Annotated in this window: 99 protein-coding genes and 2 tRNA genes (2 of these 101 cut by a window edge); 49 read left to right on the top strand and 52 right to left on the bottom strand. The window is 49.5% G+C overall.

Annotated elements, in window-relative coordinates:
* The 4 genes from ACM9J1_RS04885 to ACM9J1_RS04870 form a co-directional block, all read right to left on the bottom strand.
* On the bottom strand, positions 1–345 hold the beginning of the coding sequence (locus ACM9J1_RS04885; RefSeq protein ID WP_415580827.1) for a T9SS type A sorting domain-containing protein. Its footprint begins 2,988 nt before the window's first position; only the first 345 of its 3,333 coding nucleotides appear in the window; it begins with the start codon at positions 343–345; the stop codon falls past the left edge of the window.
* A 309-nt stretch (positions 346–654) separates the two neighbouring features.
* Positions 655–728, bottom strand: a tRNA-Asp gene (locus tag ACM9J1_RS04880).
* An 84-nt stretch (positions 729–812) separates the two neighbouring features.
* Positions 813–1,739 (bottom strand): DUF58 domain-containing protein, encoded by a 927-nt coding sequence (locus tag ACM9J1_RS04875; RefSeq protein WP_415580826.1) that lies wholly within the window; start codon positions 1,737–1,739, stop codon positions 813–815.
* Between the two features lie 298 nt (positions 1,740–2,037).
* A complete protein-coding gene (locus ACM9J1_RS04870; protein ID WP_415580825.1) occupies positions 2,038–5,157 on the bottom strand; it encodes a tail fiber domain-containing protein in 3,120 nt (1,039 codons plus the stop codon).
* Between the two features lie 134 nt (positions 5,158–5,291).
* Here ACM9J1_RS04870 and ACM9J1_RS04865 point away from each other — a divergent pair, with 134 nt between their 5' ends.
* Both ACM9J1_RS04865 and ACM9J1_RS04860 read left to right on the top strand, forming a co-directional pair.
* Complete coding sequence (locus ACM9J1_RS04865) at positions 5,292–5,996, top strand: LytR/AlgR family response regulator transcription factor (RefSeq protein WP_415580824.1); 705 nt, start codon at positions 5,292–5,294, stop codon at positions 5,994–5,996.
* A complete protein-coding gene (locus tag ACM9J1_RS04860) occupies positions 5,993–7,969 on the top strand; it encodes a tetratricopeptide repeat-containing sensor histidine kinase (protein ID WP_415580823.1) in 1,977 nt (658 codons plus the stop codon). The genes ACM9J1_RS04865 and ACM9J1_RS04860 overlap by 4 nt, the downstream gene beginning before the upstream one ends.
* 52 nt (positions 7,970–8,021) lie before the next feature.
* On the opposite strand, the gene ACM9J1_RS04855 is transcribed toward ACM9J1_RS04860, so the two are convergent.
* Positions 8,022–11,378, bottom strand: coding sequence for a tail fiber domain-containing protein (locus ACM9J1_RS04855; protein ID WP_415580822.1), 3,357 nt, complete (start codon positions 11,376–11,378; stop codon positions 8,022–8,024).
* A 179-nt stretch (positions 11,379–11,557) separates the two neighbouring features.
* Between ACM9J1_RS04855 and ACM9J1_RS04850 the strand changes: the two genes are divergently transcribed.
* Together ACM9J1_RS04850 and ACM9J1_RS04845 are read left to right on the top strand one after the other, a co-directional pair.
* The gene (locus ACM9J1_RS04850) at positions 11,558–12,262 is read left to right on the top strand and encodes a LytR/AlgR family response regulator transcription factor (RefSeq protein ID WP_415580821.1); all 705 of its coding nucleotides are present in this window, start codon (positions 11,558–11,560) and stop codon (positions 12,260–12,262) included.
* A complete protein-coding gene (locus tag ACM9J1_RS04845; RefSeq protein ID WP_415580820.1) occupies positions 12,259–14,220 on the top strand; it encodes an ATP-binding protein in 1,962 nt (653 codons plus the stop codon). The genes ACM9J1_RS04850 and ACM9J1_RS04845 overlap by 4 nt, the downstream gene beginning before the upstream one ends.
* A gap of 276 nt (positions 14,221–14,496) precedes the next feature.
* On the opposite strand, the gene trxA is transcribed toward ACM9J1_RS04845, so the two are convergent.
* The 3 genes from trxA to ACM9J1_RS04830 all read right to left on the bottom strand — a co-directional run bounded on the left by trxA (position 14,497) and on the right by ACM9J1_RS04830 (position 16,899).
* Entirely contained in the window at positions 14,497–14,814 is a 318-nt protein-coding gene (gene trxA, locus ACM9J1_RS04840; protein ID WP_415580819.1) for a thioredoxin, read from the bottom strand.
* Positions 14,815–15,024: 210 nt separating this feature from the next.
* Positions 15,025–16,197, bottom strand: coding sequence for a hypothetical protein (locus ACM9J1_RS04835; RefSeq protein WP_415580818.1), 1,173 nt, complete (start codon positions 16,195–16,197; stop codon positions 15,025–15,027).
* Between the two features lie 15 nt (positions 16,198–16,212).
* Positions 16,213–16,899: an SIMPL domain-containing protein gene (locus ACM9J1_RS04830; protein WP_415580816.1), complete on the bottom strand. Its 687-nt coding sequence runs from the start codon at positions 16,897–16,899 to the stop codon at positions 16,213–16,215.
* A 110-nt stretch (positions 16,900–17,009) separates the two neighbouring features.
* Here ACM9J1_RS04830 and ACM9J1_RS04825 point away from each other — a divergent pair, with 110 nt between their 5' ends.
* The 3 genes from ACM9J1_RS04825 to ACM9J1_RS04815 all read left to right on the top strand — a co-directional run bounded on the left by ACM9J1_RS04825 (position 17,010) and on the right by ACM9J1_RS04815 (position 20,157).
* Positions 17,010–18,860 (top strand): tetratricopeptide repeat-containing sensor histidine kinase, encoded by a 1,851-nt coding sequence (locus ACM9J1_RS04825; protein WP_415580815.1) that lies wholly within the window; start codon positions 17,010–17,012, stop codon positions 18,858–18,860.
* Between the two features lie 62 nt (positions 18,861–18,922).
* On the top strand, positions 18,923–19,414 hold the full coding sequence (locus tag ACM9J1_RS04820; RefSeq protein WP_415580814.1) for a hypothetical protein: 492 nt from the start codon (positions 18,923–18,925) through the stop codon (positions 19,412–19,414).
* On the top strand, positions 19,411–20,157 hold the full coding sequence (locus ACM9J1_RS04815; RefSeq protein ID WP_415580813.1) for a LytR/AlgR family response regulator transcription factor: 747 nt from the start codon (positions 19,411–19,413) through the stop codon (positions 20,155–20,157). Before ACM9J1_RS04820 ends, ACM9J1_RS04815 begins: the two co-directional genes overlap by 4 nt.
* On the opposite strand, the gene ACM9J1_RS04810 is transcribed toward ACM9J1_RS04815, so the two are convergent.
* The 4 genes from ACM9J1_RS04810 to ACM9J1_RS04795 form a co-directional block, all read right to left on the bottom strand.
* Entirely contained in the window at positions 20,158–20,517 is a 360-nt protein-coding gene (locus ACM9J1_RS04810; RefSeq protein WP_415580812.1) for a TfoX/Sxy family protein, read from the bottom strand.
* Positions 20,517–25,019: a DNA polymerase III subunit alpha gene (dnaE, locus tag ACM9J1_RS04805; protein ID WP_415580811.1), complete on the bottom strand. Its 4,503-nt coding sequence runs from the start codon at positions 25,017–25,019 to the stop codon at positions 20,517–20,519. Before dnaE ends, ACM9J1_RS04810 begins: the two co-directional genes overlap by 1 nt.
* Before the next feature lie 152 nt (positions 25,020–25,171).
* Entirely contained in the window at positions 25,172–25,546 is a 375-nt protein-coding gene (locus ACM9J1_RS04800; RefSeq protein ID WP_415580810.1) for an RNA recognition motif domain-containing protein, read from the bottom strand.
* Positions 25,547–25,688: 142 nt separating this feature from the next.
* Complete coding sequence (locus tag ACM9J1_RS04795) at positions 25,689–26,165, bottom strand: DUF6252 domain-containing protein (protein WP_415580809.1); 477 nt, start codon at positions 26,163–26,165, stop codon at positions 25,689–25,691.
* Between the two features lie 190 nt (positions 26,166–26,355).
* On the opposite strand from ACM9J1_RS04795, the gene ACM9J1_RS04790 reads away from it, so the two are divergent.
* From ACM9J1_RS04790 to ACM9J1_RS04780, 3 genes are all read left to right on the top strand, one after another.
* Positions 26,356–27,006 (top strand): 30S ribosomal protein S16, encoded by a 651-nt coding sequence (locus ACM9J1_RS04790; protein WP_415580808.1) that lies wholly within the window; start codon positions 26,356–26,358, stop codon positions 27,004–27,006.
* Between the two features lie 13 nt (positions 27,007–27,019).
* The gene (rimM, locus tag ACM9J1_RS04785; RefSeq protein WP_415580807.1) at positions 27,020–27,544 is read left to right on the top strand and encodes a ribosome maturation factor RimM; all 525 of its coding nucleotides are present in this window, start codon (positions 27,020–27,022) and stop codon (positions 27,542–27,544) included.
* A gap of 105 nt (positions 27,545–27,649) precedes the next feature.
* Positions 27,650–28,360, top strand: coding sequence for a tRNA1(Val) (adenine(37)-N6)-methyltransferase (locus ACM9J1_RS04780; protein ID WP_415580806.1), 711 nt, complete (start codon positions 27,650–27,652; stop codon positions 28,358–28,360).
* On the opposite strand, the gene ACM9J1_RS04775 is transcribed toward ACM9J1_RS04780, so the two are convergent.
* Complete coding sequence (locus ACM9J1_RS04775; protein ID WP_415580805.1) at positions 28,361–29,845, bottom strand: carboxypeptidase-like regulatory domain-containing protein; 1,485 nt, start codon at positions 29,843–29,845, stop codon at positions 28,361–28,363.
* Positions 29,846–30,132: 287 nt separating this feature from the next.
* Here ACM9J1_RS04775 and ACM9J1_RS04770 point away from each other — a divergent pair, with 287 nt between their 5' ends.
* The 6 genes from ACM9J1_RS04770 (at position 30,133) to ACM9J1_RS04745 (ending at position 36,478) form a co-directional block, all read left to right on the top strand.
* Positions 30,133–31,311 carry an acyl-CoA dehydrogenase family protein gene (locus ACM9J1_RS04770; RefSeq protein ID WP_415580804.1) on the top strand — a complete coding sequence of 393 codons (1,179 nt, stop codon included), beginning with the start codon at positions 30,133–30,135 and terminating at the stop codon, positions 31,309–31,311.
* Between the two features lie 47 nt (positions 31,312–31,358).
* Positions 31,359–32,135, top strand: coding sequence for a DUF3050 domain-containing protein (locus ACM9J1_RS04765; protein ID WP_415580803.1), 777 nt, complete (start codon positions 31,359–31,361; stop codon positions 32,133–32,135).
* 39 nt (positions 32,136–32,174) lie between these two features.
* The gene (locus ACM9J1_RS04760) at positions 32,175–32,864 is read left to right on the top strand and encodes an SGNH/GDSL hydrolase family protein (RefSeq protein ID WP_415580802.1); all 690 of its coding nucleotides are present in this window, start codon (positions 32,175–32,177) and stop codon (positions 32,862–32,864) included.
* Between the two features lie 87 nt (positions 32,865–32,951).
* A complete protein-coding gene (locus ACM9J1_RS04755) occupies positions 32,952–33,980 on the top strand; it encodes a sensor histidine kinase (RefSeq protein ID WP_415580801.1) in 1,029 nt (342 codons plus the stop codon).
* The gene (locus ACM9J1_RS04750; protein WP_415580800.1) at positions 33,977–34,669 is read left to right on the top strand and encodes a LytR/AlgR family response regulator transcription factor; all 693 of its coding nucleotides are present in this window, start codon (positions 33,977–33,979) and stop codon (positions 34,667–34,669) included. Before ACM9J1_RS04755 ends, ACM9J1_RS04750 begins: the two co-directional genes overlap by 4 nt.
* A 417-nt stretch (positions 34,670–35,086) precedes the next feature.
* Entirely contained in the window at positions 35,087–36,478 is a 1,392-nt protein-coding gene (locus tag ACM9J1_RS04745) for a T9SS type A sorting domain-containing protein (protein WP_415580799.1), read from the top strand.
* Positions 36,479–36,530: 52 nt separating this feature from the next.
* Here the strand turns inward: ACM9J1_RS04745 and ACM9J1_RS04740 are convergent, their stop codons facing one another.
* From ACM9J1_RS04740 to ACM9J1_RS04730, 3 genes are all read right to left on the bottom strand, one after another.
* Positions 36,531–36,857 (bottom strand): 2Fe-2S iron-sulfur cluster-binding family protein, encoded by a 327-nt coding sequence (locus ACM9J1_RS04740; protein WP_415580798.1) that lies wholly within the window; start codon positions 36,855–36,857, stop codon positions 36,531–36,533.
* Positions 36,858–36,952: 95 nt separating this feature from the next.
* The gene (asnS, locus tag ACM9J1_RS04735) at positions 36,953–38,386 is read right to left on the bottom strand and encodes an asparagine--tRNA ligase (RefSeq protein ID WP_415580797.1); all 1,434 of its coding nucleotides are present in this window, start codon (positions 38,384–38,386) and stop codon (positions 36,953–36,955) included.
* Between the two features lie 128 nt (positions 38,387–38,514).
* Entirely contained in the window at positions 38,515–40,908 is a 2,394-nt protein-coding gene (locus ACM9J1_RS04730; RefSeq protein WP_415580795.1) for an efflux RND transporter permease subunit, read from the bottom strand.
* Positions 40,909–41,075: 167 nt separating this feature from the next.
* Here ACM9J1_RS04730 and ACM9J1_RS04725 point away from each other — a divergent pair, with 167 nt between their 5' ends.
* The 3 genes from ACM9J1_RS04725 to ACM9J1_RS04715 are packed head-to-tail and all read left to right on the top strand — an operon-like array spanning position 41,076 to position 43,921.
* On the top strand, positions 41,076–43,328 hold the full coding sequence (locus tag ACM9J1_RS04725) for a cation:proton antiporter (protein WP_415580794.1): 2,253 nt from the start codon (positions 41,076–41,078) through the stop codon (positions 43,326–43,328).
* A 12-nt stretch (positions 43,329–43,340) separates the two neighbouring features.
* Positions 43,341–43,592 (top strand): DUF7683 domain-containing protein, encoded by a 252-nt coding sequence (locus tag ACM9J1_RS04720; RefSeq protein ID WP_415580793.1) that lies wholly within the window; start codon positions 43,341–43,343, stop codon positions 43,590–43,592.
* Complete coding sequence (locus ACM9J1_RS04715; RefSeq protein WP_415580792.1) at positions 43,592–43,921, top strand: DMT family transporter; 330 nt, start codon at positions 43,592–43,594, stop codon at positions 43,919–43,921. Before ACM9J1_RS04720 ends, ACM9J1_RS04715 begins: the two co-directional genes overlap by 1 nt.
* A gap of 68 nt (positions 43,922–43,989) precedes the next feature.
* Here ACM9J1_RS04715 and ACM9J1_RS04710 read toward each other — a convergent pair whose 3' ends face one another.
* The 4 genes from ACM9J1_RS04710 to pyrH all read right to left on the bottom strand — a co-directional run bounded on the left by ACM9J1_RS04710 (position 43,990) and on the right by pyrH (position 48,655).
* Positions 43,990–44,721 (bottom strand): hypothetical protein, encoded by a 732-nt coding sequence (locus ACM9J1_RS04710; RefSeq protein WP_415580791.1) that lies wholly within the window; start codon positions 44,719–44,721, stop codon positions 43,990–43,992.
* 113 nt (positions 44,722–44,834) lie between these two features.
* Complete coding sequence (locus tag ACM9J1_RS04705; RefSeq protein ID WP_415580790.1) at positions 44,835–47,087, bottom strand: DUF5686 family protein; 2,253 nt, start codon at positions 47,085–47,087, stop codon at positions 44,835–44,837.
* 54 nt (positions 47,088–47,141) lie between these two features.
* Positions 47,142–47,705, bottom strand: a complete 564-nt coding sequence (frr, locus tag ACM9J1_RS04700; RefSeq protein ID WP_415580789.1) for a ribosome recycling factor — start codon at positions 47,703–47,705, stop codon at positions 47,142–47,144.
* A 242-nt stretch (positions 47,706–47,947) separates the two neighbouring features.
* Positions 47,948–48,655, bottom strand: coding sequence for a UMP kinase (gene pyrH / locus ACM9J1_RS04695; protein ID WP_415580788.1), 708 nt, complete (start codon positions 48,653–48,655; stop codon positions 47,948–47,950).
* Between the two features lie 143 nt (positions 48,656–48,798).
* Between pyrH and ACM9J1_RS04690 the strand changes: the two genes are divergently transcribed.
* The gene (locus ACM9J1_RS04690; protein WP_415580787.1) at positions 48,799–49,410 is read left to right on the top strand and encodes a thioredoxin family protein; all 612 of its coding nucleotides are present in this window, start codon (positions 48,799–48,801) and stop codon (positions 49,408–49,410) included.
* Here the strand turns inward: ACM9J1_RS04690 and truB are convergent.
* The 5 genes from truB to ACM9J1_RS04665 form a co-directional block, all read right to left on the bottom strand.
* Positions 49,407–50,114: a tRNA pseudouridine(55) synthase TruB gene (gene truB / locus ACM9J1_RS04685; protein WP_415580786.1), complete on the bottom strand. Its 708-nt coding sequence runs from the start codon at positions 50,112–50,114 to the stop codon at positions 49,407–49,409. The two genes, ACM9J1_RS04690 and truB, sit on opposite strands and share 4 nt — an antisense overlap.
* Positions 50,111–50,848 (bottom strand): ceramidase domain-containing protein, encoded by a 738-nt coding sequence (locus ACM9J1_RS04680; protein ID WP_415580784.1) that lies wholly within the window; start codon positions 50,846–50,848, stop codon positions 50,111–50,113. The genes truB and ACM9J1_RS04680 overlap by 4 nt, the downstream gene beginning before the upstream one ends.
* 26 nt (positions 50,849–50,874) lie before the next feature.
* The gene (locus ACM9J1_RS04675; RefSeq protein ID WP_415580783.1) at positions 50,875–51,681 is read right to left on the bottom strand and encodes an undecaprenyl-diphosphate phosphatase; all 807 of its coding nucleotides are present in this window, start codon (positions 51,679–51,681) and stop codon (positions 50,875–50,877) included.
* A 1-nt stretch (position 51,682) separates the two neighbouring features.
* The gene (locus ACM9J1_RS04670) at positions 51,683–51,949 is read right to left on the bottom strand and encodes a DUF3098 domain-containing protein (RefSeq protein WP_415580782.1); all 267 of its coding nucleotides are present in this window, start codon (positions 51,947–51,949) and stop codon (positions 51,683–51,685) included.
* A gap of 80 nt (positions 51,950–52,029) precedes the next feature.
* Positions 52,030–52,905 (bottom strand): cell division protein FtsX, encoded by an 876-nt coding sequence (locus ACM9J1_RS04665; protein WP_415580781.1) that lies wholly within the window; start codon positions 52,903–52,905, stop codon positions 52,030–52,032.
* 445 nt (positions 52,906–53,350) lie between these two features.
* Between ACM9J1_RS04665 and leuS the strand changes: the two genes are divergently transcribed.
* From leuS to ACM9J1_RS04650, 3 genes are all read left to right on the top strand, one after another.
* On the top strand, positions 53,351–56,191 hold the full coding sequence (gene leuS, locus ACM9J1_RS04660; protein ID WP_415580780.1) for a leucine--tRNA ligase: 2,841 nt from the start codon (positions 53,351–53,353) through the stop codon (positions 56,189–56,191).
* Positions 56,191–56,667, top strand: a complete 477-nt coding sequence (locus ACM9J1_RS04655) for a PH domain-containing protein (protein WP_415580999.1) — start codon at positions 56,191–56,193, stop codon at positions 56,665–56,667. Before leuS ends, ACM9J1_RS04655 begins: the two co-directional genes overlap by 1 nt.
* 70 nt (positions 56,668–56,737) lie before the next feature.
* Entirely contained in the window at positions 56,738–57,439 is a 702-nt protein-coding gene (locus ACM9J1_RS04650; protein ID WP_415580778.1) for a zinc metallopeptidase, read from the top strand.
* 126 nt (positions 57,440–57,565) lie between these two features.
* Here the strand turns inward: ACM9J1_RS04650 and ACM9J1_RS04645 are convergent, their stop codons facing one another.
* The 4 genes from ACM9J1_RS04645 to ACM9J1_RS04630 all read right to left on the bottom strand — a co-directional run bounded on the left by ACM9J1_RS04645 (position 57,566) and on the right by ACM9J1_RS04630 (position 60,594).
* Positions 57,566–58,036, bottom strand: a complete 471-nt coding sequence (locus ACM9J1_RS04645; RefSeq protein ID WP_415580777.1) for an Lrp/AsnC ligand binding domain-containing protein — start codon at positions 58,034–58,036, stop codon at positions 57,566–57,568.
* Positions 58,037–58,141: 105 nt separating this feature from the next.
* Positions 58,142–59,509 carry a saccharopine dehydrogenase family protein gene (locus tag ACM9J1_RS04640; RefSeq protein WP_415580776.1) on the bottom strand — a complete coding sequence of 456 codons (1,368 nt, stop codon included), beginning with the start codon at positions 59,507–59,509 and terminating at the stop codon, positions 58,142–58,144.
* Positions 59,509–59,835, bottom strand: coding sequence for a hypothetical protein (locus ACM9J1_RS04635; protein ID WP_415580775.1), 327 nt, complete (start codon positions 59,833–59,835; stop codon positions 59,509–59,511). Before ACM9J1_RS04635 ends, ACM9J1_RS04640 begins: the two co-directional genes overlap by 1 nt.
* Positions 59,836–59,838: 3 nt before the next feature.
* Positions 59,839–60,594, bottom strand: coding sequence for a DUF3108 domain-containing protein (locus ACM9J1_RS04630; protein ID WP_415580774.1), 756 nt, complete (start codon positions 60,592–60,594; stop codon positions 59,839–59,841).
* Between the two features lie 107 nt (positions 60,595–60,701).
* Here ACM9J1_RS04630 and ACM9J1_RS04625 point away from each other — a divergent pair, with 107 nt between their 5' ends.
* Together ACM9J1_RS04625 and pckA are read left to right on the top strand one after the other, a co-directional pair.
* The gene (locus tag ACM9J1_RS04625) at positions 60,702–61,088 is read left to right on the top strand and encodes a DUF423 domain-containing protein (RefSeq protein WP_415580773.1); all 387 of its coding nucleotides are present in this window, start codon (positions 60,702–60,704) and stop codon (positions 61,086–61,088) included.
* Between the two features lie 80 nt (positions 61,089–61,168).
* The gene (pckA, locus tag ACM9J1_RS04620; protein ID WP_415580772.1) at positions 61,169–62,770 is read left to right on the top strand and encodes a phosphoenolpyruvate carboxykinase (ATP); all 1,602 of its coding nucleotides are present in this window, start codon (positions 61,169–61,171) and stop codon (positions 62,768–62,770) included.
* A gap of 117 nt (positions 62,771–62,887) precedes the next feature.
* Here the strand turns inward: pckA and ACM9J1_RS04615 are convergent, their stop codons facing one another.
* A complete protein-coding gene (locus tag ACM9J1_RS04615; protein WP_415580771.1) occupies positions 62,888–63,637 on the bottom strand; it encodes a uroporphyrinogen-III synthase in 750 nt (249 codons plus the stop codon).
* 18 nt (positions 63,638–63,655) lie between these two features.
* Complete coding sequence (locus tag ACM9J1_RS04610) at positions 63,656–64,321, bottom strand: DUF4271 domain-containing protein (protein ID WP_415580770.1); 666 nt, start codon at positions 64,319–64,321, stop codon at positions 63,656–63,658.
* A gap of 188 nt (positions 64,322–64,509) precedes the next feature.
* On the opposite strand from ACM9J1_RS04610, the gene ACM9J1_RS04605 reads away from it, so the two are divergent.
* The 3 genes from ACM9J1_RS04605 to ACM9J1_RS04595 are packed head-to-tail and all read left to right on the top strand — an operon-like array spanning position 64,510 to position 66,934.
* Positions 64,510–65,232, top strand: a complete 723-nt coding sequence (locus ACM9J1_RS04605) for a polyprenol monophosphomannose synthase (RefSeq protein WP_415580769.1) — start codon at positions 64,510–64,512, stop codon at positions 65,230–65,232.
* Positions 65,233–65,234: 2 nt separating this feature from the next.
* Positions 65,235–66,575: a dihydroorotase gene (locus ACM9J1_RS04600; RefSeq protein WP_415580768.1), complete on the top strand. Its 1,341-nt coding sequence runs from the start codon at positions 65,235–65,237 to the stop codon at positions 66,573–66,575.
* Complete coding sequence (locus ACM9J1_RS04595) at positions 66,572–66,934, top strand: DUF4296 domain-containing protein (protein ID WP_415580767.1); 363 nt, start codon at positions 66,572–66,574, stop codon at positions 66,932–66,934. The genes ACM9J1_RS04600 and ACM9J1_RS04595 overlap by 4 nt, the downstream gene beginning before the upstream one ends.
* Here the strand turns inward: ACM9J1_RS04595 and ACM9J1_RS04590 are convergent, their stop codons facing one another.
* A complete protein-coding gene (locus ACM9J1_RS04590; RefSeq protein ID WP_415580766.1) occupies positions 66,935–67,924 on the bottom strand; it encodes an NAD-dependent epimerase/dehydratase family protein in 990 nt (329 codons plus the stop codon).
* A gap of 274 nt (positions 67,925–68,198) precedes the next feature.
* On the opposite strand from ACM9J1_RS04590, the gene tyrS reads away from it, so the two are divergent.
* The gene (tyrS, locus tag ACM9J1_RS04585; protein ID WP_415580765.1) at positions 68,199–69,500 is read left to right on the top strand and encodes a tyrosine--tRNA ligase; all 1,302 of its coding nucleotides are present in this window, start codon (positions 68,199–68,201) and stop codon (positions 69,498–69,500) included.
* A 69-nt stretch (positions 69,501–69,569) separates the two neighbouring features.
* On the opposite strand, the gene ACM9J1_RS04580 is transcribed toward tyrS, so the two are convergent.
* The 5 genes from ACM9J1_RS04580 to ACM9J1_RS04560 all read right to left on the bottom strand — a co-directional run bounded on the left by ACM9J1_RS04580 (position 69,570) and on the right by ACM9J1_RS04560 (position 77,081).
* Complete coding sequence (locus ACM9J1_RS04580; protein ID WP_415580764.1) at positions 69,570–70,550, bottom strand: LuxE/PaaK family acyltransferase; 981 nt, start codon at positions 70,548–70,550, stop codon at positions 69,570–69,572.
* 65 nt (positions 70,551–70,615) lie between these two features.
* Complete coding sequence (locus ACM9J1_RS04575) at positions 70,616–72,331, bottom strand: T9SS type A sorting domain-containing protein (RefSeq protein ID WP_415580763.1); 1,716 nt, start codon at positions 72,329–72,331, stop codon at positions 70,616–70,618.
* Positions 72,332–72,440: 109 nt separating this feature from the next.
* The gene (locus ACM9J1_RS04570) at positions 72,441–72,767 is read right to left on the bottom strand and encodes a T9SS type A sorting domain-containing protein (RefSeq protein ID WP_415580762.1); all 327 of its coding nucleotides are present in this window, start codon (positions 72,765–72,767) and stop codon (positions 72,441–72,443) included.
* Positions 72,768–72,879: 112 nt separating this feature from the next.
* Positions 72,880–74,064, bottom strand: coding sequence for a hypothetical protein (locus ACM9J1_RS04565; RefSeq protein ID WP_415580761.1), 1,185 nt, complete (start codon positions 74,062–74,064; stop codon positions 72,880–72,882).
* A gap of 224 nt (positions 74,065–74,288) precedes the next feature.
* A complete protein-coding gene (locus ACM9J1_RS04560; RefSeq protein WP_415580759.1) occupies positions 74,289–77,081 on the bottom strand; it encodes a TonB-dependent receptor in 2,793 nt (930 codons plus the stop codon).
* 189 nt (positions 77,082–77,270) lie between these two features.
* On the opposite strand from ACM9J1_RS04560, the gene ACM9J1_RS04555 reads away from it, so the two are divergent.
* Both ACM9J1_RS04555 and ACM9J1_RS04550 read left to right on the top strand, forming a co-directional pair.
* Positions 77,271–77,957: a response regulator transcription factor gene (locus tag ACM9J1_RS04555; RefSeq protein ID WP_415580758.1), complete on the top strand. Its 687-nt coding sequence runs from the start codon at positions 77,271–77,273 to the stop codon at positions 77,955–77,957.
* Positions 77,958–79,004, top strand: a complete 1,047-nt coding sequence (locus ACM9J1_RS04550; protein ID WP_415580757.1) for a sensor histidine kinase — start codon at positions 77,958–77,960, stop codon at positions 79,002–79,004.
* A gap of 125 nt (positions 79,005–79,129) precedes the next feature.
* On the opposite strand, the gene ACM9J1_RS04545 is transcribed toward ACM9J1_RS04550, so the two are convergent.
* Entirely contained in the window at positions 79,130–79,852 is a 723-nt protein-coding gene (locus tag ACM9J1_RS04545; protein WP_415580756.1) for a YoaK family protein, read from the bottom strand.
* A 45-nt stretch (positions 79,853–79,897) separates the two neighbouring features.
* The gene (locus ACM9J1_RS04540) at positions 79,898–80,971 is read right to left on the bottom strand and encodes a glycosyltransferase (RefSeq protein ID WP_415580755.1); all 1,074 of its coding nucleotides are present in this window, start codon (positions 80,969–80,971) and stop codon (positions 79,898–79,900) included.
* Between the two features lie 66 nt (positions 80,972–81,037).
* On the opposite strand from ACM9J1_RS04540, the gene trmB reads away from it, so the two are divergent.
* From trmB to ACM9J1_RS04500, 8 genes are all read left to right on the top strand, one after another.
* A complete protein-coding gene (trmB, locus tag ACM9J1_RS04535; protein WP_415580754.1) occupies positions 81,038–81,712 on the top strand; it encodes a tRNA (guanosine(46)-N7)-methyltransferase TrmB in 675 nt (224 codons plus the stop codon).
* Between the two features lies 1 nt (position 81,713).
* Complete coding sequence (locus ACM9J1_RS04530) at positions 81,714–82,346, top strand: LysE family transporter (RefSeq protein WP_415580753.1); 633 nt, start codon at positions 81,714–81,716, stop codon at positions 82,344–82,346.
* A complete protein-coding gene (locus ACM9J1_RS04525) occupies positions 82,346–82,663 on the top strand; it encodes an MGMT family protein (protein WP_415580752.1) in 318 nt (105 codons plus the stop codon). The genes ACM9J1_RS04530 and ACM9J1_RS04525 overlap by 1 nt, the downstream gene beginning before the upstream one ends.
* Before the next feature lie 133 nt (positions 82,664–82,796).
* Positions 82,797–83,927, top strand: a complete 1,131-nt coding sequence (locus ACM9J1_RS04520) for an Mrp/NBP35 family ATP-binding protein (protein WP_415580751.1) — start codon at positions 82,797–82,799, stop codon at positions 83,925–83,927.
* Between the two features lie 13 nt (positions 83,928–83,940).
* Positions 83,941–84,180, top strand: coding sequence for a NifU family protein (locus ACM9J1_RS04515; protein WP_415580750.1), 240 nt, complete (start codon positions 83,941–83,943; stop codon positions 84,178–84,180).
* Positions 84,181–84,401: 221 nt separating this feature from the next.
* Positions 84,402–85,454: an NAD(P)/FAD-dependent oxidoreductase gene (locus ACM9J1_RS04510; protein ID WP_415580749.1), complete on the top strand. Its 1,053-nt coding sequence runs from the start codon at positions 84,402–84,404 to the stop codon at positions 85,452–85,454.
* Positions 85,455–85,587: 133 nt separating this feature from the next.
* Positions 85,588–87,045: an RNA polymerase factor sigma-54 gene (gene rpoN / locus ACM9J1_RS04505; protein WP_415580748.1), complete on the top strand. Its 1,458-nt coding sequence runs from the start codon at positions 85,588–85,590 to the stop codon at positions 87,043–87,045.
* 49 nt (positions 87,046–87,094) lie between these two features.
* On the top strand, positions 87,095–87,700 hold the full coding sequence (locus tag ACM9J1_RS04500) for a hypothetical protein (RefSeq protein ID WP_415580747.1): 606 nt from the start codon (positions 87,095–87,097) through the stop codon (positions 87,698–87,700).
* Here the strand turns inward: ACM9J1_RS04500 and ACM9J1_RS04495 are convergent.
* The 3 genes from ACM9J1_RS04495 to nadA all read right to left on the bottom strand — a co-directional run bounded on the left by ACM9J1_RS04495 (position 87,695) and on the right by nadA (position 90,927).
* Positions 87,695–88,411: a porin family protein gene (locus tag ACM9J1_RS04495; protein ID WP_415580746.1), complete on the bottom strand. Its 717-nt coding sequence runs from the start codon at positions 88,409–88,411 to the stop codon at positions 87,695–87,697. The two genes, ACM9J1_RS04500 and ACM9J1_RS04495, sit on opposite strands and share 6 nt — an antisense overlap.
* A 75-nt stretch (positions 88,412–88,486) precedes the next feature.
* Positions 88,487–90,001, bottom strand: a complete 1,515-nt coding sequence (nadB, locus tag ACM9J1_RS04490) for an L-aspartate oxidase (RefSeq protein WP_415580745.1) — start codon at positions 89,999–90,001, stop codon at positions 88,487–88,489.
* Positions 90,001–90,927: a quinolinate synthase NadA gene (gene nadA / locus ACM9J1_RS04485; RefSeq protein WP_415580744.1), complete on the bottom strand. Its 927-nt coding sequence runs from the start codon at positions 90,925–90,927 to the stop codon at positions 90,001–90,003. The genes nadB and nadA overlap by 1 nt, the downstream gene beginning before the upstream one ends.
* 114 nt (positions 90,928–91,041) lie before the next feature.
* Between nadA and ACM9J1_RS04480 the strand changes: the two genes are divergently transcribed.
* A complete protein-coding gene (locus tag ACM9J1_RS04480; protein ID WP_415580743.1) occupies positions 91,042–92,277 on the top strand; it encodes a pyridoxal phosphate-dependent decarboxylase family protein in 1,236 nt (411 codons plus the stop codon).
* Between the two features lie 343 nt (positions 92,278–92,620).
* Here ACM9J1_RS04480 and ACM9J1_RS04475 read toward each other — a convergent pair.
* From ACM9J1_RS04475 to ACM9J1_RS04455, 5 genes are all read right to left on the bottom strand, one after another.
* Positions 92,621–92,707 (bottom strand) — tRNA-Ser (locus ACM9J1_RS04475).
* A 69-nt stretch (positions 92,708–92,776) separates the two neighbouring features.
* Entirely contained in the window at positions 92,777–93,649 is an 873-nt protein-coding gene (locus ACM9J1_RS04470) for a glutamate--tRNA ligase family protein (RefSeq protein WP_415580742.1), read from the bottom strand.
* A gap of 1 nt (position 93,650) precedes the next feature.
* Positions 93,651–94,679: an asparaginase gene (locus ACM9J1_RS04465; protein ID WP_415580741.1), complete on the bottom strand. Its 1,029-nt coding sequence runs from the start codon at positions 94,677–94,679 to the stop codon at positions 93,651–93,653.
* The gene (locus tag ACM9J1_RS04460; RefSeq protein ID WP_415580740.1) at positions 94,669–95,805 is read right to left on the bottom strand and encodes a 1-acyl-sn-glycerol-3-phosphate acyltransferase; all 1,137 of its coding nucleotides are present in this window, start codon (positions 95,803–95,805) and stop codon (positions 94,669–94,671) included. Before ACM9J1_RS04460 ends, ACM9J1_RS04465 begins: the two co-directional genes overlap by 11 nt.
* Before the next feature lie 65 nt (positions 95,806–95,870).
* Complete coding sequence (locus ACM9J1_RS04455) at positions 95,871–96,641, bottom strand: TatD family hydrolase (protein ID WP_415580739.1); 771 nt, start codon at positions 96,639–96,641, stop codon at positions 95,871–95,873.
* 65 nt (positions 96,642–96,706) lie between these two features.
* Between ACM9J1_RS04455 and ACM9J1_RS04450 the strand changes: the two genes are divergently transcribed.
* The 3 genes from ACM9J1_RS04450 to ACM9J1_RS04440 all read left to right on the top strand — a co-directional run bounded on the left by ACM9J1_RS04450 (position 96,707) and on the right by ACM9J1_RS04440 (position 100,081).
* Positions 96,707–97,144, top strand: a complete 438-nt coding sequence (locus tag ACM9J1_RS04450) for a retropepsin-like aspartic protease (protein ID WP_415580738.1) — start codon at positions 96,707–96,709, stop codon at positions 97,142–97,144.
* 192 nt (positions 97,145–97,336) lie between these two features.
* Positions 97,337–98,284 (top strand): DUF4476 domain-containing protein, encoded by a 948-nt coding sequence (locus ACM9J1_RS04445; protein WP_415580737.1) that lies wholly within the window; start codon positions 97,337–97,339, stop codon positions 98,282–98,284.
* Positions 98,285–98,359: 75 nt separating this feature from the next.
* Complete coding sequence (locus tag ACM9J1_RS04440; RefSeq protein WP_415580736.1) at positions 98,360–100,081, top strand: T9SS type A sorting domain-containing protein; 1,722 nt, start codon at positions 98,360–98,362, stop codon at positions 100,079–100,081.
* A gap of 72 nt (positions 100,082–100,153) precedes the next feature.
* On the opposite strand, the gene odhB is transcribed toward ACM9J1_RS04440, so the two are convergent.
* Positions 100,154–101,395: a 2-oxoglutarate dehydrogenase complex dihydrolipoyllysine-residue succinyltransferase gene (gene odhB / locus ACM9J1_RS04435; protein ID WP_415580735.1), complete on the bottom strand. Its 1,242-nt coding sequence runs from the start codon at positions 101,393–101,395 to the stop codon at positions 100,154–100,156.
* A 136-nt stretch (positions 101,396–101,531) separates the two neighbouring features.
* Entirely contained in the window at positions 101,532–104,300 is a 2,769-nt protein-coding gene (locus ACM9J1_RS04430) for a 2-oxoglutarate dehydrogenase E1 component (RefSeq protein WP_415580734.1), read from the bottom strand.
* A 118-nt stretch (positions 104,301–104,418) separates the two neighbouring features.
* Between ACM9J1_RS04430 and ACM9J1_RS04425 the strand changes: the two genes are divergently transcribed.
* Complete coding sequence (locus ACM9J1_RS04425; protein ID WP_415580733.1) at positions 104,419–104,985, top strand: hypothetical protein; 567 nt, start codon at positions 104,419–104,421, stop codon at positions 104,983–104,985.
* A gap of 75 nt (positions 104,986–105,060) precedes the next feature.
* Positions 105,061–106,521 carry a serine hydrolase gene (locus ACM9J1_RS04420; RefSeq protein ID WP_415580732.1) on the top strand — a complete coding sequence of 487 codons (1,461 nt, stop codon included), beginning with the start codon at positions 105,061–105,063 and terminating at the stop codon, positions 106,519–106,521.
* 25 nt (positions 106,522–106,546) lie between these two features.
* Here ACM9J1_RS04420 and ACM9J1_RS04415 read toward each other — a convergent pair whose 3' ends face one another.
* Together ACM9J1_RS04415 and ACM9J1_RS04410 are read right to left on the bottom strand one after the other, a co-directional pair.
* A complete protein-coding gene (locus tag ACM9J1_RS04415) occupies positions 106,547–106,897 on the bottom strand; it encodes a hypothetical protein (protein WP_415580731.1) in 351 nt (116 codons plus the stop codon).
* 168 nt (positions 106,898–107,065) lie between these two features.
* The gene (locus ACM9J1_RS04410) at positions 107,066–108,040 is read right to left on the bottom strand and encodes a polyprenyl synthetase family protein (protein ID WP_415580730.1); all 975 of its coding nucleotides are present in this window, start codon (positions 108,038–108,040) and stop codon (positions 107,066–107,068) included.
* A 162-nt stretch (positions 108,041–108,202) separates the two neighbouring features.
* On the opposite strand from ACM9J1_RS04410, the gene ACM9J1_RS04405 reads away from it, so the two are divergent.
* The 4 genes from ACM9J1_RS04405 (at position 108,203) to ACM9J1_RS04390 (ending at position 114,939) form a co-directional block, all read left to right on the top strand.
* On the top strand, positions 108,203–108,811 hold the full coding sequence (locus ACM9J1_RS04405) for a TetR/AcrR family transcriptional regulator (protein ID WP_415580729.1): 609 nt from the start codon (positions 108,203–108,205) through the stop codon (positions 108,809–108,811).
* Positions 108,812–108,814: 3 nt separating this feature from the next.
* Entirely contained in the window at positions 108,815–110,161 is a 1,347-nt protein-coding gene (locus ACM9J1_RS04400; RefSeq protein ID WP_415580728.1) for a TolC family protein, read from the top strand.
* A gap of 24 nt (positions 110,162–110,185) precedes the next feature.
* A complete protein-coding gene (locus tag ACM9J1_RS04395; protein ID WP_415580727.1) occupies positions 110,186–111,319 on the top strand; it encodes an efflux RND transporter periplasmic adaptor subunit in 1,134 nt (377 codons plus the stop codon).
* 146 nt (positions 111,320–111,465) lie between these two features.
* Positions 111,466–114,939 (top strand): efflux RND transporter permease subunit, encoded by a 3,474-nt coding sequence (locus ACM9J1_RS04390; protein ID WP_415580726.1) that lies wholly within the window; start codon positions 111,466–111,468, stop codon positions 114,937–114,939.
* 81 nt (positions 114,940–115,020) lie between these two features.
* On the opposite strand, the gene ACM9J1_RS04385 is transcribed toward ACM9J1_RS04390, so the two are convergent.
* Positions 115,021–115,343, bottom strand: partial view of a toxin-antitoxin system YwqK family antitoxin gene (locus ACM9J1_RS04385; RefSeq protein WP_415580725.1) — the 3' portion only. It continues 19 nt past the right edge of the window; 323 of the gene's 342 nt are visible here — the last part of the coding sequence; the start codon falls outside the window, past its right edge; it ends in the stop codon at positions 115,021–115,023.

Below are 115,343 nucleotides of genomic sequence, written 5' to 3'. Positions count from 1 at the left end.
TGAAGTATCCGGCGCGCTTGGCGGTGGCAACACATTCACAAAGAAAAATCCGGTTTCAAAATTGGCCGGATTCGCATTTTCGGTGACGCGCACAAAAATGATTTGGGTGGAAGCAAACGCCATCGGGTCTGGCAACTGGCCAATACCTGCGTCGGCATCGCTCTGCGAAATGTGATACGTAACCGTGTATTCGTTTGGAGATTGACCGTTGAGCGCGATAAGCGTCTGGTCACCGAAGAAAATGTCTTGGCCGCCACAGACCGTAATGTCGGGAAGCGAGCCCACTTGTGCCGAAGCAATAGACAGGAAAAACACTGCAAAAAGCAGGAGTAATCGTTTTTTCATAGCTGATTGGTTTTAGTTAATGCCGCTGGTAAAACGGCACAGCAATATACAACTTTTTCCAATCCGCTAACACACAGGGAAATAAAAAGCAAAAAAGGCAATCAATTTTGAAGAGGAAAGCTATTCATTTCGGCGGTTATGGCTTCTTACAAAAAAAGCCTAAAAGCAAAAAAGCCCTCCAATTTAATGGAAAGCTTTTCATTGGTCTAACTACTAAACCTGAGGCTTGCGCCTCGAAACAACACAACTATCTTAATGCTTTTCCGAAAAAAAGCACTTCATATCTCAGAAGTGCTTCTCTCGATTTCGCGGTCTGGACGGGACTCGAACCCGCGACCTCCGCCGTGACAGGGCGGCATTCTAACCAACTGAACTACCAAACCTCGCGTAATGCGGATGCAAATATACTACTGAAATTCATTTCTGCAAGCAATTCGCAAAATTATTTTTGAATTAACATTCGGGCATTATCCGAACATCTGTTTTTCAACCAAATAAGTGGTCAAGATTTTTTCGAAACTGTCGCCAACGGCTACCGGCACGTACTTGATGCGGTTCTGTGCACACGTCAGAGACAGTCTTTTGAAGTACGCTTCTACACGTTTTTCATACTCGTCGCGTACATTGTCGGCGAAAATATCAATTGTCTCACCAGATTCCACGTCTATGAATTTGCGCGGCGCGTTGTCGAAATCAAACTTCAATTCCGTCTTGTCATCAATCACATGGAACAACACCACTTTATGTTTGTCGTGTTTCAAATGCTGCAACGCATTGAATAGCGCGGCTTCATCGGCAAACTGAAACATATCGGTAAAAACCATGATCATCGACCGGCGGTGCATCTTTTCGGCAATCTGGTGCAGGAACGTCACCGTATCCGTGGCCTTGCTTTCCCGTGGCGTCTCCAGCAATTGTTCCAACCGGTTGAGCAACATCCGGTGGTGACGATCGCTCCCTTTTTCGGGCGCGTAATATTCATAGCTGTCCGAGTAAATGCTCATGCCCACCGCGTCGCGCTGTTTCTTGAGCAAGTTCATCAACACCGCCGAAGCCAGCACCGAAAACCCGATCTTGCTCCTGAAAAACGGTTCGCCCGCAGGCAGTTTCGGGTAATGCATAGACGACGAGTTGTCAATGATCAAATGGCATCGCAAGTTCGTTTCTTCTTCAAACCGCTTGGTGTACAAACGATCGGTCTTCGCAAAAAGCTTCCAATCTATGTGTTTGGTACTTTCGCCCGAATTATACACTTTGTGCTCGGCGAACTCGGCCGAAAAACCATGGAACGGAGACTTGTGCATCCCGGAAATAAAGCCTTCCACCACTTGGTTGGCCAGCAATTCCAAGTGCGCAAAACTCGAAATCTTCTCAATTTCAGATTCAATCTTCATGTCCCAAATGTATTGAAAGATTGACGACTAAAAAACTAAAAGATTGCCAAATGGTTTTGGTTTGGGCGTTGCACGGCATCTAACATGCTGCCGACGGAATTCGCAAACAGGCCGCGCCGGGTCTTCGGCACTCGCTTTTGCTTAGACCCCAAAGGTTTTCAAAACCTTTGGGGTCTTGCAAAGAGCTCAGACAAAGCCTCAACCCCTAACGCGCCAGTGTGCGCCGCACGGAACTTTCTGGTTTTAAAAGAAAAAGCCCGGCTTGCGCCAGGCCAATTCAACCCAAAAAAACTAACTTTTACTTTCCCGCAGCTTGCAGCTTTGCTTCCAGCGCCTCAAGCCGTGCCTTGTATTCGTCGATTTGTAGCTGCTGCTCCTGAATCGCCTTGATCAACACCGGCACGAGCGACACATAGTCCACTGCCTTTGTCTGGTTGGCATCGTCGCCGGTTTTCACGATTTCCGGGATGACGGTTTCCACTTCCTGCGCAAGCAAACCTAAGTGCGGTTCTTTCTTGACGTCGGCGATGAAATGATACGCCACAGGCTTGAGTTTTTCAATCGCGTCGATACCGTACTGCAACGGTTCAATGTCTTCTTTGAGCCGCGCATCGCTTATGTTGATGAAATTGTCTGCGTAAATGTCATTGAACGCCGACGCCGCCGTACCAATATCATAAACCAAGTTCGCCGATGCAATAACGTCTCCGCCCAGGGTAAGTGTTCCGGCCGCAACACGTACATCGCCCAGGAAATACCCCGCAAAACTCCCTGCTTTCGGCACCACCGAATACACGCCGTATTGCGTGCCGCCCGCGCTCGTAGAGATGCTTACAAAATGACCGTATTTGTTTCCGGTGCCCGACGCCGATGACGAGATTGCGGTGTATGTTCCGTATTGAACGCCGTTTCCAGATCCGTCCATGTCGTTCCGTAACCCGTAAATTGCTCCCGTGCTATTGCCCGTAAATTCATTGTATAATCCGGTTCGGGTGCCGGCTCCAGTATTGGTAATTTCATTGTAAGTGCCGTAGAGATCACCGGTTCCGGTACCATCCAGTTCGGTATAAACCCCGTAATGATTGCCACTTCCGCTTCCCGAAAGTGTACTTCGCATTCCGTAGTGGATGCCATTCCCGTTAGACTGAATCGCATTTTCCACCCCATATTGCGGACCCGTGCCTATATTGAGGAAATTATAGGTTCCGGTGTGCTTTCCTGATCCAGAACCCACCAACCCGTTCGACGTGCCGTAATGGGTATTGTCGCCAGAATTGTTGATGACGCTTCTGTAGCCAGCCTGTTGGCCTGATCCAGACCCTGAAAGTTGCGTGTCGTGTCCGGTATGCGTACCGCTACCGTTGCCCCAAAGGCTAGACTTTACTGCGGTGTGTTCGCCGTTGCCTGAATTGTCAATGTATGTATAGGTCCCGGTTTGCTGTCCGGCGCCCACACCGCCCAAATCATTGTAAACCCCAAAATGATTGCTGCCACCGCTGTTGTCAATGTCATTTCGTACCCCATATTGGGTTCCGGTACCTGAGCCGCCCAATACATTATACGTACCGGCATGTACCCCGTTTCCTGTTCCTGAAAAATCATGAAAACTGCCATAATGTGGCCCGCTGCCGGGACTAGCATTTGCGATGTACGTGCCGTAATGTGTGCCCGTTCCGTTTACGCTGCCGTTGATCCAAGTATAATTGGAAGCCAAAATGCCGTTGCCCGCCGCGAAGTAATTGTTGAACATGCCTATATGGTTGCCATTGCCGGTGCTCGAGAATTCGTTGGCAACGCCCGTCAGGTTTCCTGTACCAGCGGTAAACCGATTGACAGTGCCTGCACGTCCGCCGCCGCCAGCACCCGAAAACGTATTGTCCAGCCCGTAATGTTCCGCGCTGTTGGAATTCGTGAAAACGTTCTGCACACCCAGTTGGTTGCCCGTGCCCACTCCGCCCAGCTCATGATACGCGCCGTAATGGATACCGCTGCCTACACCGTAATTTGAAATATAACTGCCGTAGTGCGGTCCGTTGCCCGTAACACCCGCGTTGATCCATGTGTAAGCCGCGGCCAGCGTGCCGTTGCCGCCCGTAAAATAATTGTTGAACATGCCAATCTGGTTGCCGTTGCCGATGCTTCCCGCAAATTGGTTGGCCATGCCGGTCAAATGTCCGCTGCCATTGGAAAAATCATTACGCACACCCATTTTTGCACCTGTGCCCGCGCCCGAAAAGAAATTTTCCGCACCAATATGCTGGCCCGTGCCCGAATTCGAGAAAATAGACTGTGCCCCATATTGCCCGCCGTTTCCAGTGCCGCCAAGCTCTTGATAAGCCCCGAAGTGATTTCCGCCGCCGGGACTGAAGTTGTTGGTGAACGTTCCGTACTGCGCGCCCGTTCCCAAGACGCTGTTCCTGATTTCGGTATATGCGCCTGCCAAGATGCCGTTGCCGCCCGCAAAATAACTGTTGTAGGCCGCCAACTGGTTGCCGTTCCCGACGTTGGTGCTGAATTCGGTCCAATTACCCGTCAGGTTGCCGCTTCCGGCCGTAAACTGATTCAATATGCCCGTATGATAACCGCTTCCGGCACCTTCCAGCAAATTCCAGGAACCAAGATGGGTACCTGTGCCATTGCCGTTCATGCGGTTCACCGTTCCGTATTGGCCGGCCGGATCGTCACTGTTGATATGGAACAACGCGCCACGCTTGATGCCTGTTCCCGCATTGGCGATCGAAGCCACAAAGCCGCGCTGTTCGCCAGAACTTGCGCCCGAGATCGTGGCATAAAATGCAGTTTGCTGCCCCGACCCCGTATGGTTGATCACACCGTCGAAAGCACGTTGCATGCCGCTTCCGTTGCCCTGAAGCGTGGTTTGCGAACCGATATGCGTGCCCGTGCCCGAATTCTGGATGCTCGTAGATTGCCCAATGAGGTTGCCGTCGCCGGTACCGGTCATGGCGGTTTGTACACCAAGTATGTCTGTCGCCGTATCCACAACCAAGTCGAGTTTGGCTGCGGGAACATTTGTGCCCACGCCCACGCGGCCCAACCGGTAAGCGTCGTCGGTAATCAAATCCGGCGCTGTGATCGTACTTTGCTCAAACCAGTCGGCATCGGTTTTTCCGGTGATGCCGATCCAAGTCAGCGTAGTGTTGTCCCAGTAATAAAATCCGGGCGGGTTTGCCCCAACGGTGTTTTTCAGATAGACCATCATGCCTTGCTGGCTGGCGGTTGGGTTTGTTGCCGGGAATGCGTCGATTTTAGGAATCAGCAATCCGTCGGTGGCGGCTGGTGTGGCTTCGTTGGACGTCTTTATTTCCAACAGCGCATTGGGTGTCGTGGTGTTGACACCAACTTGTCCGTAGGCCGAAAATAGTACGAACAAGGCCGTGAGTTGTACAATCTTCTTCATTGTTTCTTGGGTTTAGACATCGAAATTCGGCCATTTAAGTAGTTGATTAAGGCGCATTTATACCAACGGCGATTTTATTATACCAACGGCAGCGGCTGGGATATTTTTCCTATTTTTGAAGGAACTGCAACGGTATGAAAACCTGGAAATGCCTTATCGCCGACGACGAAGATGTAGACCGTCTGATGGTGTTGTCTTTCGCCAAACGATTTGCCGAACTTGAGATTGTCGGGGTGTGCGCGTCCGCAGACGAAGCGCTGTCGGTCATCGAAAAACAGCCGGTTGACATTTTGTTTCTCGACATCGACATGCCCGGCGGCAGCGGTCTGGAATTGCGTCGGAAAGCGTCGGAAATCCCGGCTTGCGTGTTCATCACCGGCCATGCAGATTACGCGGTGGACACTTTTGAACTCGATACGCTCGATTTCATCGTCAAGCCATTGCGGTTTGAGCGTTTCGAAAAAGCCATGCAGCGCGTCACGGATTATCTGGCGTTGCACGAAAAAGCCGCTTTGTACGACTTCAGTTTCGGGACAGATTCCATTACCATTAAGGAAGGCCACGATCAGGTCAAGCTCAATGTCGCGGATATCGTCTGTCTGGAAGCGCTGAAAGACTATACTTTATTGGTGACGCCGCGCAAGAAATATTGCGTGTGGTCTAACCTCGGCAATCTGCTCAAGCAAGCGCCGTTCGAGGTTTTCACGCGTGTCCACAAGAGTTATGCGGTGCGTCCGCAATTGGTCGAAAAAATCACCGCACAGGACGTTGAACTCCGTGGCGGCATCAAAATCCCGATAGGCCGCAGCTTTAAGGAAACCGTAAAAGCGATGTTATGAGAAACGCCTTGAAGATGCTCGTACTGCTTATACCGTTTTTGGCGTCTGCCCAATTTAACGAGTCGCAAGCCGACTCGATAATCAGGTTGTTGCCGAATATGAAACGGGATACCACCAAAGCCCGGTTAATGGTCGACGTGGCGCGGTCTATATCCCGCACAAATTCTGATCTCGGATTTAAATATGGTCGGGAAGCACTAACTCTTTCACAACAATTAAATTGGAACGAAGGCATCGCCGAGGCGCAGTACATCATCGGGAGCAACTATTTGTACATCTCAAAGTACGACGACGCCATCAGTACCTATGAAAAGGGCTTGAAATACGCCACCAAAGAAAAACAGAAAAGCCGCTTGTATTTGTCCATCTCGAATGCCTATGTGAACCTCAGCCAATATCCAAAAGCGTTGGACTATTCATTCAAAGCATTGAAAATCCGCGAAAATTCCAGCGACAAAAAGGGCGTTGGGCGAATACTCGTTAACATCGGTGAAATTTACAACTTGCTGCTGCAGCCAGACAAAGCACTCGAAAGCTTACGCCGTGCAAATCAGATTTTCGACGAGATTGATGAGCAGCAAAAACGCATGGAATTGTACCGTGCCATGGCCGTGTCTTACAACAACAAGCGCGATCCGAAAAAATCAATCGCTTATTTCGAGAAAGCCTATGGTTATTGCGGCGGCGAAACCAATCGACACATGTGCGCGGCGTTGCTTTCCGATATCGCGCTGGTGTATTTTGACACCAATGAATACGACAAAGTCATTCAATACTCGAAAGCGTCCATCGCCGCAGACACCATTGCTTCCTCCGATGTCCGAAATACAGCATTCAGCTACGGCGTCATTGGCGACGCCTACATTGAATTGGCCAGGCAGCAAAACAATAAAAAGCTGCTGGACAGCGCCGTGACCTATTTGAACCGGGCAGTAAAAATGCACCGCGAAATGAAATCCTGGCAAAGCCTTTACGACGATTACACCAGTTTGTGGCAAGCGCACAAAAGCCGCGGGAATTATGCGGAATCGTTAGCCAGCCACGAACTGGCGATGGCCTACAAAGACTCGATTTTCAACGCAGACAATCGCGAAACCATCAAAAACCTTGAAGACAAACGCGCCATCGAACTGCGCGACAAGGAAATCAAGATCAACAACCTGAAGCTCGAGGCGAAAGAAAGACAGAAATGGATTTTGGTGGCCGGTTTGGTGTTGCTGGGATGCATCGGATTGCTGTTGTATAAGCAAAGCCGCAACCGCCGCAAGAACAACGAAAAGCTCAAGTCGCTCAACCTTGAACTCGATCAGGCCAACAAGGTCAGGGCGAGATTCTTCAGCATCTTAAACCATGACTTGCGCAGCCCGGTGTACAGCCTCGTGCATTACCTGCAATTGCTCAAGGACAGCCCGGAATTGCTCGATGACCAGATGAAGCGCAACATCGAAACCAAGAACATGGCCGCGGCGGAAAACCTGCTGCAATCCATGGAAGATTTGTTGTTGTGGAGCAAAAGCCAGATGGAACGCTTCAAGCCTGAATTTATGGCCGTGCCGTTGGCGCAATTGTTTGCTGATGTGGAAAGCCATTTTACCGGTTCCGAGGTGCGGTTCGAAGTTGACCTTGAAGACCGCGAACTCGCCTTCGACACCGACCGGAATTACCTGTTGACCATATTGCGCAATATTTCCGGAAACGCAATCAAGGCCTTGGAACACACGCCGAACCCCACGATTATACTCAAGGCCAGAAGCCAGCATGGTGCACGATACATCTGGGTCAGCGACAATGGTCCGGGTGCGGGCGACGGCGCTTTCCGGGCGTTGTACGACGAAACTGAAACGTTGGGGATTTCGTCGGGCTTGGGATTGCACATCATCCGGGACATGGCGGCGGCGATTAACTGCAAGGTTTCCGTTGATTCGCAACCGGGCGTTGGAACGAAGTTTATTTTGTCTTTCGATTCGGCGTAAAAAGAAAAGGCCTGATTTGCACCAGACCGATTCAACCCAAAAAAACTATTCTCTATTTTTCCAGCTTTTCCTCAATGGCCTTAAGCCTGGATTCAAGCATATTTATCTTTTCTTGCTGTGCCTTGGCCACTTCAATCAACAGCGGTGTGATGGCGGCATAATTGACGAAGTATTCCCCGCTTTCATTTTGCTGCACGGCTTCGGGCAGGACTTTTTGTACTTCCTGTGCCAGGACGCCGCTATTGGAAACTGGTTTTTGGCCTTTCTCGATTTCTTGTGCGGCCAATTTGAATTGGTACGTATAGCCGCCAATAGCCATTATTTTTTCAAGGGCATGATCAATTTTGCGGATGTTGTCCTTCTTGGTCATGTCGGACACTTGTACGTAATTGCCGTTGCTGTCAACGTATGCCCGCTCTGCGCTGTTGTCATACGGATTGCCGTTGTTGTCTGTCCAGTTGTCTTCGTCAAGGATGCGCAAGAGCCTGCCGCCGTCGCCCGGTGACCAGATGGCAATATTGTCGCCGTCGCCGCGGATGCCGCCGGTTTCGTTGCCGCTGTTTGCATCGGTAGTCGACATCATGAAATACCCAGTTCCGCTACCGAAATTAAGGTTATTGTCGTCGTTGTGGTTGAAGAGATTGCTGTTCTTGATTTGCATTTCATTGCCTGCGACGGATGTTGACTTCACCCTAAAATTTCCGTTAGCACGTAATAAATCGGTACTGAAATCGCCGTAAATCAATGGTGCCGCTGTGCTGCTGTTGTCGATATATAATTTGTTTGAACCGGTTTCGGATGCGCCTGCATTAAAACCCAGGGCGACATTACCCGAGCCAGTTGAATTGCTGAACAACGCGCCTACACCGACACCCGTATTGTATGAACCTGTGGTATTGCTATATAATGCATTGACACCCAATCCGGAGTTTTGTAAACCCGATGTAATAGCGAACATGGATTGCGATCCGATACCGGTATTCAATGTTCCTGTATTGTTGGCCGAAGTCGTTGACCCGCGCATGGCGTAATATCCGACAGCTGTATTGTAAGCCGAAAATGGCGTCGTGGTGTTATTGGCATAAATCATCGCACTTTCTCCTACCGCCGTAATGTAATTCCCCGCAACGTTAGCGCTGGCGGCGGCGTAACCCACTGCGACATTATTGCGTCCTGACCTGTTTCCACTAAGTGCATTGCCTCCAACTGCGGTGTTATATGAACCCGATGATGTGCTTCTTGCCGACCCGTAACCAAGAGCCGTATTGTTGCTTCCGGTATTCTCAGCATTCGTAACTGATCCCATCAGCGATTCCATGCCGATAGCGGTATGAAACGCCCCAAAATTTCCGCCACCCGGATAATCCTGATTGTACATCGCATGATAGCCCACGGCAGTACACCAACTTAAACCTCTACTGTTAGGCAACGCCTCGGTACCCAATACCGTGTTCATGCTGCCGTCTACATTAGCCGAAAGCGCACCCGAACCAATCGCTACATTTTCATTGCCAAAATCATTATCCCTCAATGCGTCTTTCCCGACCGCGACACAATTGTTGCCGTACCAGTTTGCTGACAAAGCATTGTAACCGAAGGCCGCATTGTCCAATCCTTGACCGCTTATATTTGCTGGCGCTACCAACGCATTGACGCCAAATGACGTGTTGTTTGTGGCAAGCCGGCCAGACATTACATTAAACCTGCGAAATATGACGTCCATATCATTTGTACTGCCCATAAACTGACCGCCGAATGTCGATACGGTGTTGCCAGTTAACCCCCAAGCTATGCCATTAGCACTTCCCCAAGAAACAGTTCCAAAGCTGTCGATTATCGGAATCTGGCCGGTGGTGCCGCGCGTCGCAGGCAAAATATAGCTGTTGGCGGCCGTTGTTCCGATGGAAACCCGTCCGAGGAAATAAGCCGCGTAACCGGTAGCTTTCAATACATCTGAATATACGCCATAGTGAATTTCCGGGCCGGCCGTAGAAAAAATCTTATTGTAACTGCCATACTTGGTTCCGGTTCCGGTATTCGTGATGTAATTGTAAGTACCGTACTGCTCGCCGTTCCCGTTACCGGACAATGTATTTGACGTGCCTTTGTGATTGCCTAATCCGGTGTTGTCGATCAAGTTTTCAGTACCGGTTTGTTCTCCGACACCTGTTGATGTGAGCCAGTTCCGCGTACCGAAATGCGAGCCACTGCCGATTCCGTTCAAATAGTTCTGCGTTCCGTAATGCGTATTGTTGCCGGTTGCCGATATCAAATTTTCAATTCCGTACTGAATACCGGCTGAACTGCCACTCAGGATATTTTCGACACCATATCGTTGAATGCCGCCGCTTCCGTTAATGTTGTTATACAATCCGTAATGGACACCGTTGCCTGAATTGGTGATTTCGTTGTAGACACCACGGACGTTTCCGACCGATGAACCCGCGAATGTAGAAGCCATTCCCGTTTCTTCCATCGCACCATTGTTGTTTGAGAATGTGTTGGTAACGCCGGTATGGAATCCGCCGGTGGAATTCGACATCACGGTTTTCAGTCCGGTTTTGTCACCGATTCCCGCGGCCGTCATCGAATTGTTTACGCCAAGATAAGAGGCGGCATTGGGGTTGGAAAATGCGTTAAAAATGCCGTAAGCCAGGCCTGCACCCAATCCTGCAAGGCTATTGTTTATCCCGACTTTGGTTCCAGTTCCGCCGGTCGCGATGTTCGAGTTGACGCCATAAGTATCGGCAGATGACGTGCCGCCGATGGTATTCTGCAAACCCGTTCCGACCGTACCCGAGCCCGGTATTACGGAAGTCGAAATGCCTTGGATAATTCCGGTCGCGAAACTACCCGATATTTCAGAACGGATGCTGCTGGTTGTGCTGCCGTCGATCGCATTGGAATGTTTGGCGCGCATCGCATAAATTTTTCCCGCAGCTGCTTCGTCGATGTCTAATTTGTAGGTCGGCGTGACATTGCCAATCCCGACATTGCCCGAGTGGAACATCGCATCGGTAATTGCATCGGGCGGCGTTGTCGTGCCGACTTCGTAAAAATCGGCATCGGCTGTAGCGCTTCCGCCGACACTTTTCCAGCTTGTCGACGGCTGATCCCAATAATAAAATCCGGGTTGGTCCGCTCCCGAAACCGTCGTTAAAAAAACCATCATGCCGTTTTGTGCCGCCGTCGGATTCATAGCGGGAAACGCATTGACACGCGGCACCAAAATACCATCGGTGTTGCTTGGAGTGGCCGGATTTGCGGCCGGAATGTCGAGGCTTGCGTTTGGTGTTGTCGTGCCAACGCCGACCTGTGCGGTGATGGTGACTGAAAACAGCAAAGCCATCAGGAGTAATTGGTTTTTACGCACGCTTTTCAGCTTGCCTTTTTTAATCTGCGTTTTCATGGGTTTGAAAATTTGGAATACAAAGTTGCGTCGCACATACCTTGTAAGGAACAGCGGCCAGACGAGCGAAAGGATTTCCGGCCAGACGGCGCTTTTTACAGACAGACAACCGGACGAACCGACAGACGACACACCTTCGTTCAGGTTTTTTTAATTACATTTGATTCAAACGCCACGCTATGCGGACTTTTTCCTGCCTGATTATCGACGACGATGACATTGACCGTTTGGCCGTCATCGCGCAAGTCAAAAAATACGCAACGCTGGAATTGTCCGGCGCTTTCAAATCGGCGGCTGAAGCGATGCCTTTACTTGAAAAATCGGGCATCGACGTGCTTTTCCTCGACATTGATATGCCGATGATTTCCGGGCTCGAAGTGCGCAAATTGGCGATGCATGTTCCGGTTTGCGTCTTCATTACGTCGCATCCTGAACATGCCACAAGAACTTTTGAACTCGACACGCTAGACTTTATCGAAAAACCTGTCCGTAGCGAACGCTTCGCCCAAACGGCGCGGCGCATTGAAGAATACATGATATTACGCCAGAAAGCAGCGTTGTTCGATGCGGCCATCGGCACCGATCCGGTGTATGTCAAAGACGGATTTGGCAAGACGCGAATCGACCTGCATGAAGTACGTTACCTTGAGGCATTGAAGGATTATACGAAACTTGCGTTGCCGTCCGAAAACCATTCAACGCCGTTCAACTTGGGCAATTTGCTGCAGGAACCGGAGTACAGGAATTTCGTCCGCATCCATCGGAGCTATGCGGTAAACAGGCATTTCGTCAAACGTATCAAGGCCACTGAAGTATTGTTGGACAATGGCGTTTCGATACCCGTCGGGCGCAGTTACAAAGACATTTTAAGCACCGAATTATGAGATATTGGCTGTTGGTTTTTTTGTCATCGTTCGGATTGTTGTCGGGGCAAGTCCCAAAAACCGCGGACTCACTCAAGGTCTATCTCGCCACAAAGCCGCAGGACAGCAATTATGTACAGGCGTTGAATGAAATGGCGTTCCTCAAGGTTCAGGAAGGCAAATATGATGAAGTGCCGAAAATCATTGCGCAGATTGAAACGCTGACGAAAAAAATCAAATGGAATTCCGGCTATTACAAAGCGATGAACATGCGCGGCATCGTTGAGTATTCGCAACAGAAACCTGAAAAGGCGATGGTGTATTTCCTTGAGGCCGAAAAACTCATCGTCAAATACAAATTGCCCGACAAACTCTACCAGAATTCGCTCAACAACATCATGATCATCTACAATGATATGGGCAATCGCGAAAAGGCGACCGAATACGCGAAGAAACTGATTGATTTTCAGGAAAAGAAAAAGCTGAGTCCGATGAAAAGCGCGCCGTACTCACAATTTGGCGCAAACCTGAAATTCTACAAAAAATATGATGAGGCGTTGGTTTATTTCAACAAGGCGCTGGCTATCGAAAAAGAGCTCAACAGTGATTGGGGCATTGCCATTTATGAGAATGACATCGGGAACCTTTATGATGACCAAGAAAAGTATCCAGAGGCGATGGCGCATTTCAAGAACGGATTGGCCCATGCCGAAAAGTCCAGTTACAAACTGCTCCAAACCGATTTGCTCATCAATCTTGCGCGTGTCCAACGGTTCAGCAGCCAATTTAACGCAGCGGAGAAAAACCTGTTCAAGGCCGAAAAAATCTGCCATGAATTAGAAGTGACCGAACCCTTCAAAGTCTTGTACCAGTCACTCGGAAGCCTGTATCAGCAACAAAAACGCTATCTGGAAGCCGAGAGATATTTCCTGAAATCGTTGGCCATCGCCAAGGAAATGGAAAAGCCCGAGCCGTTGTTCACGATCAACCACCAGCTGTCAGAACTGATGCAGGAAATGGGCAAATACAAAGAAGCCTATCAATACCTTACGGCTTCCAATGTGGCGCGAGACGAAATCTACAAACTCGAGACGGCCCAAACGACCGAAGATTTGCTCCGAAAATATGAAGCTGAAAAAAAGGAGCAACGGATTAAATCGCTGGCGGCAAAAAACAAAATCAGCGCATTGGAAGTCAAGGATGCTACACGGCAAAAGTGGTTCCTGATTGTCGGACTGGGATTTTTGGTTGTTGTTGCGCTGCTCATTTTCCGCCAAAGCCGCATCCAGAAGAAGAACAATGAACTGTTGCAAAACCTCAACACGGAACTGGATCAGGCGAATAAGGTCAAGGCGCGTTTCCTTGGGATTTTGAACCATGACTTGAAAAGTCCGCTATCGAACCTCATCGGATTCCTGCACCTGCAGAGAGAAGATCCGGAACTTCTGGACAACCGCACGCGCCGGGAAATGCAGGACAAAACCATTGCGTCGGCGGAAGATTTATTGGAATCCATGGAAGATCTTTTGCTTTGGAGCAAGGGCGAAATGGATTTTACCCCGCAAACCAAACCGGTGAAACTTGCCTGGGTCTTTGACGATCTGCAAAAACATTTCTCGCACGTTGGCCACGCCAAAATCACGTTCGAAAATCCGGGGAATATCCAGTGGCAAACCGATGAGCATTACTTAAAAACCATCTTGCGGAATTTGACCGCGAATGCCGTCAATGCGCTGAACGGCACGGAAAACGCTCAGGTAACGATTAAAGCCGACGGAAAAACCCTGAAGGTTTCAGACAACGGCCCTGGTGCAGACGACGCTGCATTCAAAGCCTTGTATGATCCAAACGAAACGCTGGGTATCGGGACAGGGCTTGGCCTGCACATCATCCGGGACATGGCGGCGGCGATAGGCTGCGAAGTATCTGTAAGGTCTGAAAAAGGCGTCGGCACCACATTTACGCTGACGTTTCCGTAAAGGAACAGGCTCCGATTACGCCAAGCCCGTTCACCCAAAAAAGCAAATTTTTAATAGCTGTCTTTTTTGATGGCAGGTCGTAGCAAGATTTTTTTCTTACTTATTCCTCATAAGTCACCAAGATGTGGATGGCTTCGGACAAGACGCTGACGGAATTTCCGCGCGTTCTTTCGGGTTCGCCGCGGGATTGCCGAGCCCGGAGAAGGCACGACCATTACAATCCATCCATAAAAAAAGCCCGAACGAATCGGGCTTCTATCTCAGTTTGTTTTTTGCTTACAACACGGCGTTGAGCGAGTCTGCATACGTCTGTTTCGGCGCTACGCCAACTTGGCGGCCCACCACTTCACCGTTCTTGAACACCAATACGGTCGGGATGTTGCGCACGCCGTATTTGGCCGCAAATTCTTGGTTCGCATCTACATCGACTTTGCCTACGACCGCTTTACCGTCGTATTCCTCGCTGATCTGGTCGATGATTGGGCCAACCATGCGGCATGGGCCACACCAAGCTGCCCAAAAGTCAACCATTACGGGCTTGTCTGATTTCAATACCACTTCCTCGAAGTTTGCATCTGTTATTGTTTGTGCCATGATACTTGTCTGTTAAATTATTTTGAGACACAAAATTAGACAATTAAACTTAAAATTTGTCTTAAAAGAATTTGTTTTGCCTATGCGGATATAAGGTTTGGGATTGGCGGTTTCGAGGCTTGGAACTAATGGTTTTAAGGTTGGGGTTTGAGGTTAAAAGAAAAGCCTCCCGATTTCCCGGAAGGCCTTTCGCTCCAACAATACGACACTTTAAAGCTGTATGGTGTACCCTTTTTGCTTGGCGTACGCTACGATAGAGGTGCTCATGGCATTGCCCAGATCGTCTTGTTTTTTGTTCTTTTTGGCTTGCTCATCGATGTAAGCCTGGCGTTTCTTGGCGAGTTCACCGATTTCCTTTTGGATGGCTTCGCGCTCTTTCGCTTTCTGGTCAACATACGCGGTGATTTCAGCGGTCGTCTTGTTCTGTAACTCCTTTGGCAGCTCTTCTTTTTTGAGCTTTTGCACCGCTTGTTTGTCGTCCTTTACCTTATCGACCAAATCCCAGCTGTCATTTTTATAGACTGCTTTTGATTTGCTCACGGCGCGCTCTGCGAAGTTGGCTTTTGACACCGTTTCGGCATTTTTGTCCTGTTCCAACTGCGCCTGCTTTTTATATGAACCTTGTGCGCCGTACCCGATGTAGGTATTGTTGATCCTGATGTTACACTGGGTAATCTGGTCATCATACGGTGTCGCGATGTACTCCACGGCTTGGTTCGAATCGATATTGAAGAACTTGCCTTGGCCGCGGTCGGCGCCGTCTTTCCAGAGCAGTGAAACGCCTTCGGTCTGGCGTCCGCAATAAATGGTGTTCACGTAAATACCTTTTCGGAGCGCGTCACCAATGGCTTCACGATAACTGATGCCGCCCTGGCTAAAACTCTCGTTTCCGGAAATGTATATCAGCTTCATGTCTGCGCGTCCATCGCCCCAACTGAGCTGACGCGTGGCATCGGCAATCACGGCGCCGCAATATTCAGAACCGCCGTTGGTGCGCAAAGAGAACAATTTCTCAGAAATCAAATCCAGATCGGTCGTGAGCGGTGTTACTTGCCTGATGTAGTTTCGTTCTACAGACAATCCGTCGTTGCCGTACTCGTACAAGGAGATTTCGATGTTTGGCGTTTGCCCGTTGTATTTGAGTGTGGTGAGCGTATTGACGATGTTCCAAAGCCTTGACTTGGCTTGTTCGATAAGGCCATCCATACTGTTTGAAGTATCGAGCAGCAGCGCGACCTGGATTTTGGTCTGGTCAGGGCGTGGCCTTTTGGTTTCGGTAACAACGGTTCTTTTGACCGTAGCATAACGCAGGTTTGGATTGCGGTGGGCATCTGCGGCTACTGTAACGAGTAGCGCGGCGAGCAGTGTGATTGACTTTTTCATGATGTTGGATTTTAATTATTGTACTGCGAACTTTACTTTGATTTCATAGCGCAACTTCAGCGCTTTGGCATTGTCGATGGCTTCGGCGCCACTGTCTTGGCTGATCACCGAATTGCTCATGCTATTCTGAACGTTGTTGTGGAACCAGTAGCGGTTTTCCTGGATTTCGGGCAGTTCGTCTATCGCGAGCACGCCGCCCAATTTCTCGCCAACGGCTTCGGTTAAATATTGCGCCTTCAACTTGGCGGCCTTGATGGCTTCGATCTTGACGTCTTTACGGAACTGCGTCATTTGCTTGTGGCTGGTATTGACGATTTGGATATTGTGTGTCCATTTCCGATCCAGATCTTGTACGAACTTTAGAATATTGGTCTTGTTGTCAAGCTTTACCCGGACGGTTTGCTGGTTGCGGCGGTAGTGATCGTTCCACCAATACCACCAATACCAATCGGATGAACTCTGGAATTTCACCGACTCGGCTTTGATGTTGTGCTTCTTCAACACGGCCTTGAAATCGGCTTCCACTTGGTCGAGTTTCCCGACTTTGCTGTTGTCGCCCAAGGTGATTTCAAGTTCCACCTCATCGGGTTGTATGGTCATTTCGGCGCTTCCGGTAACTTCGATGTATTTTCTGGTGTCGCTGTTTTGGCTGTACACAACAATCGTCGCAGCGAGTAAGAGTGTGGTTAAAATGGCTTTCATGTTTCAGGCGTTTTGTTGAGTCAAAAGTATTTTCAATTGGAACGCGCCATTTGCAGACTGGGTGAAACGCCACCTTGACTTGGTGAAAACGATAGGAAAACCGTTTGAATTTGATTTACTTTACAACCAAGATTACAGCCATGCGATTGTCCTGCTACACATTCATTTTTTTATTGTCGATGCTGATGCCACTGGGCGCGGCGGCGCAGGACACGCTACAGCCGAAGGTGAAACAATCGAAGTCGAAGAAATTTGAATCGGACACGAAACGACTGGAAACCTCATTCAAGAAAAACGACGAAGCCGGCATCGCGAGAGGTTACGAAAGTGTTGCCCAACGATTTTTGGACAAAGGCGACAACGCCAAAGCCGAAGAATACTTCAAGAAAGCGCTCACCGTTTTCACCAAACTGAAAAGCGCGGACGACATCTCGCGGGTGAGCCGAAGCCTGGCCAAGGTGCAGGAATCGCAGAACAAAATGGCCGCCGCAGCGAGCAACTACAAAAAGGCCGAAGAAGTCGCCATCGACAAAAGCGCCGAGCGCATCAACAACGCCGACTTCAACCGGTTGCAGAACGCGAGCAAACCGCAGGTGCAAACCAAGTTGATCGACGAGAAAATCCAATCGCTCGACAAGGAAAAACAAAAAGACGAAGTGGCCGAAGCCTACGTCCAGAAAGCAGCTTTAAACTTCGAAAATGACGATGCCGACAAAGCGATCGTCAACCTCAAAAAAGCGCTGCCATACGTCAAGGACAAACCGGAAAAAGTGGCCGAAATCACCAACCAGATTGCCGGTACGTACGCCGAGAACAACGAATTCGACAAAGCCATCAACCTCACGCAGCAAGTGCTCTCCAAGGCCGAAAACAGCAACAACGTCGATACGCAGATCAAGCAATGGCAAACATTGGGCGGCATTTATTTCAAGAAAAAGGACACACAAAAAGCCGTCAACGCACTCCGGAAAGCCTACGACATTTCATTCGCCAACGGCAAAACCGCCGACGCCAAAGCCAGCCTGTCGCAACTGCTCGACTATTACCGTGCGCGCGGCGACCAGCAAAAAAGCATCGCATTGTATGACGAATTCTTCCGCAACTTCGACAAACTCATCGCCTCGGACAGCACGCTGATCGATGCCAAGACGTTCCAACTCACAGAGGAAAAAATCAAGCAACTAGAGAGCGAAAAGAAACTCAAGGACGAACTCATTTCCAAGAAAAATCTTTTCAATTACGTATTACTCGGCTCCGTGATTTTGTTGCTGTTGCTGTTCTTTTTCATCGTCCGGGCATTGCGCGCGATCCAGACCAAGAACAAGGAAATCGCGTTGCAATCCTTGCGCCGCGAGATGAATCCGCATTTCATCTTCAACAGTTTGAACAGCGTCAACCAATTCATTTCGCAGAACAACGAGCGCGAGGCCAACAAATATTTGTCGTCGTATTCCACCCTGATGCGTACGATGATGGAAAATTCGAACCGCGACTTCGTGACCGTCGCCAATGAGATCGATCAGCTGACAAAATACCTCGAGTTGGAACACATGCGGTTTCGCGACAAATTTGATTTCGTGATTTCGGTAGACGAAAACCTCGATGCCGAAACCACGTTCATCCCGAACATGATTGTGCAGCCGCACCTGGAAAACGCCATCTGGCACGGGCTGCGCTACAAGGAAACCAAAGGATTACTGCAATTGAAGTTCACCCTCAAATCAGGCAAAGTTTGCGTTACGATTGACGACGACGGCATCGGGCTGACGAAAAGCCGCGAACTCAAAACCAAGAACCAACTCGTGCACCAATCGCGCGGCATCACCAACACGCGCGAACGGATGGCGCTGCTCAACGAATTGTACAAGACGGAAATCGAGTTGTCGGTTGCAGAAAAAGACGCGTCGCAGAGCGGAACAATCGTCACCATCACATTCCCTGTAATCAACAAGATTCCATGAAAACCGTTTGGCTTTTTTTAAGTTGTATATGGCCTTTTGCGGTGTTGGCGCAGAGTCAAACTGTGCGCCCGGCGGATGCCAATTTATATGTGTACGACGGCGGAAAAGACACGCTCTATTTGAAGAAACTTGATTTGGGGCGCATCCAACTTCCTCCGGGTTCGGTGACATTGGTCAAGGAAATCCAGATTGACGGCGTCGGCGCCAAGGAATTGGTTTTATTCAGGCGAGGTGTCGGGCATACGAGTGACCACGGCGGCTCGTTTGACATCACTGAGACAAAAAACATCGGGAAGTACGAAATATGGAATCCGGATACCAAGACGTTATTGTTCGAAGCCGTTAGTCTTTGGTCATACGATTATGACATCTTCCGCGCTTCGATGACGCCTAACGATCGCAGAAAAGGCAGCGAAAAATACAGTTATGACCTAATCGTTACCGATTCGGGCGAGATCATCATCGACAATTTCTGCGGATCAAAAGACGCAAAGCCCGACCACAATATCGGCACGTATCGGTTTGTCAACGGAAAATACACTTCAACCAAATGAGCCCGCAAAAAATTAGAAGCGTCATTGTAGAAGACGAATCGGCAGCACGCGAAGTCTTGCGCAATTACCTGCAGAAATATTGCCCGCAGGTAGACGTCGTGGGCGAAGCGCAAAACATCAAGGAAGCCGTCCCGCTTTTGCATGAGATGAAACCACAATTGGTTTTCCTGGATGTGGAAATGCCTTTCGGGAATGCGTTTGACGTATTGGAAGCCTGCAAGGATTTGCAATTCGAGACGATTTTCGTGACGGCGTTTTCTGAATATTCGTTAAAAGCACTCAACCAAAGTGCGGCTTATTATCTATTGAAACCGATTTCCATCGAGGAATTGATTATCGCCGTCAACAAGGTCCAGCAACAAATCGCGACGCAGGAATTGTTCAACCGCAACCAGATCATCGTCGAGAATTTCCGCGAAACCAAACCCGAAAAACAGCAAGTGATCTTGCCCACGATGGAAGGTTTTGAAGTCGTAAAAATGGAAGACATCGTCAGGCTACGCGGCAACGGCAACTTCACCGATTTGCATCTATCCAATGGCCAGAAAAAAATGGCCTGTCGCTTCCTGAAACATTTCGACGAAATCCTGCCGCTGCCTTTTTTGCGTGTACACAAATCACACATTGTGAATTTGAATTTCGTCAAAAAGTACAACAAAGGCGGCTACCTGACTTTGGAAGACGACAGCGAAATAGAGGTGTCGCCAACGTATAAAGAGGAATTCCTAAAGAATTTCAAATAGCTATTTTTTCTTGCTCACCTTGGCCAGCGGATTGAAATCGAGGCATTTCGACAGCCAGAAATGCAAATCGCTCGGCTTTCGGAATCCGTCTTCGGTCACAAATACATAGCCTTTCATCGCCTTACCCGTGAATTCCATGGGAATGACATTCGGCTTTTCGAGCGCCGATTGGTAGGCTTCATCGCCGATGCGGCACAGCAGGTAATCCTGACCCGAAGATTTGTCGATGTGCGTCCCGCAACACATTTTGTCGTCCACCATAAAACACACGCCGGCGAACATTTTCTTTTCGTAGAAATCGGCATTCTTTTCTTGGAAAAATGCCCGTATCCGTTGCGCGGTATTTTCGTGGTACGCCATCAGTTCAGCCTAAAATTCAAATCCATCCGCTCCAGTTCCTGCAGCAATTCGCCGCAAATCTTCACTTTCACTTTCCGACTCGGCATGGACAATTTGGTAACGATTCGCGTTTCCTCGACTTCCGTAGTCACGTCGATTTCCTCGGTCATTTCACCGTCCGGGATATTCTCGTCTGTCGATACCTCATCCGAAACCGCAACGGCCGTTGCCTCGATCGTGCGGCGGATCTGCTCGGTTTCCATGACCTCGAAACACACCGAATGGTCGCCTTTGTTGGCTTGGAAGACATGGCTCAACTGGTGGACGAATTCATTGCGGATGTCGCGGATGTCAAGCAACAGCGTGAGCTTTTTGGCGTAAGATTCCAGCACGTCCTGCAACTGTTTCACTTCCAGGAATTGGATGCGCGGCTCAGAGCGTTTGCCGGTTTCCTTGTTGATCCAACCTTCGCGCACATTGACCCGGAAATACACGAAACGGTTGTTGGACAAATAATGTCGGAACTTGAGGAATTCATCATCGAACATCCTAAACTCGTGGCTTTCATCAAAACCTTCCAGGGTAAACATGCCCCAATCCTTACCGGTTTTGGTCGTACGGTATTGTACATTGGTGACGATGCCCGCAAACGTAAGCGTCTTTCCGATATAAGGTTCGAGGTTTTTAAGCGCTTCCAGTTTGACGTTGCAGAAATACTTCATCTCGTAGCGGAAATCGTCGAGCGGATGCCCGGAAATGTAAATCCCGACGACTTCTTTCTCGCGGCTGAGTTTTTCCATCGTGCTCCAATCTTCGCACGGCGGCACAACCGGTTCCGGGATTTGGACTTCGCTCGCCTCGCCAAACAAACTCACTTGCGACGAGTTCTCGTTTTCCTGAAATTTGGATCCGTAACGCATGGCCTTTTCCAGGAACGTAATGCCGTCGCCTTCATCGTGGAAATACTGCGAACGCTTGGTTTCCGAAAAGGCATCGAACCCGCCGGCCAGCGCCAGATTTTCGAAAGCTTTCTTATTGGCCGCGCGCAAATCGACGCGTTTGGCCAAATCGAAGATTGACTTGTATTTGCCGTCCTTTCTGGTCGATACGATGGTTTCCACCGCGCCCATCCCGACGCCTTTGATCGCGCCCATCCCGAATCGGATCGCGTAATGTTCGTTTACCGTAAACTTGTAGAACGATTCGTTCACGCACGGCCCGAGCACTTGCAAGCCCATGCGTTTACATTCTTCCATGAAGAACGATACCTGTTTGATGTCGTTCATGTTGTTCGAGAGCACGGCGGCCATGTATTCTGCCGGATAGTTCGCCTTGAGATAGGCCGTTTGGTAGGCAATCCAAGCGTAACACGTAGAGTGCGATTTGTTGAAGGCATATTCGGCGAAGGCTTCCCAGTCTTTCCAGATTTTCTCCAAAATGTCTTCGGGATGGCCGTTGGCGGCCGCCTGACTGACGAATTTCGGCTTCATCTTATCCAGTACATCGCGCTGCTTCTTACCCATGGCTTTACGCAACACGTCGGCGTCGCCCTTGGAAAAATTCGCCAGTTTTTGTGACAGGAGCATGACCTGTTCCTGATATACGGTAATTCCGTACGTGTCTTTCAGCAATTCTTCGCAGGCCGGCAAGTCGTACACGATTTCCTCTTCGCCGTTCTTCCGCTTGATGAACGATGGAATGTAAGCAATCGGTCCCGGACGATAGAGCGCGTTCATCGCAATCAAATCGCCAAACACCGTAGGCTTGAGTTCCTTCATGTATTTCTGCATGCCGGGCGATTCGTACTGGAAAATCCCGACCGTTTCGCCACGCTGGAAAAGCTCATAGGTTTTGACGTCGTCTATCGGGAAACTGTCCGGGTCGAGTTCTTTGCCCGTGCGGTATTTCACGAGCTTTACCGTGTCTTTGATGAGCGTCAAGGTCTTCAGTCCGAGGAAGTCCATCTTGAGCAATCCGGCGCTTTCCACGACCGAGTTGTCGAACTGCGTCACATACAGATCCGAATCCTTTGCCGTGGCCACCGGAACAAAGTTCGTGATGTCGTCTGGGGTAATGATGACGCCGCACGCGTGGATACCGGTGTTGCGCAGCGTACCTTCGAGCAACTTGGCCTGTTGGATGGTTTGCCCGCTCAAATCGGAGTTTTTCTCCAGGTCAATCAATTCCTTGACACGGTCGAATTCCTCAGAGCGGACGGCTTGTTTGAGTTTGGCCTCGTCCATCCCGAAAATCTTGGCCAAAGACAACGTTCCCGGAATCATTTTCGAGATGCGTTCGGCTTCGAACAGTGGTAAGTCCAGCACGCGCGCCGTATCTTTAATGGACGATTTCGCGGCCATCGTACCGTAGGTGATGATTTGCGCCACTTGTTTCGCGCCGTATTTCTGGATGACGTAATCCATGACCTTGCTGCGGCCTTCGTCGTCAAAGTCAATATCGATATCGGGAAGCGACACGCGGTCTGGGTTCAGGAATCTCTCAAAGAGCAGTGAATACTCCAGCGGATCGATGTTCGTGATGCCCAAACAATACGCCACCACCGAACCAGCCGCAGAACCACGGCCCGGCCCAACGGAAACGCCCATCTTTCGCGCCTCGGCAATGAAATCCTGTACAATCAAAAAGTAACCGGGATAGCCCGAATTTTCGATCGTCAGTAATTCAAAATCGATGCGTTCGGTAATCTCTGGCGTCAATTCCTTGTAACGGCGTTTCGCGCCTTCGTACGTCAGGTGGCGCAGGTATTTGTTCTCGCCCCGTTTGCCGCCGTCGGCCGTGTCTTCTATGACTTCGAACGCTTGTGGAATCTGGAATTTCGGAAGCAGTACGTTGCGCGACAAATCAAAGATCTCAATCTGTTCGACGATTTCGGAAATGTTCGCAATCGCTTCGGGCAAATCCTTGAAGAGTTCCTTCATCTGGTCGCCCGGCTTGAAGTAATATTCCTGGTTCGGGAGGCCGTATCGGTAGCCGCGGCCACGGCCAACCGGCGTATTTATTTTCTCGCCATCGCGCACACACAGCAAAATGTCGTGCGCTTTGGCATCTTCTTTTTCAAGGTAAAAGATGTTATTCGTTGCGACGATTTTTACGCCGTGTTTCCGGGCGAGCGCAATCAGGCTGGCATTGACGCGGTTTTCGTCTTCCTGGTTGTGGCGCATGACTTCGATGTAGAAATCTGCGCCGAAAGTCTCTTTCCACCAAACGAGTGCTTCCTCGGCCTGGTTCTCGCCGATGTTCAGGAGTTTGTTCGGGATTTCGCCCGACAAGTTGCCTGACAAGACAATGATGTCTTCTTTGTATTGCTGGATGACGTTGCGGTCGATCCTCGGCACGTAGTAAAAGCCTTCCGTGTAGGCGATGGACGACATTTTCGCCAGGTTGTGGTAGCCTTTCTTGGTCTTGGCGAGCATCACGATCTGGTAGCCGTTGTCTTTTCGCGTGCGGTCTTTGTGGTCTTCGCAAACGTAAAACTCGCACCCGACAATGGGTTTCATTTTAACATCGGTGACCGGTTCACCAGAGTCTTCGGCGGCTTTCAATTTCGCATCAACCGATTTGTTGTGGTTCAGGATGTCGCGCACGAATTGGAACGCACCCATCAAATTGGCATGATCGGTCATGGCCACGGCCGGCATCTTGTGCTTGATGGCGGCCTTCACGAGCGCGCCCACACTAATCGTAGATTGCAACACCGAGAACTGCGTATGGTTGTGCAAGTGCACGAAATCCACGTCGGCCAAACTGATGTCTGTGCGCGGGGAAACAGGCTGTTGCGAAGTTTGTTCGGCTTGTTTGAAACGCTCGCGGATGGCATCCGAAGCGGCTTTCAGGTTGATGTGTTTTAACCCGATGAGCTGGATTTCCGCTGGATTCTCTTGTTTGAAACGGCTGAAATAGTCCGCCGGAACATCGAGTTCTTCCTTGGTGAAAGCTTCACGGCGCAACAACTCAAAGAAACACCGCGTGGTCGCCTCAACGTCGGCGGTGGCATTGTGCGCTTCGGCAAATGGCACGTGAAACAAATACTGATGCAGTTCGGTCAGGGTCGGCAATTTGTAACGGCCGCCGCGACCGCCGGGCAGTTGCAGCAGGCTGGCGGTATTCTCGGTACAAGTGTCGAGGACTTTGTGGCCCAGCGGCGAATCGATGCCCATCCGGAAGTATTCGCAACCCATGATGTTGACGTCAAACCCCACGTTTTGCCCGACGATGAATTTGGCTTTGGATAACGCCACATTGAACTTCTCGAGTACGTCCAAAAGCGGCACGCCTTCTTCCATGGCGAGTTCGGTGGAAATGCCGTGGATGCGCTCCGCGTCATACGGAATGTTGAAACCATCGGGCCTGATCAAGTAATCTTCGTGTTCGATGAGCCGGCCCATATTATCGTGCAGTTGCCACGCAATCTGGATGGCGCGCGGCCAGTTGCCGGTATCAGAAATCGGGGCGTCCCACCGTTTGGGCAAACCGGTGGTTTCGGTATCGAAAATAATATACATGCGTAAAAAAAGTGGCTACTTGAGACTTCGGGAATAGGTGAAATCCTGACCTCAAAAATAATTTTTTCCGACCAAAGAAAACCGACAAGTTATCAACAAAAAAACCATCCGCAATTGCAGATGGTTTTCGTCTATGGAGATAAAATACTATATTAATATCCGCCGCGATCGCTGCCGTAGCCGCCACGGTTTCCACCACCGTAGCCACCACCACGATTGCCTCCGCCGTAACCACCGCCACCGCGATTGCCTCCGCCAAAGCCTCCGCTTCTGCGTTCACCTTCCGGTCTCGGTTCTGATTTGTTTACTACGATAGCGCGGCCCATTACAGTAGCGCCATTCAATGCGTTAATCGCCGCCTGACCTTCATCATCCTCCGGCATTTCAACAAAACCAAAGCCTTTGCTGCGGCCTGTGACCTTGTCCATAATAATCTTAACGGAATCAACCGTTCCATAAGCCTCGAACGACTCTCTCAATTCTGCTTCCTTCAGGGCGAATGGAAGACTTCCAACAAAAATATTCATACCGTGGATTTTAAATTCAAAACAAAGATAACCAAATTTTTAGGTGAACCCGGTTTTGCATGTTATTTATTTTATTTGTTTTCAACAGATTATAAACAGAAAGCCATCCTGACGGATGGCTATGTATGCGTTTCGGTGGAATTTACAAAGCGGGAACAACCGGTACGCGATAGAAATACCCATACTGGAAATTCATCACGTTTCCGCCTTCCGGGTCGTCGCCTACTTTCTGGGCATTGAACCTGAAGGTGCCGCTGATGCGCATGGTTATGGGATCATATTCGTCAATCACCACTTCGCCATCGCCTACGCCCGGCCCGGTGGTGTATTCCAATGCCACACCGTCGCGATCATGGGTGTACGTGCCGGTGGTGAGTGCATTGACGCCAATCGGGTACGTGCCTGGATTGACGCTTCTTACTTTCAGGACAACCGACTCAAACTGTTTCAAACCGGTAATGGTAATCGATTGATTGGCAGCCAACTCTGCGTAGGTTGTGTTGGCCATCCAGCGGATATCATCTTTGTAGGCTTCGAAAGCGGGATCGTTCCGCTTAACGTCAGTTGTACAGGAAACCAACACGAAGACTAGCAAAAGAATTGAGGCAATCTTTTTCATTGGGTTTTTTGGTTGAGTTTACAAAAATAGTTTTTTAAACCAAAAATGCTAACAGAATTATAAAAAATTGTATCTGCCCGAAGCAGTCATCGATAAAAATTCGCGACAGCATTAGTTTCTTAATGAAAAACATGTATCTTTGCGCCCTTAATTAACCGGGGTCGAGTACCCCAAATTTAATCACTAGATTATGTCTGTAAAGATTAGACTTCAAAGGCACGGTAAAAAAGGAAAACCTTTTTACTGGGTCGTAGCGGCAGATGCACGCTCAAAAAGGGACGGTAAATACCTTGAAAAATTGGGCGTTTACAATCCGAACACCAACCCTGCAACGATTGATTTGAACCTGGATGCTGCCGTACAATGGTTGCACAACGGCGCACAACCAACAGACACTGCAAGGGCAATCCTGTCTTACAAAGGCGCGTTGTTGAAACACCACCTTGATGGCGGCGTTCGCAAAGGTGCTTTGACCCAAGAGCAAGCCGATGCGAAATTGGCAAAATGGCTCGACGAGAAAGCAGGAAAAGTAACTGCGAAAGCCGATGGTTTGGACAAAGCGAAAGCCGATGCCAAAGCAAAAGCCTTGAAAGCAGAAAAAGAAGTGAACGAAAACCGTATCGCTGCTGCCAAGAAAGCTGAAGCCGACCTAATTGCTGCTGCAAATGCAGAGGAAGCGGCTGAAGAAGCTACCGAAGAAGTAGTGGAAGCTGCGGCTGAAGAAGCTCCAGTAGCCGACGCTGCAGAAGAAACACCAGTAGCAGAAGCTGCTGCGGAAGAAGCGCCAGCCGCTGAAGAAGCACCGGCAGCCGAAGAAGGTTCAGAAGAAGCAGAAGCGTAATTTTTGCCTGCCCATGAAAAAGGAAGATTGCTTCTATCTGGGCAAAATCGCAAAAAAATTCAGCTTCAAGGGCGAAGTCTTGGCGTATCTTGATACCGACGAGCCCGAGCTCTACCAAAATATGGAATCAGTGTTTGTTGAACTAGACAACAACCTGATTCCATTTTTTATTGAACAATGTCACCTGCACAAAAACGATTTCCTACGCATCAAGTTCGAAGATGTCGATGACGAAATCGGTGCCGACGAACTCATCGGACAAAGCCTGTATTTACCGCTCAAGATGTTGCCCAAACTTACCGGCAACAAATTTTATTTCCACGAAGTCATCGGGTTCAACATCGAAGACAAACGCCTGGGCATCGTCGGGCGCATCGAGTCCATCAACGATTCCGCGGCGCAAACGCTTTTCGAAGTCCTGCGTGGCGACACCCAAATCCTCATCCCGATGATCGACCAATTCCTGGTAGAAGTTGACCGCAAAGGCAAGCGCATCGTCATGGATTTGCCTGAAGGGTTGGTGGAAATGTACCTTTAATTAATAATGAATAATTTGGGAACTGACGTCAGCGTTGTCCCAAATCGGCAATTCCCTTTCGCTCTATCATTATTAATTATTATCTGTTAATTATTAATTTCCTTCGTGTTTCAATTCAAACAATTCACCATCCAACAAGACCGCTGCGCCATGAAAGTCGGGACGGACGGCGTATTGCTCGGCGCATGGACTCCGATCGCGCACAATCCGTATACAATACTGGACATTGGCGCCGGAACCGGACTTATCGCGCTCATGTTGGCGCAACGATCATCGGCCGGGCAAATCGATGCTATCGAGATAGACGGCAACGCCTACGAACAATGCGTAGAGAATTTCGAACAATCGCCCTGGAATGACCGCTTGTTTTGCTTTCATGCTTCGCTGGATGATTTCATGGACGAACTCGAAGATGAAACCTATGATTTGATCGTGTCCAACCCGCCGTTTTACGCCGAGAATGTGCCGTCCGGTGACGCCGCGCGCGACCAAGCCCGACAACTGAAATCGCTGCCGTTTGAAGATTTGTGCGAAGCCGCATCGGTGTTGCTGTCTGACAATGGTATTTTATCGGTCGTCATTCCCTATAAAGAAGAAACGCGGTTTCTGGAAATCGCCGCCGAGAATGAATTACATCCTGTAAAAATCACGCGGGTGACAGGCACGCCCAATGCCGAGAAAAAAAGAAGCCTGCTCGTGGTAAGCAGGCATCGTTTAGATCATTATCCGGTTGATCAACTCGTCATCGAAATCGAGCGACACCAATACACGCCCGATTTTACTGCGCTGGTCAAAGAATTTTACCTGAAACTATAATTAAGGCGTTTCTTCCGCCTTGAATCGTTTCATTTCCTGCAGCGGCTCTATACCGCCCACGTCGGCCCACAATTTCGGATCGTATTGGCTGATGGCTTGGTACTTGAATTCCGGTTCCTTGGCCGCATCGAATTCCGATTCTGAAACTTCGCTGCGCTCCAGATTCAAGTATTCGGTTTTGCTGTACATGTTTCCTTCGATTTTGAGGTCAAAAGCCACGACATCTTTTTCTTCTTTGGTGATTTCGATGAATTTCAGCGGACGGTTCAGGTAGAAATATTGACCGGTTTCCGCCGATGCATACTGCAAATAATAGCCGTCGCCGCCCGGGCGCTGGTTGAAGATCATCGTCCCGGATTTGAGGTTTTCGGAAAACTTCACACCGAGCAACAACTTCATATTCAGTCCGCCGGCTTTTTTCCCGTCCACGAGTTTGTAATCGGCGCGGATGATGGCAAAATCATTTTCAGAGATGTACATTTTCCCGGTATAAATGGCGCGGCTCCGGTTCGGGCTGAAACTGACCACATAGGCAAAATTCCCGTCGGGCAATAATACCGAACCCTCGTTCTTGTAGCTGTAATCCTTAGGCTCGTGGATGAACTCGAAATCTTTCGAGAATACGCTATTTTCGTTCAAGACACCATAGAAATTGTTCTTCAGGCTGGTCAATTCGGTCCTGGGTTTTTGCTTTTTGTTGCTGACGAAATCCTTGCGCAAGGTCACGGTATCGTGCGTGCCGAACCATCCGCTTTTGATGCGGTAATACTTGGTCGTGTCAAGGTGTTTGAGGAACAAGTCCATGGCATTGTCCTGCATGTCCTCGATAGAAGTCGATTTGTTCTTGTCGTGGAGTTTCGTGGCTTTCGCGACCGCCATTTTATAAGTTGCCTTCTTTGGAACGCCGTAATAGTTGAACAAAACATCGGTGTATTGCTTCGACGGGTTCGATACCGCACGGGAAGTGAATTTCGCCAAGTCGGCATTAAATGCTTTAAGATTGTTTTTCGTGAATCCGGTTGATTTTTCCAGTTCAATCAACAGTTTCTTTGGCGTGAAGGCGCTGGTTTCGCGCATGAAGATTTTCGTCTGGAACGGGTTTTCGCCGGCTTTATAATTGTCCTTGAGGTTTTTACGGACGGTCGCCATGATGACTTCCGGCGTGGGCGGCGTGCGTGCCGTTACTTCGTCGAGTTCGAAAGTAGCCGGAATCAATTTCACCGTCATTTCAGACCGGAGCGATGCGGGTGTGGCCTGCGTGGCGGCATATCCGATGTAGGAAATCAGGATCGGCGTATCGTCGGTGGTGCCGGCTTCCGCAATCCTGAAATAGCCTTCTTCATTGGAAATCAAGCCTTGGTTGTCGCATTGGATGTTCGCGTACGGGATCGGGTCGCCGGTATTGGCATCAACGATTTTCCCAGTAATCTGGGCTTGTGCGCAAAGCCCGATCAGGCATGCAATCAGAACGTAAAAGTGTTTCATGGGTGAGGTTTTGTTGTAGGACGAAAACGAGTGCATTTTCGTTGCATTAAACATAAAACTTTTATTGAAACATTCAGGAAAATAGTACAAAAAAAGTTCCGCGATGCTTTAACGGCGCGCTGTCACCCGAAAAAACACGGCGCGGTAAACAGTCGTTAAATCACGTAAGAAATATATCGTTTTCGTTGATTGCTAACACCCAATTATTTACTTTTGCACCGCATTAGCCGCAGCGGAAATCATTGCAAAACATCCCACAATTCATGCGGCCGCTAAAAAATAACGACATGAAACCAGATTTATTCCAGGCGCCAGATTATTACAACCTCGACGAATTGCTGTCGGACGAACACAAACTGGTGCGCGACGCCGCCCGCGAATGGGTAAAGCGCGACGTATCGCCCATCATCGAAGAATACGCACAACGCGCAGAATTCCCAAACCAGATCATCAAAGGCCTGGCAGACATCGGCGCATTTGGGCCATACATTCCTGAACAATACGGCGGTGCCGGGCTTGACCAGATTTCCTACGGATTGATCATGCAGGAAATCGAACGTGGCGATTCGGGCGTACGGTCCACGGCATCGGTGCAATCGTCACTGGTGATGTACCCGATCTGGAAATACGGCAACGAAGAGCAACGCATGAAATACTTGCCGAAACTGGCTTCTGGCGAATGGATGGGCTGTTTCGGGCTCACCGAGCCTGACCACGGTTCAAACCCCGGCGGCATGGTAACCAACTTCAAGGACATGGGCGACCATTACTTGCTCAACGGCGCCAAGATGTGGATTTCCAACGCGCCGTTCGCACAAGTGGCCGTCGTCTGGGCGAAGAATGAAGAAGGACGCATCCACGGATTGATCGTAGAACGTGGCATGGAAGGCTTCACAACCCCGGAAACCCACAACAAATGGTCGTTGCGCGCGTCGGCCACCGGCGAATTGATTTTTGACAACGTAAAAGTCCCTAAAGAGAACTTGCTCCCGAATAAATCAGGGCTCGGCGCACCGCTGGGCTGTCTGGATTCTGCCCGTTACGGAATCGCTTGGGGCGCGATCGGCGCGGCGATGGATTGTTACGACACAGCGCTTCGCTACGCCAAAGAACGCATCCAGTTTGACAAACCGATTGGCGCCACCCAATTACAGCAGAAGAAACTGGCCGAAATGATCACCGAAATCACCAAGGCGCAATTGCTGACTTGGCGTTTGGGCGTATTGCGCAACGAAGGCAAAGCCACATCGGCCCAGATTTCCATGGCCAAGCGCAACAACGTGAATATGGCCATCGAGATTGCCCGCGAAGCCCGTCAAATCCTGGGCGGTATGGGCATTACCGGCGAATACTCCATCATGCGCCACATGATGAACCTCGAATCCGTGATTACATACGAAGGAACGCACGACATCCATTTGCTGATTACCGGCATGGACATCACTGGCTTTCCGGCGTTCAAATAATATTATTAATTCAAAAACGAGAACCTTCCAATTTGGGAGGTTTTTTTATGGAACAGCAAATTTACCAAGCCATCGCCAACGAAAAGCAGCAGTTGCTTTCGCACCCGTTATACGAAAAAATCAAGAAGATTCCAGACCTGCATCGATTTCTGGAAAACCATGTTTACGCCGTCTGGGACTTCATGTCTTTGCTCAAGGCATTGCAACAACATTTGACCTGTACGACCACGCCGTGGTTCGCGACACCCGATCCCGAAACACGCTACCTCATCAACGAAATCGTCTTGGCCGAAGAATCGGATCTGGCTTTGGACGGCCGCCGATTGAGCCATTTCGAGATGTATCTGGAAGCCATGAAAGCCTGCGGCGCAGACACATCGGGCATGGAGGACTTTATCCGGAAACTACATGCTCAGGGTGACATTTTCCAAACGATTTCACAAAGCGATTTGCCTTTTGGCGTAAAAGCCTTCCTGGAATTTACTTTCCGGGTAATTGCCGATGGGAAACCGCACGCCATTGCTGCGGCATTTACCTTCGGCCGTGAAGATTTGATCCCGTCGATGTTCACCGAAATCCTGCGCCATTTTGAAAAGCAGATGACCGGCATTGACTTGCGCCCACTGATATACTATTTCGAGCGCCACATTGAACTTGACGCGGACGAACACGGCCCGATGGCGATGCAAATGGTGGCGAAACTTTGCGGTGAAGATGCGCAGAAATGGCGCGAAGCCGAAGCTGTTTCCAAAGAAGCGCTGGCCCGGCGCATCGGGTTGTGGAACGCCATCGACGACGCCGTAACGTTGCAGACCGCGCCATAAACCACGAATCGTTTTTATTCGTAATTTCCCCTAAAAAAGATGCACAACCTACGATTCCTACTGTTGCTGCTCATCGGGGCGATTACCGGTTGCCAGCAAGATGATGCCGCGACGACAACCAAAGTGTTCACATATCTCGCCCTCGGCGACAGTTACACCATTGGCGAGAGCGTGGCCTTCGAGAAGAATTTTCCCAGCCAACTCAAGGACAGCCTGCAAAAGTCGATTCCGCAATCTCGTGTGGATTTGAAAATCATCGCCACGACCGGCTGGACCACGACCAACCTCATCGATGAAATCAACGACGAGGTTTTTCCGTCCAATTATGATTTGGTGACGTTGCTCATTGGGGTAAACAACCAATACCAGCAGAAGCCGTTCAGCCTTTATCAGACAGAATTCCCGCAATTGGTCAATGAGGCGATTGCGCGGGCAGGCGGAGACAAGTCTCGAGTCATCGTGTTGTCTATTCCAGATTACGCCTACACGCCATATGGGCAATTCACGGGCAATGGCACGACGATTTCCACACAATTGTCGCTCTACAACAGTTTCGCCGAACAGTACTGCCAGACGAATGGCGTCCGGTTCGTTTACATCACGGACATTACCCAACAAGGCTTGTCAGATCCGGAATTGGTGGCCTTCGATGGCCTGCATCCGTCAGGGAAAGCGTACAAAAAGTTTGTGGAGCGGCTCGTGCAACCGGCGAAAGATATTTTGGAGTAACCGCTTTATCTGCACAATCACGGGTTTCACCTCAAAAATTTTAACCCGGCTGCATTTCTTTTTAGTTTTGGCGCTTAACTTTCGGCCATGAACAAGAAGTTTCGGCAAATCATCATCAATGCCACGGGTTGTCTCATTTTTTTGAGCCTTCCGGTTTTTTCATCGCCTGATTTCGGGGCAATGGAGCACATGTTGCGCGTCACGCCGTTCAAAAGGAATTTCCTTTCTTTCGTTTTCCTGCTGCTTTTTTTCTATGTCAATTATTATGCGCTCATTCCCCGATTGTATTTCAGGGGCAAACTCCTCGCCTATTTCTTCGCGCTGGTGTGTTCGTATCTCATCATTAATTTCCTGCCTGAAATCCTGATTCCGGAGCATTTTCCGCACCACCGACCGCATTTCCATCCACCGCACCGGCATTCCGGCCGGATGAATTTTTTCTTCTCCTATTTGCGTTCGCTGGTCCAGTTTGCAGCGATTTTCTTCCTGGCTTTGTACTTGCGCATCAACCGCAGGCTTCGCAATGCCGAAAAGGAAAAACTGAAGGCAGAAGTTTCTTATCTCAAGGCGCAAATCAATCCGCATTTCCTGTTTAACACACTCAACAGTTTGTATGCGCTGACCTTGGAAAAATCTGATGCCGCGCCAGATGCCGTACTCAAACTCTCCGGCATGATGCGGTACGTAGTCACTGAAAGCATCAACGATTTCGTGCCACTGCAAAAGGAGTTGGATTACATTTCGGATTACATCGAATTGCAACGGCTCCGGATTGTGGACGACTCCAAATTGTCTTACCTCGTAAAGGGCAATCCGGAAGGCAAGCAGATTTCGCCGCTGGTCATCATTCCATTTATCGAAAATGCATTCAAATACGGCGTGAACGGCGAGGAAGATTGGAGGATTTCAATCAGCATCGACATTCAGGACAACTTGTTGACGCTTGTCGCTTCGAACAACCAAGTGACCATGAACTTCCACGAATCTTCAGGCAGCGAGCAAGGCATCGACAACACGAAGAAACGGCTGAATTACATTTATCCTGACCAACACGAACTCCATATCGAAGACGGCGAAAAAGCCTACCGTGTCACTTTAAAAATCAGACTGTCATGATTCGCGCGATTGCACTTGACGACGAACCGCTGGCGCTCACAGTGATTGAAAATTTCTGTGCACGCATTGAATTCGTGAATTTGGAAAAGACGTTCAGCAAAACCGAGGAAGCCCACAAATACCTTCGGAAACAGCCGGTGGATTTGATTTTTCTCGACATCCAGATGCCCAAGCAAAACGGGATTGAATTCTTTGCGTCGATCGAACAGGATACGATGGTGATTTTCACGACGGCCTTCAGCGAATACGCCGTGGAAGGTTTCAACCTCAACGCGATTGATTACCTGCTGAAACCGTTTTCATTCGACCGTTTCAAACAAGCTGCGGAAAAAGCCAAGGCCGCTTACGAAAATAGGAACCAAACGCCGGCGACCGAGCAATACCTCTTTATCCGCGCAGATTACAGCCTAAATAAAATCCTGATTTCCGACATTCTTTTCATCGAAGGATTGGACGATTATCTCAAAATACATATTGCCGGACAAAAAACGATTGTGGCGCGTATGACGATGAAATCCATTTTGGAAAAACTGCCTGCTTCGGCGTTCATACGGGTGCATCGGTCTTTCATCGTCCAGATATCGAAAATCGAGAAAGTCCGGAACAAAACCATTTTCATCGGAACCGAAGAAGTGCCGTTAAGCGCCGGATATGAAGCCGCATTCCAGTCCATTATCAGCGGAAAGTGAACGGGTTTGACGGGCGTCATGGGGTGATGTTCTTCGCTTGGCAATTTCACCGCTAAAAAATGCCATTTCACCTCATTTTTTTTGCTTGGGCGCGGCACGTGGATAAGTTTGTTCAGCATTAGCCGTATTCCGATAAGCCCTGGAATAGGCGCCCTACTCGCTGGGTTTCATGTTTGGCTTATCGGAAAAACGGTGTTTTTTTGGAAAGCTTCAAGAACAGCAATGTTCCTCCTGATACAGAAAAACTGGTGCGTAAGCATTGGTTAGTTTAGTTGTTGTTTATTTATGGGAAGAGAGAAAGCAATTTCTCTCTTTTTTTTCGCCTTCAATTTTCACCTACACAATGAATGTTTTTACCTCATTTGCTTGGCATTCAAATCATGTTAGACTACATTCGCATCCTGTAAAAAAATGAAAATGAAATCTACTATCAAAATTTTGGGCTTCCTGCTGATGGCATCCGGCCTTTCTTACGGGCAGGCCGGCCGTCAGGTTTTTGGCCAGCCACTTGAAAAAATCAACCCGCACAACGGCTTGGTACGTTGCGTGTCTGCTGAATATGAGCAAGCCATGCAGGCCAACAACCCGGATCGCGCCTCGCGTGAAGCTTTCGAAGAATGGATTGCGCCAAAAGTGGCTGAAGTGAAAGCGCAATTGTTGTCTGGGCGAAATGTCAACGCGGTGATTACGATTCCGGTCGTAGTACACGTTATCCACAACGGCGATGCGGTGGGCGCGAATGAAAATATTTCCAACGCACGCGTACTGTCGCAAATCACGGTACTCAATCAGGATTTCCGCAGAATGCTGGACACGCCAGGATACAACGAAAGTGAAGTGGGCGCAGACGTCGAAATAGAATTCTGCTTGGCGCAGAAAAAACCGGACGGAACGGCAACCAATGGCATTGACCGTGTGAACTTAGGGATGGCTTCCTGGGCCACAGAATCGCAGGTTGAAGGCACTTTGAAGCCGCAAACCATTTGGGATCCGACCCAGTATTTCAATATTTGGGTAGCAAACTTCAGCTCCAGCGCCAGTGCCGAGTTGAACGGCATCCTGGGTTACGCACAGTTCCCAAGCACTTCCGGTTTGGGCGGCTTGGCGTCAAACATGGGCGGCGCGACTACCGATGGCGTCATTATCGATTACCGTTGTTTCGGAACGTCAGACATCGCGCCATCATCGAATTACTTCGCAGATTATGACAAAGGCCGCACAGCCACACATGAAATTGGGCATTGCCTTGGCTTGATCCACATCTGGGGCGACAATTCATCGTGCAACGTCAACGGAACCGACAGCAACAAAGACTATTGCCCGGATACGCCCGCGGCGTCAACAGAAAACTACGATTGCTTTGACGTTTATGATTCCTGCCCATCGCAGACCGGCACGGACATGGTTGAAAATTACATGGATTACACCAACGATACGTGCATGAACATTTTTACGCTGAACCAAAAAGCACGCATGATTGCCGTGATGAACAACTCGATCCGCCGGGCGTCGCTCAAAACTTCCGATGCTTGTAGCGCGCCATTGGCCGTTCCGGGAACAGGGTTGTTTGAAGGTGTGAAATTGTATCCGAACCCAGCCAAAGACTTCATCGCAATTTCTATGGGCGACAGCAACGACTTGCCTGATTCGTTTGAATTGTACAACACATTGGGGCAACTCGTCCATTCGAAAGCCGTTTCGTCTGGCGCAGACCTGACGGTAAACACGTCGGGCTTGAGCAACGGCATCTATTTCATCAAATTGGCCAAGGCCGGCGCATTCAAGACGATGCAGTTTGTGAAGCAATAATTCATGAAAAAGGAATACGAAGAAGCGGGATTTTGTCCCGCTTTTTTTATGGTCAGGCTTCGGGCGCGAGTTCAACTTCCAGCCCGTCGAGTTCGGGTGAAATATGGATTTGACAACCCAAACGGCTGTTGGCTTTTACGTTGAAGGCTTCTGAAAGCATCGCTTCCTCGTCGTCGTTTTTGGGCGGCAACGCCACGTCGTTCAAGACATAACACTGGCAGGACGCACACATCGCCATGCCGCCGCAGATGCCAATGGTGCCTTCCGGCGCGAGTTCATAGGCGCGCACCAACTCCATGATGTTCATGTTCATGTCCGTAGGCGCTTCCACCTCGTGGGTTTGGCCTTCGCGGTCGGTAATTTTGATCTTGATGTCCATGTTAAAAGTATTGTCGCAAATGTAAGGTTTGATGCTGCCGGGTTCAGTAGCTTTTGTCACACACCAAAAAAATCCGGCGCAAAGACCGGACTCTATTAAAATTCTGCGTTCTGCGGCGTCCGTGGGAACGGAATCACATCGCGGATGTTGGTCATTCCCGTCACGAACAACACCAGTCGTTCAAAACCAAGCCCGAACCCAGAGTGTACGGCAGTCCCGAAACGGCGCGTATCGAGATACCACCACAATTCTTCCTCGTCGATGCCAAGCACTTTCATTTTTTCCACGAGTACGTCGTAACGCTCTTCACGCTGCGATCCGCCTACAATTTCACCAATGCCTGGGAACAAAATGTCCATGGCACGAACGGTTTTTCCGTCTTCGTTCAAACGCATGTAAAACGCCTTGATGTTGGCCGGATAATCGTACAAAATGACCGGGCATTTAAAGTGTTTCTCCACCAAGAATCGTTCGTGCTCAGATTGCAAATCGGCACCCCAGGCGTCAATCGGGAACTGGAATTTCTTCTTCTTATTCGGTGTCGAATCGCGCAGGATGTCGATGGCCTCCGTATAGGAAACACGCTTGAAGTTGTTTTCCAGGACGAACTTCAGTTTTTCGAGCAACGTCATGTCGCTGCGCTGGTCTTGCGGCTTCTGTTTTTCTTCGTCGGCCAAACGCTGGTCGAGGAATTTCAAATCGTCCTGGCAACGTTCCATCGTATACTTGATGACGTATTGGATGAAATCTTCGGCCAAATCCATGTTGTCGTCCAAGTCGTTGAACGCGACTTCCGGTTCGATCATCCAGAATTCCGCCAAGTGACGCGCCGTGTTTGAATTCTCGGCACGGAACGTTGGCCCGAAAGTATAGATCTGGCCCAAAGCCATCGCGAAAGTCTCGCCTTCCAACTGTCCTGAAACCGTCAGGTTGGTATGTTTTCCGAAGAAATCTTCTTTGTAGTTGATGTAGCCGTTCTCGTCCTTCGGCAGGTTGTTCAAATCGAGCGCCGTCACCTGGAACATTTCGCCCGCGCCTTCCGCATCGGCACCGGTAATGATCGGCGTGTTTACATAGACGAAACCTTTGTCCTGAAAATATTTGTGCACGGCATAAGCCAATACCGAACGCACCCGCATGATGGCACCGAATGCGTTGGTACGCACCCGCAAATGCGCATTGGCACGCAGGAATTCAAGCGAATGTCTTTTGGGCTGCATCGGGAATTTCTCGGCATCCGAATCGCCGAGGATTTCAAGTGATTTCACTTGGATTTCCCACTTCTGGCCCGCGCCCTGGCTTTCCACCAAATCGCCCATGACCGAAATGGCCGCACCGGTTGTAATGCGTTTCAAGGTGTCTTCTGGCGTGTTGGCGAAATCAACCACACACTGGATGTTGTTGATCGTGGAGCCGTCGTTGAGCGCCACAAATTGACTGTTGCGGAACGTACGCACCCAGCCTTTGGCCACGACGCCTGTTTTCGCGCCGTCGCTGCTGAGCAGTTCTTTTATTTTGGTATGTTTCATTTTATGTTGAATGTCGAATGTCAAATGTCCAACGTCGAACGAAGCTAGGCCTTAATCCGCCAATTTCCAAATTACCGGATCCTACGCCGCTTCCAGACGGCCAATCATTATTAATTATTCATTATCAATTATTCATTGTCAACGTCGTCCACGATAATCTCGTCGTCAATCAATTCTTCCTTGCTCAATTGTTTTTTCTCGAACGTAAGCACCAGCGACGGCAATACGATCAAGTTCGCGAACATCGCAAAAAGCAACGTACAGGAAATCAACCCGCCGAGTGCGATCGTACCGGAAAAACTCGAGAGCGTGAACACGGCAAAACCAAGGATCAAAACTACGGACGTGTAAAACGCGCTGATGCCGGTTTCCCGCAACGCACTCACTACCGAACGGCGTACTTTCCCGTTGTTCAAAATCAAATCGTGACGGTATTTGGCCATGAACTGGATGGCGTTGTCCACCGAAATCCCGAAGGCAATACTAAACACCAGAATGGTCGATGGCTTGAGCGGAATGCCCAGATAACCCATCAACCCGGATGTGATGCACAACGGTAAAATATTCGTAATGACCGCCACCAAAATCATCTTTAGGTTGCGGAACATGTACAGCATCAGGCCGGCAATCATCAAGATCGCGAAAATGATCGACTCGATCAGGTTGTCTACAAGATACGACGTGCCTTTTTGGAACACGAGCGCTTTTCCGGTGAGCGTCACTTCGTAGCGGTCTTTCGGGAAAATCTGCGCGATGCGTTTCTCGAGCCGTTTCTCGATCAAGGCCATCTTATCGGTGCCGATGTCTTTCATGAACGTGGTCATGCGGGCGTAATGCGACGTAGAATCCACGTAGCTTTTCATCAGGTTGTCGCCTTTGCCCTTGCCTTTGAACATGCTTTTGGCGTACGACAAGACGAAGGCTTGCTCCTGGCTGCTCGGCAATTGGTAATATTCCGGATTGCCGTTGTAGAACGATTGGTTCAGGTATTTGGCGAAATTCACCACAGACATCGGGCTTGACAGTTCCGGGATGCTATCGATGGTTTGCTGCAATTCGTCCATCTTCTCGAGCGTCTTCGGGCTGACGACTTTGCCTTTTTTCTGGTGGATCATGACTTCCAGCGGCATGACGCCGTTGAATTCTTCCTCGAAAAACAAAATGTCCTTGAAGAACGACGCCGACTTGGGCATTTCCCCGATCAAGCTGCCGGACACTTTCATCTGCGTCACACCGACAACCGAGAACACCAGCATCAATGCATAAATCGTGTAGACGGTTTTGCGGCGGTTGCGCACGGTATATTCCACCCAATCCAGCAGCGACGAAATGTAATTCTTGCTCAAATGGTACAGGTGTTTCGCCTTTGGCATCGGCATGAAACTGTACACGATCGGCACGATCAAAAGCGTCAGGATGTACACCGACATGACGTTGATGGACGTCACCAAACCGAACTCAAAAAGCAGTTCGTTGCCCGTAATCATGAAGGTCGCAAAACCCATGGCCGTGGTCATGTTGGTCATAAACGTTGACACGCCAATCTTGGAAATGACGCGCTGCAAGGCTTTCGCTTGGTTCTGGTGGTTCTTGATTTCCTGTTGGTATTTGTTGATCAGGAAAATACAGTTACAAATGCCGATGACGATGATCAGCGGCGGAATGATTCCGGTCAAGATCGTGATGCGGTATTCAAAGAAACCGAGCGTCCCGAAAGACCAAATCACGCCTACGATGAGAATACAGATTGAGATGAATGTGGCGCGGTAAGACCGGAAAAAGAAGAAGAAAATCAGTGATACGGTAAGCAATGCGGCCCCGATGAACAACCCGATTTCGCCTTTCATATCTTCGGCGTTAATCGTCCTGATGTACGGCATGCCCGACACGCGCAGGTCAATCCCGGTTTGCTTTTCGAATTTCTCGACGCGCGGCACGATTTCTTCCAAGACGAACGTTTTGCGTGCTTCGGTATTGACGATTTTCTTGTTCAGGTAAATCGCCGAACGCAAACTGCCCGATTCCTTGTTGAACAACAATCCCTGATAAAATGGAAGTTTATGGAAGAGTTCGTCGCGCACTTGTTTGAGATACGCCGGATCGAGTGTTTTGCCCTGATCCACGAGCGGTACCATGTTGAATTTCTGGTTGACCGTGTCTTTTTCGATCTTCTTCAAATCGTTGAGCGACACGACCAAATCAACGCCTTGCGCTTTTTTCAAGCCTTGCATCAGCTCATTCCAGGCCGCGTAAGCTTCGGGTGTAAAGAGTTTGTCGTCTTTCACGCCGATGACCACGAGGTTGCCTTCTTCGCCGAATTTCGACAGGAAATCCTGGTATTGGCGGTTGGCGATGTGCTTTTGCGGCAATAGGTTGGCCTCGTTGTAGGTCATGCCCAGGTTTTTGCATTGCCATCCTAGGAAAACCGTCAACAAGACGATTCCCGCCAAAATGAAAATCCTGTTCCTGAGGATAAGCCTGGCCACGCCTTCCCAAAATCCGACCCTGAATCTCTTGCCCATAAGCTATAAAATGCGTGCAAAGGTAAGGAAAACAATGCTGAATTTAAAAGCCTCGCAAGCACTTTTGTCGAATAAAAACAGTGGTTTATGAAATTTCCGGCGGCCAGAAAACTAAACCGATTATTTATATCTTTGGCTTGGCTTTTTGGGCCGGAACAAACGCTACTATGAGAAACGTCAAGAATTCGATTTTTTACATTTTCGTGACCGGAGGTTTCTCGCTGGTGATTTACTGGATCATCACCAAAGGCAAGTCGCTTCAGGCAGGCCGCGATGTAGAGATTGTTTCCGAAAAGCCGCAGCTTACGCAGTTCATCCAAAACATGCAGGAAAACCTGCAGCATCCGCTGGCGTTGTTGCTCGCGCAAATCATCACGATCATTCTGGTGGCGCGTATCTTCGGATGGTTTTTCCGTAAGATCGGGCAGCCAACGGTCATCGGCGAAATGATTGCCGGCATCGTCCTCGGGCCGTCGTTGCTCGGGTTGTACTTTCCTGAATATTCTTCGATTCTTTTCCCCATTGCATCACTCGGCAATCTGCAGTTCCTAAGCCAGATCGGGCTGATATTGTTCATGTTCGTCATTGGGATGGAACTCGACCTGAAAGCCCTGAAAAATAAGGCCAACGATGCCGTCGTCATCAGCCATGCCAGCATCGTCATTCCGTTTACGCTGGGCGTCGGGTTGGCGTATGTCATCTACACGCAATTCGCCCCGATGAAAGTTGAATTCCTGTCGTTTGCGCTGTTCCTCGGGATTGCCATGAGCATCACGGCGTTTCCCGTTTTGGCGCGCATCGTCCAGGAACGCGGCATCCACAAGACCAAGCTCGGTACGATTGTCATCACATGCGCAGCCGCCGACGATATTACGGCATGGTGCATTTTGGCCGCGGTCATCGCCATTGTGAAAGCCGGTTCGTTCGTGAGTTCGGTGTATGTGATCGCGATGTCGATCTTGTATGTCTTGCTGATGCTGAAAGTGGTGAAGCCCTTCTTGAAACGCATCGGCGATTTGAAATATTCCCGCCAGAGCCTGAGCAAACCGGTAGTCGCGATTTTCCTATTGACGCTCATCATTTCGGCTTACGCCACGGAAGTCATCGGCATCCATGCGTTGTTCGGTGCATTTATGGCTGGCGCCATCATGCCGGAAAACACGAAATTCCGTAACATCATCATCGAGAAAGTCGAAGACGTGTCGGTCATTTTACTCCTGCCGTTGTTCTTTGTTTTCACGGGTTTGCGTACGCAGATCAACGCCATCGACGATCCGTATCTTTGGAAGATTACCGGCATGATCATCGTGGTGGCCGTGGCCGGAAAATTCCTCGGCAGTGCGCTCGCGGCAAGGTTTGTTGGGCAGAATTGGCGCGACAGTTTAACCATTGGCGCGCTCATGAATACACGCGGCTTGATGGAACTCGTCGTGCTCAACATCGGTTATGACCTCGGCGTTTTATCGACGGAAGTCTTTACGATGATGGTCATCATGGCGCTCGTCACGACCTTTATGACCGGGCCGGCGCTCGACTTGATCAACTGGATCTTCAAGACCAAGGACGTTTACATCCCCGACGAAATCCGGGCCGATGACAAATACAAAATACTGATTTCCTTCGGGAATTCAGACCGCGGGCGCACGCTGCTCAAATTGGCCAACAGCCTGATCCGGCGTGAGAAAAACGAATCGGTCGTGACGGCCATGCACCTCACGCTGAGCAACGAATTGCACACGTTTAACCTCGAAGAACAGGAACGCAATACCTTCGCGCCAGTTCTGGCCGAATCTGAGAGCCTGGACCAGCCGGTGATTCCGCTGTTCAAAGTATCCAGCGATATTGACAACGACATCGTGGACATCGCCAACCAGGGCGAATACAATTTGTTGTTGGTCGGTTTGGGCCAATCGATTTTTGAAGGCACGCTGCTCGGCCGATTGCTCGGTTACACGACGCGCATCGTCAACCCCGACCGGCTCATCGACAAGTTCATCGGAAAGGAAGGCTTGTTCGAGAATTCGCCTTTTGACGAACGTACGCGCCAAATCATCGCGAAATCCAAAATGCCAGTCGGAATCCTCGTGGACAAAGACTTGGAATCGCTTAAAAATGTGTTCATCCCGATTTTTTCATCGGAAGATATTTTCCTGATCGAATACGCCGAAAAACTCGCCGACAACAACCAATCACAGGTCACTTTCGTGGATCCGAACGGCGCGATACAAAACTCGCCGCAGATTGCCGCGCGGATCAACGACGTACACGGTCACCGCATCATGGAAGGCCGCACGATGAAAAAAGAATTTCTATCGAATCAGGATATTATGGTCGTAAGCCTCGACAGTTGGAAGAAACTGGTCGATTCGCAAAGCATCTGGCTGAGCAACATTCCGTCGGTGCTGATCATCCGTCCTTAAAAACACTCGCCCATGAACGTTGAAAGATTCATCGCGGTCTATGACAAAGACAACGACTCGCTGCTGGAAGACATCAAGATCGATTTGGCGACGGATGTCCTGATTGACTTGCTCAACATCGACAAGAGCGACGACCCGGATGCGTACAAAGTCTATCACCTGACCGAAGCGCAATTCGGCAACTTCAAATCCATGATTCCGGCGTTGGAAGATGTGGTTTTTGACCAAGTCGAAATTTACCTCGAATGTTTTAGTATTGAATAATGGAATGGTTGCTGCTCATCGTCGCCGGATTGTTTGAAGTGGGTTTTGCTTCCTGTCTGGGTAAGGCGCGCGAAACTTCCGGAAACACTTCTTTGTATTGGATGATCGGGTTTTTCGCCTGCCTTTCCATCAGCATGTATTTGTTGTACAAGGCGACGCAAACGCTTCCCATCGGTACGGCCTACGCCGTCTGGACCGGGATTGGTGCGGTGGGAACCGTGTTGGTCGGGATTTTTGTGTTTAAGGAACCGGCTACGTTTTGGCGCATCTTCTTTTTGACGACACTGATTGCTTCGATCATCGGGCTGAAGTTCGTATCGTCGCACTAACGCCGTACATGACTAAATAAAAAGGCGGTCTTCACGGACCGCCTTTGTTATATCGAAAACATCGTGGATTAATAATACGTGTACTGCATTGTGGCATTGTACGTGCCGTCGCCTACAAAGATGGCCGTCGAATTTACCGTCAGCGGATAGTTGTTTGCGTTATACGTCATCGTATTGGTCATGTAAGCCACGTCGCCGGTTGTTTCCTGAATGGTCGAAATATTCTGATTGCGCCCAAAGAACTCGTGGTCACCGTGTGCGACATGGGCAATCTTATCATAGCCGGTGACATTGCGGAACGGGCTGTTTTTTCCGTCGTAGGTGTATTCATATACTTCGCCGGTCGTCCGGGCAATTTGCTTTAATTCGTTATTTTCAAAAGTATAGGTGCTCAAGCCGCTGCTTCCGGAACAAGTCACCGTGCCGTTGGCGTTGTATGTAAAGGTCTCGCTTTCGGTAAATGGACCTTCCTCAACGAGATAGGTAAGCAGGCGGCCGCTGCCGTCGTAGGTGAAAGTTTCGGTGTACGTCACCTCGCCGTCTTCAATGAGTTCAATCTTGGTAATCAGATTGCCATCATAGGTGTAGATTTCCTCAGCGCCGTAATCGTAAACGCCCTTAACGAGTTTGTTGCCGTTGTACGTATAGTTAACGGTTTCCGAATACTCATCCGTGATTGAGGTATAAACGATCTTCTTCACCAGGGCGCCGTCTGAGCCGCCGTCTGAAGAATCTGAATCTGAAGAACACGAAGTAAGCGAAATGGCTATGAAGCCAAGACAGAAGATGATTTTTTTCATTGATTTAACTGTGCTAATGGTTTTTGAAGGCGGAAAGATATACAAATTTTCTTACGCACAGACGAAAACGATCCGGCGGCCGCAACTATTGCGAATTTCTGTGATATGCCGGATCAATCGGTCATCCCGATGTTGAAGATGAAACTCACCTTCAGCGAAATGTTGTCCTGGAATTTCGGCAACCCGTTCGGGCCGTATCGGTAAAACCCGGACAAGCCCAACCCTTTGAAGATTTGGTTGCATTCTACGCCCGACTCGAAGTAACCTTCGTGCAACGTCTTGAACGGAATGCCTACGTGCTGTTCGCGTTTCTCCATGTCGCCCCAAGCCATACGCGTGACCAACACCATCGACGGACGGATTTTCCTGGTCCAGGTCATGCGTTTCAGCGTATGTTTTACTTGCAACATGGCATACTCGCTCGAGAAGAATTCGTTGAAATACATCGTCTCGAAACTGTTCTTGCCCGCGATGGTGATGCGCTTGAATACGTTGTCTTTGGTGATGTTGTTCGGCGAGGTGTTGTACAAATGCGTCAGCGGCGCGTCGCCGAAAGCGAAACCGCCTTCAATCAGGACGGCTGTTTTTTGCCCGTCGAAATGCTTCTTTTCATAATCGGCGCGAAGGTCGAATTTGCCGAAACTGAAGTCGTTCCCAAGGAAATCGGGTAGCGTGTGCGTGTATTGGAACGTAAATTTCGGGAAGCGTTTCTCGACCTCGATCCGGCCGACGGGCGTTTGCATGTAGTCCGAAAACGGATTCCATTGCAATGAAACCTGCGCCGTGGCCAAGTGGTAATTGCTGTAGCCGCGGTCGCCGACCAAGAATGTGTAGTCAAACTTCGGGTCGATGTATTGCTGGGTAATCTGCCAGATGCTTTCGGTTTTCGGGATGATTTTCGTCTCGATGTAAATGCGTTGCGACGTGTAACCGTAAAACGTACTCACGTTGATCGGCCGCGGATCATAGAGCTTGAACACGCGCTTGTCTATGGCGAAAGACGTACTCGCAATCTCTCGGACGTCGTCGGTATAACTGAAACCTACCCACGTATTCGAGAACTTCCCGATGCGCGCCGCGCCGCCCACGCTGTACTTGAACGCGCCGTCTTTTGTGCCCATGGCGCCGTAGCCGTCAATGCGGTACACTTCCGAAAAACGGTCGTTGGTGATGCCGCCGAGCCCAATGCGGAAACCTTCGTAATTGTTGTAGCTCAATAGGTAGCGCAAATCCAGGTCTATTGGCCCGAACGGCACGTAACCGTTGATAATCTTGCGGCCCAATCGCAACTTCTTGTCAATTTTTTCCTTGGCGACGATGCTGTCGAGTGTTTCGTACGTGGGCTTTTCACGGCGGTCTATGGTGTCGGCTTTGTAAGGCGCAAAGAACTTGTCGTCTTTCTTGATGGCGTCGTCCTTGACCTCGATGGCTACCCAGCGTTTACGGATTTTCACGGGTTCATTCCACTCAAAATCAGAATAGTCCGATTCAGACAACAGGTACGTGACGTCCGAAACCTGGCGCCGTTTTTTACTGTTGGTACCAATCGGGTCAAACTGGATGACCGCGCCCGGAATCTTGATGTCTTCGTCGTTGTTGCCCTTGGTGATCTTGAATCTGCGGCCGGCCGGAACCCAGATATTCTCTTCTTTCAAGAACGTAAAACGGTGCGAACCGCTCACGTTGATTACCCCGCGCACGCGCATGTCGGCCTTGGCGATGGCGAAAGTCTCGGCGTCGATCCAGAGCGTGCCCTGTAAACCGCCTTTCTGTGACTTGGTTTTGTGCATAAAGGTCACCTCATAGACTTTGCGCCCTTGCATCCGGAGCGAATCCACCAACCGGTATTGGTAGTCTGAAAATGCCTTGCGGGCAATCGGGCTTTGGTATTGCGTACCGAGCAACTCGTAGCTTTCGCCGTACATCGAGAAAGACTGCAGATTGAACCCGAGCACTTCGTAAATCGGTTCACGGAAACCCGACATCTTGGTGCCAATCACCGTTTCCTTGCGATACGTCCCGTCAAATTGGACGTTGGAGACTTTCTCGGTCTCAAACAAATGCTGGCGCTTGACGAACTGCTTGAATTTGTACTGCGTGGAATCGACCTTTTCATACGGTTCGCCGAAGCCGAATTTCCGTCGCGTCACTTTTTCCAACTGGCCGCGCACCGAATCGGGGTTGGCCGTCACGAGCAACTTCGTGTAACTCTTGAACGAAAACGTCATGAGTTTCTTCTCCAGGTCGTTGGCTTCGCGGCGGTCGGTCGCATTCTGGATGATGCGGTGTACGCGGCCACTGCCCGAGCCGTCCTGCGCGTGCAAGACAACCGATAACAATAAAAATATGGCCAGGTAAAATCGCATCTTAAAAAAAAATCCGCCCGGCGTCCGGACGGATCTGAATCTATAACGTAAAATTTATACTTTCATGATTTCGGCTTCCTTCACCGCGAGCAATTCATCCACTTTCTTGGTGAAACTGTTGGTGAGCTGCTGCACGTCTTCTTCCGCACTTTTGCAAACGTCTTCAGAAAGACCGTTTTTCTCGAGCTTCTTGATTTCGGTGTTCGCGTCCTTGCGGCAGTTGCGGATGCTCACTTTCGCATCCTCGGCGTGCATCTTCGCTTGTTTGGCCAAGTCGCGGCGGCGCTCCTCGGTGAGCGGCGGCACGTTGATGATGATGCTTTCGCCGTTATTCATCGGGTTAAACCCAATGTTGGCTATCATGATGGCTTTCTCAATCGGGTGCAACATGTTCTTTTCCCACGGCGTTACAGTAATCGTACGCGCATCGGGTGTGGCAAGGTTAGACACTTGCGAGAGCGGCGTCTGCGACCCGTAATAGTCCACGAAAACGCTGCCCAACATGGCAGGCGACGCTTTCCCGGCGCGGATGTTCACGAATTCTTTTTCGAGGTGCGTGATGGCGTGTTGCATCGCTTCCTCGGTACTTTCCATGATAAAATCGAGTTCTTCTTCCATTGGTTGATAGTGGCTAGTTTTTAGTGGCTAGACAAATCTAAGTAATTATTTTTGGTGGCTGGTCGTTGGTGGCCGGACAAACCATTCATTCATTTTTTAGGGCGTTGCCTTCGGCCGCGCTTGCCGCTGTATCTTTTGCTCGTTGCCTCGCAAAAGGATGCCGCTTTAATCGCTAACGCATGGCTGATAAACGGGCATTCGGCGAGCAATACTTATTGCATTTCTTCGTTCGACATTTGACGTTAAACGTCAACGACCGTCCCGATATTTTCCCCTTTGCAAATCTTCAGCAAATTGCCCCGTTTGTTCATGTCGAACACCACGATCGGCAAGGCATTTTCCTGGCTGAGCGTGAAGGCCGTCGTATCCATGACATTCAATCCCTTGCGAATAACATCCTCGAACGAGATTGCGTCGTACTTCACGGCATCGGCATTTTTCTCCGGATCCGACGTGTAAACGCCATCCACGCGCGTCCCTTTCAAAATCACATCGGCGTGTACTTCCACACCGCGCAATACCGCAGCCGTATCGGTCGTAAAATAAGGGTTTCCGGTTCCAGCGCCAAAAATCACGATGCGGCCTTTTTCCAGGTGGCGCACCGCGCGGCGCTTGATATAAGGTTCGGCGATGGCCTCAATTTTCAAAGCTGTCTGCAAACGCGTCTGCATGCCGGCATCTTCGAGCGCGCCTTGCAACGCCATACCGTTGATGACCGTGGCAAGCATGCCCATGTAATCGCCTTGTACGCGGTCCATGCCATTGGCGGCACCGGCCACGCCACGGAAAATATTTCCGCCGCCGATCACGATGGCAATCTCGACGCCTTGGTCGTGAATCTCCTTGATGTCTGCGGCATATTCGGCCAGACGCGCCGGATCTATACCGTACTGGCGTTCGCCCATGAGCGCCTCGCCACTTAATTTCAGGAGAATTCTTTTATATTTCATGACAAATTACAATTTGGTTGTGCAAATATAACCATAATCTGCTTCGGCAAAAGTGGTTTCCAAAAAATGTTAAGTGTGACAAACGGCACTTTATTTTGCTTTTTTAATGTCGTACCTTTGATTGTCGAAAATCATAAAACGCCATGAAAATCGCCGTCGCAGAAAGCCTGCTCAAAAGCGTATCTTACACCAAATACCGCAACACCGTCACGAGCCTGTTGGCGCAAGGAAAAGTTTCCGGTGACACGCAATCTGACGAACTGGTACATTACACCCAGCTCAACGAAGCGCGCATGAACCGGCTCGACAAGAAAATGGTCATCAACGAAGACCGCATCCAAAAACTGCTGGCGCTCAAGAAAAAATACATTTGGCTGGTCATTTCGGAAGGTTGGTGTGGCGATGCGGCGCAATTGCTCCCAATCTTCAACAAACTCGCCACGATTACGCCGAATGTCGAGATGAAAATTGTCTTCCGCGATGAAAATCCGGCGCTGATGAACCTGTTCCTGACCAACGGTTCCAAATCAATCCCGAAACTCATCGTCCTGGATGCCGAAACCAAAAATGTCCTTGGCCACTGGGGACCGAGACCGAAAGCCGCCGCGGAACTCGTGCGAAGCTACAAAAGCCAGTACGGCAAAATCGACGAAACCATAAAAACCGAATTGCAACTTTGGTATTTGCACGACAAAGGCGCTAGCACGCAGGAAGAACTGGTCATGCTCATGCGCGAGTTGGATCAGAAATGCTAGGGATTTGCAGCGAGTTGGGCTTCAAACCCCGCCGGTGTCACGCAGTTTTCCACGTGATAATCCCCGATTTTAGTTCGGCGCAGCGCGGTTAAATGTGCGCCAGACTGCAACGCTTTCCCGAAATCATGCGCGATGGAACGGATGTACGTGCCTTTGCTGCACGCAATCCTGAAATCGATTTCCGGCCACGCCACGCGGGTAATCTCAAACTCGTAAATGGTTGTCTTGCGCGAGGCGATCTCGACTTCTTCGCCGGCGCGCGCGTGTTCGTACAAACGCTTTCCGTCCTTTTTGATGGCGGAGAAAATCGGTGGTTTCTGGTCAATCTCGCCCAAAAACTGTTGGACGGTCTTGTCAATCAATGCGCTGTCGATGTGCGCAATCGGGAACGTTTGATCAACCTCGGTTTCGAGATCGTATGACGGCGTGGTTGCCCCGATGAAAAACGTCCCGGTGTATTCCTTGGCCTGCGCCTGGATTTCGGTGATGGACTTGGTCATTTTCCCGGTGCACACGATGAGCAATCCGGTGGCCAGCGGATCGAGCGTGCCCGCATGCCCGATCTTAATTTTCTTGATGCCCAATTTAGATTTGAGCAGCCATTTGAGTTTGTTGACGGCTTGGAACGACGTCCAATGCAATGGCTTGTCAATCAAAAGGACTTGCCCGGCAAGAAAATCTTCGGCTGATGGCGTAGTATTCATGGTCTTTCAGGGTTGAATTTTCGGCCCACAAATTTGTAGAAAAAAAACGGAGCCGCGGCCGCCGCCAAGTGTTTTAAAGCATGGCCGCCCATCCATTCCCGCGAAACGACATAAATATAAGCGTCGTAACCTTCCAGGAATTTTGCCATCGTGTAGCAAACCACCATCAGCCAGAAATATTTCTTGTATCTGATTTCCTTCTTGGACAGAAAAAGGACGATTAAAATCAGGAAAATCGGCAGGAACTGGATGAGCGCGTACATTCGCAGGTCATCGGTCAAAACCCAAGTCGCGATGGATGACAACCCGAGCAGCAGCAGCGGATACAGGAGTTTTTTGCCCGCATCGGCATCGATAAATTCCCCGATGACAATTGATAGGAACGCCATGAATGATACGGTCATTGGCAGGCGATCCCAGATTAAAGTGGCATCGGTCGGGTGCCAATGGTAATACCCCGAACCGAAGCCGGTGCAACAAATCCCGACGAAGAACCAAATGTAGCTTGCTTTCAGGCTATAGTCGATCGCTCGTAATCTTGTCATTCCTAAAATACCAATGATCGCAAATGGCAGATTTGAAATGACGTTCCAGAAGTTCGGGACAGAAGCCCAACTATGGGCATCGGCAAAACGATGGTAGGCTTGGTCTTGCGCAATGGGCGGCATGAAAAAACAAGCGGCGATGGCAGCCGTCGAAATGACGTATAACGCAATCAGCTGGTTTTTGGTCATGATGTAAAGAATGCAGCCCGAATCGGCTACGAATTGTAAGTGAAATAAACCAATAGGATGATGCCAGCGAAAATACGGTAATAACCCCACGGCTTGAAGCCGTATTTCTTGATCAGCCCAATGAACAACTTGATGGCGATGAGCGCCACGATGAACGCGATCACGTTGCCGATGAGGAACAGTTTGAGGTTGTCGCCTTGCAACAGCATTTCGTAGCCTTTCATCCCGACGCTTTTATAGGTCTTGACGAATACCGAGTAGGTGGTCACGGCCAGCATCGTAGGAACGGCGAGGAAGAACGAAAATTCGGCGGCGGTTTCGCGCGTCAAGCCTTGTTGCATGCCGCCAATGATGGATGCGGCGGAACGGCTTGTGCCCGGCATCATGGCCAGACATTGCCAGAATCCAATCGTGACGGCTTTTTTGGGTGTGATGTCTTCTTCCCGGTGAATCGTCGGGTTCTTGAAATATTCCTCGATGAACAGCAGCACGATGCCGCCGATGATGAGTACAATGGCGATGGGAATGGGTTTGCCCAAAACATCGTCGATCATATCGTCGAAAATCTTGCCCAACACCAACGCAGGAACAATGGCCAAAGCGAGTTTGACGTAGAAGTTGATGCGTTTAAAATCGAAAAACTTTTTCCAGTACAATACGATTACGGCCAAGATTGCCCCGAACTGGATCGACACCTGGAACATCTTGACGAATTCCTGGTCCTGAATGCCGAAATACGAACTGGTGAATACCATGTGCGCCGTGGATGATACCGGTAGATACTCGGTCAATCCTTCGACGATGGCGATGATGATGGCGTGAAGGGTTTCCAAATTACTTCTTTGGATTCTTCAAAATCGACCAAATCGTCACGCCGAATCCAATCAAAACGACCGTTGGCGCCAAACGGATGCGTCGGAAACTGAAGATGTCATCGTTCCAGACTTTCGGATCGTCGCTGCCACCGCCGGCCATCAGGATGAAACCCAAGGCAATAACCCCGATGCCGATCAGGAGCAATTTGTAGTTGACACTTTCAAAAAGGAATTGCCCTTCTGGAATTTCATTCCTTGTCTCCGGTGTGATGTCTTTCTTAGCCATAATATTGATCTTTGGTCGTTAGTCTTTAATCGTTGGTCTCTGGTGTTTTCCATCGACCGCCGACCACAAACCATCGACTATTAATACAAATCGTCCGTTCTTAAATTCAGGAACCGCTGCGTCGCGATGAATGTGCTGAGCCACGTAATCAAAATACCGACGACGATGACACCCAAAAGCACCGCTCCGGTCAACAGTTGGTCGTGTAAAATATCGAGCTCAGGGAAATTATTCTGTACATAAAGCAGCACGCCCATGAGCGCCAAAACCGCCAGTACGGCGCCAATCACACCCAGCCTGATGCTGCGCCAGATAAAAGGTTTGCGGATGAATGACTTGGTCGCGCCAACCATTTGCATCGTCTTGATGATGAAGCGGTTGGAGTGTATCGACAATTTCATGGAACTGTTGATTAATAGGACCGCGACGAGCGCCAAAAACCCGCTGATGATTAACGTATACATCGAAATCGTTTCGATTTTTTCATTGACTTTCGTGACGAGTTGCTTGTCATAAGAAATGTCTGAAACGGCTTCGTTGACCCGGATGCGCTGTTCGATTTTGGCGATGCTGTCGTTGTCGACGTAGTTTGCTTTGAGATAAATATCGTACGAATCCTGCAACGGGTTCATGCCCAAGAATTCCATGAAATCTTCCCCAATGTCTTTTGAATGTTTCGCGGCCGCATCTTCAGCCGAAACAAAGTCAAAACGCTTCGCGAACCGCGCGGTTTTCATTTCGCGCCCGAAAGCCGTGAGTGTGGAATCTGGCGTTTGGTGCTTGAAGAACACCGTCATGGCAATCTCTTCCTTGAAATTGTCAGACAAACGCTTGGAATTGATCACGAACAACCCCAACAGACCCAACAGGAAAAGCACCAAAAAGATACTCAACACCACCGAAAAATAAGAGGAAATCAACCTGCGTTTCTGGAACCTGTCGAACTTTGAAATCATAAGGGCTGGAAAATTATGCCGTAAAAATACTAGAACTCTTTCAAACTTTCTTCAATTGGCCGGAAAATGTTCCTTTTTTTCATTTTGATGAAATTTTCCCTTTCGTTGGATTTCGTTTGCTATTTTAAGCCACAAAAAACCATCGGAAAATTTTTATTTTTCAGCCAATTAAGAACCGCCATCAAAGTATCTTAAAACAATTTTCAACCGTCGCTTTATAACGCCGAAAGTTTTCTGTTTGGTACAATAACGTTAAATTTGTAGGCAATTTTGAATTTTCGGAGCAGGACAGCACGTGTGTTTGTCGTGTTCCGTCCCGCTGTACGCTCTATCTTTTCCGGGTTCTCGATACACGGCTTCCAGCCGCACTCGAACCCGCAAAAGGATGCCGCTTCCATCGGGGCTATTTTTCCAGATCCGTCTTTTTAACAACCTTCCAAAGGAAATGAAATACAATCCGCAAGACATCGAAGCCAAATGGCAAAAATACTGGGCCGAAAACCAGACCTTCGCCGCCGACAACCATTCAGACAAGCCCAAATATTACGTGCTTGACATGTTCCCGTACCCGTCGGGCGCCGGTTTGCATGTTGGGCATCCACTGGGTTACATCGCTTCAGACATCTATGCCCGTTTCAAACGCCACAAAGGCTTCAACGTCCTGCACCCGATGGGTTACGACAGCTTCGGTTTGCCGGCGGAACAATACGCCATCCAGACCGGCCAACACCCGGAGAAAACCACGCGCGAAAACATTGGCCGTTACCGCGAACAGCTCGACAAAATCGGGTTTTCGTTTGACTGGCAGCGCGAAGTCCGGACCTCAAATCCAGACTATTATAAATGGACACAATGGATTTTCATCCAGCTGTTCAATTCCTGGTACAACAAGACCACCGACAAGGCCGAGAGCATTTGCACGCTCATCATGAAGTTCGAGGAAAACGGTTCCGCCGGTGTCAAAGCCGTGTGCGACGACAACGCCACGACATTTACCGCGGCTGAATGGAACGTCATGTCGAAAGCCGAACAAGAAAAAATCCTGCTCCAATACCGCTTGACGTATCTGGCCGAAACAGAAGTGAACTGGTGTCCGGCGCTGGGCACGGTACTGGCCAACGACGAAATTGTCAATGGCGTATCCGAGCGCGGCGGTTATCCGGTCGTCCGTAAGAAAATGACGCAATGGAGCATGCGCATTTCCGCCTACGCAGAACGCTTGTTGCAAGGATTAGACAGCATCGACTGGACCGATTCGCTCAAGGAAAGCCAGCGCAATTGGATCGGGAAATCCGTGGGTGCGCTCGTAAAATTCCAGGTCACAGGTTACCTGGGCGACACGATTGCCGACCCGGAAGACCCGATCATCGAAGTATTCACCACACGCCCAGACACTATTTTTGGCGTGAGCTTTTTGACGCTGGCACCCGAACATCCGCTGGTGCAGCAAATTACGACCGATGAACAGCGCGACGCAGTGAACGCTTATATCGACGCCACGGCCAAACGATCTGAGCGCGACCGCATGGCCGATGTAAAGACCATTTCTGGCGTGTTTACCGGCGCGTATGCCGCACATCCACTGAGTGGTTTGCCCGTACCGATCTGGATTGGCGATTACGTACTGGCCGGCTACGGAACCGGTGCGGTCATGGCCGTTCCTGCCGGCGACCAGCGCGATTACGATTTCGCGAAACATTTCCACTTGCCCATCGAGAATATTTTCGACGGCATCGACATTTCCGAAAAAGCCAACGACAGCAAAGACAACGTCAAGCTCAAGAATTCTGATTTCCTGAACGGCCTGGATTATAAATCGGCCACCAAAAAAGTCATCGAAGCGCTCGAAGAAGTCAAAATGGGCACCGGCAAAACCAACTACCGCCTGCGTGATGCGGTATTTTCCCGCCAGCGTTATTGGGGCGAACCGTTCCCGGTGTATTACAAAGACGGCATGCCGCAGATGATTGACGTGCAACATTTGCCGATCCGTTTGCCGGAAGTCGAGAAATATTTGCCTACCGAAGACGGTGCGCCGCCACTGGGCAATGCGCCCGTTTGGGCTTGGGACACAGTGAACAACGAAGTCGTTTCAAATGACAAGATTGACAACCTCGATGTGTTCCCGCTCGAACTGAACACCATGCCGGGCTGGGCCGGAAGTTCGTGGTATTGGCTACGCTACATGGATGCACAAAATGAAGATAAATTCGTGTCGCCAGAAGCCGAGCAATACTGGCAGAACGTGGATTTGTACATCGGCGGCAGCGAACACGCCACCGGGCATTTGCTGTACAGCCGTTTCTGGAACAAATTCCTCTATGACCGCGGGTTGGTGCATTTTGAGGAACCGTTCAAGAAGTTGATCAACCAAGGGATGATTTTGGGGACGAGTGCCATTGCCTATCGGATTTCAGGAACCAATCAATATGTCTCAAAAAATCTCAAAAAGGATTATCAGGTCGAGGATATTCGAGTCGATGTAAATCTGGTTAACGCATCTGACGAAGTCGATATCGACAAATTGCGTGACTGGATTCCGGAGTTTAAGAATGCCGAATTCATCCTTGAAAATGGGCGCTACTTTGTTGGTCGCGAAGTCGAAAAGATGTCCAAGCGCTGGTACAACGTCGTCAACCCAGACGACATCTGCAACGAATACGGCGCCGACACGCTGCGGCTGTATGAAATGTTCCTTGGGCCGCTCGAGCAATACAAACCTTGGAATACGGCGGGCATTACCGGAGTTTTCGGCTTCCTGAAAAAACTGTGGCGTCTGTATTTTGACGACAACGGCTTGATCGTAACTTCAAATCCGGCCAGCAAAGACGCGCTGAAATCGCTTCACAAAACCATCAAGAAAGTCCAGGAAGACATCGAAGGGTTTTCGTTCAATACGTCGGTATCGCAATTTATGATTTGCGTGAATGAGTTGTCGGCTATGAACTGCCATGAGCGCGCTGTCTTGGAACCGCTGGCGGTCATTATTTCGCCCTATGCGCCGCACATCGCCGAAGAATTGTGGCACCGTTTGGGGCATGAAGGCAGTGTCTCGAACATTCCGTTCCCGAAATTCAACCCGGAATTTTTGGTGGAAAGCAGTAAGGAATATCCGGTCTCGCTCAACGGGAAAACCAAATTTTTCATCGAGTTGCCGCTGGATTTGACCAAAGAGCAAATCGAGGAAATCATCCTGAAAGACGACCGTACCACGCAAATGCTCGACGGCAACGCGCCTAAGAAAGTGATTGTTGTGCCGGGCAAAATCATCAACCTCGTACCGTGATGGAATTTGGCGCGCCAAAAAGCATTTGGATCAAAGTCATCATGCTCATTTTGGGCTTGGTTCTTTTTTTCTTGAATGCGCCTATGTTGTTTGCCATGGAAAATGCAGATGGTTTAATATTTCCGGCTGCAATCCTGTTGCTGGTTTTCGGCGTCTCGTATTATTTCAGCATCAAGAAATATGAGGTGTTACCGGGGCAGATTGTCGTACACCGGCCATTCGATAAGGTGGTGATTCGCGCCGATGGCTTGGTTGCTACACGGGTCGAGAAGAAAGACATCCGCTTTTCCATCAGGACATTCGGTATCGGCGGCATCTTTTCTTTTACCGGAACGTTCTGGAACAGAAAATTCGGTGCCATGACCTGGTACGTTACTGACATGGCGCGAGCGGTGCTGTTGACCGATCCGCGCACTAATAAAACAATTATCTCTCCCGACGATCCCGAAAAATTCATCGCAACCTTTAACGCCTGACATTTTAGCAGTAAATTTTCTTTGGTTTTATAATTGAGATGGGGCGCGCAAATCTAAAACACAAGAAATCATGTTGATGTATTATATTTTATTGGGCGGTATTGCACTGGTCAGTTTTCTGGTCAGCGCACGACTGAAGAGTAAATTTGAACACTATTCACACCTGCACTTGCAGAACGGAATGAGCGGTGCCGAAATCGCCGAAAAAATGCTGCAAGACCATGGCATTTATGACGTAAAAGTCATCTCAACGCCGGGCATGCTCACCGACCACTACAACCCAACCAACAAAACCGTAAACCTGAGCGAAGGTGTTTACAACCAGCGCAATGCCGCCGCTGCAGCGGTAGCCGCACACGAATGCGGGCACGCCGTACAACATGCCACGGCCTACAACATGTTGCAGTTACGGTCGCAATTGGTGCCGATTGTAAACGTGGCGTCTGGAATGTCGCAATGGCTGATTTTGGGCGGCTTGATTTTGGCTGCGGCGATGCATTCTCCGTGGGGATTTTACGTTGCGGTGATTGGTTTGGTCATGATGGCAACGGCCACTTTATTTAGTTTTATCACGCTTCCGGTGGAATACGATGCCAGCAACCGTGCACTGGCTTGGCTTGAGAATAAGCGAATGCTTACGCGAGAAGAACACGATGGCGCAAAAGACGCCTTAAAATGGGCGGCGAGGACGTATGTCGTGGCGGCTATCGGCGCTTTGGCTAACTTAATTTATTGGGCGTTTCAGGTATTTGGGGCGCGACGGGACGATTAAAAGAAAAATCCGCTAAATGGCGGATTTCTTTTTTTGGCGCAAACCCCAAAGGTTTTGAAAACCTTTGGGGTTTACAAAAATACCACAGCGGCCTTACCGCCAATTACAGTTTTTTCGTAAAAATTCTTAAAGCTGTATCTGCCGCTCAATCTGTTGGTCGAGCGAAATGAAAGTCTCGGTTCGTGAAACGCCTTCAATAGTCTGGATTTTGGTGTTGAGCAACTGCATCAGGTGTTCGTTGTCACGGCAAATGATCTTGATCAGGATAGACCAATTCCCCGTGGTATAATGACATTCCAACACTTCTGGGATTTTGCGTAAACCCTTCACCGCTTCAGAATTGCGCGCGGCTTTATCCAGATAAATCCCGACGAACGCCATCGTGCTGTAACCCAAAACCTTATTGCTGACGGTAAATTTCGAACCGGAAATCACGCCGGCTTGTTCCAGTTTTCGCAGCCGTTGGTGGATGGCCGCGCCCGAAATCCCGATTTTGTTGGCGATTTGCAGAATGGGTTTTCTGGCATCGTTCATCAAATCGCGCAGGATTTCCTTGTCGATGCCGTCAATTTCAATTTGAAGGGAATTGATTTTCATTTCTTGAAGATTTAAACCGAAAATACGATTTTAATTTGAAATGAAAACAAAAACCACGAATTCACGAATTTTCAAAAGAACAAGTCGCAAATTCGTGCCTAAAGATTAACTATGTTTAATCGGGTTGTAACCGAAATACGGCACTTCCTTTTCTTGGAACACAACGCCATATCCTTCCAATTCTCTCAGGATCGGCTCATACACTTCCTTCTTCATCGGAAGTTGTACACCTGGCGTGGTAATGTTTCCGTTGAGGATTTGCAAAGTCGCCATCGCAACCGGAAGGCCGACGGTTTTGGCCATGGCCGTATAGGTTTGGTCGTCGCCGATGCAGACCATTTTGGAATCGATTTGCTTTTGCTGCCCGTTGACCTCAAACCCGAATTTGTGGTACATGACAATCATGTCTTTGTCCTCGGGTGCGAGCGTCCATTTGTCGGCGAGAATTTTCTCCAGGATTTGTGCTGGCGTGGCATTTTTAAGCCCGACGATTTTGTTCGGATTGAAAATATCCAGTTCGAGCAATTTGTCCCACATCACATCGTCTTGATCAATACCCAGTTGCAGGCGCAGCTTGATTTCGACGGAATCTGTCGGGTGGTATGGCAGGAACAAATTGGTGAATTCACGGTAGCTCATCGTTTGAGAATCGTCAACGATATAAGAATCATCGGTCATGCCCAATTGCACGAACATGTTCCAGGCTTTCGAAAACCCAACGCGTCGAATGGTACCGCGGAACAATGTCAGTGCATCATCCAGCCCGTAAACGCTCTTGTATTTCAAGGAATCGCGGTTGGCGTAGGCTTCAAAACGGCCATAACCTTCTACATCAAGAAATTCCGTTCTTCTGAAAAGTCTGTGGTACGGAATGTATTTATAAGTGCCTTCTTGCAGGAACTTTGCAGCGCCACCAGAACCGGCTAAAACCACGTTGCGCGGCGCCCAAGTAAACTTGTAATTCCAGAGGTTATTGTCGGATTCCGGTGCCACCAATCCGCCGCAGAATGATTCAAACAAAATCATCTTTCCGCCTTGCGCCCGTACTTCGTCGATGACTTTCATGGCGCTCATGTGGTCGATGCCCGGGTCGAGCCCGATTTCGTTCATGAATACCAATCCGTTTTCTTTGGCGGCAGTGTCGAGTTCGGCCATGGCTTCGCTGATGTAAGAGGCCGTAACCATGTGTTTTTTATAGGTGATGCAATCCTTGGCGACTTCGATGTGCAAATGCGCGGGCAACATCGAAATCACGATGTTAGCCTTTTGGATTTCGGCCTTCCGCTGGGTTTCGTTAAAGATGTCCAGCGCGATGGCGGTCGCATTTTTGTGGCCGGCGGTTTTCTTGGCCGCCAATTCTACCGACAAATCTGCGATGACCAGATGCAGGTTTTCAGCATCGGATTTCTCCAACAAATACTTGATGAGCGATGAAGCCGAGCGTCCGGCACCGATGATCAGGATGTGTCTCATTATTCCAGTCCTTCTAATTCTTCGAGTTCCTTGGCGGTTTCTTTTTCAGACTGCACTTTTTTCTGTTCGAATTGCTGATCAACTTCCACTTCGTCTGAAATCAGGAAATGCTTGCCGATGACCACAACAAATAACAATGCCGAAATAACCAGCAAAAGCCTCGATGCATGCCATTGTTTTCCTTCAGATTTACGGAACGCCAAAAAAGCGAATACGGCCGTTGGGACAATGGGTACAATCGCCAACGTATCAAGTGGCAAAATCGTGAAAACGATGCTCAACAGGGCGAAGAATACCGCGATGCCGATGAAGATTTTCCTACGCATGATTTATATGCCCGTGGCGGTTTTAAGTGTCATTTGACCCGTGCCCACCGGAATGCTGAACTTGATCAGTGCAGGGACGCGGGCAGCATCGGCGGTAAGCCAGATGAGGTTTTTGTCTTTTCCTTTGAGCGCGTCGGTCTTGGCCGAAATGGACACCTTGTAGCAATCCTTCGTTCCCAAGTTTCCTGCGGCAACACTTTCTTTGCCCATGTACTTCACCACGACCGGCACTTCTTTTTCATCGAATACAATGGTGAACGAGGTGGTTTGTCCAACCTTTTGTGAGGCGAAATTCACAGTCCGCAGTTTATAGAGAATCGAAACCACGTCCTGGGTAGTCGGGCCTACCGTGAAAGTTTTTTTGGTTTCCGGACGTTTGCGTTTTTGTACGGTGCTGTTAACCGTACGACCGCCGTTGGAGAACACGTATTTTTCTTTCTTGGTGTAGCCACCTTCCGAAATGTCGCGCTTGTACATCGAAGGCTTCAACGTCTGCGGATTTACATATGATTCGTATAAATCGCGGATCTTGAAAAACGAATCCCATTTGCTGAAGGTCATGGCTTCGCAACTCAGGTGTAAATAGCTGTTTTTGGCTGTTTTCACGGTGCTGGTTTCCAGTTTAACCTGCGCCAACTGCGTCATCAGACCGCTCATGTTGTACGATGCGGTGTACGTCAGTTTCTCGCCCGACTTTACCTGCGAAAAGCTTGTGATCACGGTAAACAAGCAACTAAAAGAGAGTAGTAATTTCTTCATTTCTAGCAAAAATGTGGTGCAAATGTACTATTATTTTAAACGAGAAAAAACGGCGTTTCTCATTAATTGTTGCCCATTAAGCGGTAATTTTGCGGCAAACAATTACTATGGATCGGAAAATACTGGCCTCGGCCGCGTTCTTTGGCGCATCGGCGGTAATCCTGGGCGCATTCGGCGCGCACAAACTCAAGGAACTGCTCAGTCCTGAAATGCTGACATCGTTTGAAACCGGCGTACGCTACCAGATGTATCACGCATTCCTATTGCTTTTTGTAGGAATGTATGGCGGGATTTCCGCAAAGGCCAAACAGGCGGTGTACTGGTTGGTCACGTTGGGTATCTTGTTTTTTTCATTGTCGATTTACCTGTTGTCAACCAGCGCCATTAGCGGCATCAACTTTAAACCCATCGGGTTTGTCACGCCCATTGGCGGACTGTTGCTGATAGTAGGTTGGTTTTGGCTCTTCGTCGATTTTATGCGGAAAAAAGCATAATTTTCAATGTTACGAAAACGTTTTCACAAATTAATTTTTACTTTTGCTGTCTCAAATTACACAACTCAAAGAATACTTTTATGGAGAATAACGCGCTGATTACGAAATCGATTTCGTTAGAAGGCTTAGGAATCAAGAATGCGAATGTCCATTACCAGCTGTCACCAGATGAGCTACACGACATCACAATAAAATCAGGACAAGGCGTCGAGGCTTCAACCGGCGCGCTGGCCATCAACACTGGAGAATTCACCGGAAGGTCGCCACAAGACCGTTTCATCGTTAAAGACAGTATCACGGCCGATAAAGTTTGGTGGGGAAAAGTAAACCTGCCGTTCGAGCCGGAAAAATTCAACGCCTTGTATGACAAAGTGATGGATTACTTGTCGAATAAAGAGGTTTACGTTCGCGACAGTTATGTCTGCGCCGACCCGAATTACCGATTGAACGTTCGCGTCGTGACCGAAACCGCGTGGTCCAACCTGTTTTGCTACAATATGTTCCTGCGTCCGGAAGCTTCCGAACTCGACAACTTCTCACCAGACTGGCATGTCATCTGTGCGCCTGGCTTCATGGCCGACCCGATGGTCGACGGCACAAGACAGCACAACTTCGCCATTTTGGACTTCACCCGCAAAATCGCCTTGATTGGCGGCACAGGATATACCGGCGAAATGAAAAAGGGTATTTTCTCAGCCCTGAATTTCATCCTTCCGGTCGATAAGAATACGTTCCCGATGCACTGCTCGGCCAACGTAGGAAAGAACAATGACACCGCGATTTTCTTCGGATTGTCCGGTACCGGAAAGACGACGTTGTCTGCCGACCCTGATCGCAAACTCATCGGCGACGACGAGCACGGCTGGACTTCAGAAAATACCGTTTTCAACTTCGAAGGCGGCTGTTATGCAAAAGTCATCAACCTGACCGAAGAAAACGAGCCGGATATTTTCCGTGCCATCAAGCGCGGTGCGATCCTGGAAAACGTCATCTTCAAGAAAGGTACGAATGAAGTCGATTTCGAAGACGTTTCCATCACGCAAAACACCAGGGTAAGCTATCCAATCTATCACATCGACAACATCCAACCGGGTTCCATCGGTTACAATCCAAAGAATATTTTCTTTTTAACCGCTGATTCTTTCGGTATTTTGCCTCCGATTTCAAGGCTTACACCAGGCCAGGCGGCGTATCACTTCATTTCGGGTTACACGGCTAAAGTTGCAGGAACCGAAGCCGGCGTCACAGAACCGCAACCGAACTTCTCGGCCTGTTTCGGCGCACCATTCATGCCGTTGCACCCAACCAAGTATGCTGAAATGCTCAGCCAGAAAATGAAAGAAGCCGGCGTAAAAGTATGGCTCATCAATACGGGCTGGACCGGCGGACCATACGGCATCGGTAGCCGGATGAAGCTGAAATACACCCGTGCGATGATCACTGCGGCGCTCAACGGTGAACTAGACAACGTAGAATACAAAGACCATGTGGTTTTCGGTATCGCCAAGCCGCAATCTTGCCCGAATGTTCCGGCCGAAATCCTGAACCCGCGCAACACGTGGGAAGACAAAGATTTGTACGATAAAAAAGCGCATGAACTCGCCGACAAATTCCGCGAGAACTTCAAAAAGTTTGAGGAGTTTGCCAATGAAGAAATCATGGCGGGCGCACCAAGAGGATAATTTTATTAATTCATAGAAAAGCCGCTCAGTTATTGGGCGGCTTTTTTGTTTCTGGTAGTTTCGGCCAAAAAAAAAGCGCCACAAATGCGGCGCTTGGTATAGTATTTTTTTCTTCCGTTATTTTTCCTTGTTTACTTTAGCGATGTATTTTTCGAGTGCCATCGTCATGGACGGCGCTTCCGGAGACGGCGCCATGATGTCCACGCGCAATCCGTGGGCTTCAGCTTCTTTTTGAACGGAACTTCCAAATACCGCGATGCGCGTATTGTTTTGCTGGAAATCCGGGAAATTCTTGAATAGCGACTTGATTCCGGTTGGGCTGAAAAACGCCAGCACGTCGTAATAGACATCGGCCAGGTCAGACAGGTCGCTCATGACGGTTTTATAAAACGTCGCCTGCGTCCAATCCACTTTCAGGTTGTTTAGGATTTGCGGCGCGTCAGGATTGAGTTGATCCGATGCCGGTAAAAGGAATTTCTCTTCCTTGTATTTCTTGATCAGCGGCGTCAGGTCTGCAAAATCTTTCTGCCCGACATAAATCTTCCGTTTACGATAAACCACATACTTCTGCAAGTAATACGCGATGGCTTCAGACTGGCAGAAATACTTCAACCCTTCCGGCACTTTGTAACGCATTTCCTCGGCTACACGGAAAAAATGATCCACGGCATTCTTGCTCGTCAGGATGATGGCTGTATATTGACTGACGTCTATCTTCTGCAAACGGATGTCTTTGGCATTCACGCCCTCGACATGGATAAACGGCCGGAAATCGATTTTCACCTTGAATTTCTGCTGCAACTCAAAGTAAGGAGAATTCTCTACTTTGGGTTCAGGCTGCGACACCAAAATGGTCTTGACTTTCATAGGGATTTTTTGGATGCGTTAACTTTTTGTAAACCAATAATACATGAAATAATAGGGCGCTATTTCAAGTGCGCAAAGATACAAAATAAAATAGAACAGCTTACCAGCGATGAAGTTTTGGTAATTCTTCAACGCGACGAGATAAGTTAACAGGTTTGTTAGCAATATCGCAGCAATCAGCACAAAAAACACAAATTCAGGCGAAGAATTGCCGTAAAACAAGATGATATTCATAGGCAACAGGAACAGCGCCATGTAGCTTCGGTAGCTCACTTTACGCAAATTGAATTGCTCGACGAACTCTTCCATATTGAATGCTGTCCCGATAATCTTGTCGATCAAGAACTTACACAAAATAAACACCGCGAGCAAGGTCGAAATCCGGATGAACAACACCCAATCGGTCTTTTCTGCGTAACCATAATGCGACAGCGTCAATTGGATGAAAAAAGCGAGCGAAATCACCTGAACCACGAAAAGCAACACCGTGAAACCACTCATCAAATGGCTGCTGTCTTTGTAAACCTTAATGTATTTGTCTGATACGAGCAGGCGCGCAAACTCACCGAAACGCTTGTCAAAGGCGGCGCGCGTCACAGCAATCAGGATGAAACACAGCACAAAAAGCACCGTAGCCCAATCCTGAGACGGCATCACGCGCGGCAAAATGGCGTTTACTAACATGCGGCAAAAATAAGGTTATTTGGTTTACCGTTCAACGTTTGGGCTTTGAAGTTTCTTGTGTCGGCCGGACGATTTCGCAGCCCGGTGCAGGCATCAAGTCAGAATCGCAAATCGCTTGTATTATTATCATTTTATTATGATGCGGCATGGGCAAAAAACTTATTTTTGCTGACAAATTCAGATGCGGCATGAGCGATTGCCTGGTAATCATCCCAACATTCAACGAGATCGAGAACATCGAAGCCATGATCAGGAAAGTGTTCTCGCTGGCCAAGCCGTTTGATGTCTTGATTGTGGACGATAATTCACCCGACGGCACGGCGCAGAAAGTCGACGCGCTTATGCGTGAGTTCGACGGGAAACTCTTCCTGAAGAACCGCACGAAAAAATCGGGGCTCGGCACCGCGTATGTGGCCGGATTCAAATGGGCGCTCGCGCACCAGTATGAGTACATCTTCGAGATGGACGCCGATTTCTCGCACAATCCCGACGACCTCGAAAAGTTACAGCAAGCTTGCGCCAACGGTGCCGATATGGCTATCGGGTCGCGCTACATCACCGGCGTGAATGTAGTAAACTGGCCGCTGAGCCGCGTGTTGCTGTCGTATTTTGCGTCCAGTTACGTGCGATTGATCACAGGAATGAAAATCCATGACGCTACTGCCGGATTCATCTGTTACAAAAGAAATGTGCTGGAAACCATCGGGCTTGACCGCGTGAAATTCATCGGTTACGCCTTCCAGATCGAGATGAAGTACCGCACATTCGCCAAGAAATTTAACATCGTGGAAGTGCCCATTATTTTTACCGACCGCACCAAAGGCCAGTCGAAGATGAGTAATGCCATTATCAAAGAAGCGGTTTTCGGGGTGATTTCGCTCCGCATCCGCAAACTGTTCAACAGACTATAATCATGGGAAGCACGTTAATCAAGAATGCCAAGATCGTAAACGAAGGTGTCATCTCCGAAGGTGATGTGCTTGTCGAAGGAAATACCATCGTTGAAATTGCCGAAAGCATCAGCGCGAAATCGCCTTCGGTCAAGATCATCGATGCCGAAGGGAATTACCTGATTCCGGGCGCGATTGATGATCAGGTGCATTTCCGCGAACCCGGCCTGACACACAAAGGCGACATCGAATCTGAATCGCGGGCTGCCGTTGCCGGCGGCATTACATCGTTCATCGAACAGCCGAACACCGTGCCCAACGCCGTGACGCAGGAAGCGCTGGAAGCCAAATACCAGATTGCGGCCGAGAAGTCTTTCGCCAATTACGGTTTTATGTTCGGGGCCACCAACGACAATCTGGAAGAATTGCTCAAGACTGACCCGAAAACGGTTCCCGGCATCAAGATCTTTCTGGGTTCGTCCACTGGAAACATGCTGGTTGACAACGAAGCCGTACTGGAGCGGATTTTCAGCAGTACACCAATGCTCATCGCGGTGCATTGCGAAGATGAAACGACCATCAAGGCCAACTTGGAAAAATACAAAGAACAATATGGCGACGATATTCCGGTGGAATGCCATCCGCTGATCCGGAGCGCAGAAGCTTGTTACCTCTCGTCGTCGAAAGCCGTAGCGCTCGCCAAAAAGACCGGCGCGCGCCTGCATATTTTCCACTTGTCTACGGCCAGGGAAATGGAATTGTTCACCAACAAGATTCCGTTGGAGGAAAAGAAAATCACGGCCGAGGTCTGCATCCATCATTTGTGGTTTTCGGACGAAGACTACAAAACCAAAGGCAATTTTATCAAATGGAATCCGGCGGTAAAAACAGCCGACGACCGCCAAGCGTTGTGGGAAGCGCTCAATGACGACCGGATTGACGTCATCGCCACCGATCACGCGCCGCACACACTCGAGGAAAAACAGCAACCTTACACCAAAGCGCCATCGGGCGGACCGCTCGTGCAACATGCCGTCGTGGCCATGTTCGAAGCGTTCCATCAAGGCAAAATATCGATTGAGAAAATCGTCGAGAAAATGGCGCACAACCCGGCCAAACTCTTCAAGATCGAAAAGCGCGGTTTCATCCGTGAAGGCTATTTCGCCGATCTGGCCATCGTCAATGCCGGACAGCCTTGGAACGTCAGGAAGGAAAACATTTTGTACAAATGCGGTTGGTCTCCGTTTGAAGGCTATAGTTTTAAATCGAGAATTACCCATACTTTTGTGAATGGCGAATTGGTCTATCAAAACGGCAAGGTGAAAGACATCCGCAAAGGCCAGCGCCTGCTTTTCAACCGATGAAAAAACTCGCGATTATATTAGGATTGTTTCTGCTCGCCTCATGCGGCAAAGAAGTCGTGCAAAAACCCGACAACCTGATTGCGCGCGACAAAATGGTGGACATCATTTACGATCTGTCTTTGCTGGAAGCCATGCGGTCGCAGAAACCGATTCTTTTGGAGCAAAACGGCATCAACCAAAACACGTACGTCTACAAAAAATACGGTATTGACAGCGTGCAGTTCGCCAAGAGCAACCAATACTACGCCGCCGACATCGAAGGCTACAAACAAATCTACAAGGAAGTCGCCGCGCGGCTCGACGCAAAAAAAGGCAATACGCCTGCGCCAAACAGCAATGATGTAGGCATTGTCCGGTAATTAGTTATTGCGGAATATTTCAGCGAAAATTTGCTCCGGCGGTGTGAATTTAAACCCGAGCGCCTGTACGATCTTGTCGTTAGGATACGCAATCGTTTCGTGAGCAGCCCTTGCCTGATCTAGCGTCAATACCCGTTTCTTCCCGAATATTGATAAAAGCCAATCTAGTCTTGCACCAGCGGCGGTCATCCAAGGCTTGGCGTACATCGTCGGACGTTTCTTTTGCATCGCGTCGGCGGCCATAAAGAAAATATCGCGATAGCTGAAATCGCCGGCGCTCAAAGTAAAATGTTCGCCCGAAATGTCGCTGTCCATCAACAAGACCATGATTTTGGCCACGTCGCGTGCGCTTACAAAGCCCATCGTTCCGAAGGTGTAAAAGCGCTGCCCATTCTCAATCATCTTGTACATGGCCGAACTTCCGGTTTCCCAAAATGGCGGGCCGATGATGATGCCTGGATTGACCATAACCACATCCAAACCTTCCTGTTGCCCGCGCCAGATTTCCATTTCGGCGCCGTGTTTTGAGATGGCATAATCTGAATGTGGCTTCTCGGGGTTCCATTCGGTTTCCTCATTCACCGAAAACTGGAAATCCAACGGGTCGCCAAGCGCCGCAATCGAGCTGACGTGACACAATTTCTTCACGCCAAATGCCAAGCAGCAATTCACTACGTTGGCCGTGCCTTCAATATTGATCTTACGGAGTTTGTCCTCATCGTACGGATCAAAAGAAATATACGCCGCGGCATGATACACAAAATCAATGTCCTTGAATGCGGCCTCGAGCGACGGGATGTCATTGATGTCGGCCTGCACCCAATCAATGTCCGCAAACAACTCCGGCCGCTGGTAAAACGCAAACAGCGATTTCGTCCGCGCTTTGTTTTCCGGCGTTCGGTACAGCGCACGCACCTGTCGGCCCGATTCGAGCAGTTGCAGCAAGACGTGAGAACCGAGAAGGCCGGTTGCGCCGGTGAGGAGAATCATGTAGCAAAGGTAATAGACAATTCATAATTCACAGGTCATGGCGAGAAGATTTTGGGCGTTGCCTGCGGCCCTCGCATTTGCGGTAAGTCCGCGCTCGTGCACTCGCTGTGGGCTTTCCACGCCACCCAAGGCCAACAAGGCCGAACAGACCGGAGGTAATCGCTAACGCAACCCAGATAAAAACCGGATCTGGCGTCAAAATTTCCAAATTTCCAAATTTCCAAATTCTCAAATTAGCCTATCTTTGCACCCATTAAACAATCACTGGAATCGAATGAAAAACCTGGTCGAAGAACTCAAATGGCGTGGACTGTACCACGATGCCATGCCCGGAACCGAAGAACAACTGCTTAAGGAACCGACCACGGCTTATATCGGTTTTGACCCAACCGCAGATTCGTTGCACATCGGAAGCATGGTGCAGATCATTTTGCTGGTGCATCTCAAGCGCTTCGGCCACAAACCCATTGCGTTGGTTGGCGGTGCCACGGGCATGATTGGCGATCCGTCGGGCAAATCAGATGAGCGCAACTTGCTCGATGAAGCCACGTTGGCCAAGAATGTTGACGGTATTAAACGTGTATTGTCGCGTTTTCTGGATTTTGATTCGAAGGAAGCCAATGCGCCGGTCATGGTGAACAACTACGACTGGATGAAGAACTTCACGTTCATCGATTTTGCACGCGAAGTCGGGAAACGCATCACGGTCAATTACATGATGGCGAAAGATTCGGTGAAGAAAAGACTTTCTGGTGAGGCCGGCGACGGCATGTCGTTCACCGAATTCACTTACCAATTGATTCAAGGATACGATTTTTACCACTTGCACAAACACCACAACTGCATGCTGCAAATGGGCGGTTCAGACCAATGGGGCAATATCACCACAGGCACCGAACTCGTGCGCCGCATGAACCCGAATACCGACGCCAAGGCTTTCGCGCTCACGACGCCGCTCATCACAAAAGCCGATGGTTCTAAGTTCGGAAAGTCCGAAGGCGGAAACGTGTGGCTCGATGCCGACAAGACTTCGGTATATAAATTCTACCAGTTCTGGCTCAACACCACCGATGAAGACGCCGAGAAATACATCAAGATTTTTACCTTCCTCGACAGGGCCGAAACCGACGCGCTGATCGACGAGCACAAAACCGCACCACATTTGCGCGTTTTGCAACGCAGGCTGGCCGAGGAAGTCACGACTTTCGTCCACGGCAAAAGCGAACTGGACAAAGCGATCCAAGCGTCGAATATCTTGTTCGGGAATTCAACCGCCGACGATTTGAAACAACTCGACGAAGCGACTTTTCTTGAAATATTCGACGGTGTGCCGCAAGCCGATGTCGCGAAATCTGACATTGAAGCCGGTGTGGATATTGTGGTTTTGATGAACGAGAAGACGGGCTTCATGAAGTCCAACGGTGAAGCGAGACGCGCGCTGCAGGAAAATTCCATTTCGGTAAACCGGGAAAAGATCGCCGAAGGATTTACCGCGAATGCATCCAATCTCATCAACGGCAAATTCATCTTGTTGCAACGCGGGAAGAAGAACTATTTTGTCGTCCGCGCGGTGTAGCCAAGACTATTCATAGCCACGAATTCACGAATACAACAAGTTTAAATTCGTGAATTCGTGGTTTTTTCTTTACATGACCATGAGGTTGCAGCCCCGGATGTCTGAATGGTCAAATCTGCCCAAGACTTCGAACGAACCATCTGCGTATTTCTTGCCCAAATCCTGCGTGGCAATGAATGCGCAGGAATTGATGTTGGCCAGATCGATGACGTTGATGCCTCCCGTTTTGCCGCCATCTACATAAGACAGTGCGTCTTCCGTGTCGCGGACAAGAATCCGCATCCAGTCCGGACATTCAAAAATGCCGTCGCCCAAAGAATAGGCTTGCGACAACAATTCGGTCATCCCGTATTCTGAATGGATGGAATGTACGCCGAAACCTTTGCACAAAACGGCATGCAACTCTTCCCGGATCATTTCCTTGCGTCGGCCTTTCATGCCGCCGGTTTCCATGATGATGGTGTTCTGGAGGGAGAATTGGTGCGCTTCGAGCATGTCGAGAAGCGCGTAGGTTACCCCTATGAGCAATACGTTTTGACCAGCTTCATCAAGCATTTTCAGTTTGACAGCCAATTCCTCCTGGTTGTGCAGGTAAAAGCCGCTGTCCGGATTGTTTGACAACTTGATCAAATCGTCCACCATGTAAATAAGTGACGAACCTCCACGCTCCAGATACGAAGGCAACAGCGCAAGCACCGCGTAATCTTCAATATTGCCATAAAATTGTGCAAAAGCGCGGCGGTAACTTTCCTCATAAAGGGAAACATCGGTCACCAAATGCCGACTCGTAGCCATTCCCGTAGTACCGCTGCTCGTAAATATCTGTTGCACGGGATGCTCGTCGGTCATCACGTCATGGCTTTTAAAGAAACTGATGGGCAGGAACGGAATCTTCTCCAATGACTTCACTTTTTGCGAATCAACACCTAGATAATCACAAAACTCCCTATAGACATTGTTGTGCTCATGTTGGAAACGGAACACTTTCAAGGCAACTTTCTCGAATTGCTTTTGTGACGAAATGGTGAATATGTCTGATGCTGGAAACACGCCGCAAAGGTAAGAAATAAAAAAGCCCCGATTTCTCGAGGCTTTTTAAGTATGTCAAAAATTGATTACTTGATCACCAATTTCCTTGTAGCGGTTTTACCTGCTTCGGTGACTTTAACAATGTAAACGCCGCTGGTCAAAGCCGATACGTTTACGGGCTCGTCGGTTACGGTAGCGTTTACCACCTGCTTGCCCAACACGTCAAAAATCGCAACAGCCTTAGTCTCGTTGCTGTCTGAAGTGATGTACAGCAAACCATTGTTTACAGGGTTTGGATACATCTGGAAACCAGCGATGTCATTCTGTGCTGTAGCCAACAACTCATTGATGGTTGTCGCGATACGCAAAGCATCAACCGTGATTGATGGTGTCGTAGCTGCGCCATCCTGACGCAACAAGAACGCACCCAAAGTAGTCAAGGCTGTACCCGGAACGTCTGTCAATGTAGCTGGTGTAGAAGCATTGAAAGTAGCCACCGTTGGGTTCAACCAGCAGCTCAATGTATTGGTACCGAAATCGTAACCCATAACCACAAACACTACGTCACCAACGTTGAATAATGGCGCAGCATAGTTTGTCGTGGTAGAAAGGTTAGCGAAACCCAATTGATATTGCGTACCAGTCCTTTTCAAGAACAGCCTTGCACGGAATGCACCGGCGTTTGGCTCAGTCAAACAAGCGAAATACGTTTCCGATGGGTCAGCCGTAATGTTGCTCATGTCGGTTACGCTCATCAAGAAAGAGGCGTAAACCGTACCTGAAGTTACCGCGGTGAACGGTGTAGTGGTGTCGATACCAGCGCCTGAAAAAGCTGCAGCATTTCCGAAAGCAGGAACGCCTGTGTAGTTCAAATTCCCCGGTGTAACGGTGATGTCATCACCAGAGTTTACGTTTGACCATTTTTGGGTGCTGCCCAATGCGGTACCTGCAGTATATTCGAAATGCTCGGTGTAAGGCAATGCATTTACCGGCTTACAAGAAGGTGCGGTAACGTCTAATTGGCTGTTGCATGTGCCGCCAGTAACGGTAACAGTGATGTTTACACCTTCTGTCACACCTGTAATGACGATGTTTCCAGCTGCTACTGAGGTTGGGTTATCGCCGCCTACAGTGCCTGCCGTTGTCACAATGTTATATGTCGCATTTCCTGCGCCTGTGTATGGAATTGAAACGGTATAAGTGTCAAGTGCAGCTGTAACGGCATCGCACAAAGCAGTAGCCGATCCGAAAGCAAATGTACATGACGCCGAAACGTTGCTCAATTTGATGTCGTCCAAGCGCGTTTGGCCTGCGCCCGTAACCCTGAACTTCAAAGACAGCGTAGTAGAAGACGGAATCTGTCCGCCAGCCACAGTGTAAAGTGTCCAGCCTGCAACAGCATCAGGTGTAAACGTCAATGCCGTCCAATCTGTTCCGTTGGTACTTTGCTCAACGATCATTTGAGTGGCGGTAAGCGCGCCGAAAGTCAACTGAAGATCAGCAGACGCGTAAGCAGAAGTATTCAAACCGTCGATTTGGAAGTACTCTGTATCAGCATTCATAAATACGTTACCGCCGCCTGAAGCGCCAGTATAACCTGAAGATACGCCAGTCGCGCGCATGTCTCCGGTTCCGCTATAAGCGATTGGAGCACCGTTCTGGAAAGTTGCAGGAGCAGCTTGCCCAGCATAAGTCGCGATAGCCGTTGTGCCGGTTGGGACGCCCATATTTTCGGCATAAAAAGTCTGGCCGAATGTGTAGCTGCCAACCGCGATCAACATTAAAGAGTAAAGTTTTTTCATTTTTTTATTTAGTAAGAATTAAGCGTACAAATATAGTCAGTAATTTCTGTTGCTAAAAAAAATCCGGATTAAAAAAATATTAAAGTATCAACAAAAAAAAGAAGCTTAATTATTTAATAATCAGCTTCCTTGTTGCAGTGGCGTCGTTCTCTTTGATCTTGATGATATAAACGCCGGGCGATAAATTGGAGATGTTGAGTTCGCGGGTATTGAGTACCGTTTGGAACACCTTTTTCCCGAGCACGTCAAAAATCGTAATTTCCTTGTCTATCGATGACTTCGATGTAATGTAGATTTTCCCATTGCTCACCGGGTTCGGATAAAAGTTCAGGCCTTCAATAGCGTCCTGAGCTTTACCGGGTTGCTTGCCGTCCTGCGCCGATGCGGCCAGTGAAAACAAACAGAAAAGGAACATATAAAAGTAGTTCTTTGCCATAGGTGCAATTTGGTTTTGTAAAAGTATAAAACTTTTTCCAAAAATGAAGCCAAAAAAATAACGCTCCTACTAAAAGGAGCGTTAAATTACTTAATCTAATTCTAATTCTCAATTATGGGATCAAATTCGTGCCGCCAACCGTTACCCAGTTGCCAGATTCGATCGATGCGCCGGTGGCCGATGCGTTGACCGTGTAATTGGCCGAAGGGAAGTTAACGGTAATGGCACCGGTAGCGCCAATGGCTTCAGTATGTGTCGTATTTGTGATTTTTGCACCCAACAATTTAACCTTAGATCCATTTACCTGGTCTGTATTGGTGGCTGCGTCCTGAATTTTAACCGCCGCGCCTTCATATGTTGTTGATGACTCCGTGTAATTGCCGTAACCGTCGATGATGACATTGCTGAATTCCCCGTTGCCTTGCTTCTTGAATTGAAAGGCATCGATTTCGATGGTTCCAGCCACTTCAGGCGTGGTTCCTGCGGCTCTTTTCAAGGTTACATTTGCCACTTTCGGATAGAAAGCATTGTTGTTATTATTGGCTTCAATCTCCATCCCGAAGTTGCCTTTCACGGTCTGGTAAGCGTACCAGTTGCTGTTGTTTTGGCCTTGCCAGCCGTCTTGCCAGTCAAAAGAGTCGTCATAACAGCCGTAAGAAACGATGTTAGTTGCACTTACGGTTCCGCCAAAGAATTCAAAACCGTCATCGGCGCCCTTGTAAGCTACCAAGTGATTCAAGTTAGTGCCAGAGCCTACGCTGTAAAAGGTGAAGGCATTGTTTTCTTTTGTACCGTCCGCCAATTTCGCGCCCGCATATTCCACACGCACATAGTTCAATGAACCGCCGTTGTGTGTGGCATTCGCACCGCCGTAAGGCAAGTTATTGCCGTCTTCGGAAGTCGCTGTGGCCGCGCCGCCGATGGCGTTGATTGGTGCATCGCCGTACATGATGATGCCGCCCCAAGAACCTGGAACCTGCGAAACCTCAGTGAACACAACAGGCTGTGAAGCCGTGCCGTTGATGTTGAGTTTTCCACCGTTTAAGACCACCAAGGCATTGTCGCCTGTGGTTTTGTCGCAAGTGATTGTTGAACCTGCATCGAACGTGACGGTAACGCCTGGGTTGATTTTCACGATACCCTGAAGCGTATAATTGCCGAATGCGTATGTCTTGCTTTCCGTGATTGTTCCTGAAATGACACCGGTTGCAGGTGTAATGCCTTCGTCGTCTCCGGTACTGCAGCCTGTGAAAATTGATCCGATAATCGCCAGACCTAAAACTAATTTATTACTCATGATTCTCTTTTTGCTTTTTTGGTATTCGTGAATCTTCGATTTCATTGTTGTTTCTTGATTTAAGTTTCAGCAAATTTATTTTCGAGGCCTTTAAAACGGGTTACGACAGGATTATGATTCGGTTACTGAAAATCAATCAAATCGTTACCGTATTGTTAAGCGTGTAAACAAAAAAGACCGCCGTAAAGCAGTCTTTTTGTTTATAAACCGGAGCGGTTTTCACCTTAAAACGTATATGTCAACCCAGCCGAAAACCCAACGCCGCGTTTGTAATCCTGCAACACGCGCGAGTCCTCAATATAATTGGCATCGCTGTCTTCGCCCAATTCCATTCTCACCAAAGGATTCAGGATGTTATCGGCAGCGAATTTCACATCGAAGTGGTCAGACAGTTTGCTGCTCCACACAAAATCCAATTTGCTCACCGGCAATTCGTAGATATGGTCGAACGGGAAGTTGCCCACGCTGTAAATCCTTTTTCCGAACACCGAATACACGAGTGTGGCCGTATTGGTCCAAGTTTCACTGAATTTAAATTGGTATTTTAAATCGGCGTTGACGAGCCATTTCGACGCGCCTTGCAACTCGCGGTCACCGTGCGTTTCTGTAGATGGCAATAGCAATCCGGTAAAGTTGACGCTATAAGGATTCACTTTCACTTCGGTGTGCATCAAAGACGTATTGAAGCCGAAGGAGAAGTCAGACAACATTTTTGAAATCCGTCCAAAATCCAAGATGAATTCCAATTCGGCGCCGTACAAAGTGGCATCGCCGGTGTTCAGGAACGTGGTCTGGAAACCGCCCGCGCTGGCCGTGAAACTGCGCTCGATGGCGTTGTTGATTTTCTTGCCGAAAACGCCCACCGCCAACATTTCCTTATTGGTCGGGAAGAATTCGTATTTCAGGTCGATGTTGTAGTTGTCGCTGTTTTCCAGGTACGGGTTGCCGTTGAGTACCGTACCGTCGGCATTGATATAGGTAATCGGCAAAGCTTCGATCTGGACCGGCTTCGTATAGGTTACGCCTGCACCAAAACGCAGATTCGTCTTTTCGTTCAGCTCGTATTTCACGTTGAGCGACGGCAAGACATACAATTTCTCAAAAGTCCTTTTTATAAACGGGTCGTTGAATCCGCCATTGAACCTGAACTTGGTCTCACGCGCTACCTGTTCGGCACGCACACCCGCAAATACTTCCCATTTTGTGCCCGGATGCAAAGTCAGTGTCGCATAACCCGCATTGTTGTTCTCGGCCAATTTCACTTTGTACTGGCCGTTTGACGTTTCGCGGAAACGGAAGTTGTTGGCCAAAAGGTCTGTTGCAATTTGTGCATCAAGCTCGTTGATGGGCAACGTGTTGGTTGGCCCTGTTGTCGTCGACACGAAACGATAAGAAGATTGCGCAAGAGAGAAATTGCCGTTATAACCAACCGAAAATTGGTTTTTGCGGTCGGCCTTCTTGCCGAATTTCACCGAATATTCCGCCATGCCAGACATGTAGCCCACGCCTTCAATGTCAAGATATTGACGCAGGAAATTGTTGCCGCCGTAAGAAACGGTGATGTCTTCGCCAGATTTCGTGCCTTCAAAAAATTTACGGTCCGGCTGCTGGTAAGATGTCTTGGAGGCCGAAACGCCGGCCTTGAATAGTTGGCTTTCGTCTTCATTTAACGCGATTTCACCCAGCAATTGGCCGGTCAAGTAGTCAGATTGGTCGAGCTGGTTGGTGCGCACGAGATAATTTGGGTTTTGCTCATTATTTTCCGACACACCAAACTGGTCTTGGATGGCGTTGGTCGTGTTGCGCAGGTAAAAAACGTTCGCAGTCAAATCCCAGCGGCCAACTTTATAATTACCGGAAATGAGTGCCGATGTGTTGGTGTCGTACAAATACTCGCTGCTTTCAAAATCGTTGAAGAATTCGATCGATCCGTTGGCCCCGGTGTTCGAAACGGTACGGTCTGCACCGCGCCGTACTTTGTAACTGTTGTCGAAGTTCAATGAAAGCAAGTAAGAGAATTTCCCGTCGCCTTTGAGGTTGAATTTTTCAGAATGCAACAACCCGATGCTGGTATTGAGCGGGCTGCGTTTGTCGGTGACGTCAAAACCGCTTTGGAATGCGTTCAATGACTGTTGTCCGGTAAGTTCCGGATTAGTTGGTCGCCCTCCGAAAATACCCGGCAGCATACGGTCTTTTCCGGTCAAGCCAAAGAAACCTTTTGAGCCGTCCGCATCTTTCGCAATCTTGAAATCCGACAAGTTGTTATTGGTCGTAAAACCTGCACCGACACTTATTTTGGTCACGCTTTTGCCGCCTTTCGACGTACCGATGTTGAATGTTCCGCCAGCAAAGTCACCATAGATATTGGCGTTGAAAGTCTTGTAAACGTCCACCGCACTCACAATGTCTGTCGGAAACAAATCCAGCGGGATGATTTTCCTGAACGGGTTGTTCGATGGCACGGCCAAACCGTTCACCAGCAAATTATTGTATCTGTCTTCCAAACCACGTACGAACAAGCCGCGGGAACCCACTTTGGTGATGCCCGAAATTTTCGTCAGACCTTCTTCCACGTCGCTCACGCCTTTGCGCGACATTTCCTGTGCGCCGATACTTTGCTTGATTTCCACCGCTTTTTTCTGTTCCACCAAAAGCGCCGTTTCCCTTTCACGGTTGCCGGCCGCCTGGATTTCCACATCTTTCAAGGTGTAGCTTCCGGTGCCGAGGGTTTTGTCTACAGTAACCGTTTCCCCTGCAGTGACAGTCACTTGTTGCTCCTGCGGCTCGTAACCTACGAAACTGAATTCGATGGTGTATGTGCCCGGGTCAACTTTAAAGGTATATTTTCCGTTTTCGTCGGATGTCGTGCCGTTGGTTGTGCCTTTAATGACGACGTTGGCAAATGGCAATGGTGCGCCGGCCATGTCCTTGTCGGAAATGGTTCCAGTGATGGTGCCTTTTTGCGCCCATGCGGCTACCGATAAAAACAATGTCAGGATCAGGATCTTGATTTTCATTCGCTCTAGCTGTGTTAAATTTTGGTGCAAAGTAACGGTCGTCGTGTGAAGCCGCAGTTACGCGCCAGTTACCGTTTGGTTTACGAATGATTACCGAATTGTTAACAGATTAAATTACGGTTAACGCCTTGTTTGCAAAGAATGTTTATCTTTACTTTTGACTTCTGAAAACCGATGCAAGAACCAATCATGAAGAAAAAAGACATCAGGATTTTACTGGTGGACGACGAACCGGATATCCTGGAAATCGTCGGGTACAACCTCTCGCAGGAAGGCTACCAGATCCTGACCGCATCAAACGGTAAAGAAGCCGTGGCGAAAGCCAAAAAAGAGTTGCCGCACCTGATCATCATGGACGTCATGATGCCTGAAATGGACGGTATGGAAGCCACCGAAACCATCCGCAAAATCCCGGAACTGTCCAACGTGATCATCACCTTTTTGACCGCGCGCAGCGAAGACTATTCGCAAGTGGCCGGTTTCGAAGCGGGCGCCGATGATTACATCTCAAAACCCATCAAGCCGAAACTGCTCGTGAGCAAAGTAAAAGCGTTGTTGCGCAGGCTCAAACAAGAAGACGGAAAACCATCCGGAACGCTCAACGTCGGCGGCATCGAAATCAATCGCGAAGAATACAAAATCATCAAGGACGGCAAAGAAATCGTCCTGCCGCGCAAGGAATTCGAACTCTTTTACCTGCTCGCGTCCAAGCCCGGAAAAGTCTTCAAGCGCGAGGAAATCCTTGACAAAGTCTGGGGCAACGAAGTCATTGTAGGCGGCCGCACCATCGATGTGCACATCCGGAAATTGCGCGAGAAAATCGGAGAGGAATTGTTCAAAACCATCAAAGGCGTTGGCTATAAGATTGAAGCATAAATGGGCATACAGTTCAAGAAAACCTACCGTTTTGCGGTAAAATCATCGTTTTACATCACGCTGTTTTCCACGGGGTTGCTCTTTGTCCTGACTTATTTTTTCGCCCACATCACGCCAATCGTTTATCTCTATTTCGCGGTCTGCATGGCCGCGTTTTCTTTTTTCGTCATCCAATACCGCGTCGAGCATTTCATCTACCGCCGGGTTAAGAAAATCTATGACGACGTGTCGCTGCTGGAATCCACGAGTTTCTCCAACCAATCGGTCACGACCGACATGGAAACCCTCACGCGCGAAGTCAAGAAATTCGCCACCGACAAAAAACTAGAAATCGAAACCCTGAAGGTCCGCGAAGAATACCGCCGCGAATTCCTGGGTAACGTATCGCACGAATTAAAGACGCCGTTGTTCACCGTGCAAGGCTATCTGTCCACGCTGATCGACGGCGGCATGAAAGACAAAACCATCCGCAAGAAATATTTAGAACGCGCCGAAAAAGGCGTCGAGCGGCTCATCTACATCGTACAAGATTTAGACATGATGGCCAAGCTCGAAAACGGCGAACTCAACACCGAATTCGCCAAGTTCGACATGGTGGAAACCGTACAGAACGTCTTCGACATGCTCGAGATGGAAGCCTCCAAAAAAGACATCATGCTGTTGTTCGACCGCAAATACAACAAGCCCGTTTACGTCTTCGGCGATCAGGAAAAGATTGAGCAAGTGCTCATGAACCTCATCATGAATTCCATCAAGTACGGCAAGGAAAAAGGCTCTACCGAAGTAGCCATCGAAGATTTCGTCTCCAACAAAGTCATCGTCCGCGTCACAGACAATGGCGAAGGCATCGAAAAACAAAACATCCCGCGCCTGTTCGAACGCTTCTTCCGCGTTGACAAAAGCGGCTCGCGAAAGGAAGGCGGTTCCGGCCTCGGGCTGTCCATCGTCAAGCACATCATCGAAGCGCACAACGAAAAAATCTACGTAGAAAGCGAGTTCGGCAAAGGCTCCGAATTCTCCTTCACACTCGGCAAATTCAAGGGTTAATTTTCTTGGGCGTTCCGGCTTTGCTGTCGCCGCCGTCGCGCTGTCCACTCTATCTTTTGCTCGCGCACTCACAAAAGGATGCCGCTTCCATCGCTAACGCGCCCAACCGCATGTTATCGGTTTCATCAATGCAACCCTTTTCGCTTCAACTGGATCAGCCGCAATTTCACATGGTCGTACCAAATGGCGCCCAATAACGTCACGCCGCCCATCAGTAAAACCTGCAAACCCAATGTCGCATAAAAAACACCGCCAACCACGCCGCCCAAAAAGAAGAAACTGATAATGGTCAATCGCAACCTGATCGACGAAAACAAACGCCGCCGTTGCTCGGTTTCCTTGTAGAAAAACAACTGCGACAACTCGATACCCAAGTCGGTGAAAAGCCCGGTCAAATGTGTGGTGCGCACCGTCGCGTTTGAAATGGTCGTCACCAAAGAATTCTGCAAACCCATTGCAAACAAAAGTGCGAAAGCGAGCAAGTCCGGGTTTTTCTGTATCAGAAATTCCCCAGCCAATGCTACGGCAATCAAGATGACACTTTCCAGAAAAATCGGAATCGTATAACTCGATTTGTTGTGGCTGCGCGAGATGATTTCCACCAAGAAATTCGACACGAACGAACCCAGGAAGAAGAAGAAAATGTACAGGAAATACACGAATCCGTTCCAGAATTCCAGCCGGAAAACTTCGTCCACCAAAAAAGCGAAATGACCCGTAACGTTCGTGGTCAATCTGGCCACGGCCAAAAACCCGGCAATGTTCACAATCCCGGCCACGAAAGAAAGCAAAGACGCAATCCTCAAATTGTGCCGCAGCGTGCGTGTCTTGCCTTTGTGCCGGAACATTATTTTTTGTTCGAATGTACGGATTTTTGCGTCATGAAAAACGCATCATTCCCGCTCAAACAAACAGAACAAATTCTTCCAATGGATTTTTTCCGGGATGTGCGGCAAGCCTTTGTACAAGTCCACTTCGGTGAGTTTTTCCAACCGGAAATGTTCTTGTTTGGCGTATGGCACCAAGCCTTCTTTCTTGAATTTCCGCGCCAGGTATTCCTGTTCATACTGGCCGGGCGTCGGGATGAAAAACGCTTTCTTCCCCAATTTCGCCAAGTCCATGACGGTCGTGTAGCCAGAACGGCACAGCACGAGTTTGCTTTCGTTGACGGTTTTTTCCAGTTCAGATGACGTCATGAAATTGTAGTACGTCACGTTGCCCAACTGGATTTTCTTCTGCTCGGCTTCCATGACGCCTTTCACGAAAACCACTTTCCCATCAAACTGCATGACTTCGCGCTCGAGTTGCTCCTGAAGCATGCCGCGCTGCGGTTCCGGGCCCGAAAGCATCACCATCAAATCGTATTTCGCGGGCAACGCCATTGGCTCAAAGCGGCTGAGCGGCCCGATGTATTTCAGGTGCAAATCGTCGGCGTCCTTCAAATGCCCGAGTTTGCCCGACAGGTTGATGAAATCGTCCACATCCGGAATCCAACATTCAGTGAATTTTTCGATGATCATCCGGTGCAGTTTCCCGGTGAGCCAAGTCGTATTTCCGGTGAGCACGTTGAGTTGGTGCGTAATGAACACCGACGGCACTTTCTTGGACACCACGCCCAACCGGTTGTCTGAAATAATACCCCAAAGGTTGTATTGCTTCACCCACTGCTTGACGATTTTCTTTTCGCCAGACACGGCTTCCATCATCTTCGGTAGGTTCTGGAGCATTTTCCATTTGAAGTGTTTGCCTTCCCGTGGATATTCAATTTGGTACGACGGCAATTCCAGCGCGAGCAATTTCGGGAATTCCCTTTTCAAGAGTTGCAAGGCGGCGCCGTCCGAAGCCAAAATGGGCGTGTATCCGTTGGCTTCCAAAGCGCGGATGATAGGAATACAACGCGTGGCGTGGCCCAAACCCCAGTTGAGCGGTGCCACGAGGATATTTTTCTGAATCGGGAGTTCTGGCATTTGGGCGAAGATAAAAACATTTCCCTTACCGTATATTTCCTTAAGTTTGCGAAAATTTTAAAAAAAGTGGGCAGCAAGAACAAACTCAAGCGATTCCGGGAAAACGAAACTTTCGCAAATGTCATCCAACCCACGCGCGACGAGGCCGTAAGCGGGAATTTCGCACTCAAAGGAAAATGGCGCAATGACTTCTTCAAGAACGACAATCCGGTCGTGTTGGAATTGGGCTGCGGCAAAGGCGAATACACGGTCGGTTTGGCCGAACGTTATCCGAACAAAAACTTCATCGGGGTTGACATCAAGGGTTCACGTTTCTGGCGCGGTGCAAAAACGGCCATCGAATCCGGAATCAAGAATGCTGCATTCTTAAGGACGCAAATCGAACTCATCGACCATTTGTTTGCCGAGGGTGAAGTCGATGAAATCTGGATCACGTTCCCCGATCCGCAAATCAAATACAAACGCACCAAACACCGCATGACCAATCCGGAGTTTTTGGCACGCTACAAAAAAATCCTCAAGCCAGAAGGCGTTGTCCATCTAAAAACCGACAGTGAATTCATGCACGGCTATACGCTCGGGCTGCTCCAGGGTTCGGGTCACGACATCCAATACGCCAACCACAACATCTACCGAAACGAAGGCGCGCCGGCCGAAGTGATTGGCATCCAGACGTTTTATGAAAAACAATATTTGGAAGTTAACAAGCCAATTACGTATATTAGGTTCAAAATAAATTGAGATGGGTTATGTGCTGCCGTTAATCCTGGGTTTCTTTACCGCATCGCTCGGGATTACGCCGCCAGGCCTGATCAACATGACGGCTGCCAAAGTGAGCCTGAAGGAAGGCCGTACGCAAGCCTTGATTTTCGCTGCCGGCGCTACGCTGGTGGTGCTTTTCCAAACGTATATCGCCGTGGTTTTTGCCCGTTTCATTGACCGGAACCCCGATGTGTTGGTGTTGTTGCGCGAAATCGGGCTGGGCATTTTCATGTCGTTGACGATTTTCTTTTTCTGGCAGGGTAAAAAACCCGATGTCGAAGAAACCAAAGTCAAATTCCACAGCAAGAAAAGCAGGTTCTTTTTTGGGATGCTGCTTTCGGCGCTCAACTTTTTCCCGATTCCGTTTTACGTGTTCATCAGCGTTACGCTGGCCTCATACCAATATTTTTCGTTTGAGGATTTGTTCGTCTGGACGTTCGTGCTCGGTTCAGGACTCGGCGCTTTCTTCGCATTTTACTGCTACATCGCCTTCTTCAAGAAAATGGAAAAGCGCACCGTGTTCATCCTGCGCAACATGAACTACATCATCGGTACGATCACGGCCATTGTGAGCGTGATCACGATTGTCAATGTGGTAAATTACTACTGGTAATGGCAAAAGATCAGGACAGTTTTTTCCAGAAAGTGTATGACGTTGCACGGCGTATTCCGTACGGGAAAGTCACGTCATACGGCGCCATTGCAGAATTCTTGGCTTCGCGCGGATCGGCCCGTATGGTAGGCTGGGCCATGAACAATTGCCCCGAAGATGTTCCGGCGCACCGCGTCGTCAACCGCATGGGCGTACTCACCGGCAAGCACCATTTTGACGGCACGAATTTGATGCAACAGCTGCTGGAAAGCGAAGGCGTTGTCATCAAAGACAATCAAATCGTCAACTTAGACAAGCATTTCTGGAAGCCCGACTAATCTTCGCAAATATCGCAAATCAGATTTCCCTATATCGTATCGCCAAATTCAATCAGCAATTGTCAATTATCCATTGCCAATTATCAATTGCTCCCTATCTTTGCAATCTAAATTTAGTCTTAATAAGACATTCATGAAACTCGATAGAAAAGAAATCCTCAAGGCGCTTGAATCCATTTCGGTGGCCGGCGAGGGAAAAAATATGGTCGAAAGCGGCGCGGTCGCCAACGTACTGACTTTTGGCGATGAAGTCGTCGTGGATTTGGTGATTTCCAGCCCGGCCATGCACATTCGCAAACGCGCCGAAGAAGACATCGTCAAATGCATCCACGAACACATTTCTGCCGATGCCAAAGTAAAAGTCAACGTCAAGGTGGAAACGCCCGAAAAACCCGAAGTTAAAGGGAAATCTATTCCGGGAATCAAGAACATCATCGCCGTTGCCTCCGGAAAAGGCGGCGTCGGGAAATCAACCGTCACGGCAAACCTCGCGGTAAGCCTGGCCAAAATGGGCTTTTCAGTCGGTGTACTCGATGCCGATATTTACGGTCCGTCGATGCCGATAATGTTCGATGTAGAAAACGAAAAACCCATTTCGGTGAACGTCGAGGGAAAATCCAAGATGAAACCGATCGAAAGTTACGAAGTCAAGATTTTGTCCATCGGATTTTTCACCGCACCAAGCCAAGCGGTCATCTGGCGCGGCCCGATGGCATCAAAAGCCTTGAACCAGATGATTTTCGATGCAGATTGGGGCGAACTCGATTTCATGCTCATCGACCTGCCGCCGGGTACCGGTGACATCCATTTGTCCATTATGCAGTCGTTGCCGATTACGGGCGCGGTCGTCGTTTCTACACCGCAAGCCGTCGCGCTCGCCGATGCCAAGAAAGGCGTTTCGATGTTCCTCTCCGAAGCCATCAACGTTCCGGTGTTGGGCATCATCGAGAACATGGCCTATTTTACCCCGGCCGAGTTGCCGCAAAACAAATATTACATCTTCGGTCGCGAAGGCGCCAAGAATCTCGCCGCAGACCTCGAAGTGCCTTTCTTGGGCGAAGTCCCAATCGTACAGTCCGTGCGCGAAGCCGGTGATTTTGGCCGTCCGGCCGCGATGCAGGACGGCGCTCCAATTGCCGATATTTTTACCGAAATCACGCGCAACGTCGTCGAACAAACCGTGTTGCGCAACCAAAGCCTGCCGCCAACCGAAGCCATCAAGATCACCACCATGGCCGGATGTTCTGCAGTAAAAGCAAATTAATTTGGAATTTGAAATGAATACCGAAGAACTAAAACACAACGTAATGCTGGCACTCGATGAAATCCGGCCCTTCCTGAATTCAGACGGCGGCGACATCACGCTCATCGGCATCGAAGACGACAAACACGTCAAGGTGCGGCTGGAAGGCGCGTGCAATGCGTGCAGCATCAACAAAATGACCTTGAAGGCCGGCGTAGAAACCACCATCAAGAAGTTCGCGCCACAGATAGAAACCGTAACCAACGTCGCTTAGATTTGGGCGTTTCCCTGCGGGCCGGGCTGTCCGCACTCGCTTTTGCAGACCTCTGAGGTTTTGAAGCAGAACCGTAACAGAACGGTATAAAACGCACTTAAACCTCAGAGGTCTCGCAAAGAGCTTAGACAAAGCTTCCATCCCTAACGCGGGCCTGACAACCATCATTTACACTTGTCCGCCGCCAACCGAAATTTGTGGCGGTTTACAAAAATCATCTTATGATCGAAACAGATATCCTCATTATCGGCGCCGGGCCAACCGGGCTTTTCGCGGTCTTCGAGGCCGGCTTGCTCAAACTCAAATGCCACATTATCGACGCCTTGCCGCAACCCGGCGGCCAGCTCGCAGAACTCTACCCGAAGAAGCCCATTTTCGATATTCCCGGTTTTCCCGAAGTCCTGGCCGGCGATTTGGTCAACAACCTCATGGAACAAATCAAGCAGTTCCAACCTGGTTTCACCTTGGGCGAGCGCGCCGAAACCATCGATAAACTCGACGACGGATCATTCATCGTCACCTCAGATAAAGGCACGAAACACAAGGCCAAAGCCATCGCCATTGCCGGCGGGCTGGGCAGTTTCGAACCGCGCAAACCGTTGATTGCAGGCATTGAGAATTTCGAGGACAAAGGCGTCAACTATTTCGTCAAGAATCCGGAGCAATTCCGCAACAAACGCGTGCTCATTGCCGGCGGCGGCGACTCGGCGCTGGATTGGTCTATTTTCCTGGCCAACGTTGCCTCAGAAGTCACGCTCATCCACAGAAGAAATGAATTCCGCGGCGCGCTCGATTCTGTAGAAAAAGTGCAGGAACTGAAATCGCTGGGCAAAATCCGTCTGGTTACGCCCGGTGAGGCGGTTGCACTTGGCGGCGACGGCCATCTACAATGGGTTGACATCGACAAAGAAGGTGCAACCGAACGCATCGAAACCGATTATTTCATTCCGCTCTTCGGGCTTTCTCCCAAACTCGGCCCCATTGCAGACTGGGGTTTGGAGATTGAAAAGAACGCCATCAAAGTAGACAATTCCTTGGATTACCAAACCAACATTCCGGGCATTTATGCCATTGGTGATGTGAACACGTATCCGGGAAAACTCAAGCTCATCCTCTGCGGTTTCCACGAAGCCACGCTGATGTGCCAGAGTGTTTACCAAAGGCTCAACCCGGGCAAGAAATATGTCTTGAAATACACGACGGTTTCCGGCGTAGATGGCTTTGACGGTAGCCGGAAAGAAGCGGAGAAGGCCGTAGTCAAGGCGATTGAATAAGCCAAAACCCCTTTATATCCCTGACGCTGTTGGCCGTAACATTTCCATTCGGCCACGGTGCATTTTATTGCCCGAGACGCAAAAAAATAGTTCCAAATTCTGTAAATTTGAGCATTAATAGCCATTAGGAATTATGCTCAGGCAATCGCTCAACCTCAAACTTTCGCAGAAATTATCTCCGCAGCAAATCCAGCTCATGAAGCTGATCCAGTTGCCTACGCAAGCCTTCGAGCAACGCATCAAGGAAGAGATGAACGAAAATCCGGCACTGGAATCCGGTAAGGAAGAGGAGGAAGAATACGAAAAGGACGAGTTCGACAATGAAGAAGATTTCGATGACGACAACGACAGTATCGAGGCCGACGAAATCAACATCGACGAATACCTCAGCGACGACGAAACGCCGGACTACAAATATTCGGCAAACAATTATTCCGACGAAGAACAGCGCGAAACACCACTGGCCGCCGGAACGTCTTTCCACCAGGATTTGTTGAACCAATTGCACACGTTTATCCTGACGGACGAAGAACGCGACATCGCCGAATTCCTCGTAGGCAGCATTGATGACATGGGCTATTTGCGCCGCAGCCTGACCGATCTGGTGGACGACATGGCCTTCACGCAAGGCATTTACACCGACGAGAAAACCGTGGAAAAAATCCTGCACATCGTCCATGAGCTGGAACCGGCCGGTGTGGGCGCGCGTGATTTGCAGGAATGTCTGGTGCTGCAACTCAAGCACAAAACCCCGACGGAATCTGTCGGGTTGGCGCTCGACATTTTGGAAAACCAGTTCGATGCGTTCACCAAGAAACACTACGACAAACTTCAGGGCAAGTACGGGATTTCGCTCGAACAGCTCAAGAAAGCCATAGACGAAATCGAGAAGCTCAACCCAAAACCCGGAAATTCCTTTGCGGGCAGTACACGATTGATTGAACACGTCGTGCCTGATTTTACCATCCGTGTCGTGGACGGCGAACTCGAACTCACGCTCAACGGCCGCAACGCGCCTACGTTGCATGTCTCGCGTGACTACAAAGACATGATGCAGACCTATAAGGATTCGCGGGAAAAGTCACAGGCGCAGAAAGACGCGGTGATGTTCATCAAGCAGAAACTCGATTCGGCCAAGTGGTTCATCGACGCCATCAAGCAACGCCAAGAAACGCTGTTCGTGACCATGAACGCCATCATGCATTTCCAGGAAGGCTTCTTCTTGACCGGCGACGAAACGAAACTCAAACCGATGATCCTGAAAGACATCGCCGACATCGTCGGGTTGGACATTTCCACGATTTCGCGCGTGGCCAACAGCAAATATGTCGATACGCCGTACGGCACCAAGCTCATCAAGGAGTTCTTTTCGGAAGGCATGCTCAACGACCAAGGCGAAGAAGTATCGACCCTGGAAATCAAGAAAATCCTGCGCGATGTGATCGACGCCGAAGACAAACGCAAACCGTTACCGGACGAAGAACTCATGGAAATCCTCAAGGAAAAAGGCTACCCCATTGCACGTCGCACGATTGCGAAATACCGCGAACAACTCGAGATTCCGGTGGCGCGGATGCGGAAGAAGATTTAGCGTGAATTTCAATTGCGAGACCCATTCCTTGAACCTTGAACTTTGAACTTTGAACAGATTTCTCGCTTTTTTTTCCTACTTGTTCCACCCGCTGTTCATTCCACTGTACACGACGGTTTGCTTTTTCGTGTTGCGTAAAACGTATATTTTCCCGGCTGAGATTTTCCTTTTGATCGTACAGGTCATCATCGTCACGATACTGATTCCGATGGCATTTTACTTTCTGCTGAAAACCGCCGGAAAGGCCGATTCTGTCATGCTCGCCGATGTGCGGCAACGGCGCGTTCCGTTGCTGTTGCAAACCTTACTCATTTTGTTGTTGCTCTGGCAAAGCATCTCGCCGCACCGCGTCCCGGAATTGTTCTTTTTCTTTTTGGGCGCACTCGTGACATCGGCAGCTTGTCTGGGTTTCGCCCTCGCGCAAATCAGGGTAAGTTTGCATATGGCGGCGATGGCGGCGATGTTGTTGTTTGTGATCGGGTTGAGTATCCATGCGCAACGCAATGCGGTCTGGTTGGTGGTTTTCCTATTGTTGGTTACGGGATTGACGGCTTCGTCACGACTGGAGATGAAAGCCCACGATTTCAAGGAATTGATCCTCGGATTTTCATGTGGCCTGTTGCCGCAGGTCGGGTTTTGGTTTTTGTGGCTATAAGATGTAAAACATCAACCCGATATTGAGCGTGTGTACATTCAAGTCATTGCCATCGAGCGATGCCGACTTGAAAATCGGGTTGAAACCGTAATAGATATTCAGGTTCCAGGTGTTGAATCCGGTGGCCAGGTACATACCATACTGGATGCGGTCAATGTCATCGATGCCGTTCACGGTATACTTGTCGCCGCCGTTCCTGAATTTGTATTTGCTGAACACCAGATAACTAAACTTAAAACCGGTATACACGCGCCAGAATTTGTGCGTGGCAGGTGTCGACGTGCGCCATCGGATCTCCAAAGGCAATTCCGCGTAATTCAGGATGAGCTTGTTCTTGTCATAAGCCAGATCGGACGGCAGCAGGCTGTATTGGTAATCGCCGCTGTTTTCGATAATGGTCAGGTTTTGATTCAGGTTGCTGATGGCATACCCTAACCCAACCGCGATGGCCCAAGTGCGCGACTTGTTGATGGGCATATCGCGCAAAAACCCGAAACTGTACCCTGACGAGAACTTTTTTTGCTTGAAACCATCCGGCCTGTTCTGCAAAATATTGTAGGTAAACCCGATGTAGAATTGGTCTTCGCGATACAACGAATCGAGCGCGGCGAAATTCGGTTCTTCTTTCTTCGGCGCAGCCACCAACAAAGAATCTTGCGCAAAGCCGGTAAAAGCCGTGAAGAAACAAACTAAAAAAAGCAGCTGCCGCATGGTGTGGTTTTGGGCGAAGGTACAAAAAACAACTGTTTTGTCGCGGCGCAAAAAAGCAAATTTCGCGTGGCCGCTTCAGGATATTTTCACGAAGCCGCCTCGGTTTTCGGTCCTTTCCCTCGATGCCGACACAATCAGTCCGGCCACTTGCAACATGTTCAGGGTTTCGTATAAAGCCACCGATGGCGCGTGCGTGCTGATAAGCGATGTAATTTCCTTTTCCCATTGGGCAATGCTGTTCGCTGCCAGCGCCAACCCCGAATCCCTGCGGACGATGCCCACGTGCCGAAGCATCAGCTCATGCAGTTTTCTACGGTATCCGGTTACGAACAATGCATTGACGGTTGGTTTTGCAATGCGGGTTGTTTTCGGTGGAACGCCATATGGTTTTGGCATTTGCCGTTCGAGATATGCGTAGATCTGGTGCGAATAGACCAGCGCTTCCAACAAGGAGTTTGAAGCCAGCCGGTTGGCGCCGTGCAGCCCTGTCCGTGAACATTCCCCGCAAGCCAGCAAACCGTCGATGGACGTTCTTCCGTGCTCATCCACGACAATGCCGCCGCACAAATAATGTTGCGCCGGAAGCACCGGAATCCAGTCTTTGCGGATATCCACGCCGTGATCCATGCAATAGCGATGGATCATCGGGAAATGTGCCATGAATTTTTCGTGGTTAAGATGCGTGCAATCGAGATAGACACAATCGTCGCCCGTTTTCTCGAGTTCGGCGTGGATGCTTTGCGAGACGATATCGCGTGAGGCCAATTCGCCCCGGCTATCATAATCCGGCATGAACCGCCGACCTTCTTTGGTCTTGAGCAATGCCCCGAAACCACGCACCGCCTCCGAAATCAAAAATGCCGCGCCTGCCTTCTTTTCGTAGAATGCCGTGGGATGGAACTGGATGAATTCCATATCGAGGATTTGGGCGTTTGCCCGATGCGCCATCGCCACGCCGTCGCCGGTCGCAATCAAAGGATTGGTCGTGTGGCCGTACACTTGCCCGATGCCGCCGGTGGCCAGAATCGTAAATCCGGCATATAGCTGCACCAGTTCCGACGTTTTTTCATGCAATACTGTTACGCCAATACAAGAGCCGTCACACATCACGACGTCGACTGCAAAAAAGTGATCGAGCACGGTAATGTTTTCCAGTTGCCTCACTTTGGCCAAAATGGCGCGCTCGATCTCGGCACCGGTTTGGTCTTTATGATGCAACACGCGGCTTTCGCTGTGTCCGCCTTCCTTGCCCAAATCAAAATGGCCGTAACCACCACGGTCAAATCTGGCGCCCCAATCCAGCAATTCCCGGAAGCGTTTCGGGCCGTCGGTCACTACCATTCGCACCACGGATTCATCGCATAAGCCATCGCCGCAAATGAGCGTGTCGCGGATGTGTTTTTCGTATGAATCGGTGGTGTCGTCGAGCACAATGGCAATACCGCCTTGTGCGTATTGGGTGTTGGAGTCTTCCTCGTTGGCTTTGGTGACGATGACGATGGCGCGGTCAGGGAAACGTTCGGCCAGCCGAATGGCCAAGGTCAGTCCGGCAATCCCGGAGCCGATGATAAGATAATCTGCCTTGTTCATCAGGACAACTGAAGCATGCGTTCAACGGGTTGCAAAGCACGGTGGCGCAAGCCTTCCGCAATGGTTACTTCGGGCGTTTCATGCAGCAGGCAGTCGTGCAATTTCTGTAGCGTATTGACCTTCATGTAGGCACACTCGCTGCACGCACAAGTGTTGTCTTCCACGGCCGGCGCAGGAATTAGCGTCTTGTGCGGCACTTGCAGTTGCATCTTGTACAAAATCCCGGCTTCGGTGGCAATGATGAATTTGTCGTGCGGACTTTTTTTCACGTAATTGATCATTCCGGCGGTTGAGCCGATATAGCTGGCCGTTTCCAGGATGTGCGTTTCCGATTCGGGGTGCGCGATGATCTGCGCGCCTGGATGCTGGCGGTGCAGTTCCATCAACTTGTCGAAAGAAAACGCTTCGTGGACAACGCATGAACCGTCCCAAAGCAACATATTTCTTCCAGTAATGGTGTTCAGGTATTTCCCGAGATTGCGGTCAGGCGCAAAAATAATGGGTTGGTCTTTTGGGATGGATCCGATGATTGTCGCCGCGTTGGAAGACGTGCAAACATAGTCGCTCAATGCCTTGATCTCCGCGGAACAGTTGATATAGGTGACCACGACATGGCCCGGATGCCGTGCGATGAAATCTGCGAATGTGTCCTGCGGACAGGAATCGGCCAGGGAACAACCTGCGTTCAAATCGGGCAACAGCACTTTCTTTTCGGGATTGAGGATTTTTGCGGTTTCGGCCATGAAATGCACGCCCGCAAAAACGATAATCGATTGCGTGCAGCGCTTGGCCTGCTGCGCCAGCGCCAGACTGTCACCAATGAAATCGGCCACTTCCTGGATGGCTTCTTCCTGATAATAATGCGCAAGAATGACTGCATCCTTTTCAAGTTTCAATTGCCGTATGGCCTGTTGGAGTGGCGTCATAACTGGAAAATCTGGGAAATAGGACTGCAAAAATATCCCGAAGCACCGCGGGTAAATATGACAAGAGTCATATCGGCGGAAGTTAAATAGCCGGATTTTTGCGAAAAATTTTCGATGAAAGACTGGAAGAAAAGCAGGCCAGAAAAAGCGCAACGCCACATCCTGAAAGCGTTGGCCGAAAATGTGAATTTCAACGACGGCAGTTACGCGCTGGGTTACCCGGTGTCCCGGCTCGACACAAAAGTATTCCACGACGCGCCATTCCTGAAAGATGCACCGCTGCTCTCGGCCTACGTGGCCAACCCCAATCACATCGGTTGCCATACCGTGGGCAAATCTGAACACGCCTTCAGCGGTACGCAACGCATCGAGCGGGATGCACTATCTATCGTTGCCGAAACCATCTTCAAGGCCGAGGAAAACAGCTACGACGGTTACATTGCGGCCGGCGGTACTGAGGCCAACATTCAGGCGCTCTGGATTTACCGGAATATTTTCCTGAAGAAACACGCAGCCAGACTCGACGAAATTGCCATCATCACTTCCGAAGACACGCACTATTCCATCGCAAAAGGTTCAAACCTATTGATGGTTGACTTTATCAAAGTACCGGTTGATTTCCACACGCGCGCCATCGATACGCCCGCCTATATAAACTTGCTGGAGCAGGCCATCCGGAACGGGAAAAAGTACTTCATCGTGGTGGCCAACATGGGCACGACGATGTTCGGTTCTGTGGACGATCCGTTGGTGTATACCGAAGCGCTGAAACAACGGAATTTGCCTTTTTTTCTGCATATCGACGCGGCATACGGTGGTTTCATCTATCCGTTTCTCAACGAGGACAGCACGTTGAATTTTACCAACCCGGACATTTCCTCGATGACCGTCGATGCCCACAAAATGTTGCAGGCGCCATACGGAACAGGGATTTTTCTTTGCCGAAATGGCTTGATCGAAAACGTCCTTACCGAAGATGCAAGCTACGTGGAAGGATTAGATTTGACGCTTTGCGGCAGCCGCTCGGGTGCCAATGTCATCGCGGTCTGGATGATCCTGAAAGCCTACGGCTACAACGGCTGGTTCGAGAAGGTCAAGGTATTGCAGATGCGTACCGACTGGCTTTGCAAACAATTGAACGAACTTAGCGTGGGCTATTTCCGTGAGCCGTTCATGAACATCGTCACCCTCAACGCCGAATTCGTCAGTCCCGAACTTGCCTCTCGTTTCCAACTCGTTCCCGAAAAGCACGGCGGCGGCAATCAATGGTACAAAATCGTCGTGATGGATCACGTGGAAGTGGAAGTGTTGGAAGAATTGTTGGCGGGAATCGGTACCGTTTCGGCGTAACAGCGGATCATTGTATGCTGCCGAAATGAGCGTCTGTCGTCGCAAATTCGCGGCCTTATCTGCGGTTTGCATTTCTCACTCGCCAAAAGTTAGCAAGGGATTATTGCATGATTCCCAATGGGAGAATCTGTCATCGCATGCGCCGCCTATCAGCGGCTCTCATTTTTCACGCTGCCAAACCGCGTCAGGGATTATTGCATGATCCCGGAGTGGGGATTCTGTCATCACGCATGCGCCGCCTATCAGCGGCCAGCATTGTTCATACTGCCAAACTTAGGAAAGCTTTGGGCTTTCCGCGTTTGTCAGCATGAAAAATGCGCTTCTCACGAAGCGCATTCTAATGCAGAGAGGAAGGGATTCGAACCCTCGATGCAGTTACCCACATACAAACTTTCCAGGCTTGCTCCTTCAACCACTCGGACACCTCTCTAGTTCGGGTGCAAAGAACACAAAAAAAACTGATTTTTGAAAGCCGATGCGATTAAATTTTCCGCATCAATCAAGGATTTATTTGCTCGAAATCGCGCCAATGCGTCAATATGCCGTCCACTTGGCGGCCAATCATCCCGTAAACTTCTTTCGAATTGTAACCAGACTTCCGCAAATGCCTTATCGACCCGTCACCCGCCGACTTCGACAATTTCCGATCGCCATCCTTAAGCAATCCGTGATGGTAAAATGTGACGCCCAGAAATTTGTCTTCCCGTAGAAGTGCGGCCAAAAACAACTGCGCCAATGTCGATGGAAAAAGGTCTTCGCCGCGTACGATTAAGTCTATCCCGAAATACAAATCGTCCACCAACGATGTGAGCTGATACGCCGGGAAACCGTCTTTTTTCCGAACCACAAAATGTTGCATCTCCGGCGGAAGCACCGTATAAACAAAACTGCCGTCGAGTTGCTTTACGCCTATGGAAGCGGCATTCTCTGTATCGATGCGCCACGAAACGTCTGGTGTATCAAGCGGAATTCCCTTGCGGCGGCAAGTGCCCGGATAAACGCCGCCGTATTGTTCACTGATTTGCTTCCGCGAACAATCGCAGGCGTAAACCAATCCGGTAGCAACCAAGCGCTCCAATGCTTTTTCATACAGCGGCAAGCGGTGGCGTTGCGAGAAATGTGTCTCGAAATCCGCTGCGTCTTTTGGGCCTTCGTGCCAAGGAATGTCCAGGAAATTCACGGTGTCGAAAATGTCGTCCACATATTCCGGATGCACGCGTTCGCGGTCCATGTCGTCGATGCGCAACACGATGGATGCGCCGGTTTGCTGGGCCAATGCAGCCGTGAGCGCAAAAGAGTAAGCATTCCCGATGTGCAAAAAGCCGCTCGGTGTGGGCGCCAAACGGGTTTTATGGAAAGTAGTCAATGGCATATCAGGAAATTTCGCCCCGCAGCGGTGTCTCGAAAACCGTCTTGAACTCGTGCGCCGAAACGTTGTGTCCGAGCAAATACATCAGTTTGGTGATGGCGGCTTCGGTCGTGATGTCCTTGCCGGAAATGATCCCGAATTCACGCAGTTTCGTACTGGTTTCGTATTGGCCCATATTCACGCTTCCGCCCGCGCACTGCGTCACATTTACGATGTGCAAGCCGTTTTTTACGGCATCGCCGATGGCCGTCACGAACCAATCTTCGGTAGGTGCGTTGCCTGCGCCATAAGTTTCCAACACTACGCCTTTCAGGTTCGGGATGCCAAGGATCGCTTTCAGCACCGCATCGTTAATGCCCGGAAAAAGTTTGATGATGGCCACGTTGTCGTCCATTTCCTTATGGACAATGAGCGAACCCGACGGCTTTTTCCCGAACAAATATTCATGGTTGATTTTCAGATGCACACCCGATTCGGCCAGCGGCGGATAGTTGGACGATGTGAACGCGTTGAAATGTTCGGCGTTGATTTTTGTCGTGCGGTTGCCGCGATACAATTTGTATTCAAAATACAGGCAAACTTCCCTGATTACGGGCTTGTTGTCTTTCTGGATCGAGGCAATCTGGATGGCCGTAATGAGGTTTTCCTTGGCGTCGGTACGCAAATCGCCGATGGGCAACTGCGAACCGGTAAACACGACGGGTTTGTCCAGGTTTTCGAGCATGAAACTCAGCGCAGAGGCCGAATACGACATCGTATCCGAACCATGCAAGATCACGAAACCGTCAAACGATTCGTAATTTGATTCAATCATTTCAGCAATCTTCACCCATTTATTCGGGTTCATGTTCGAGGAATCAATCGGCTGGTCGAACGAAATGGTTTCGATGTCGCAGTCGAGCTGTTTGAGTTCAGGGATTTTATTGAGGAGTTTCGCGAAGTTGAACGCCTTGAGCGCGCCGGTTGCGAAATCCTTCATCATGCCAATCGTGCCGCCGGTGTAAATGAGCAGGATATTTGGCTTAGTTTGCATCGGCGTATTTCATTTTGTTCACCACCGGGTTGGCGTACATGGCGAGGAAACCTTGCACGGCCACCGGATTGTTCTCATCGATCCGCATTTCCAATCGGCGCTCGAAAATCGACTTTTCGCTTTCGGTGTATTTATCGGCGAACTTTTGGGTACCGTGAAGCAAATCGTACGCAATGTAATTGGTAGGCCACAACTTGTAGCCCGTCAGGACCGCGTCGTCAATGATTTGCGCCAACGCCTGAATTTGCTTGTTGGTATTGTCGTGCTGCGTTTCAATGGCGTCGAATTCATTTTTGAGCACGTCGCCCACGTGGATGTGGATGCGCTTTTTCTGGCCCATGATGCCGCTCATCAGTGTAATGAAATCCTCGTTTTTCTCTTTCTTGTAGATTTCCTGTTTGGCTTCGGCGAGCAACCGCGGCATTTTGAGCGCATCAGTCGGGTCGTATTCGTAGGAAATCGAAACCGGGACAATTTTGATTTTCCTGAAGTAATCCATCAGGTTTTCGGCATCGCTGCCCATGGCAAGCATTTTCAAAACGCCTTGCTGGGTTTCGTCGTTGCCGTCTTTGGTGCGGCCTTCACGCTGGGCAATCCAGACCGAACGGTTTTCGCGGCGCAGCAACCTGCAGATGTATTCAGACATCAGCTTGGAGCTCATCAATAGCTCGCGCGGCGGCAAATTGCGTTGCACCAAAAAGTTGCGGTTGAGTTTGGATAACGTATGCAGGAAATTCCGTTGCACGAGGTTGTCGCCAATGGCCGATGCGGTCATCACCAAGCCATGATCAAACAAACTCGCGTTGATGAGCGAGGTGTCCAGAATAATATCGCGGTGGTTCGAAATGAACAGATACGCGGTGTTTTTCTCCAGTTTCTCAAAGCCCGAAGTGGTCAATCCATCCGAGGTTTTCTCGAGGACTTTCATCAGGGCGCGGTAAATGAAATTGATTTGGAAATCGCGGATGGAGTACGTGCGGCGCAGTTGCTCTTTCCAGATGTCGTCATCCACGCCCGGAAAGGTAAAGTTCATCAGCGCCTTCATCATCGGATGGTTGAGCGACGAACAAATCGCATCGTTCACTTCGGCGTCATAAAAGGGCCGGATGGCGTCAAACTTTGACATCTATGGTTTTTTGGTTTGTGGAAACAAATTAACACATTTTTCCTTAAACCAACCCAAATTTGCTGTTAAATCCCGAATACGTTTCTGGAATTTTCGGTCGTAATCCGCGCGATTTCGGCTTCCGATAAACCGTAGATTTCAGACAACTTGGAGACCACATGCGTCAGGTAACTGCTTTCGTTGCGCTTGCCGCGGTAAGGCACCGGCGCCAGATATGGCGAATCGGTTTCGAGCACGATGTTTTTGAGATCGATCTCGTGTAAGAATTGGTCGAGCCCGCCGTTCTTGAACGTCACCACGCCGCCAATGCCGAGTTTCATCCCGAGGGAAATCGCGGTTTCGGCTTGCGATCTATTCCCGCTGAAACAATGGAAAATCCCGAACAAGTCATCACTGCGCTCGCTTTCCAACACGTCGAATATTTCATCGAACGCGTCGCGCCCGTGGATGTTGATCGGTAAACCATAATGCTTGGCCAACCTGATTTGCCTGCCGAACGCTTCTTTCTGGATGCCAAGTGTTGACTTGTCCCAATACAAATCAATCCCGATTTCCCCGACGGCATGGAATTTTCGGCGTGCAAATTCCGCTTCAACGAACGCAAGTTCAGCTTCCATCGTGTCGGCTTTTACGTGCGTCGGGTGCAAACCCATCATCAGGAAAACATGGTCTGGATATTTCGATTCCAAATCATACATCGCAGCGGCGTACGTCGAATCAATCGCCGGAATAAAGAATCTTGTCACGCCGGCATCGATTGCACGTTGCATCATCTGGTCGCGGTCTTCGGAAAACTGACGGCTGTATAAGTGCGTGTGTGTGTCTGTAATGGTCATAAACAATTGCAAAGAAATGAAAGTTTCGGGTAATTTGCCCTACTTTTAGCGGCCAATAAAATGAGATGACACACCTGCCGGAAATCCTTCAAAAGGAAAAATACAAGAAAATACGCTTCACCGTGAGCAAGACCAACCATTTGTTGGTAAACGCGTCCATCAACGGCGTCAAGGGCAGGTTCATCCTCGATACCGGCGCGTCCAACAGTTGTGTCGATTTTCAGGATGTGACGCAGTTCAAACTGACGCCCGAACATTCCAAGACACGCGCAGCCGGCGCAGGCGCTACGGGCATGTTCACCCAGATCGCGCAAGACAACATCCTCAAAATCGGGCGTTGGCAACACAAAAGTTTTAGCCTCATCGTTTTTGATATGTCACACGTCAACGCCGCGTTAAAAGAACACAAAGCCAAACCCGTAAAAGGAATTCTGGGCGCCGATGTGCTCATGCACGGAAAGGCCATTGTGGACTACGCCAACCATTTTGTTTATTTGAAGTAATACACAGATTGTATCATGAGGTCACGCGCGTGCTGGCAACGGCCAGAACGATTGGCACCATCTTTGTTCGCGTTTGGATGTTTAGGGGAGATATGGTGGCTATTCTAGTGCTGTCTTAACATTAGTCACATGTCAAAATATCATTCCTTTTAATATATTAGCACCCAAAATGAACAACTCAAAATTCCCACGATGAAACAAAAACTATTTTTTGCTTGCGCACTTTTCTTTACCCTTGGCAGCGCATTGGCCCAGAACTTTGGTCACTTGACCATTTTCTCAGAAGACGGAGACAAGTTCTTTTTGATCCTGAACGGCGAAAAAATTAACGACGTAGCGCAAACAAACCTACGTGTCGAAGACCTGAACCAGCCGTATTACAACGCCAAAATCCTGTTTGAAGACACCAACAAACAGCCCATTTCCAAGAACAACCTCATGATTGCCGACGTTGACGGTATTTTCAAGGACGTCACTTATAAAATCAAGCGCGACAAGAACAATTCCACCAAGATGAAGATGAATTTCTTCTCTCAGATTGACGTCGATCCGGGCTTCTTGCCGCCGTCAAACGTACACGTCATCCATTATGGCACGCCGGTTCCGGCTCCGGCTGCTCCGTCACCACGCGGACAGGTCACGCAAACCACCACCACGACAACCACTTCAGGCACCAATTCAGTGGGCATGAACGCCGGTGTAAATGTCAATGGCGTTGGTGTTGGCATCAACATGACGATCAACGATCCAGACGTGCAAGTGACGCACACGCAAACCACGACCACAACTACAAATTCATCTGGCTATGACTATGAACCGGCCAATCCGCGTCCGCGCGGTTGCAACAACGGCCGTTGCATGTCGGCGTCAGATTTCAACAGTGCTTTGGCCACCATCAAGAACCAGAATTTCGAGGAAACAAAGCTGAAAACCGCCAAGCAAGTCGCGGGCGGCAACTGCCTCAGCCCACAGCAAATCGCTGACATTTGCCGTACCTTCAACTTTGAAGACAGCAAGCTCGATTTCGCCAAGACGGCTTATGACCGTTGCACCGAGCCGAGCAATTATTTCAAGATCAACAACGTGTTTGAATTTAGCTCCAGCGTTGATGAATTGACCGAATACGTGTCGTCGCGGTAAACCTGCATTGAAAAACTTTGGAAATCCCGCTCTTTTGGAGTGGGATTTTTTTATTTTAGGAGTAAAATCCGTAGCATGAAACATTTTTACTACAGCCTTTTCCTCACCTTGCTTTTTTTCGTTGGTGCAAAATCCCAACAAAGTTGCGTCTCGGCGGAACCCCTCTGTCTCAATAACGGAACCCTCACGCTAAGCAACACGATTAACGTAAATACAGCCGAAGGCGGGATAGACTATGACTGCCTTTTTCAACAGCCCAACCCTTATTGGCTTCTCATCAAAGTTGCCGTAGCCGGAAACTTGGAATTCCAGTTAACGCAATCCAATTTGAGCGGCGTTCCCACGGATATAGATTTTATCCTTTGGGGACCGTTTCCTGATCCGTCTCAATCTTGCGGGCCAGAACAACTCAATCAGGGCACAGAGGTCGCATGTAGCTATTCCAATAACCTTACGGAAACCTTTTCTATTCCGAATGCGCAAGCGGGTGAGTTTTACAAATTACTGGTCACCAATTTCAGCAACCAGTTTGGCACGTTTACCATAACGCAAACCAATATAGGACAACCGGGATCTGGGTCGTCCAACTGTGATATCCCTTGTCCGCTCACCGTAATGGGTGATGGGACTTCGCCATGCCCTATAACCAACCTTTGGGCGAGTCCGGCATACGCTGGCGCAACCTATCAGTGGAGTTCACTGGAGTCAGGATTGCTTGATGAAACAGGCCAATTTCTTACCGTAACCGAGCCTGGCACATACACTGTAACGGTGACTGCCCCGGGGTGCATTAGCCCAATGACAGCGACTGGCGTTGTATATCCGTACGCGCTCGAACATCCGGAGGCAAACGACCTCACCGCATGCAGCAGCGTCCCTACGGCCATCTTTGACTTGTCAACAAACGAAGCGATTGTATTGGGCGGTCTGGATGAGAGTGATTTTAGCGTCATCGGCTTTTTTCATACGGAGCAGGACGCGTTCAACGGTATTTTTCCCATCTTAAATCCTTCAACATACAACGGGACAGACGGAGAAGTGATTTACTATGCCATCGAAAACATGATGAGCGGTTGTATATCGGTGGGCGATTTCATGCTGCATGTCGTTTCCGGGGCACCCGCGGTTGAAGTTTCTGTTTCAGACCAAACGGCAACAATCCTTATCCAGCCGGACGGAAACTACCAGTATTCTTTAGACGGCGGTGCAACCTGGTCTTCTTCGAACATCTTTACCGACTTGCCCATGGGTGATTATACGGTTACCGTACAGTACGCCTGCGGAACAACAACTCAGGACTTTTCGATTGTTACCCCTAATGCGCCTTTCGGAAATTCGCCGCAATTCTTCACAGCCGGACAGACCCTCGCAAATCTGGTCATGACTGGCCAAAATATCCAGTGGTATGACAGCGCCGGCCGCATGCTGTCGGACACGCCATTGCCGCTTTCAACCTTGCTACAGGGCAATACCACTTACTTCGCCACGCAAACGGTCAACGGCGCTGAAAGCACCAACAGATTTCCCGTTCTCGCGTTGTCGGTCTTGTCTAGCGCAGGGGTCGCGTTCAACAGTCTGGTCTGCCATCCCAACCCGGCCAAGACTATTTTATTCGTGTCAAACGGATTACCGATCGAAAGTTTCGAAGTTTTTTCTTTGTTGGGACAGCGTGTCGCCAACAGTAGGGTAAACCATGCGCAGATTCAAATCGATTTATCTCCACTTGCCAATGGCGTTTACTTTGTCAGGCTCAAAGCGGCGGGCACGCAAAAAACGATTCGCGTCGTCAAAGAATAAAACGTGAATACGTAGATAAAAAAATCCCGCTCCAAAAGAGCGGGATTTTTCATCTATAAATAATTGGAGAAACTACAATTCCAAAGCCCTTTTCGGGTCGCCACCCATGAGCAGTTCGCCCGGGTTTTCGAGGCCTTCTTTTACGGCCACCAAGAAACCTACCGACTCGCGGCCGTCAATGATGCGGTGATCGTATGACAAGGCCACGTACATCATCGGGTGAATTTCAACTTGGCCATTTACGGCGATCGGGCGCTCAATGATGTTGTGCATGCCAAGAATACCCGATTGCGGCGGGTTGATGATTGGCGTTGACAACATAGATCCGAACACGCCACCATTTGAAATGGTGAACGTACCGCCAGTCATGTCATCAACGGTAATTTGGCCTTCGCGGGCACGGATCGCCAAACGCTTGATTTCGGCTTCAATGCCACGGAATGTCAGGTTTTCGGCGTTACGCACTACCGGAACCATCAAGCCTTTAGGGCCTGAAACGGCAACCGAGATGTCGCAGAAGTCATAGGAAATTTTCTGGTCGCCGTCGATCATGGAGTTCACATCGGGGAACAACTGCAACGCGCGCGTCACCGCTTTGGTGAAGAACGACATGTAACCCAAACCAAGCCCGCCGTGTTTGGCCTTGAACGCATCTTTGTACTCGTTGCGGATCAGGTTGATTGGCGTCATGTTGACTTCGTTGAACGTGGTGAGCATGGCCGTTTCGTTCTTGGCGGCCACCAAGCGCTCGGCGACTTTGCGGCGCAACATAGAGAGTTTGGTGCGGGTTTCACCACGGCTTCCGCCGGTTGGCGTACCCATAGACGCTTTGCCATTGGCTGCCATTGCGTCTTCTTTGGTGATGCGGCCGTCTTTTCCGGTACCTGCAACGTCTGTGGCCGAAAGGTTTTTCTCGGCCAATATTTTCTTGGCGGCTGGCGAAGCGCTTCCGGTTGCATAGCTGGTTGGCGCAGGCGCAGCTTTTGGTTCTTCTTTCTTCGGTTCCGCCTTTGGTGCTTCGGCCTTTGGCGCTTCTGCCTTGGCTTCGGCTTTTGGTGCCGCGCCGCCCGCGGGCTTGCCATCGGTATCGATCAAACAAACGACGGCGCCCACGGCTACCGCGTCGCCTTCTTCGGCTTTCAGGGTAATGATACCGCTGGCTTCAGCCGGCAATTCCAGCGTGGCCTTGTCTGAATCTACTTCGGCGATGGCTTGGTCTTTCTCGACGTAATCGCCGTCTTTCACCAGCCATGTTGCAATTTCAACTTCTTTGATCGACTCGCCCGGTGAAGGCACTTTCATTTCTAAAATCATGATCTCTTTGGTTGTTATGTCTTAGTAATATGCTTCAATTTTATGATGAACCCTAGCCCTGATGGAAGCGGCATCCTTTTTAAATCCTGCAAGGTTTAAAAAGATACAGCGTACAGCAGGTTCCCGGCTCCCAAAATTAATTAAATAAATCCTTATCGAAAACCATCGCAATGGCCGACGCGTGACGCTTTTTGGAGCGGGCATAACTGCCGGCGGCCGGCGCGCTGTATGGCTTGAGCGACGCACAACGGAATTTGACCAGGTTGAAATTCATGAGCATGAAACTGTACGCGCCCATGTTTTTCGGTTCTTCCTGCGCCCAGACGTAATCGTCGGCGTTCGGGTAGGATTTAATGATGGCTTCCAATTGGTCAACCGGCAGCGGAAACAATTGTTCGATGCGTACCAAAGCGACGTCGTTGCGGCCATTGGCTTCGCGCTCTGCGAGCAAATCGTAATAGAATTTGCCGGTGCAGAACACGAGTGTTTTTACTTTTTTCTTGTCTACGGTGTTGTCGTCGATGACTTCCTGGAAGGTACCGTTGGCGAGTTCGTCAACCGAAGAAACCACCAGCGGATGGCGCAGCAGTGATTTCGGGGTGAATACGATGAGCGGCTTGCGGAAATCGGTCTTCATCTGGCGGCGCAACAAATGGTAGAAGTTGGCCGGCGTGGTACAATCGGCGATGTACATGTTTTCGTTGGCGCACATCTGCAGGTAACGTTCCATACGCGCCGAAGAGTGTTCTGCGCCCTGGCCTTCGTAACCGTGCGGCAACAACATCACAAGCCCGTTCTGGTTGTTCCATTTGTCTTCGGCGGCCGAAATGTATTGGTCAATCATGATTTGCGCACCGTTGGAAAAATCGCCGAATTGCGCTTCCCAAATCGTGAGCGTTTTTGGCGCTGCGAGTGCATAGCCGTAGTCAAACCCGACGACGCCGTATTCAGACAAGAGCGAGTTGTACACGTAAAACTTGCCCTTTTGATTCTTGAGTTCGTTGAGCAGGATGACTTCTTCTTCGGAATCTTCTACTTTCACCACGGCATGGCGGTGCGAGAACGTGCCGCGCTCTACGTCTTGGCCCGAAATGCGTACGTCGTAACCTTCGGTCAAAAGCGTGCCGTATGCCAGGAGTTCGCCCATGGCCCAGTCCAGCTTGTCGGTTTCGAACATGGTTTTGCGGTCGGCGATGAGCTTGGTGATCTTGCTGATGAATTTCTTGTCGGTCGGCAACTGCGTGATGACTTCGGCAATTTCGGTCAAGCCTTTTTTCGGGAATGTCGTGTTGACCTTTTCCATCATCTTCTGGGCGTCGGCCTGTTTGAAGCCTTCCCATTCGTTCTGCATGAACGGCGTGATGACAGTTAAGTCCTTTTTGCGCGATTTCTCCAGGTTTTCCTCGAGTTTCGCTTTGTAGGTATCTTCAAGCGACTTCACGAAACTGCCGTCGATGACGCCATCAGAAAGCAATTTCTCTGCGTAAATGTCGCGCGGATTCTTGTGTTTTGAGATGAGTTTGTACAACTGCGGCTGCGTAAAACGCGGTTCGTCGCCTTCGTTGTGGCCGTATTTCCGGTAACCGAGCAAGTCGATGAATACGTCGCTCTTGAACGTCATGCGGTAATCGAGTGCGAACAACATGGCATGCACGACGGCTTCCGTGTCGTCTGCATTGACGTGCAGAACCGGCGACAAGGTCACTTTGGCCACGTCGGTACAATAGGTTGACGAACGTGCATCCAGATAGTTCGTGGTAAAACCGACCTGGTTGTTGATGACCACGTGGATGGTTCCGCCGGTTTTGTAACCGTCGAGTTGCGACATCTGTACGATTTCATACACGATGCCTTGTCCGGCTACGGCAGCATCACCGTGCAACGCAATCGGGAGCACTTTCGATGAATCGCCGTTGTAATAGCGGTCTTGCTTGGCGCGCGTGATGCCTTCGATGACCGCACCGACAGTTTCCAGGTGCGACGGGTTCGGCGCCAAGTTGATGTTGATGGATTTCCCGGAAGCCGATTTGCGGTCTGCGGTCAAGCCCAAATGGTATTTTACGTCGCCGTCGAACAGCGCGTCGTCGTCATAGTCTTTTCCGTCGAATTCAGAGAAAATATCCTGGGTATTCTTCCCGAAGATGTTCGCCAGTACGTTCAGACGGCCGCGGTGTGCCATGCCCATGACGAATTGCTCCACGCCGCGTTCGGCCGCGGCTTCAATGAGCGCGTCGATGCCCGGAATCAGTGATTCGCCGCCTTCGAGCGAGAAACGCTTTTGGCCCACGTATTTGGTGTGGAGGAAATTCTCGAAAGAAACCGCTTCGTTGAGCTTGGCCAGGATTTGTTTTTTTTGGTCTTGCGAAAAACGCGGTTGGTTGTCGTTGTACCCGATCTTATCCTGAATCCATTGGATGACTTCAGGCTTCCGGATGTACATGTATTCGACGCCGATGGACTGGCAATAAATCTTGTTCAAATGTCCGAGGATTTCGGCCAGCGTACAAGGTTCGAGTTTCATCACTTTGGCCGCGTCGAAAACGGTATTCAAATCGGCCTCGGACAGCCCGTAATTTTCGATATCCAGTGTCGGCGAATAGGTACGGCGATGACGGATCGGGTTGGTCTTGGTGAACAAATGCCCACGCGTACGGTAGGCATCGATGAGTTTCAGGACGTTGAATTCCTTCTGCAGTTTGTCGGACAATTGCGAAACGTCTACGGAAGAAACCGCATCGGCAATCAGTGCGTTGTCAACCTGTCCGGAGAATGAAGACCCAAAGTCAAACCCTTGGAAAAAACTTCTCCAACTCGGTTCTACACTGTCTGGATTTTCAAGGTATTGGTCGTATAATTCGGCAAAAAAATCGGTATGGGCTGCATTTAAGAAGGAAAACCTATCCATGATTTTGTGAAAGTTCTGGGTGCGTTGTTAAATAGTCACGCAAAAGTACGACAATTGAATTTATTTACATTTATTTTTAGATACTTTTATGCATCTGGAAATCAATCGTGAAAACGCCATGAAAATCTGCAAAAAATCTGTGCTTTTGTCGTGCTGTATTTTGATTTTGACAACCGCGGTTTGGGCGCAGGATTCGTTGCGCGTAAAACCCAAAAACGAGTTCTGGGAGCGTGTGCATTTCGGCGGCGGTTTCGGAGCGGCTTTCGGGAGCGACTATTCCAATTTTTCGCTGTCGCCGGGCGCGATGTACGAGGTCAACAAATATTTCGGCGTTGGCCTTGGTTTGCAGGCGAGTTATGTAAAAGTGGATGGCGATTACAATCCGCTGGACAACAACCTGAGCAACTACAAATCCTGGATTTACGGCGGCAGCGTCATGGGTTTGTTCAACGTGATCGAAGAACTCCAGCTGTCACTGGAACTCGAGCAAGTGCGCGTGAACACCACTTTCTCCTACCCCGACGAGCCGGAATTCACCGACAATTTCTGGAACACAGCACTTTTCCTCGGCGCGGGTTACCGGGCAGAAAACGTGACCTTTGGCGTGCGCTACAACCTGCTTTTCGACCGCGACAAAAGTGTGTACTACGAACCGTTTATGCCGTTTGTGCGGGTGTTTTTCTGACCTGGCCAGACTGGCTAACTTTGGTTCCCGGACATGTCGTTGTATTTAAATCATTCATCAAAAAAACCAATCATCATGACATCTAAAAACTTCCTGCATTTTTCGTTGGCCGTTTTCTTTCTGCTGGCTTCATTGGCAAGGGTTCAATCGCAAACCAAAGCCGAACAAATTGACCAACTCATTTCGCGTTACAACGAATATGGCATGTTTAACGGCTCGGCATTGGTCGCCGAAAACGGCACGCCCATTTTCAAGAAAGGCTTCGGGATGGCCAATATGGAATGGGATATCCCGAATGCGCCCGACACCAAACACCGGCTGGGTTCCGTCACGAAACAATTTACCGCCGTGCTGATTTTGCAGTTGGTGGAACAAGGAAAATTGGATCTCCACACGCCCATCACGAAATACCTGCCGAATTACCCCGAAACGGCCGGCGATAAGATTACGATCCATCATTTGCTGACGCATTCCTCAGGCATTCCGAGCTATACCGATTTCCCGAATTTCTTCAACGAAACAAGCCGCGATTATTACAGCCCGGCCGATTTCGTGAAACTTTTCTGTTACCTGCCGTTGGAATTTATGCCCGGCGAAAAATTCGCTTACTGCAATTCAGGGTATTTCCTTCTGGGTTACATCATCGAAAAAGTGACCGGAAAAAACTATGCAACCTGCCTGCAGGAAAACATTTTTACGCCATTGCAGATGCACAACACCGGGTTCGACGTGCACCAAACCATCTTGAAAAACCGCGCGTCGGGCTACGAGAAAACGGGCAATGGTTACATCAATGCGCCGTATCTGGATATGAACCTGCCGTATGCCGCGGGTTCGATGTATTCGACGGTGGAAGATTTGTTGCTCTGGGATCAGGCGCTGTACACCGATAAAATATTGTCGGCGAAATCACGGACGTTGATGTTCACCAAACACATCGCTACCCGATCGAGCCATTATGGTTACGGCTGGGATTTGGACGAATTGCCCAACATAAAACCCGGCGCGACCATCAGCATTACCGAACACGGCGGCGGCATCAACGGTTTCAATACGATCATTTCAAGGATTACGACCGACAAGCATCTGGTGGTTTTGCTCAACAATACTGGCGGTGCCCCGCTTGACGAAATGAACATCGCCATCCGGAACATCCTGTACGGAAAACCGTTTGAAATGCCGAAGAAATCACTGGCCAAAACGGTCTACGCCACCATCAATGAAAAAGGTTTGGCAGCCGGATTGGCGCAATTCAAGGCTTTGAAAAATGCTGACGGCTACAGCTTGAAAGAAGGTGAAATCAATGCCGCGGGCTACCAATTGCTGATGTCCGGAAAAACAGCCGAAGCCATCGAAATGTTTAAACTCAATGTGGAAGCCTTCCCGAAATCGGGCAATGTTTATGACAGTTTGGGCGAAGCGTACCTCAAGGCCGGCAACAAAAAACTGGCGCTGGTGAACTACAAAAAGTCTGTTGAACTCGACCCAACCAACGAAAACGGGAAAAAGGTTATCGCCGAACTTTCCGGAAAATAGCCTTTTACGGAACGCGCCCGATGTATTAGAATTTGTTGCGGAACCACACTTTCTGCCATTCCCGTTTCAAGATCAGGAACGACACTTCCTTGGACAAAGCCAAAATGTCTGAGCCGTCGAGTGCTTTTACTTGCTGCTCCGGCACGTCGATGATGTAAAGAAGATTCAGATACTCGGCGAATTTGTAGTGGATCAGCCGGTAAATTTTTTCATGCAACTGGACTTTCAATTCTTCCGGCGACGTACTGGCCGGAAAATCCACGGGTTCGTTGGCGAGGTTAAAATCCTTGTTGAGTTGCTCCAGCAGTTTGGCGTAGAGGTTTTCCTGCGAAGCTTCGCTCAGGAGTAAGTCGGTATTTTTTGGGGCAACATACATATAATTGATTATGGATAATTGTGCGGCGGATGTTAACTTTTTGTACGGGTTTTCCGCACGTGCAGCCAGCAGCTTTGGTGTTGGGAAAGCATTTCCCCTTCCCTGAAGGTAAGATACGATTTCTGCAAAAAACACCGCTGCGGGAAAACCGTACTTTTTAAAAAAACCTTACACTTGCCGTTGCATCAAACCTTCGCCGAACTTCCGTAAAATGGCCTTTTTGTCGTCTGCGATATCCATTCTGGACAGTGTATCAAACGCCTTGAATGTGTAATCCTTAATAGCTTCCAAAGTGGCATCCGCGGCGCCCGAGCGCTCAAAAATCGATTTGACCGACGTTACTTTTTTGTCAGGGTTTTCGGGTTTCGACACAAACCAATCGCGTAGTTTTTGCGCATCTTCTCCGTTGGCGAATTCGCGCGCCTTCAGGAACAAATAGGTCTTTTTATTTTCGATGATGTCGCCGCCCACTTGTTTGCCGAAGGTTTCCGGATTGCCGAACGCGTCCAGATAATCATCCTGAAGCTGGAACGCCAGGCCGAGGTTTCGCCCAAAATCATAAATCGCATCGCAATTCGCTTCGGATGTCTTGGCGATGATGCCGCCCATTTTCAGGGCCGCCGCCACCAAAACCGCCGTTTTGTATTCGATCATCTTGAGATATTCCTCGATGGAAACGTCGTTGCGGGTTTCAAAATCGACATCCCATTGTTGGCCTTCGCAGACTTTTATGGCCGTTTTACTGAACAATTTGGCCAGTTCGCGGAATACGGCCGGTTCGTAGGTTTCAAAATGTTGGTACGCCAGGATCAGCATCGCATCGCCCGAAAGGATTCCAGTATTCAAATCCCATTTTTCGTGGACGGTTTCGTTGCCCCGGCGCAGCGGCGCTTCGTCCATGATGTCATCGTGTACGAGTGAAAAATTATGGAAAACCTCAACGGCAATCGCAGCTTGCATGGCATCGTTGTAATGCGCACCGAAAATTTCAGCCGACAGCAATGTCAAAACCGGACGCATCCGCTTTCCGCCGAGCGACAGGATGTAATCGATGGGTTCGTAAAGGTTTCTCGGTTCCTTGACGGTGACGGATTTGTCCAGCGCATCAATGAAAGCCGCGCGGTATTGGGCAATGGAATGCATAAAAAAATTTTCGCTAAGATATAAAAGGCGTGCGACTACGGGAAAGTTTCCATTCACGAATCAGCATCTAAAACGAATGTTAAATTTTTGCAAATACTTTGGAAACTATTTTTGTGTTCAAAGTTTCCGTTCTACATTTGCCGGAAATTTTTAAATCCCGACATGAAAGATAAAATCATCGACAAAGCGGCTGAGCTCTTCCTTACGGTAGGCTTCAAAAGCATCACGATGGACGACATTGCCGCCAAGATGGGCATTTCAAAGAAAACGCTGTACAAATATTTCAGCAACAAGGAACAACTTGTGGATGAAACCACAATGAGTTTCCAACAAAGAATCAATGCGCGGATAGACGATGTCCTCGCCAAGGATTACAACCCGATCAAAGAGTTGTTCGAAATCAAGAAAACCATCCAGACGTTTTTCCAGATTACCGATACGTCGCCTTTGTACCAGTTGAAAAAACACTATCCGGAAACCCATGACAAGTTGATGGATTGTGAACAAAAGGAATGTGCACAGCTTTTTGGACAGAACATCTCGCGCGGCATCGCCCAAGGTTTGTACAGGAAAGAAACAGACATTGAAACCTGTACGTTCTTTTATTATGCGCTCATCATGCACATCAACGCCACGACCATTCTTGAAAAAGATGCCAGCAAACTCGAACTGGCGCTTTTGGAATACCACATCCGCGCGATCGCTACGCCAAAAGGCATCGCGGAACTTGAGCAACAATTGGCAACACTAAACGAAATCAAATCAATCTAATCTATGCGAAAATTAATCATTCTCTTACTGTTGTCGCCGTTGTTGGGGCTGGCGCAGGACAAACCGAAACAGGACTTTAGTTTCAGTTTGGAGCAGGCCATCAGCCATGCACTCGAACACAACTATACCGTAATCAACTCTGGGCGCGACATCGAAAAAGCCGAGAAAAAGAAGTGGGAAACCACGGCCACGGGCTTGCCGCAAATTAACGGCGCCGTAGATTACACCTATAATATCGAGATTCCGCTGAACCCAATCCCGGCGCAATTTCTCGACCCGAGTGCGCCCGAAGGCGAATTCGTCGCTTTGCCCTTTAGCCCTAAACATTCCGTGAACGCACGCGCTACATTGAGCCAGTTGATTTTCGACGGTTCGTACATCGTGGCGCTGCAGGCTTCGAAAACCTACCTCGAATACTACCGGAATTACAAGCGCAAGACTGACACCGAGGTGCGCGAAATGGTCATCAACGCCTACGGAAATGTGTTGCTCACCGAAGAAAGCATCGCCATTCTGGAGCGCAACAAAACCACGCTCGACAAAACGCTGAACGACACACGCGAAACCTTGAAGAACGGTTTGATCGAGGAAGAAAACGTCGAGCAATTGGAAATCACGCAGGCGTCAATCATCTCGAACCTCAACAACGTGAAAAGGCTACGGACGATTTCGCTGAACATGCTGAAGCTTACTTTGGGGATTGACCTCAACGACGATTTGACGCTGACCGACAAGCTCGAAAGCCTGGCGCAAAACAACATGGCGGCCGCCCTTACCGGTACTTCTTTTTCGGTGGATAACAACATCGATTACCTTATCGGGAAGAACTTCGTGCAGCAACGCAACCTGGAATGGAAGCTTGAAAAAGCGAAAGCACTTCCTACGCTGGCGGCGAATTACAACTTCGGTTACAATGCGTTCGACGCAGAATTCCGTTTCCTGAACAGCGATCAGAAATATTATAACTACCAAAGTGTGGGCGTGAGCTTGAACATACCGATTTTCTCCAGCGGCATGCGCAGTGCGCGCGGGCAACAGGCCAAGATTGCCTTTGAACAAGCCAAGACACAGCTTACGCAGATCGAGCAACAACTCAAATTGCAATACGCGCAATCGCAGAGCGAATATGAATTTGCCGTGGAAGAATTTGCCACGAAGAAGAACAATCTGCGGTTGGCCGAGCGCATCGAAACCAAACAGCACACAAAATTCACCGAAGGCCTTTCCACGAGTTTTGACTTTGCCGATGCACAGCGCCAGTTGTACACCGCGCAGCAGGATTACCTGCAATCTATGGTGGATGTCATCTCGAAACGCGCCGCCCTGGAAAAAATCACAAGCACGAAATAATCATCAATCCAAAACACAAACCTAATGAGAAAGATATTTTTTATGACCGCCGCCCTAGCCCTTTTGGCTGCTTGCGGCAACAAAGACAACAAGTCCACGGAAGCGCTGATCAAAGCCGGCAATGTGGCAGCAATGAAAGAAAAACGTTCGGCCCTGCAAACCGAAATCGGGCAACTGTCTGAAGCGATCGCGAAACTGGACACCGTAAAAGAACTGGCGTTGGTATCTGTCGCGACAGTGAAAGACACCGTTTTCAACCATTACGTGGAAATCCAGGGCAGCGTGGATACGAAAGAAAACCTCATCATCTATCCGCAATACCAAGGCACGTTGTTGACGCTGAACGTAACGGCCGGGCAGAAAGTCTCGAAAGGACAAGTCATCGGCAAGATCGACGACGGCGGACTCAGCCAGCAAGTAGCGCAACTGGAAACGCAGGCCGCGCTCGCCAAAACCACTTTTGAACGCCAGAAAAGGCTTTGGGACCAAAAAATCGGGTCTGAAATCCAGTATCTGCAAGCGCAGACCAACATGGTCAGCCAGCAGAAAGCCGTGCAGCAACTCAAGGCGCAACTGGCCAGAACCGTGATCACCGCGCCCATCAGCGGCGTAGTGGATGACATCATCACCGAGCGTGGCGAAGTCGTGACACCGGGCCAAGGCATCGTGCGCATCGTGAACCTGGGCAATATGTACGTAAAAACGTCGGTGCCGGAAGCGTATGTCGGCAAACTGAAAATCGGAACGCCGGTTACCGTAACGCTGCCGTCGATCAACAAGACCTACATGGGCAAAGTGCGCCAAGTGGCCAACAACATCAACCCGGCCAACAGGAGTTTCAACATCGAGGTATCGGTCCCGAATACAGACAATCTCTTGCGCCCGAACCAAGTCGCACAACTCAAAATCGTGGACTACACCAACAACAAAGCGCTCGTCTTGCCTACCAATGTGGTACAGGAAGATGCGAAAGGACAAAAATATGTGTACGTGGTTACGGAGGTAAAAGGTCAGTCGGGCATCGCCAAGAAAGCACTCGTGAAACCGGGCCAGAACTCATCGAACTATACCGAAATCCTGAGCGGCGTATCGGCGGGCGAAACCGTAGTTTCAGAAGGCGCGAGCACGTTGTCTGAAGGGATGAAGGTCAATTTCTAAAGTAGCTAGTGGCTAGTGGTTCGTGGTCGGACTAACGAATGCAACCACTGGCTTTTTGCTACAAATCGATTTTTATCTGATTGTAATATTCATGAGTATCATATAGCTACTAGCCACCAGCTACTAGCCACTAACAACAAAAACAAATGAGCCATCAAAATAAAGAATTCGGCATCTCAAGCTGGGCGATCAACAACCGCGTGACCGTGTATATCGTCACGGCGTTGATTGTAATCACTGGCCTGATTGCGTACATCACGATGCCGCGCGAGGATTTCCCGGAAATCATCGAAAACAAGATCTACATTTCTTCCGTTTTCCCGGGCAACTCGGCCGAAGACGTCGAAAAACTCATCATCAAACCGCTCGAAAAGGAAATCAAGAACATTTCGGGCGTTGACAAAATCACCTCGAGTTCGTTTCAGGATTATGGGATGATCATCGTGGAATTTGCCGACAATGTCACCATCGAAACCGGCAAGACCAAGGTGAAAGACAAGGTCGATATCGTAAAGGCCGACACCGATTGGCCGAACCTCGACAACGGCAGCAAAGTGGAACCGAGCGTGTTCGAATTGAACATTTCGGAGGAAGTGCCGATCTTGAACATCAACCTCAAGGGCAACTACACCACGCAGCAACTCAAGAAATACGGCGAATTGCTCGAAGACGACATCGAGGAAGTCCCGGAAGTGAAACAAGTGGACATCCTGGGCGTGGACGACAAGGAAGTCGAAATCGCCATCGACCTGTTCAAGATGACGGCCGCACAGGTGTCGTTCGATGAAATACAGAATGCCGTGCGCGCCGAGAACATGACCATTTCGGGCGGCAACCTCATCACGCAAGGTTCGCGCAAAAACATCCGCGTGGTGGGCGAAATCAAGGATCCGAAAGAACTGGAAAATGTCATCGTGAAATCTTTCGGCGGAAACGTCTATCTGAAAGACATCGCCACGGTGAGTTTCAAGGAAAAGGAAAAAACGACTTACGCCCGTGAACGCGGCAAGGAAGTCGTGATGCTGGCCGTGAAGAAACGCTCGAACCAGAACATGATTTCGGCCATCGAGCAGGTCAAGGAAAAAATCAAGACGGCGCAGGAAACCTATTTGCCGAAAAACCTCACGCTCGAACTCACCAATGACCAATCCTCGCGTGTGGAACACCAGGTGGACGAACTCTCGAACCACATCATTTTCGGGATTATCCTGGTGATGCTCGTGTTGATGTTCACCATGGGATTGCGCAACGCGCTTTTCGTGGGCGCGGCCATTCCGCTCTCGATGCTCATGGCGTTCTCGATTTTGTCAATGTTCGGGTTAACGCTCAACACCATGGTATTGTTCGGACTCGTCATGGGATTGGGTATGCTCGTGGACGACGGCATCGTGGTCGTGGACAACGTCTTTGCGAACATGAAGAAAGGCATGAGCCGGCTCGAAGCCTCGAAAATCGGTATCGGCGAAATCGCGTGGCCGGTAATCTCGTCAACCGCAACCACTTTGATGGCGTTCCTGCCGTTTGCACTGTGGCCGGGCACGATGGGCAAATTCATGAAGTATTTCCCGATTACACTGACGGTAACGCTCACCGCATCGTTGTTCGTGGCGATGGTCGTGAACGCAGCCATGACCGGCGGATCGATGGACATCGAAGACAAAAATGTGAAGAAGAAGACGGCCAAACGCTACACCATCATCTTTACGATCATTGCCGTGATTTTCGTCGTGCTGGGCAACATTTACGATTCTAAAGGTGCGCGCGCCGTAGGCCATTTGGCCATTATTTCACTAGTGCTCATGTGGGCGTACCGCATCCGGATCTACAAATGGACACAGGATTTCCAGCACAGTTTCTTCCCTAGAATGGAAGAGCGTTACAAGCGTTTCCTCGCCCGCATCCTGACCGGACGCAACGCATGGTTCGCGCTGGGCGGCATCATCGCGATGTTGTTCCTCTCGGTCATTTTGGTGGGCGTGTTCCCACGTAAAGTGTTGTTCTTCCCGGACAACATCCCGAACCAAGTCATCGCCTACATTGAATATCCGCAGGGAACAGACATTGAAAAGACCAACAAGGCGACCAAATTCGTCGAAAATCAAGTCATCGACATCCTTTCGAAATACGTCGATCCTGCCACCAAGGAAAATTACCTCGCGGAATCCATCGTTTCCCAGGTTGGTGTAGGCGCGGGCAACCCGAACGTGGATGCCGGTTCGCAGGCCGAAACGCCGTTCAAAGGTAAAGTCACCGTCAACTTCTCGGAATTCAAGTTCCGTCGCGGCGTGAATACCGCAGACATTTTAGAAGAAGTCCGGGCGAAAGTCAAAGGCATTGCGGGTGCGAAAGTAACCGTCGAAAAAGACTACAACGGCCCGCCGGCTGGTTACCCGATTTCGGTTCAGTTGACCGGTTCAGACTACGACCAGATGCTTAAAGCTGCCGATTCGATGATTGCGTTCATCAACGCCAAAAACATTCCGGGCATCGAACGATTGAGCGTGGATGTCAACAAGGAAAATCCGGAACTACAAGTAAATGTAGACCGCGTCAATGCGGGAAGTTCGGGCATCTCGACAGGCCAAGTCGGGTTGAATTTGCGTCGTTCGCTGTACGGTCAGGAAATCTCGACCTACAAGGAAGACGACGATGATTACAACATCACGATGCGTCTGCAGGAAGACCAGCGCAAGAACGAGAACATCTTGTTCAACCAGTCCATCACGTTCCGCAACCAGAACAATGGCCAAGTGCAACAAGTGCCGATTTCTGCCGTGTCAACCACAGAGAAAACCACGACCTATAACCAGATCAAGCGCAAGAACCACAAGCGCATCATGACGATTTATTCGAACGTGCTCACGGGCTACAACGGCGATGAAATCACCGGGAAAATCGCGTCTTACCTCCAGAGCTACAAACTCCCGAAAGGCATTACGTATTCATTCTCGGGCGTTCAGGAAGAACAAGGCAAGAACCAAGGCTTCTTGATGTATGCGTTGTTCCTGGCCTTGGCCGGCATCTCGCTGATCATCGTGTTGCAGTTCAACTCGGTATCGAAAACCGTCGTGATTTTGTTTACGGTATTGCTGAGTTTCAGCGGCGTGTTCTACGGCTACGTCATCGCGAATATGGATTTCGTAATCCTGATGACGATGATGGGCATTATCTCGCTGGCCGGTATCGTCGTGAAGAACGGTATTGTACTCATGGACTTCTTCGTGCTGTTGCTCGACAAGAAAGTGGCCGACAACAAACTCGAATCGCATGATGATTTGACGCTCGACGAAATCAAGGAAGTCATCATCGAATCCGGAAAATCAAGGCTTCGCCCGGTATTGCTCACCGCATTGACCGCGGTATTGGGCTTGATTCCGTTGGCCATCGGGTTGAACTTTGACTTCTTCTCCTTGGTGACCGATCTGAATCCGCACATTTTCCTGGGCGGCGACAACGTGATCTTTTGGGGTCCGCTGGCCTGGACGATTATCTTTGGTTTGACCTACGCGACTGTTTTGACACTCGTCATGGTTCCGGTGATGTTCTTCCTGGTGAAACGCACCAAATACTGGCTGCGTGACCGCAAGAATCGCCGACTGGCCAATGCAACGGAAGAGTAATCAATCCACTTTTTGGACATAAAAAATCCCGAAATCGTTCATGATTTCGGGATTCTTGTTTTAAGGCCTTTTGGATTAACCTTAATTCTTTACGATGGCTTCCTGTTTCCAGGTCTTGATCTTATCGATTTTGCTTTCCTTGTAATCTACTTCGGTCAGCGCGTTGTCTGTCCAGAATACCCATTTGCCCGTTTTTTGGCCGTTGCGGTATTCCCCGATTGATTTTTTGTTGCCGGCCGCATCATATGCCACCCAGTTTCCTTCCGGCTTGCCATTCTTGAAATAGCCTTCTTGCATGATGGTTCCGTTGTCATAATAATAAGTGGCCTTGACCATATCTCCGTGGGCTTCAAGCTTTGGGGTATTGTTTGCAAACACTACGCCCGCTGCCAGCATGAGTCCTA

This window comes from Flavobacterium longum, assembly GCF_965137575.1.
Taxonomy (GTDB): domain Bacteria; phylum Bacteroidota; class Bacteroidia; order Flavobacteriales; family Flavobacteriaceae; genus Flavobacterium; species Flavobacterium longum.
Note: the sequence above shows the minus strand (reverse complement) of the source record. Positions and strands in the feature narration are given on the sequence as shown.

Excerpts from the sequence above, each read along its gene's own strand:
- ACM9J1_RS04795 (WP_415580809.1), bottom strand. The coding sequence starts at position 26,165 with ATGAAAAAGATTGCCTCAATTCTTTTGCTAGTCTTCGTGTTGGTTTCC.
- ACM9J1_RS04550 (WP_415580757.1), top strand. The coding sequence starts at position 77,958 with ATGGGCATACAGTTCAAGAAAACCTACCGTTTTGCGGTAAAATCATCG.
- ACM9J1_RS04800 (WP_415580810.1), bottom strand. The coding sequence starts at position 25,546 with ATGAATATTTTTGTTGGAAGTCTTCCATTCGCCCTGAAGGAAGCAGAA.
- ACM9J1_RS04690 (WP_415580787.1), top strand. The coding sequence starts at position 48,799 with ATGAAAATCGCCGTCGCAGAAAGCCTGCTCAAAAGCGTATCTTACACC.
- nadA (WP_415580744.1), bottom strand. The coding sequence starts at position 90,927 with ATGACGCCACTCCAACAGGCCATACGGCAATTGAAACTTGAAAAGGAT.
- ACM9J1_RS04430 (WP_415580734.1), bottom strand. The coding sequence starts at position 104,300 with ATGGATAGGTTTTCCTTCTTAAATGCAGCCCATACCGATTTTTTTGCC.
- ACM9J1_RS04810 (WP_415580812.1), bottom strand. The coding sequence starts at position 20,517 with ATGGCGTACCACGAAAATACCGCGCAACGGATACGGGCATTTTTCCAA.
- ACM9J1_RS04515 (WP_415580750.1), top strand. The coding sequence starts at position 83,941 with ATGAATACCGAAGAACTAAAACACAACGTAATGCTGGCACTCGATGAA.
- ACM9J1_RS04455 (WP_415580739.1), bottom strand. The coding sequence starts at position 96,641 with ATGACCATTACAGACACACACACGCACTTATACAGCCGTCAGTTTTCC.
- ACM9J1_RS04465 (WP_415580741.1), bottom strand. The coding sequence starts at position 94,679 with ATGCAAACTAAGCCAAATATCCTGCTCATTTACACCGGCGGCACGATT.
- ACM9J1_RS04670 (WP_415580782.1), bottom strand. The coding sequence starts at position 51,949 with ATGGCTAAGAAAGACATCACACCGGAGACAAGGAATGAAATTCCAGAA.
- ACM9J1_RS04865 (WP_415580824.1), top strand. The coding sequence starts at position 5,292 with ATGAAAACCTGGAAATGCCTTATCGCCGACGACGAAGATGTAGACCGT.
- ACM9J1_RS04870 (WP_415580825.1), bottom strand. The coding sequence starts at position 5,157 with ATGAAGAAGATTGTACAACTCACGGCCTTGTTCGTACTATTTTCGGCC.
- nadB (WP_415580745.1), bottom strand. The coding sequence starts at position 90,001 with ATGAACAAGGCAGATTATCTTATCATCGGCTCCGGGATTGCCGGACTG.
- odhB (WP_415580735.1), bottom strand. The coding sequence starts at position 101,395 with ATGATTTTAGAAATGAAAGTGCCTTCACCGGGCGAGTCGATCAAAGAA.
- ACM9J1_RS04845 (WP_415580820.1), top strand. The coding sequence starts at position 12,259 with ATGAGATATTGGCTGTTGGTTTTTTTGTCATCGTTCGGATTGTTGTCG.
- ACM9J1_RS04860 (WP_415580823.1), top strand. The coding sequence starts at position 5,993 with ATGAGAAACGCCTTGAAGATGCTCGTACTGCTTATACCGTTTTTGGCG.
- ACM9J1_RS04390 (WP_415580726.1), top strand. The coding sequence starts at position 111,466 with ATGAGCCATCAAAATAAAGAATTCGGCATCTCAAGCTGGGCGATCAAC.
- leuS (WP_415580780.1), top strand. The coding sequence starts at position 53,351 with ATGAAATACAATCCGCAAGACATCGAAGCCAAATGGCAAAAATACTGG.
- ACM9J1_RS04545 (WP_415580756.1), bottom strand. The coding sequence starts at position 79,852 with ATGTTCCGGCACAAAGGCAAGACACGCACGCTGCGGCACAATTTGAGG.
- ACM9J1_RS04790 (WP_415580808.1), top strand. The coding sequence starts at position 26,356 with ATGTCTGTAAAGATTAGACTTCAAAGGCACGGTAAAAAAGGAAAACCT.
- ACM9J1_RS04630 (WP_415580774.1), bottom strand. The coding sequence starts at position 60,594 with ATGAAGAAATTACTACTCTCTTTTAGTTGCTTGTTTACCGTGATCACA.
- ACM9J1_RS04495 (WP_415580746.1), bottom strand. The coding sequence starts at position 88,411 with ATGCGGCAGCTGCTTTTTTTAGTTTGTTTCTTCACGGCTTTTACCGGC.
- ACM9J1_RS04755 (WP_415580801.1), top strand. The coding sequence starts at position 32,952 with ATGAACAAGAAGTTTCGGCAAATCATCATCAATGCCACGGGTTGTCTC.
- ACM9J1_RS04590 (WP_415580766.1), bottom strand. The coding sequence starts at position 67,924 with ATGATTCTCCTCACCGGCGCAACCGGCCTTCTCGGTTCTCACGTCTTG.
- ACM9J1_RS04440 (WP_415580736.1), top strand. The coding sequence starts at position 98,360 with ATGAAACATTTTTACTACAGCCTTTTCCTCACCTTGCTTTTTTTCGTT.
- ACM9J1_RS04405 (WP_415580729.1), top strand. The coding sequence starts at position 108,203 with ATGAAAGATAAAATCATCGACAAAGCGGCTGAGCTCTTCCTTACGGTA.
- ACM9J1_RS04470 (WP_415580742.1), bottom strand. The coding sequence starts at position 93,649 with ATGCCATTGACTACTTTCCATAAAACCCGTTTGGCGCCCACACCGAGC.
- ACM9J1_RS04655 (WP_415580999.1), top strand. The coding sequence starts at position 56,191 with ATGGAATTTGGCGCGCCAAAAAGCATTTGGATCAAAGTCATCATGCTC.
- ACM9J1_RS04760 (WP_415580802.1), top strand. The coding sequence starts at position 32,175 with ATGCACAACCTACGATTCCTACTGTTGCTGCTCATCGGGGCGATTACC.
- ACM9J1_RS04775 (WP_415580805.1), bottom strand. The coding sequence starts at position 29,845 with ATGAAACACTTTTACGTTCTGATTGCATGCCTGATCGGGCTTTGCGCA.
- ACM9J1_RS04425 (WP_415580733.1), top strand. The coding sequence starts at position 104,419 with ATGAAAATCTGCAAAAAATCTGTGCTTTTGTCGTGCTGTATTTTGATT.
- ACM9J1_RS04525 (WP_415580752.1), top strand. The coding sequence starts at position 82,346 with ATGGCAAAAGATCAGGACAGTTTTTTCCAGAAAGTGTATGACGTTGCA.
- ACM9J1_RS04650 (WP_415580778.1), top strand. The coding sequence starts at position 56,738 with ATGTTGATGTATTATATTTTATTGGGCGGTATTGCACTGGTCAGTTTT.
- ACM9J1_RS04680 (WP_415580784.1), bottom strand. The coding sequence starts at position 50,848 with ATGACCAAAAACCAGCTGATTGCGTTATACGTCATTTCGACGGCTGCC.
- ACM9J1_RS04565 (WP_415580761.1), bottom strand. The coding sequence starts at position 74,064 with ATGAGTAATAAATTAGTTTTAGGTCTGGCGATTATCGGATCAATTTTC.
- ACM9J1_RS04595 (WP_415580767.1), top strand. The coding sequence starts at position 66,572 with ATGAAAAAACTCGCGATTATATTAGGATTGTTTCTGCTCGCCTCATGC.
- ACM9J1_RS04850 (WP_415580821.1), top strand. The coding sequence starts at position 11,558 with ATGCGGACTTTTTCCTGCCTGATTATCGACGACGATGACATTGACCGT.
- ACM9J1_RS04720 (WP_415580793.1), top strand. The coding sequence starts at position 43,341 with ATGAACGTTGAAAGATTCATCGCGGTCTATGACAAAGACAACGACTCG.
- ACM9J1_RS04625 (WP_415580773.1), top strand. The coding sequence starts at position 60,702 with ATGGATCGGAAAATACTGGCCTCGGCCGCGTTCTTTGGCGCATCGGCG.
- ACM9J1_RS04610 (WP_415580770.1), bottom strand. The coding sequence starts at position 64,321 with ATGTTAGTAAACGCCATTTTGCCGCGCGTGATGCCGTCTCAGGATTGG.
- ACM9J1_RS04445 (WP_415580737.1), top strand. The coding sequence starts at position 97,337 with ATGAAACAAAAACTATTTTTTGCTTGCGCACTTTTCTTTACCCTTGGC.
- ACM9J1_RS04730 (WP_415580795.1), bottom strand. The coding sequence starts at position 40,908 with ATGGGCAAGAGATTCAGGGTCGGATTTTGGGAAGGCGTGGCCAGGCTT.
- ACM9J1_RS04460 (WP_415580740.1), bottom strand. The coding sequence starts at position 95,805 with ATGTCAAAGTTTGACGCCATCCGGCCCTTTTATGACGCCGAAGTGAAC.
- ACM9J1_RS04715 (WP_415580792.1), top strand. The coding sequence starts at position 43,592 with ATGGAATGGTTGCTGCTCATCGTCGCCGGATTGTTTGAAGTGGGTTTT.
- ACM9J1_RS04830 (WP_415580816.1), bottom strand. The coding sequence starts at position 16,899 with ATGAAAGCCATTTTAACCACACTCTTACTCGCTGCGACGATTGTTGTG.
- rpoN (WP_415580748.1), top strand. The coding sequence starts at position 85,588 with ATGCTCAGGCAATCGCTCAACCTCAAACTTTCGCAGAAATTATCTCCG.
- tyrS (WP_415580765.1), top strand. The coding sequence starts at position 68,199 with ATGAAAAACCTGGTCGAAGAACTCAAATGGCGTGGACTGTACCACGAT.
- dnaE (WP_415580811.1), bottom strand. The coding sequence starts at position 25,019 with ATGTATATTATTTTCGATACCGAAACCACCGGTTTGCCCAAACGGTGG.
- asnS (WP_415580797.1), bottom strand. The coding sequence starts at position 38,386 with ATGAAACATACCAAAATAAAAGAACTGCTCAGCAGCGACGGCGCGAAA.
- ACM9J1_RS04710 (WP_415580791.1), bottom strand. The coding sequence starts at position 44,721 with ATGAAAAAAATCATCTTCTGTCTTGGCTTCATAGCCATTTCGCTTACT.
- ACM9J1_RS04745 (WP_415580799.1), top strand. The coding sequence starts at position 35,087 with ATGAAATCTACTATCAAAATTTTGGGCTTCCTGCTGATGGCATCCGGC.
- ACM9J1_RS04540 (WP_415580755.1), bottom strand. The coding sequence starts at position 80,971 with ATGCCAGAACTCCCGATTCAGAAAAATATCCTCGTGGCACCGCTCAAC.
- frr (WP_415580789.1), bottom strand. The coding sequence starts at position 47,705 with ATGGAAGAAGAACTCGATTTTATCATGGAAAGTACCGAGGAAGCGATG.
- ACM9J1_RS04635 (WP_415580775.1), bottom strand. The coding sequence starts at position 59,835 with ATGCGTAGGAAAATCTTCATCGGCATCGCGGTATTCTTCGCCCTGTTG.
- ACM9J1_RS04480 (WP_415580743.1), top strand. The coding sequence starts at position 91,042 with ATGAAAGACTGGAAGAAAAGCAGGCCAGAAAAAGCGCAACGCCACATC.
- ACM9J1_RS04395 (WP_415580727.1), top strand. The coding sequence starts at position 110,186 with ATGAGAAAGATATTTTTTATGACCGCCGCCCTAGCCCTTTTGGCTGCT.
- ACM9J1_RS04640 (WP_415580776.1), bottom strand. The coding sequence starts at position 59,509 with ATGAGACACATCCTGATCATCGGTGCCGGACGCTCGGCTTCATCGCTC.
- ACM9J1_RS04770 (WP_415580804.1), top strand. The coding sequence starts at position 30,133 with ATGAAACCAGATTTATTCCAGGCGCCAGATTATTACAACCTCGACGAA.
- ACM9J1_RS04520 (WP_415580751.1), top strand. The coding sequence starts at position 82,797 with ATGAAACTCGATAGAAAAGAAATCCTCAAGGCGCTTGAATCCATTTCG.
- ACM9J1_RS04665 (WP_415580781.1), bottom strand. The coding sequence starts at position 52,905 with ATGATTTCAAAGTTCGACAGGTTCCAGAAACGCAGGTTGATTTCCTCT.
- ACM9J1_RS04560 (WP_415580759.1), bottom strand. The coding sequence starts at position 77,081 with ATGAAAATCAAGATCCTGATCCTGACATTGTTTTTATCGGTAGCCGCA.
- ACM9J1_RS04815 (WP_415580813.1), top strand. The coding sequence starts at position 19,411 with ATGAGCCCGCAAAAAATTAGAAGCGTCATTGTAGAAGACGAATCGGCA.
- ACM9J1_RS04765 (WP_415580803.1), top strand. The coding sequence starts at position 31,359 with ATGGAACAGCAAATTTACCAAGCCATCGCCAACGAAAAGCAGCAGTTG.
- ACM9J1_RS04645 (WP_415580777.1), bottom strand. The coding sequence starts at position 58,036 with ATGAAAATCAATTCCCTTCAAATTGAAATTGACGGCATCGACAAGGAA.
- ACM9J1_RS04705 (WP_415580790.1), bottom strand. The coding sequence starts at position 47,087 with ATGCGATTTTACCTGGCCATATTTTTATTGTTATCGGTTGTCTTGCAC.
- ACM9J1_RS04875 (WP_415580826.1), bottom strand. The coding sequence starts at position 1,739 with ATGAAGATTGAATCTGAAATTGAGAAGATTTCGAGTTTTGCGCACTTG.
- ACM9J1_RS04750 (WP_415580800.1), top strand. The coding sequence starts at position 33,977 with ATGATTCGCGCGATTGCACTTGACGACGAACCGCTGGCGCTCACAGTG.
- ACM9J1_RS04725 (WP_415580794.1), top strand. The coding sequence starts at position 41,076 with ATGAGAAACGTCAAGAATTCGATTTTTTACATTTTCGTGACCGGAGGT.
- ACM9J1_RS04740 (WP_415580798.1), bottom strand. The coding sequence starts at position 36,857 with ATGGACATCAAGATCAAAATTACCGACCGCGAAGGCCAAACCCACGAG.
- truB (WP_415580786.1), bottom strand. The coding sequence starts at position 50,114 with ATGAATACTACGCCATCAGCCGAAGATTTTCTTGCCGGGCAAGTCCTT.
- ACM9J1_RS04615 (WP_415580771.1), bottom strand. The coding sequence starts at position 63,637 with ATGAAAGTCAAGACCATTTTGGTGTCGCAGCCTGAACCCAAAGTAGAG.
- ACM9J1_RS04570 (WP_415580762.1), bottom strand. The coding sequence starts at position 72,767 with ATGGCAAAGAACTACTTTTATATGTTCCTTTTCTGTTTGTTTTCACTG.
- pyrH (WP_415580788.1), bottom strand. The coding sequence starts at position 48,655 with ATGAAATATAAAAGAATTCTCCTGAAATTAAGTGGCGAGGCGCTCATG.
- ACM9J1_RS04835 (WP_415580818.1), bottom strand. The coding sequence starts at position 16,197 with ATGAAAAAGTCAATCACACTGCTCGCCGCGCTACTCGTTACAGTAGCC.
- ACM9J1_RS04530 (WP_415580753.1), top strand. The coding sequence starts at position 81,714 with ATGGGTTATGTGCTGCCGTTAATCCTGGGTTTCTTTACCGCATCGCTC.
- ACM9J1_RS04605 (WP_415580769.1), top strand. The coding sequence starts at position 64,510 with ATGAGCGATTGCCTGGTAATCATCCCAACATTCAACGAGATCGAGAAC.
- ACM9J1_RS04450 (WP_415580738.1), top strand. The coding sequence starts at position 96,707 with ATGACACACCTGCCGGAAATCCTTCAAAAGGAAAAATACAAGAAAATA.
- ACM9J1_RS04415 (WP_415580731.1), bottom strand. The coding sequence starts at position 106,897 with ATGTATGTTGCCCCAAAAAATACCGACTTACTCCTGAGCGAAGCTTCG.
- pckA (WP_415580772.1), top strand. The coding sequence starts at position 61,169 with ATGGAGAATAACGCGCTGATTACGAAATCGATTTCGTTAGAAGGCTTA.
- ACM9J1_RS04400 (WP_415580728.1), top strand. The coding sequence starts at position 108,815 with ATGCGAAAATTAATCATTCTCTTACTGTTGTCGCCGTTGTTGGGGCTG.
- rimM (WP_415580807.1), top strand. The coding sequence starts at position 27,020 with ATGAAAAAGGAAGATTGCTTCTATCTGGGCAAAATCGCAAAAAAATTC.
- ACM9J1_RS04410 (WP_415580730.1), bottom strand. The coding sequence starts at position 108,040 with ATGCATTCCATTGCCCAATACCGCGCGGCTTTCATTGATGCGCTGGAC.
- ACM9J1_RS04555 (WP_415580758.1), top strand. The coding sequence starts at position 77,271 with ATGAAGAAAAAAGACATCAGGATTTTACTGGTGGACGACGAACCGGAT.
- ACM9J1_RS04510 (WP_415580749.1), top strand. The coding sequence starts at position 84,402 with ATGATCGAAACAGATATCCTCATTATCGGCGCCGGGCCAACCGGGCTT.
- ACM9J1_RS04575 (WP_415580763.1), bottom strand. The coding sequence starts at position 72,331 with ATGAAAAAACTTTACTCTTTAATGTTGATCGCGGTTGGCAGCTACACA.
- ACM9J1_RS04420 (WP_415580732.1), top strand. The coding sequence starts at position 105,061 with ATGACATCTAAAAACTTCCTGCATTTTTCGTTGGCCGTTTTCTTTCTG.
- trxA (WP_415580819.1), bottom strand. The coding sequence starts at position 14,814 with ATGGCACAAACAATAACAGATGCAAACTTCGAGGAAGTGGTATTGAAA.
- ACM9J1_RS04855 (WP_415580822.1), bottom strand. The coding sequence starts at position 11,378 with ATGAAAACGCAGATTAAAAAAGGCAAGCTGAAAAGCGTGCGTAAAAAC.
- ACM9J1_RS04600 (WP_415580768.1), top strand. The coding sequence starts at position 65,235 with ATGGGAAGCACGTTAATCAAGAATGCCAAGATCGTAAACGAAGGTGTC.